Annotated in this window: 93 protein-coding genes and 2 pseudogenes (2 of these 95 only partly in view); 50 read left to right on the top strand and 45 right to left on the bottom strand. The window is 46.1% G+C overall.

Features of this window, described 5'->3' with window-relative positions:
* From MUK70_RS01840 to MUK70_RS01800, 9 genes are all read right to left on the bottom strand, one after another.
* Positions 1-2223: the 5' portion of a SusC/RagA family TonB-linked outer membrane protein gene (locus MUK70_RS01840; RefSeq protein ID WP_234655620.1), read on the bottom strand. 768 nt of this gene lie to the left of the window's left edge; 2223 of the gene's 2991 nt are visible here — the first part of the coding sequence; it begins with the start codon at positions 2221-2223; the stop codon falls past the left edge of the window.
* Positions 2224-2343: 120 nt separating this feature from the next.
* Positions 2344-3585 carry a galactonate dehydratase gene (gene dgoD, locus MUK70_RS01835; protein WP_234655621.1) on the bottom strand — a complete coding sequence of 414 codons (1242 nt, stop codon included), beginning with the start codon at positions 3583-3585 and terminating at the stop codon, positions 2344-2346.
* 69 nt (positions 3586-3654) lie between these two features.
* The gene (locus MUK70_RS01830; protein WP_234655622.1) at positions 3655-4896 is read right to left on the bottom strand and encodes an enolase C-terminal domain-like protein; all 1242 of its coding nucleotides are present in this window, start codon (positions 4894-4896) and stop codon (positions 3655-3657) included.
* A gap of 326 nt (positions 4897-5222) precedes the next feature.
* Positions 5223-6260: a LacI family DNA-binding transcriptional regulator gene (locus MUK70_RS01825; protein WP_234601979.1), complete on the bottom strand. Its 1038-nt coding sequence runs from the start codon at positions 6258-6260 to the stop codon at positions 5223-5225.
* A 135-nt stretch (positions 6261-6395) separates the two neighbouring features.
* The gene (locus MUK70_RS01820; protein WP_234601978.1) at positions 6396-7751 is read right to left on the bottom strand and encodes an enolase C-terminal domain-like protein; all 1356 of its coding nucleotides are present in this window, start codon (positions 7749-7751) and stop codon (positions 6396-6398) included.
* A gap of 63 nt (positions 7752-7814) precedes the next feature.
* A complete protein-coding gene (locus MUK70_RS01815; RefSeq protein ID WP_234655623.1) occupies positions 7815-9356 on the bottom strand; it encodes a SusD/RagB family nutrient-binding outer membrane lipoprotein in 1542 nt (513 codons plus the stop codon).
* A gap of 32 nt (positions 9357-9388) precedes the next feature.
* A complete protein-coding gene (locus MUK70_RS01810; RefSeq protein ID WP_234655624.1) occupies positions 9389-12520 on the bottom strand; it encodes a SusC/RagA family TonB-linked outer membrane protein in 3132 nt (1043 codons plus the stop codon).
* A 469-nt stretch (positions 12521-12989) separates the two neighbouring features.
* The gene (locus MUK70_RS01805) at positions 12990-15314 is read right to left on the bottom strand and encodes a mechanosensitive ion channel family protein (protein WP_234655625.1); all 2325 of its coding nucleotides are present in this window, start codon (positions 15312-15314) and stop codon (positions 12990-12992) included.
* Between the two features lie 124 nt (positions 15315-15438).
* The gene (locus tag MUK70_RS01800) at positions 15439-15684 is read right to left on the bottom strand and encodes a hypothetical protein (protein ID WP_234655626.1); all 246 of its coding nucleotides are present in this window, start codon (positions 15682-15684) and stop codon (positions 15439-15441) included.
* A gap of 206 nt (positions 15685-15890) precedes the next feature.
* On the opposite strand from MUK70_RS01800, the gene MUK70_RS01795 reads away from it, so the two are divergent.
* Complete coding sequence (locus tag MUK70_RS01795; protein WP_234655627.1) at positions 15891-16628, top strand: DNA-formamidopyrimidine glycosylase family protein; 738 nt, start codon at positions 15891-15893, stop codon at positions 16626-16628.
* Between the two features lie 91 nt (positions 16629-16719).
* Here the strand turns inward: MUK70_RS01795 and MUK70_RS01790 are convergent, their stop codons facing one another.
* From MUK70_RS01790 to MUK70_RS01765, 6 genes are all read right to left on the bottom strand, one after another.
* A complete protein-coding gene (locus MUK70_RS01790; protein ID WP_234655628.1) occupies positions 16720-18054 on the bottom strand; it encodes a WG repeat-containing protein in 1335 nt (444 codons plus the stop codon).
* Positions 18055-18153: 99 nt separating this feature from the next.
* Positions 18154-18750, bottom strand: a complete 597-nt coding sequence (locus tag MUK70_RS01785) for a 2'-5' RNA ligase family protein (RefSeq protein ID WP_234655629.1) — start codon at positions 18748-18750, stop codon at positions 18154-18156.
* 30 nt (positions 18751-18780) lie between these two features.
* Positions 18781-19395 carry a 2'-5' RNA ligase family protein gene (locus tag MUK70_RS01780; protein WP_234655630.1) on the bottom strand — a complete coding sequence of 205 codons (615 nt, stop codon included), beginning with the start codon at positions 19393-19395 and terminating at the stop codon, positions 18781-18783.
* Positions 19396-19398: 3 nt separating this feature from the next.
* The gene (locus tag MUK70_RS01775; protein ID WP_234655631.1) at positions 19399-20067 is read right to left on the bottom strand and encodes a hypothetical protein; all 669 of its coding nucleotides are present in this window, start codon (positions 20065-20067) and stop codon (positions 19399-19401) included.
* Positions 20068-20191: 124 nt separating this feature from the next.
* Positions 20192-20662 carry a DUF6644 family protein gene (locus MUK70_RS01770; RefSeq protein WP_234601955.1) on the bottom strand — a complete coding sequence of 157 codons (471 nt, stop codon included), beginning with the start codon at positions 20660-20662 and terminating at the stop codon, positions 20192-20194.
* Between the two features lie 2 nt (positions 20663-20664).
* Positions 20665-21018, bottom strand: coding sequence for a DUF6152 family protein (locus MUK70_RS01765; RefSeq protein WP_234601953.1), 354 nt, complete (start codon positions 21016-21018; stop codon positions 20665-20667).
* Positions 21019-21102: 84 nt separating this feature from the next.
* Between MUK70_RS01765 and MUK70_RS01760 the strand changes: the two genes are divergently transcribed.
* Positions 21103-21576, top strand: a complete 474-nt coding sequence (locus tag MUK70_RS01760) for a hypothetical protein (protein WP_234655632.1) — start codon at positions 21103-21105, stop codon at positions 21574-21576.
* A 179-nt stretch (positions 21577-21755) separates the two neighbouring features.
* On the opposite strand, the pseudogene purL reads toward MUK70_RS01760, so the two are convergent.
* The 3 genes and pseudogenes from purL to MUK70_RS01745 form a co-directional block, all read right to left on the bottom strand.
* Positions 21756-25415: pseudogene (gene purL, locus MUK70_RS01755) on the bottom strand (phosphoribosylformylglycinamidine synthase).
* Positions 25416-25772: 357 nt separating this feature from the next.
* Entirely contained in the window at positions 25773-25988 is a 216-nt protein-coding gene (locus MUK70_RS01750) for a DUF2281 domain-containing protein (protein WP_234655634.1), read from the bottom strand.
* A gap of 61 nt (positions 25989-26049) precedes the next feature.
* A complete protein-coding gene (locus MUK70_RS01745) occupies positions 26050-26877 on the bottom strand; it encodes an SGNH/GDSL hydrolase family protein (RefSeq protein ID WP_234655635.1) in 828 nt (275 codons plus the stop codon).
* Positions 26878-26991: 114 nt separating this feature from the next.
* Between MUK70_RS01745 and MUK70_RS01740 the strand changes: the two genes are divergently transcribed.
* Both MUK70_RS01740 and MUK70_RS01735 read left to right on the top strand, forming a co-directional pair.
* Positions 26992-27546 (top strand): DUF4468 domain-containing protein, encoded by a 555-nt coding sequence (locus MUK70_RS01740; RefSeq protein ID WP_234655636.1) that lies wholly within the window; start codon positions 26992-26994, stop codon positions 27544-27546.
* A 193-nt stretch (positions 27547-27739) separates the two neighbouring features.
* Positions 27740-28987: an SGNH/GDSL hydrolase family protein gene (locus MUK70_RS01735; RefSeq protein WP_234655637.1), complete on the top strand. Its 1248-nt coding sequence runs from the start codon at positions 27740-27742 to the stop codon at positions 28985-28987.
* A gap of 59 nt (positions 28988-29046) precedes the next feature.
* Here the strand turns inward: MUK70_RS01735 and MUK70_RS01730 are convergent, their stop codons facing one another.
* Entirely contained in the window at positions 29047-29625 is a 579-nt protein-coding gene (locus MUK70_RS01730) for a hypothetical protein (protein ID WP_234655638.1), read from the bottom strand.
* 253 nt (positions 29626-29878) lie between these two features.
* Between MUK70_RS01730 and MUK70_RS01725 the strand changes: the two genes are divergently transcribed.
* A complete protein-coding gene (locus MUK70_RS01725) occupies positions 29879-30103 on the top strand; it encodes a hypothetical protein (protein WP_234601935.1) in 225 nt (74 codons plus the stop codon).
* Between the two features lie 63 nt (positions 30104-30166).
* Here the strand turns inward: MUK70_RS01725 and MUK70_RS01720 are convergent, their stop codons facing one another.
* Positions 30167-30931 carry a methyltransferase domain-containing protein gene (locus MUK70_RS01720; protein WP_234655639.1) on the bottom strand — a complete coding sequence of 255 codons (765 nt, stop codon included), beginning with the start codon at positions 30929-30931 and terminating at the stop codon, positions 30167-30169.
* A 211-nt stretch (positions 30932-31142) separates the two neighbouring features.
* Complete coding sequence (locus MUK70_RS01715) at positions 31143-31541, bottom strand: GNAT family N-acetyltransferase (RefSeq protein ID WP_234655640.1); 399 nt, start codon at positions 31539-31541, stop codon at positions 31143-31145.
* A 102-nt stretch (positions 31542-31643) separates the two neighbouring features.
* Here MUK70_RS01715 and MUK70_RS01710 point away from each other — a divergent pair, with 102 nt between their 5' ends.
* The 7 genes from MUK70_RS01710 to MUK70_RS01680 all read left to right on the top strand — a co-directional run bounded on the left by MUK70_RS01710 (position 31644) and on the right by MUK70_RS01680 (position 41630).
* A complete protein-coding gene (locus MUK70_RS01710; RefSeq protein ID WP_234655641.1) occupies positions 31644-33164 on the top strand; it encodes an ArnT family glycosyltransferase in 1521 nt (506 codons plus the stop codon).
* Between the two features lie 62 nt (positions 33165-33226).
* The gene (locus MUK70_RS01705) at positions 33227-33826 is read left to right on the top strand and encodes a TetR/AcrR family transcriptional regulator (protein WP_244784639.1); all 600 of its coding nucleotides are present in this window, start codon (positions 33227-33229) and stop codon (positions 33824-33826) included.
* Positions 33827-33919: 93 nt separating this feature from the next.
* Entirely contained in the window at positions 33920-35098 is a 1179-nt protein-coding gene (locus MUK70_RS01700; protein ID WP_234655642.1) for an efflux RND transporter periplasmic adaptor subunit, read from the top strand.
* Positions 35099-35230: 132 nt separating this feature from the next.
* A complete protein-coding gene (locus MUK70_RS01695) occupies positions 35231-38389 on the top strand; it encodes an efflux RND transporter permease subunit (protein ID WP_234601924.1) in 3159 nt (1052 codons plus the stop codon).
* Between the two features lie 50 nt (positions 38390-38439).
* Complete coding sequence (locus MUK70_RS01690; RefSeq protein ID WP_234655643.1) at positions 38440-39861, top strand: efflux transporter outer membrane subunit; 1422 nt, start codon at positions 38440-38442, stop codon at positions 39859-39861.
* A gap of 252 nt (positions 39862-40113) precedes the next feature.
* Positions 40114-40614, top strand: coding sequence for a DinB family protein (locus tag MUK70_RS01685; protein ID WP_234655644.1), 501 nt, complete (start codon positions 40114-40116; stop codon positions 40612-40614).
* A gap of 110 nt (positions 40615-40724) precedes the next feature.
* Positions 40725-41630 (top strand): NAD(P)/FAD-dependent oxidoreductase, encoded by a 906-nt coding sequence (locus MUK70_RS01680; protein ID WP_234655645.1) that lies wholly within the window; start codon positions 40725-40727, stop codon positions 41628-41630.
* A 26-nt stretch (positions 41631-41656) separates the two neighbouring features.
* On the opposite strand, the gene MUK70_RS31030 is transcribed toward MUK70_RS01680, so the two are convergent.
* A complete protein-coding gene (locus MUK70_RS31030; protein WP_255716639.1) occupies positions 41657-41770 on the bottom strand; it encodes a DUF3823 domain-containing protein in 114 nt (37 codons plus the stop codon).
* A 541-nt stretch (positions 41771-42311) separates the two neighbouring features.
* Here MUK70_RS31030 and MUK70_RS01670 point away from each other — a divergent pair.
* The 5 genes from MUK70_RS01670 to MUK70_RS01650 all read left to right on the top strand — a co-directional run bounded on the left by MUK70_RS01670 (position 42312) and on the right by MUK70_RS01650 (position 48368).
* Entirely contained in the window at positions 42312-42872 is a 561-nt protein-coding gene (locus tag MUK70_RS01670) for a helix-turn-helix domain-containing protein (RefSeq protein ID WP_234655646.1), read from the top strand.
* A gap of 97 nt (positions 42873-42969) precedes the next feature.
* Positions 42970-44205 (top strand): ice-binding family protein, encoded by a 1236-nt coding sequence (locus tag MUK70_RS01665; RefSeq protein ID WP_234655647.1) that lies wholly within the window; start codon positions 42970-42972, stop codon positions 44203-44205.
* 172 nt (positions 44206-44377) lie between these two features.
* Complete coding sequence (locus MUK70_RS01660) at positions 44378-45679, top strand: nucleoside hydrolase-like domain-containing protein (RefSeq protein WP_234655648.1); 1302 nt, start codon at positions 44378-44380, stop codon at positions 45677-45679.
* Positions 45680-45790: 111 nt separating this feature from the next.
* On the top strand, positions 45791-47386 hold the full coding sequence (locus MUK70_RS01655; RefSeq protein WP_234655649.1) for a MutS-related protein: 1596 nt from the start codon (positions 45791-45793) through the stop codon (positions 47384-47386).
* 79 nt (positions 47387-47465) lie between these two features.
* Positions 47466-48368, top strand: coding sequence for a DUF808 domain-containing protein (locus tag MUK70_RS01650; RefSeq protein ID WP_244784637.1), 903 nt, complete (start codon positions 47466-47468; stop codon positions 48366-48368).
* On the opposite strand, the gene MUK70_RS01645 is transcribed toward MUK70_RS01650, so the two are convergent.
* Positions 48360-48905 carry an alpha/beta hydrolase gene (locus MUK70_RS01645; protein ID WP_234655651.1) on the bottom strand — a complete coding sequence of 182 codons (546 nt, stop codon included), beginning with the start codon at positions 48903-48905 and terminating at the stop codon, positions 48360-48362. The two genes, MUK70_RS01650 and MUK70_RS01645, sit on opposite strands and share 9 nt — an antisense overlap.
* 174 nt (positions 48906-49079) lie before the next feature.
* On the opposite strand from MUK70_RS01645, the gene MUK70_RS01640 reads away from it, so the two are divergent.
* Together MUK70_RS01640 and MUK70_RS01635 are read left to right on the top strand one after the other, a co-directional pair.
* Positions 49080-49502, top strand: a complete 423-nt coding sequence (locus MUK70_RS01640) for a secondary thiamine-phosphate synthase enzyme YjbQ (RefSeq protein ID WP_244784635.1) — start codon at positions 49080-49082, stop codon at positions 49500-49502.
* Between the two features lie 113 nt (positions 49503-49615).
* Complete coding sequence (locus tag MUK70_RS01635; RefSeq protein ID WP_234655653.1) at positions 49616-49963, top strand: virulence RhuM family protein; 348 nt, start codon at positions 49616-49618, stop codon at positions 49961-49963.
* Between the two features lie 366 nt (positions 49964-50329).
* Here MUK70_RS01635 and MUK70_RS01630 read toward each other — a convergent pair whose 3' ends face one another.
* From MUK70_RS01630 to MUK70_RS01605, 6 genes are read right to left on the bottom strand one after another with little or no spacing between them, the layout of a single operon-like run.
* Positions 50330-51073 (bottom strand): amidohydrolase family protein, encoded by a 744-nt coding sequence (locus tag MUK70_RS01630; protein ID WP_234655654.1) that lies wholly within the window; start codon positions 51071-51073, stop codon positions 50330-50332.
* A gap of 5 nt (positions 51074-51078) precedes the next feature.
* Positions 51079-52014, bottom strand: coding sequence for a hypothetical protein (locus MUK70_RS01625; RefSeq protein WP_234655655.1), 936 nt, complete (start codon positions 52012-52014; stop codon positions 51079-51081).
* A gap of 33 nt (positions 52015-52047) precedes the next feature.
* Positions 52048-52554, bottom strand: coding sequence for a hypothetical protein (locus tag MUK70_RS01620; RefSeq protein WP_234655656.1), 507 nt, complete (start codon positions 52552-52554; stop codon positions 52048-52050).
* Between the two features lie 52 nt (positions 52555-52606).
* Entirely contained in the window at positions 52607-55267 is a 2661-nt protein-coding gene (locus MUK70_RS01615) for a hypothetical protein (protein WP_234655657.1), read from the bottom strand.
* Complete coding sequence (locus MUK70_RS01610) at positions 55236-56558, bottom strand: hypothetical protein (RefSeq protein ID WP_234655658.1); 1323 nt, start codon at positions 56556-56558, stop codon at positions 55236-55238. Before MUK70_RS01610 ends, MUK70_RS01615 begins: the two co-directional genes overlap by 32 nt.
* Before the next feature lie 11 nt (positions 56559-56569).
* Positions 56570-57280 (bottom strand): hypothetical protein, encoded by a 711-nt coding sequence (locus tag MUK70_RS01605; protein ID WP_234655659.1) that lies wholly within the window; start codon positions 57278-57280, stop codon positions 56570-56572.
* Positions 57281-57603: 323 nt separating this feature from the next.
* Here MUK70_RS01605 and MUK70_RS01600 point away from each other — a divergent pair, with 323 nt between their 5' ends.
* Positions 57604-58896, top strand: a complete 1293-nt coding sequence (locus tag MUK70_RS01600) for a sigma 54-interacting transcriptional regulator (RefSeq protein ID WP_234655660.1) — start codon at positions 57604-57606, stop codon at positions 58894-58896.
* 502 nt (positions 58897-59398) lie between these two features.
* On the opposite strand, the gene MUK70_RS01595 is transcribed toward MUK70_RS01600, so the two are convergent.
* A complete protein-coding gene (locus tag MUK70_RS01595; RefSeq protein ID WP_234655661.1) occupies positions 59399-59563 on the bottom strand; it encodes a hypothetical protein in 165 nt (54 codons plus the stop codon).
* An 807-nt stretch (positions 59564-60370) separates the two neighbouring features.
* On the opposite strand from MUK70_RS01595, the gene MUK70_RS01590 reads away from it, so the two are divergent.
* From MUK70_RS01590 to MUK70_RS01580, 3 genes are all read left to right on the top strand, one after another.
* Positions 60371-63106, top strand: coding sequence for an NACHT domain-containing protein (locus MUK70_RS01590; RefSeq protein WP_234655662.1), 2736 nt, complete (start codon positions 60371-60373; stop codon positions 63104-63106).
* 80 nt (positions 63107-63186) lie between these two features.
* Complete coding sequence (locus MUK70_RS01585) at positions 63187-64506, top strand: serine hydrolase domain-containing protein (RefSeq protein ID WP_234655663.1); 1320 nt, start codon at positions 63187-63189, stop codon at positions 64504-64506.
* 57 nt (positions 64507-64563) lie between these two features.
* Positions 64564-64863, top strand: a complete 300-nt coding sequence (locus MUK70_RS01580; RefSeq protein ID WP_234655664.1) for a hypothetical protein — start codon at positions 64564-64566, stop codon at positions 64861-64863.
* A 268-nt stretch (positions 64864-65131) separates the two neighbouring features.
* Here the strand turns inward: MUK70_RS01580 and MUK70_RS01575 are convergent, their stop codons facing one another.
* Both MUK70_RS01575 and MUK70_RS01570 read right to left on the bottom strand, forming a co-directional pair.
* A complete protein-coding gene (locus MUK70_RS01575) occupies positions 65132-65869 on the bottom strand; it encodes an SDR family oxidoreductase (RefSeq protein WP_234655665.1) in 738 nt (245 codons plus the stop codon).
* A gap of 76 nt (positions 65870-65945) precedes the next feature.
* On the bottom strand, positions 65946-66518 hold the full coding sequence (locus MUK70_RS01570) for a Crp/Fnr family transcriptional regulator (RefSeq protein ID WP_234655666.1): 573 nt from the start codon (positions 66516-66518) through the stop codon (positions 65946-65948).
* 1323 nt (positions 66519-67841) lie between these two features.
* Between MUK70_RS01570 and MUK70_RS01565 the strand changes: the two genes are divergently transcribed.
* The 3 genes and pseudogenes from MUK70_RS01565 (at position 67842) to MUK70_RS01555 (ending at position 68851) form a co-directional block, all read left to right on the top strand.
* A complete protein-coding gene (locus tag MUK70_RS01565; protein WP_234655667.1) occupies positions 67842-68261 on the top strand; it encodes a BLUF domain-containing protein in 420 nt (139 codons plus the stop codon).
* 62 nt (positions 68262-68323) lie between these two features.
* Positions 68324-68487, top strand: a pseudogene (locus tag MUK70_RS01560) (TIGR00271 membrane domain-containing protein); the annotation flags it as partial.
* A gap of 61 nt (positions 68488-68548) precedes the next feature.
* Positions 68549-68851, top strand: a complete 303-nt coding sequence (locus tag MUK70_RS01555) for a transposase (RefSeq protein ID WP_234655668.1) — start codon at positions 68549-68551, stop codon at positions 68849-68851.
* A gap of 481 nt (positions 68852-69332) precedes the next feature.
* On the opposite strand, the gene MUK70_RS01550 is transcribed toward MUK70_RS01555, so the two are convergent.
* From MUK70_RS01550 to mnmE, 8 genes are all read right to left on the bottom strand, one after another.
* Positions 69333-69920, bottom strand: coding sequence for a hypothetical protein (locus MUK70_RS01550; protein ID WP_234655669.1), 588 nt, complete (start codon positions 69918-69920; stop codon positions 69333-69335).
* 45 nt (positions 69921-69965) lie between these two features.
* Positions 69966-71081 (bottom strand): hypothetical protein, encoded by a 1116-nt coding sequence (locus tag MUK70_RS01545; RefSeq protein WP_234655670.1) that lies wholly within the window; start codon positions 71079-71081, stop codon positions 69966-69968.
* Between the two features lie 52 nt (positions 71082-71133).
* Complete coding sequence (locus MUK70_RS01540) at positions 71134-71802, bottom strand: hypothetical protein (RefSeq protein ID WP_244784633.1); 669 nt, start codon at positions 71800-71802, stop codon at positions 71134-71136.
* The gene (locus MUK70_RS01535; RefSeq protein WP_244784631.1) at positions 71768-72172 is read right to left on the bottom strand and encodes a hypothetical protein; all 405 of its coding nucleotides are present in this window, start codon (positions 72170-72172) and stop codon (positions 71768-71770) included. Before MUK70_RS01535 ends, MUK70_RS01540 begins: the two co-directional genes overlap by 35 nt.
* A gap of 205 nt (positions 72173-72377) precedes the next feature.
* Complete coding sequence (locus tag MUK70_RS01530) at positions 72378-72905, bottom strand: hypothetical protein (RefSeq protein WP_234655672.1); 528 nt, start codon at positions 72903-72905, stop codon at positions 72378-72380.
* A gap of 121 nt (positions 72906-73026) precedes the next feature.
* Positions 73027-73446: a hypothetical protein gene (locus MUK70_RS01525; RefSeq protein ID WP_234655673.1), complete on the bottom strand. Its 420-nt coding sequence runs from the start codon at positions 73444-73446 to the stop codon at positions 73027-73029.
* 1372 nt (positions 73447-74818) lie between these two features.
* Positions 74819-75301 (bottom strand): site-specific integrase, encoded by a 483-nt coding sequence (locus MUK70_RS01520; RefSeq protein ID WP_234655674.1) that lies wholly within the window; start codon positions 75299-75301, stop codon positions 74819-74821.
* Positions 75302-75456: 155 nt separating this feature from the next.
* Positions 75457-76824: a tRNA uridine-5-carboxymethylaminomethyl(34) synthesis GTPase MnmE gene (mnmE, locus tag MUK70_RS01515; RefSeq protein WP_234655675.1), complete on the bottom strand. Its 1368-nt coding sequence runs from the start codon at positions 76822-76824 to the stop codon at positions 75457-75459.
* 168 nt (positions 76825-76992) lie between these two features.
* On the opposite strand from mnmE, the gene MUK70_RS01510 reads away from it, so the two are divergent.
* The 5 genes from MUK70_RS01510 to bshB1 all read left to right on the top strand — a co-directional run bounded on the left by MUK70_RS01510 (position 76993) and on the right by bshB1 (position 82445).
* Positions 76993-77574 (top strand): 7-carboxy-7-deazaguanine synthase QueE, encoded by a 582-nt coding sequence (locus MUK70_RS01510; protein ID WP_234655676.1) that lies wholly within the window; start codon positions 76993-76995, stop codon positions 77572-77574.
* Positions 77529-79472, top strand: coding sequence for an OmpA family protein (locus tag MUK70_RS01505; protein WP_234655677.1), 1944 nt, complete (start codon positions 77529-77531; stop codon positions 79470-79472). The genes MUK70_RS01510 and MUK70_RS01505 overlap by 46 nt, the downstream gene beginning before the upstream one ends.
* Positions 79473-79587: 115 nt before the next feature.
* A complete protein-coding gene (trxB, locus tag MUK70_RS01500; RefSeq protein WP_234601864.1) occupies positions 79588-80547 on the top strand; it encodes a thioredoxin-disulfide reductase in 960 nt (319 codons plus the stop codon).
* Positions 80548-80633: 86 nt separating this feature from the next.
* Positions 80634-81707: a M23 family metallopeptidase gene (locus MUK70_RS01495; RefSeq protein ID WP_234655678.1), complete on the top strand. Its 1074-nt coding sequence runs from the start codon at positions 80634-80636 to the stop codon at positions 81705-81707.
* Between the two features lie 12 nt (positions 81708-81719).
* Complete coding sequence (bshB1, locus tag MUK70_RS01490) at positions 81720-82445, top strand: bacillithiol biosynthesis deacetylase BshB1 (protein WP_234655679.1); 726 nt, start codon at positions 81720-81722, stop codon at positions 82443-82445.
* A 9-nt stretch (positions 82446-82454) separates the two neighbouring features.
* Here bshB1 and MUK70_RS01485 read toward each other — a convergent pair whose 3' ends face one another.
* Positions 82455-84224, bottom strand: coding sequence for an ATP-binding protein (locus tag MUK70_RS01485; RefSeq protein ID WP_234655680.1), 1770 nt, complete (start codon positions 84222-84224; stop codon positions 82455-82457).
* 205 nt (positions 84225-84429) lie between these two features.
* Here MUK70_RS01485 and msrB point away from each other — a divergent pair, with 205 nt between their 5' ends.
* The 7 genes from msrB (at position 84430) to MUK70_RS01450 (ending at position 91229) form a co-directional block, all read left to right on the top strand.
* Positions 84430-84996 carry a peptide-methionine (R)-S-oxide reductase MsrB gene (gene msrB / locus MUK70_RS01480; protein WP_234601839.1) on the top strand — a complete coding sequence of 189 codons (567 nt, stop codon included), beginning with the start codon at positions 84430-84432 and terminating at the stop codon, positions 84994-84996.
* Positions 84997-85229: 233 nt separating this feature from the next.
* Positions 85230-85406, top strand: a complete 177-nt coding sequence (locus MUK70_RS01475; protein ID WP_244784629.1) for a hypothetical protein — start codon at positions 85230-85232, stop codon at positions 85404-85406.
* Between the two features lie 52 nt (positions 85407-85458).
* Positions 85459-85800: a hypothetical protein gene (locus MUK70_RS01470; protein ID WP_244784627.1), complete on the top strand. Its 342-nt coding sequence runs from the start codon at positions 85459-85461 to the stop codon at positions 85798-85800.
* Entirely contained in the window at positions 85766-86425 is a 660-nt protein-coding gene (locus MUK70_RS01465; RefSeq protein WP_244784625.1) for a DUF4856 domain-containing protein, read from the top strand. Before MUK70_RS01470 ends, MUK70_RS01465 begins: the two co-directional genes overlap by 35 nt.
* 82 nt (positions 86426-86507) lie before the next feature.
* Complete coding sequence (locus tag MUK70_RS01460) at positions 86508-87638, top strand: imelysin family protein (RefSeq protein ID WP_234655682.1); 1131 nt, start codon at positions 86508-86510, stop codon at positions 87636-87638.
* Between the two features lie 11 nt (positions 87639-87649).
* Entirely contained in the window at positions 87650-88999 is a 1350-nt protein-coding gene (locus tag MUK70_RS01455) for an HTTM domain-containing protein (RefSeq protein ID WP_234655683.1), read from the top strand.
* A complete protein-coding gene (locus MUK70_RS01450; RefSeq protein WP_234655684.1) occupies positions 88977-91229 on the top strand; it encodes a TonB-dependent receptor family protein in 2253 nt (750 codons plus the stop codon). Before MUK70_RS01455 ends, MUK70_RS01450 begins: the two co-directional genes overlap by 23 nt.
* Here the strand turns inward: MUK70_RS01450 and MUK70_RS01445 are convergent.
* From MUK70_RS01445 to MUK70_RS01435, 3 genes are read right to left on the bottom strand one after another with little or no spacing between them, the layout of a single operon-like run.
* Complete coding sequence (locus MUK70_RS01445; protein ID WP_234655685.1) at positions 91226-91921, bottom strand: hypothetical protein; 696 nt, start codon at positions 91919-91921, stop codon at positions 91226-91228. The genes MUK70_RS01450 and MUK70_RS01445 overlap by 4 nt on opposite strands.
* The gene (locus MUK70_RS01440) at positions 91918-92685 is read right to left on the bottom strand and encodes an LVIVD repeat-containing protein (RefSeq protein ID WP_234655686.1); all 768 of its coding nucleotides are present in this window, start codon (positions 92683-92685) and stop codon (positions 91918-91920) included. Before MUK70_RS01440 ends, MUK70_RS01445 begins: the two co-directional genes overlap by 4 nt.
* Before the next feature lie 49 nt (positions 92686-92734).
* Entirely contained in the window at positions 92735-93271 is a 537-nt protein-coding gene (locus tag MUK70_RS01435; RefSeq protein ID WP_234655687.1) for an LVIVD repeat-containing protein, read from the bottom strand.
* 176 nt (positions 93272-93447) lie between these two features.
* Here MUK70_RS01435 and MUK70_RS01430 point away from each other — a divergent pair, with 176 nt between their 5' ends.
* The 12 genes from MUK70_RS01430 (at position 93448) to MUK70_RS01375 (ending at position 115070) form a co-directional block, all read left to right on the top strand.
* A complete protein-coding gene (locus MUK70_RS01430) occupies positions 93448-94830 on the top strand; it encodes an AraC family transcriptional regulator (RefSeq protein WP_234655688.1) in 1383 nt (460 codons plus the stop codon).
* A 257-nt stretch (positions 94831-95087) separates the two neighbouring features.
* Positions 95088-96062 carry a c-type cytochrome gene (locus MUK70_RS01425; RefSeq protein ID WP_234655689.1) on the top strand — a complete coding sequence of 325 codons (975 nt, stop codon included), beginning with the start codon at positions 95088-95090 and terminating at the stop codon, positions 96060-96062.
* A gap of 401 nt (positions 96063-96463) precedes the next feature.
* Positions 96464-99268, top strand: a complete 2805-nt coding sequence (locus MUK70_RS01420) for a T9SS type A sorting domain-containing protein (protein WP_234655690.1) — start codon at positions 96464-96466, stop codon at positions 99266-99268.
* A 104-nt stretch (positions 99269-99372) separates the two neighbouring features.
* A complete protein-coding gene (locus tag MUK70_RS01415) occupies positions 99373-100665 on the top strand; it encodes a hypothetical protein (RefSeq protein ID WP_234655691.1) in 1293 nt (430 codons plus the stop codon).
* A 221-nt stretch (positions 100666-100886) separates the two neighbouring features.
* On the top strand, positions 100887-101471 hold the full coding sequence (locus tag MUK70_RS01410; protein ID WP_234655692.1) for an RNA polymerase sigma factor: 585 nt from the start codon (positions 100887-100889) through the stop codon (positions 101469-101471).
* A 156-nt stretch (positions 101472-101627) separates the two neighbouring features.
* Positions 101628-102674, top strand: a complete 1047-nt coding sequence (locus MUK70_RS01405; protein WP_234655693.1) for a FecR family protein — start codon at positions 101628-101630, stop codon at positions 102672-102674.
* A 227-nt stretch (positions 102675-102901) separates the two neighbouring features.
* Complete coding sequence (locus MUK70_RS01400; RefSeq protein WP_234655694.1) at positions 102902-106285, top strand: TonB-dependent receptor; 3384 nt, start codon at positions 102902-102904, stop codon at positions 106283-106285.
* A gap of 35 nt (positions 106286-106320) precedes the next feature.
* The gene (locus MUK70_RS01395) at positions 106321-107892 is read left to right on the top strand and encodes a RagB/SusD family nutrient uptake outer membrane protein (RefSeq protein ID WP_234655695.1); all 1572 of its coding nucleotides are present in this window, start codon (positions 106321-106323) and stop codon (positions 107890-107892) included.
* Between the two features lie 39 nt (positions 107893-107931).
* Positions 107932-110691, top strand: coding sequence for a DUF1553 domain-containing protein (locus MUK70_RS01390; RefSeq protein ID WP_234655696.1), 2760 nt, complete (start codon positions 107932-107934; stop codon positions 110689-110691).
* Positions 110692-111158: 467 nt separating this feature from the next.
* Positions 111159-112634: a DUF1501 domain-containing protein gene (locus tag MUK70_RS01385; protein WP_234655697.1), complete on the top strand. Its 1476-nt coding sequence runs from the start codon at positions 111159-111161 to the stop codon at positions 112632-112634.
* A gap of 17 nt (positions 112635-112651) precedes the next feature.
* Positions 112652-114145, top strand: a complete 1494-nt coding sequence (locus MUK70_RS01380) for a c-type cytochrome domain-containing protein (RefSeq protein ID WP_234655698.1) — start codon at positions 112652-112654, stop codon at positions 114143-114145.
* A gap of 1 nt (position 114146) precedes the next feature.
* On the top strand, positions 114147-115070 hold the full coding sequence (locus MUK70_RS01375; RefSeq protein ID WP_234655699.1) for a sugar phosphate isomerase/epimerase family protein: 924 nt from the start codon (positions 114147-114149) through the stop codon (positions 115068-115070).
* 18 nt (positions 115071-115088) lie between these two features.
* Here MUK70_RS01375 and MUK70_RS01370 read toward each other — a convergent pair whose 3' ends face one another.
* Positions 115089-115343, bottom strand: partial view of a hypothetical protein gene (locus MUK70_RS01370; RefSeq protein ID WP_234655700.1) — the 3' end only. The gene runs 297 nt beyond the window's last position; 255 of the gene's 552 nt are visible here — the last part of the coding sequence; its start codon lies beyond the right edge, outside the window; the stop codon is at positions 115089-115091.

Below are 115343 nucleotides of genomic sequence, written 5' to 3'. Positions count from 1 at the left end.
TAGTGTTGAGAAATTCAGATTAGTTTCCCAGGCAAATTTGCCGCTTTCGATGGGCGTTCCGCCTATGGCAAATTCAAAGCCTTTGTTTTCGATTTCACCTACGTTTCTAACCTGTGTTCCGCCACCTGCGTAGTTGGGTAGCGCCACATTCAGCAGCAGATCGGTTGTGTTTTTATGGAAATAGTCTGCCTCCACATGCAGGCGGCCATTCAGGAATTCCATTTCAATGCCGACATCCGTTTGCTTGGTTGTTTCCCATTTCAAATTCTTATTTCCCTGATTTCCCTGGATCACACCTGCCGTAATTGCCGTATTGTTAAAAGCCATTTGCGTGGTGTTATAAGGCGATAATGTTGCATACGGATTGATTGCCTGGCTGCCCGTCATCCCCCAGCTTGCACGCAATTTCAGGTTACTGAACACATTCATGTTTTTGATAAACTCCTCCTCAGAAAGCCTCCAACCAAGTGCTACGGAAGGGAAAACACTGTTGCGGTTATCCTTGCTGAACTTAGAAGAACCATCTCTTCTGATGGCTGCTGTTACCAGATATTTGTCCCTGAAAGCATAGTTCACACGTCCCAAAAATGACAGCAACGTCCATTTCGAATAACCCGAAACGACTGTCGCCGCTGAGTTTCCGCCAATGTTGTCATAACCAAGCTGCGGGAAACGCAAGCCTGTGGCGGTTGCCTGGAAATTCCTGTCTGTGAATTGCTGTGTTTCCAAAACGGCCACTGCATTGATGGAATGGTTACCAATGGTCGTGTTGTAATTCAGCGCATTGGTGTTTTGCAGCGTTACCTGTTCAGAAGAATAGCGCGATGCGCTCGGGTTGTTGTTAGACAGCCTTTTGCCCGTAAAATTCTTGTTCTGCGCATTCAAATAATTGATCGCATATTGCAAATCCAGGCTTAGTCCTTTGATCGGCAACTGCCAGTTCAAGCCGCCGATTGCATTAATATTCATGCGGTCAATGTCATTGGATTTGTCATATAACTGATCCAGCGGGCTCCGCGAAACAGAGCCGATTGGATCAGCAAACGTGGGCTGACCGTCTTCGCCGTAAGCAGGCGTTGTAGGGGCCCATTGCAACGCTTCTATCAATGCGCCGCCGCCATCTGTGTTATGGTTCATGGATTTTGCGCCCGACAGATTCAGTCGCATGGAAAGCTTTTTGTTGATCTGAGTATTCAAATTCGTCCGTAAAACGTAACGTTTGAAACCGCTGTTTTCGACGATCCCGCTTTGCTTTACATAGTTTCCTGAGACTAAAAACGACGTCTTATCATTTCCGCCAGAAACGGTGATTTGCTGCTGGGTCCCGCTGCCTTTTCTGTAAACCAGATCCTGCCAGTCCGTGCCGCCATTTTGTTTAAAGTTCGCTATCTGCGCTTCGGTAAAAGGCGTGTTCGAACCCGTTGCGATAGCTCTTGAATTGACGATTTCGGCAAATTCACCGGCCGGCAGAATGTCAAATGTCTTAATCACATTTGATACGCTTCCCTGTCCTTCGTAATTTACTTTAAGCCCTTTCGCGCCTTTTTTGGTGGTGATAATGACAACCCCGTTCGCACCCCGGCTACCATAAATCGAAGTCGAGGCGGCATCTTTCAAAATTTGAAGTGACTCAATATCAGCAGGGTTAAGCAAATTATAATTCGCCCCCACAAAACCATCGATTACATATAAAGGATCATTGTTTCCCAAAACAGAATTAGCCCCCCGCACGCGCACGCGAGCATCGCCACCCGGCGCACCATTGGACTGCGTCACCTGCACACCCGCGGCACGGCCCTGCAGAACCTGGTCGAGGCGCGTGATGGGTTGCTGTGAAAATTCCCTTGTAGAAACCACGGACAAGGCACCGGTAACATCCGTTTTCTTTTGCGTTCCATAGCCCACCACAACAAGCTCGCCCAAACTGGTGGATTCCTGGATCAACTTCAAATCAATCGATGTACGATTGTTAATAGCGACCGTCTGGCTTTGATAGCCAATGAAAGAGAAAACCAGACTTCCGTTTCCGGGCGCATTAATCGCAAAATTTCCGTCTGCATCCGTGACGGTTCCCGTTGTGCTTCCGCTTAACAAAATGCTTACACCGGGCAGGGCAACATTATCCTGATCGGTCACTTTACCTGTCAATCTGCTGCTCTGGGCAAAGACGTAGCTTTGGCTCAGAATGAGATGTAACAAAACCAAACTTACAAGTTTTTTCATAGTTTAAGGCAAATAGATGTTTATAGATAAGATTTGAATAATGCAATTTTTAATGAGTGAATGATTGAATGATTGAATGAGGGGAATCGTCGGGTTGTTGGTGCGGTGGAGATTGGGTTTTTACCAGTCTACTACGGAGCCGTCTAGTGCGTTGTAGGTTTCGGGGTTTTTCCAGTCGTGGCCGATTTTGTCTTTGAGCTGGTCTTCGTCGAGTTCTATTCCCAGGCCGGGGCCTGTGGGAACCATTACGGTGCCGTCTTTTTGCAGTTTAAATGGGTTTTTCAAATATCCTTCTCCCAATGTTACCTGCTCCTGAACCAAGAAGTTGGGGACGCTGGCTGCGAGCTGTAAACCGGTTGCCAGCGAGATCGGACCCATGGGATTGTGCGGGGCGATGGGCACGTAATAAGCTTCGGCCATTCCGGCGATAATGCGGCCTTCCGTAATGCCGCCTGCATGGCAAAGATCGGGCTGGACAATGCTGGCTGCGCCTTTTTCAAGGATTTCGCGAAAGCCCCACTTGGTAAAAATGCGCTCACCGGTCGCAATCGGCAAATGCGTTCCGCGGGCAATGTCAACCATTGTGTCCACATTTTGCGCCTGGCAAGGTTCTTCGATAAACATAGGCTGATATTGTTCCAATTCTCTAATCAAAACCTTAGAAGTCTGCTGCGAAATGGCGCCGTGGAAGTCAATGGCAATGTCCATTTCTGGTCCGCCCGCTTCCCTCAGAGATGCAAAATTGTCGGCTGCGAATTTGATAAATGCCGGGTTTTCAACAATGTTGGCCGGGTTTTTCTTGGCGACGCCTGTTTTGATTACGGTAAAGCCTTCTGCCTTGCGCTTCTTCATGTCTTCGGCATTGGCTGCGCGGCCGTACACACGCACACGGTCACGCGTTTGCCCACCAAAAAGCTCGTAAATCGGCACATTCAAAAGCTTGCCCTTAATGTCCCACAATGCCTGGTCTATCCCGCTCAGAGCGCTTGTCAGAATTGGTCCGCCGCGGTAAAATGCATGGCGGTAAATGGCCTGCCAATGGTGCACAACCTGCCTTGGATCTTTGCCAATCAAATAAGGCTCCACTTCTTGAATGGCCGTTTTGATGGTCAGCGCGCGGCCTTCCAGAAGCGGCTCGCCGAGGCCGGTCACGCCTGCATCGGTGTGGATTTTCAGGAAGATCCAGCGTGGTTTCACCAGGAACGTTTCCAGCTTGGTAATCTTCACGCTGCCATATTCTCGGAACGGCGCGGGCGTGGAGGCGTAAGAGGTTTTAGGCAAAAGCATGGTTCCCATCGCAGCCACACCCAATACGGACTGGATGGCTTCCCGGCGGGACATTCCTTTTTTTGTTGCGTTCATTTGCGTTATGCGTTTAGGTGGTTTAGACTTTCCAAGTCTTGAAGACTTGGAAAGTCTGCGGATATCAAATTACCAGTTATGAATCGAGCCGTCCGGCGCTTTCAGGATCGGATGCGGGAATTTGGTTTTCTCTTTCACCTCCATGACGAATGTGGCTTTTTTCGGGTCAAACTTTACACCCAAGCCAGGACTATCATTGAGATACAACTTGCCATTTTTGAAATTGATAAAATCCTCATTGAAATAAGGCGGACGCTCCGGTTCCCCGCCGCCGAGCTCCATCATGGCCCGCATCGGACTGCTTGAACCCAGCACATGGACAAGCGTTGCCGTGGAAAGCGGCCCGGTAAAATGCGGGATCATGCCTACATAATGCGTCTCACACATAGACGCGATTTTCTTGAATTCTCCAATGCCACCCGTGTTGGGAAGCGTAAAACGAGTGTAATCGATCAGCCTGTTTTCGATCAGCTCATTGGTATCCCAGCGATCTCCGAACTGCTCCCCAACGGCAATAGGGACTTTGGTCATGGACCTTACATTTTTGTAAACGCCCGGATTTTCCGAGCGGACAATGTCCTCGATAAAGTAAGGTTCGAGGTCTTCCAATGCGGTGCAGATCTTCAAGCCGTCGGTCAGATCGAAGCGCGTGTGCAGGTCAATGGCCCATTTGCCGCCGCCGCCCACGGCAGTGTCTATTCTTTTACAGAAGTCGATGGTCTTTTTAACATTATCATAAAAATCAAAAGGCTGGTCACCATTGCCTCCCGTCGGGCCGATGCGGTAGGACCTTAGTCCGGCTGCTATGCAATCCTGGGCTCTTTCTTCCTCGGTTTTGCCTGTGGAAGCACGAAAACCGGTTGCATAACATTCAATGTAATCACGGGTTGCGCCGCCTAGGAGCTCGTAAACGGGCACATTCAGTGCTTTGCCTTTGATGTCCCAAAGCGCCATTTCCAAAGCGCCTAATGCGTGCAGCTTCTCGCGACCTGGGGGATAGAACATGCCTCGATACACATTCTGCCAAATGTGCTCAATGCGGAACGGATCTTCACCGATCATCATTTGCGCACATTGCTCAATCATATCTTTTGAGCCGCCTTCGCCAATGCCAATAATGCCGCCATCGGTTTCAATTTCCACGATGCCACGGGCTTGGTTGAAGAGCGGCTTGTTATAGCCAGGTGCTGCGTAGTAGCGGATTTTGGTAATCTTCATTTTTGACGCGGCCTCGGCTTTCATTGCCGGCAAGCCCGTCATAACGGCTGCCGAGCCAAGCGCTGCTGATTTTAGGAATGTTCTTCTATGCATATCGAAATTGGGTTCAGGTTAATTTAAAACGGTTATTAACAGGTTGCCCCGCTGGGGCTGGGTTTTATTGCCATTCTTTTTGCTAGAAACAGGTTGCCCCGCTGGGGCTGGATTTAATTACCATTCATCTTGCTAGAAATAGGTTGCCCCGCTGGGGCACCATTCGCGCGATACGTTTTTGCAAAAACGCCGCCCCGGAGGGGCATCCCGTTTCTAGCAAAAGATAATCGTTGTGTTAGCCGGAGGCGTCTCCTAACCTGCATGACATCGTTCTATGCATTTTGCAACCGTCTGTTCATTAATCGATTAAGCATTTATTAAAAAAATTATTCGGTTAGCCAGGCGGATTTTGCCATAGAGGAATCCCTGGCGATCAGCTTGGCTTCCATCAGGATCTGCTTCATTCCTTCGTCTGGGTTTTTGAGTTTTTTCAAGAGATATTCGACGGATGTTTTGCCCAATAGTTCCAATGGCTGACGCAAGTAAGTGATAGGGCAATAGTAAAGATCAAAAACCTCTGCCTGACCAAAACTGACAATCGCAAGATCCGAAGGCACTTTCAGCCGCAACTCATTGATGTATTTCAACCCATTGATAGCCAGACCGTAAGTCGCGAAAATCAATGCCTCCACTTTGTGATCTGACGCCAGGATTTCGTCGATGGCGATCTTTACATCACGTTCTATGGTTTCAAACATCACCTCTTTCAGCCAGTTGCTGTCAAACTCAATGTTGTTATCGCTCAGCGCGTGTTTGTATCCCCTGATTCTTTCTACCATGTGATACATCTCTGATTTGTAAGCGATTAGCCCTATTCGTTCATAACCTGATTGGATCAGATGAATTCCCGCGTCATAGGACGCTTTGTAATTGTTGGTTGCAACGAAATCCGTTTGAATGTCCGGGAAATGCCTGTCCAGCAGCACGAAAGGCAGATTTCTTTCTTTCAAATATTGAATCTGGTTCTCTGAGCCTTCGCAGGAAACGATGATGAATCCGTCCACTTGCCTGTTGATAAGCACATTGAGCAAATCCCAGGACTTGTCGGCATTTTCATCACAGCTTCCAATAATCACCGTGTAACCGTTTCGCTTGGCTTCATCCTCTACAACCCGGGCAATGTTGGCAAAGAACGGGTTTGAAATGTCTGCTATAATTAGCCCGATTGTGTGGGTTTTGCCACTTCTGAGGCTTTTGGCAAGGTGATTGGGCTGGTAATTGAGCTCTTTGGCGATTTCTCTCACCTTCTTGGCGATCACCTCCCCCACCCTGGTTTCCTTTTCCTTCCCGTTGAGGACATAGGAGACCAGTGCGGTTGATACGCCAGCTTTTTGGGCTATGTCTTTGAGAGATGTTTTTTTCATCTTTTTCTTTTGCCCCGGGCTTAAGCCCGGGGCAATTGATTGATTGATTTGTGATAATGAATTAATATTATTCTGTAAATAGAATTTCATCCTTTTAATTGCCCTGGGCTAAGCCCAGGGCAATGTTGTTGAATTTTAGGGGCGAATTAATGTGCCATCGAACTTTCTTACTTGCCAGTTGGATTTTGTTGTGATTGGGTATTTCGCGGCAGCTTTTTCGTCGATATCGACGCCGATGCCGGGCACTTCATTTACAGACATGTAACCGTTTTTCATCGTAGGGCAGCCGGAGAAAACTTCTTGTGTTTTTTCATTGAAACTTACGGCTTCCTGGATTCCGAAATTCCACACTGCCAGGTCAATGTGCGCGTGGGCGGAGTGGCCTACGGGTGAGACGTCACCCGGTCCGTGCCAGGCCGTTTTAATGTTAAACCACTCTCCTAACCGGGCCACTTTCATGGCTGGCGTAACCCCGCCGATCTGCGAAACGTGGATGCGGATGAAGTCGAACCATTGATTAACCATCGGTTCTACAAATTCATTGACATTGTTGAAAAGCTCGCCCATGGCAATCGGGACCGTCGTGTTTTCACGCAAAATCTTAAACCACTTCTGGTTTTCGGGAGAAAATGGATCTTCGATAAAGAACGGATTAAACTCTTCCAGTTTCTTGATCATGTTGATCGCATTCATGGGCTGTACGCGCTCGTGAATGTCGTGCAGCAGTTCAATTTCTTCTCCGCAGCTTTTTCTAACTGCTTCAAAAAGTTTAGGAATAGCCTTCAAATAGCTGTTTTCATTCATAAAACTGTCAGTAGGACCGCCGAAGTTTTCCTTTTTGAAATCCGGCTGTTCGGCTGTGCTGCCTACTGCCCCATAACCGCCCTGCTGGATGCGAATGTACTTGAAACCGCGCTCCTGAATGCTTTTTACGCTTTCGACGGTTGCCTCGGGCGTGTTGCCATTGGCATGGGTGTAACAAGGAACAGCAAACCTCACTTTTCCGCCCAGCAGCTGATAAAGCGGCATGCCCGCACGTTTTCCTTTGATATCCCAAAGCGCCTGATCCAGACCGCTTAATGCATTGTTGAGCACCGGGCCATTCCGCCAATATGAACTCACATAGGCCCCATGCCACATATCTTCAATCTGGTCCACATCTTTCCCGACGCAGAATTCATTCAGATAAGTGTTGATCGCGACCAGCACGACGGCGGCACGCTGCGTGAAAGTGGCACAGCCCAGGCCATATAATCCAGGCTCGGAAGTCTCTACTTTTACCACAATCAGGTTGGAGCCTTGCGGCGCTGTGGCGATGGCCCGGACGCTTTTGATGGTGACCGGTTTCATGGCCTTGGCATAATGCGGCGTCTCCTTTTCTTCCCGTGCTTTCGCACTGGCAGTTCCGCCGAATAGGCCTAATATTCCTGCTGACCCGGTCAGGCCCAATGCTTTCATCGTTTCGCGACGATTCATATTACTATGATCCATATGTTTTGGGATAAATGAAAAAGTTAAAGGTTTAGGCATTAAAAGTTTCTGTGCTACAAGGTTTTACTTCTTATCCCACCAAACGCGTGTGTTCAGGTCATTGGGCCCCTGCCGGGCATTGGCATCGTTCACATTTTGCAGGTTTACAATGATTTCGCTGTCGGGATATGGCATGCGTCTGATGAAGTCTTCTTTGATCTCCGCGCCCGGATAGGGGTTCTTCTTCAATGTGGGAAAACCGCTTCTTCTGAAATTGGCAAAGAGCTCGTTTCCGTCCAGGAATGAGGCGACCCAATACTGGGTGTTGATCTGCTCTAATGCTTTGGAAGCATCCAGCCGATGCGTTTTGAGATAAGCCTGAATGGCATCTTCCTTAATGGCTGCGCTTGGATCATAAAGTCCCATTTGTTCTAAATGTGCCCTCACACCATTGGCAAAATAAGTCGGTGCAGTGCCGCTTACCCAGCCGCGAACGGCTGCTTCGGCTAGCAAAAGCTGATTTTGTGCATAAGTAATGTGAAATTCCGGCGCATCCAGTTTGAGGACTGTTCCCAGATTCACCTGTGAGAAATCCCACAGGCTTGCCACACCATTTTGTGTCAAAACCGTGTTGATGGTCACGTCATTGTAACCCATCGGCATGCCTATCTGCACTTTCGGGTCCGACGATGCGCGGGCTGCAACCTGCTCGGGCCCGCCTTTCGCGCCTACGTAACGGACGGCCATGACAGCCAGTCGCGGGTCATTGTTTTCTTTGAGATAATTGACAAAAGGCGCGGCAAGATAAAAGTTTGTTTTTTCCCTTGCGGCCAGGTGATTGGCAATATAATTATTGTAAATGGCCGTGTGCCGAATGGTGGAATTATCAGCATTGCTCTCAAACAATCCGCCAGCAACGGCCTTGGTAACATACGTTTTGGCCGTAGTCTGATCCACTTTTGTCAGGCGCATGGCGGCGCGCAGCATTAGCGAATAGCCCAGCTTTTTCCATTTGGCAACATTTCCTCCATACAAAATATCGGTTGTTACGGCCGGCTGGACGATGTCCAGAGCGCCTGATGCTTCGTCCAATTCCTTTAAAATATCCTTATAAATGGCTTCCTGCGGATCGTATTTTGGCCTGATCACCTCACTAATGTAACCCTGCCCTGCCTCGAAATACGGAATGTCTCCATAGGTGTCTGTCAGGATCATGAATGCGTAGGCTTTCCAGATGCGGGCGGCGTGATAAATATTTGCCTGAGCGGGGTCGTCCTTGGTCTGATCGGTCACTGCAACGACTTGCTTGATCACATTCCGGTAAAAATTCACCCAAACGAGCGGCGTGTTGGCATTATTATACTGGTTGTAGTTTCCACCCGAAAGCGAGCTTCCATAGGGCGTAATGATCTGTTGCACAATGCCAAAATTGTAAGTCAGCATGCCCAGTGTCGAGACGCCGTCGAGATAAGTGGTGCTGATAATGGCTTTGTTCAAAATCAGCGATGGCGCCAGCGAAGTCGGGTCAACTTTGTTGGTATTGATCTCGTCAAAACCTTGGTCGCAGCCTGTTATCACGCCGAGCGATAACAAGGTTGCCAGTATGTATTTTGAGATATTTTTCATTTCAATGCTGTTTAAAAGTTGGATAACCGCGCTTAGAATTTCACATTCAGGTTAAAACCGATGCTTCTTGTAGGCGGCAGGCCCGGCCAGAAATCCAGTCCGGTTGCATTATCCGAGGAGTTCAGCACTTCTTCGGGATCCATATTTTCCGTCCATTTCTTGATGATCAGCACATTGTTGGCTACAGCGCTTAACCGCAGGCCTTTGACAAAGAAATTTTCGGGTAGCAGCTTTCCAAGATCATAGCTGAGCGTGATCTGGCGCAGTTTCCAGAAACCAGCGTTGTTTACAAAATCTTCATTGACACCCAGTGGGTTAACCGATTCGTAAAATGGCTGAACGGCCGCCTTTGTCTGATTAACCTCGCCATCCGGATTCACACCATTGCCGATCACAAATCCTTCCGCACGACCGGGAAGCGTCCTTTTGGACAATCCATGGCGCAGATAATTAATGTTCCGGCCGGCGATCATCTTATGTCCCAGCTTGAAATCAATCAGCGTCGAGAGCATTATCCCTTTGTATGTGAATGTGTTGGTGATCCCGCCGAAATACTTGGGAAGCGCATTGCCAACATTGCGCAAAGTGTTATTGCGGATGGGCATGCCGCTGTTTTTATCAAAAACCTGCCTGCCCTGCGCGTCACGCTGATACATAAATGTGTAAAGCTGGCCCAGCGGCTTTCCAACCACCATGTTCAATGTCCGGCCGCCTCCGCCGCCCACCGTGATAACCGTATCTTTCTCGGCCAGCCCCAGTTTCAGCACTTTGGAAGTGTTATAGGAAACATTGAAACTCACATCCCATTGAAAGTCATTCGTGCGCACCGGCGATCCCGTCAGCAGCAACTCGATTCCTTTATTCATACTCCGGCCGACATTGATCAGCTGGGCGGTGTAAGAAGATGCATCCGATATTTGCGCGGCAAGAATCTGATCGTCAGTCGTTTTGTGATAATATGTAAAATCAAATCCGATCAGATTGTTGAAAAGCTTCATTTCCAGGCCAGCTTCCGCTTCCTTAATGCGCAGCGGCCGCAGGTTTTTGTTAGGAACCGTCAAGGCATTTATGCCGCCCACAGGCACGAGCTGGCCGGAGGGATTGGGGAAAGAATTGTTGTCGACCTGATAATAAAGCGCATTCGAATAGGGGTTCACATTGTCCGATCCAACCTGCGCATAAGCGGCCCTCAACTTGCCAAAAGTAATCCAGGGAGGCAGGTTGGCAAACGCCTGCGAAAAGATAAAACTTCCTGTTACAGAAGGATAGAGAATGCTTCGGTTCTGTGGCGCCAATGTTGAAAACCAGTCGTTTCGGGCGGTAACGTTCAGGTATAAAAACTCTTTATAAGAAATTGTCGCTGCTCCGTATAAGGAATTGATTTTCTTTTCAGACAACGCATAAAGCGGGTTTTTGACGCGCCCGTTCATCACAGTGTAAAGCCCCGGCTGAATGAAATCCTGGACCGTGACGCTGTTGTAGTCCATGCGTGCATAACGCTGGTTACCCCCTAATGTCACATCAAGACCGATGTCGCCGAAATTGTGGTTTCCGCCCAGAATGAAGTCAAAATTCCGCTCCGTATTGCGGCGGATATCCTGTGTAAACTGGCCGTTTACATAACCCACAGGCGCTTTTGCGATGGGTGCGTAGCCGTTTGGAATGTTGTACTCCTGGTTGCGGACGTAAAAGTCCTGCGCAATGCGGCCTTGCAGATAAAGCCAGGGCGTAAACTGATATTTCAGGGCAATGTTCCCAAAAATCCTATCGCGGGAAATGGTTTCAAAGTGCTTGCTCATGGAATAATAAGGGTTATTCCGCACCAGGAAGCGTGAAAATACAAACTCATCGCCATTGGACTTCGTTTGGTTTTGTTCGAGTGCTTCCAACGGCATTGAATTGGCCAGGGTCATGATCACCGTGGAGACTGCAAAGTCCTGAGTGTCAAGCTGCGGCGGGTTCGTGTTCTTCTCTTTGGAATAATTAATATTGCCAAAGGCTGTGAGTTTCTTTGAAATGTTCTGCGTGAATCCCAGGTTGACAATCTTCTTGTTGAATTTGTTATTCTGCATTATGCCCCGATTATCCGCATTGGCCAGCGACAAACTAAAACCGCCATTGGGGCCATTGTTGGAGACGGTCACAGTGTTGGTCATGTTTGTTCCGGTGCGGTAAAATTTCTTAATGCGGTCAAAAACAGGCTCATAGGGCCAGGTTTCGTTATCAAAAAGCACTTGCGTCATACCCGGTTCGAACTTCTCTCCGAAGCTCCAAACACCGGAAGTCGGATCGGCGGAAGTAGGTCGTTTACCGCCCTCGCCCTGCCCGTATTCGTATTGAAAATCAGTGAAATCCAGGGGTTGATCCGTAGTGAAATTCATGTTGTATTCCAGTCCGATCCCTTTTCCAGTGCTCCGGTTTTTGGTCGTGATCATGACCACCCCATCCTTGGCTCGCGAGCCGTATAAAGCAGCGGCTGTGGCTCCTTTCAGCACGGTCATGGATTCAATGTCGTCGGGATTAATGCTTGAAAGCCCGTCGCCGCCGTCGGAAGCATTCATGGATCTCGGCCCGAAATCGCCGCCGCCTGCATAATTGGAATTGTCAATAGGAACGCCGTTTACAACGATTAAGGGGCTGTTTTGACCATTAAACGAAGATTGTCCGCGGATTCGGATCTTTGCCGTTCCGCCCGGGCCGGTGGATAAAGACGAAATGTTCACACCAGCCATTTTCCCCTGCAGCGAGCTGACCACATTAGGAGTTCGATTGGTTGAAATCTGATCTGCATTCACCGTCGCCGTGGCATAACCCAGCGTTTTGGCCTCCCTTTTGATGCCGAGCGCCGTTACCACAACTTCATTTAAATTCTTGGATTCCAATGCCAGCTGCACATCAATCACAGACCGCGAATCGACTTTTACCGTTTGCCCCACATAGCCGATATAAGAGAAAACAAGGCTCGAATTGGCCGACGCTTCTATGGTAAATTTCCCATCCGAAGTTGTCACGGTTCCCTGCTGCGTGCCGCTTATGAGCACATTCACACCGGGGAGCGGCTCATTTTCCTGGCCTGTTACGATTCCGGTAATACTGCTGTTTTGAGCCCATGCTGCGATGCAAAGCAATGTAAACAGCCATGTCATTGTAAAAATTCTTCTCATCTCCGCATTATTAAATGTGAATAATAAATGGATGAAACAGACTAACTATATACTATATACGCACAGCGATATTCCCTCATCTGACCGAGGATTTCAGCCAAATGGGCATTGTACAAGATAAAAATGGGCAGCATATCCGCTTTACAGTGTTTTCGCACTGTTTAATCGATTAAGCAAAGGATTACAATTGATTGCTTTGAGCTGAATGGTTAATAATAAACAACTAACGCTTTTGCAGGATTGAATTTGGTATAATCTGAAAATAGAAACGCACGGACGCTATAACAATACAAGGTCTCTACCGATATTTTTATAATAATTCTTGCATTAAGATTATAATGTGCTTCCAAATGTAAGTTTAATCGTTTAAACAAAAAACTTTTCGACACAAAATTTTTATATATTTTACCTAAATAGGCCTATTATGCGGCGTAATGGCGCTTAACAGGTCTGCAAATCTGGTTTTGTGCTATATTATTTTGATTTCACTGGCCCTGAAACGGATCACGACCTGTTCCAGAACATAGCTTCTGAATGTTGTTTCAGAATAAACGCTGGTAAGCCAGACCATGACTTTAAGCTCAATGCTATCGCCCGAAACTGCGCTGAGCAAAACCTGGCGCGGCGCTTTTTTCACAACACCCTCTGCTTTGTCGACGATCTCGTTGATTATTTTTTTAACCTGCTCCAAGTCAGCCTCTGGGCTTATTTTAAATGTCACCTCACTTTTCAAACGGGCATTATTCGTTGTATAATTGACCAGCCTGCCTGAAAGCAAATCTCCATTGGGAATAATCACCTTTGAACCTTGCGGCGTCAGCATTCGGCTGGAACGAATGCCGATGTCGAGTACTTTCCCCTTTTTATCGGCCAGCTCGATATAGTCACCGATCGTAAATGGTTTTTCAAATATCAAAATGATCCCTGAAACGAAATTGTTGACAATGTTCTGCATTCCAAGTCCGATCCCTACGCCGAGCGCACCAAGCAAAACAGTGATCTTAGTGAGCGGAACGCCGGAAGCTGTGATGGCAAACAGAAAGCCTACCACTATGATCACCAGCCTGATCAATGCCAGCTTTGATCCCTTATGCACTGTTTCGGTCGTAAAATTCACATCTGGCCCGGAGAAAAGCAGGCCAATGTGCTTTTGTAAATTATTGGCCAACCAGATGATCACAGAGAAAAACAGCACATTGGCTAACGTAAATGTGATTGAGCCGAATGTGCGTGGCTTTTCCAGGATTTGTAGTAAGAATCCGAAGATCGGATCGACAATATTCAGGTTGATACAAAACATAAGCACCCATAGAAGCACTGATACAAAGGATATTAACTGCCTGAACGTTGCACGGCTTTTCTCAATATTGATGCGGGAAAATAACCGTTTCGAAGCGACACTTACCTTCGTATGCAGCTCTAACGCTTCTAAAACCACATGCACGAAAATGCCCAGGCTCAAAACCTGGATCAGTCCGCTGATGGCGGTCACACTGAAAGATTTCGCCAGTGAAATCCGCCCCAGTGCATTCAGGATGATTGCCAGAATGTTGAGAATGATGTAGATGATCAGTACGGGCTTAATGAACTTTTCTTCCATCCTGACCTCTCGCAACTTCCGGAAAAACCATACGCCGAATGCAATAGAGCCTGCATTGAGCGCCATAAGTGCGAAACGGGAAACGAAGGATTCGGTTACTAAAATGTTGCTGATGATGGTAAGCACATACAGCACCAGCACAGAAAACCACCAAAGGAGTTGCTTTCCCGGCAACCTCTTCATGAAAAAAACCGTCATCGTGATCAGAAGCAGAAACTGATTAAGCTCGATATAAATCGATGGTGATCTGGGTTCGAATAATGGCGTAATGTTGAAAAGGAATATAAAAGCGGCTAGTATGGGCCTTGGATTAATGTATTTGAAATCCAGCACTCCAATTTCTTTGCTGACCGCAACTGCGGAAGCCAGCCGGAAATTGACGAATATCCAGACAAAAAATCCCGCAGAAACCAGTAAAAGCAACACACGGTTATCCCAGGTCGACTGAAAAAAGTAACGTAGAATTTTGTTTTGTCCGGTGTAAGAGACTTTTATAATATCATTCAGGCTGGATTTATTGCTGCCCTTTGATGCCTTCCAGATGTAGCTGGATTCCTTACCCAGTAAGTTTCGGCCCGACTCCTTTATGTAGTCATTGATGGTCGTTTGCAGGTCAGTAGCACGGAAATAAACCTCTGACACCGCTGCCAGCAAATTGCTGACCGTATCCAGGTTTGAGGTCGTGGCTTTCCCCGCAAGTTGTAATTTCTGTTTTAAATCTGCAATCTGGCCCGAGTAGAGTTGTTTTTGTGACGAATCGCCGGCTTCAACGGCCAGCAGCGAGTCGCGGCTAAATTCAATGACCTGTTCGGAAAGGAATTGAAGCTCAGAATTGTGTTTGCTGAGCGTTTTGCGCCATTGCCCGGTCTGTTGCTGCACATCGGTCAGTATTAGCCTGTAATTTTGTAAATCCTTATTTCCGGGAATGGCATTTTCAACGCTTACTGCATTCTGGATCTGGTCAACATTATGCTTTATGCCAGCCAGCTCCTCTCCGATCACTTCGGTATCGTAACCCCTTTTGTTGACTGCATTGATCTGCGTGATCACCGCCTGGGCCTTCTCGATCCGGAATAATAATGTGTCGGGAATGACAATTGTGCGCGCGGGATTTTTCGTGGTGTCCTGGGCCGCAATTTGCAGCGAAATCAGGATTGTGATCAGGAGTATTGAAAAAAATTTGGTGTTGGTCATATGGTTTCTAGCGGTCCACGAACTTTAAAATCCCTGTTTAAAGACTAAAAATCGTACCAGCCTGCTGCCAATTTGCCTGACAGTTGCCATATACGCAATGCAAACCAGCCTTCTAAAATGACAATTAATCCTTGTCCACCAAAACAATATTGCTGGGCCGATCCGGGTTATCGGCACCATTGCCAGACGTTTGCAGCTTCAACATTTTGCCCGTCTCTTCGGCTTCTTCCAACAGCTCAAAAACCTTTCGCTCGCCAACCATCAACAGGGCCTGGAAAAGCACGCCTGCATACTTACTCTCTTCACTTTCCGGCCCTTTTGCTTTGGCCAGGTCATTGTAATGCCCAAAAAGATCTTTCCCTTTTCCCATAGTGCCGATTGTTTTTGGTTAAAAAGTGAATGGGACGCCCGACTTACTCAAAGTGATGCCCGTTCATTCCGTTCCCACATAATCTCTGACGTCCTGTTCCGAAAGCTCGGCAATCGTTCAACAAGTATGCCTGCAAGACGGAAAATACTGGCATCATTGTTTAATATTTCATCCAAAACAAGCTTATTCATAATCGTTACTATGCCATGCCCGAGGGACCGTCTATTGTTATTTTAAGGGAATTGATCGAGGAACTAAGCCTTGAAAATGCTGTGATCAGATTAGTGGAGGGCAATTCAAAGATAGACAAGGACCGATTGACGGATCAGAAGGTTATTGCTTTCAGATCGTGGGGAAAACACTTCCTTGTGTGTTTCGAAGATTTTACCCTGCGTATCCACTTTATGCTTTTTGGCTCCTACCTGATCAATGAGCGAAAAAAAACGCCACCACGGCTGACACTGGTTTTTGATGATGCGGAACTGAACTTTTACGCCTGCTCCGCCGCCATCCTTGACCAGCCCGCCGACGAAATTTACGATTGGAGCGGTGATATTATGTCCGAATCGTGGAGTTCGACAAAAGCGATCAAAAAACTGAAACTCGTTCCCAAAATGCTGGCATGTGACGCCTTACTGGACCAAAATATTTTTGCGGGAAGCGGAAACATCATCAAAAACGAGGTGCTTTTCCGCATTATGGTTCACCCGCTCAGCCTGATCGGCGCGCTGCCGGAAGCAAAACTGAAAGAATTGGTTAGGGAAACCCGGAATTACAGCTTTGACTTTTTAAACTGGAAAAAAGAATTTACCCTGAAAAAACACTGGCTGGCTCACACGAAAAAAATGTGTCCACGCTGCCTGATTCCATTTCATAAGGAATATTTAGGTAAAACAAAAAGAAGAAGCTACTTCTGCGAAAATTGCCAGAAGCAATATGATTAGTGTGGCCAGGCGGTAATGCAGATCATTGGAAGATGGGAGCTAGCATGGAACTGCGCATGCATAATGCGGATAACCAGCAGGACGGATTGGTTTACTTCTTCCGCCGCGCCCTATTAAGCTGCATACGCTTGTAAATAAGGTTATTAGCATAAATAAATAACGCCAGCCCTATCAGGATTAAAACTGCGTTCAACTTATAGGAAAAACCGATGAACCTTTCTGCGCCATTTTTTGAGAGTTCAAATCTGAGCCATATACGCTCTGCAATGGTTGTCTCCTTGTCGAAAGGGAGCGCTTCGTCGTAAATAGGCTCGATAATGTAGCGGTTGTTGATATCGATATAGCCGTATTTATCATCAATGCGGACCATGGATATGCCGCGGTTGTAGTAGGAAGCGAAGTCATATTGGAGTGGCGTGCGGATTTTGCCTTTTTTGTCTATATGGCCGAATTTCCCATTTATTGCGACTGCCGACCGGTCTTCGTTCGTAAAGCCGGTTGCCTCATCATACAGGAAAGCAATGCGGGTTTTCCCGGTTTTGTCAATGCATCCCCATTTGTTGTTTTTCTTTACCCAAAATAGTCCAGACGTTGGTTTACGTGTGTCCGTATATAAAAAATCGGTGATAAGCTCGCCGGTAAAGACATTGATATACCCAAACTTGTCCCCGTACTTAACCCGCTCCATGCCCTGGCCCGAAAACTTGTATTCGGGATCGATGTCATCCAGCGAAACAGGCACGCGCAGGATCATGTTGTTGTCTATAATCCCATATTTGCCTTCATACAAAAAGTGATAAATGTACTTAGAGCTCTTCACCTCTTTTTCAATGAATGGACTAAAATTCCAGTTCAGGATAAAATAGTTACGGCCTTTCCACCAGAGAATGTCCTCTCTGGTGTCATAATTGCAGATCATGTCCACCTTTGCGGCAGAGATCAGGAAGTCTTTTTTGAAATACTGAATGGGAACTTTGTAAATTTCTTTTCCCGTGGAATCAATGTACGAAAGCCCGAACTGCTTTCCTGAGCGATAAATCACCCAGGTCTTCCCCTCATAAAACTTGTCGGTAGAAACGTAAATCGGCGGGATCACCACCTCGCCTCGCCGGTTGATGAATCCGTGGCGGCCCTGCTTTTTCTCATCCAGCTCCATGGGCACAAATTCGGCTAAATCTCCCGAAAAATCACCTATGTCGCGGTAAGCAGGCGTGAGCTTTTTCCCGTTGCCGTCAACCAAAAAGGTCTCATAGGCGCGGCAGGGAATGGTTATTTTTTTGACGACATACACCCCTTTGTAATCCTTAAAAACATTGTATTCCGAAAGCCACGGCTTCCCCGGAACAGAAACCGGTTGGCAAAACGCATTTTGAAAACTTGTCAGAATCCAAATAAAGACAATCCAGCTAACAGCCTTTTGAAACATCCCAGCAAAAGAATTTATCCAACATCCATTACATCAACAGCGACCAATATACCCATTATGCACATTGATTGGATAGGAAACAGTGTTTTTATCTTTAAATTAAGGTTGAAACAAATCCAGCTGAGCGAGCGGCCCGGCGGTTCCCAGCAACGGAAGCACGTCCACAACATCATACTGTCGGCGTTTTTCATTGAACTTCCGGATCGCAAATGCATCGCATGTAAAACTCGCTTCATATGTGCTCAGCGTGGAATATGCCAGCGCAATCCATTCTCGCGTAAGCCTGCGACCGATTGACATATGCGGGTTTTTGGACTCATCCGCCCACTTTTTAATGTATTGTTTTTTGAGTTTCTTATCAAATGCCTTTATCACAGCCTCACTACGGCGCCGGATCTCGGCCGACGAGTCGATTGTTGGTTTGATGTAAAATGCAGAATAATCAGCCCTATCAAAATCGTCAAATCCGGAAAAGCTGATTTCAAAAGGTGTTAATTCAAAAACGATCCGACGATATTCGGCCAGAATGTATGGAAAGTCATTTTCATCTGCCTCGAATCCATCCAAAGAAATGTGCGCCTCCGCATTGGCGCTGCCGTAACTTTTGCCAATGGCGGCCCGCAATTGCTGTTTCATCCCGGCCACTTCGAGAGATATTGGCGCGCCGGGCATGATGGCTAAGGAATATTGCTCCACGTATTTGTTATTAGTCGTTAGGATCGGTTGTTAAAAAAGCCGCATTTGCTGGCCTACCATATATTCATTTCCCAACAATGGTATGGTGTCGATAATTTCGTATTGCCCTTTTCCAGGATTGAATTTTCGAATAACAAATGAATTGCATGTAAAGTGCTCATTGAAATCTTCCGTAAACAAGGAATAGGAAAGACTTATTTCTTCAAAGATAAGGTCTCGGCCTATGGTCATGTGTGGTTGGACCCGGCCTTTTATGTCCCAACGGTCTGTGAATCTTTGTTTTATAAACTTATGGAAATTTAAACCTATGGTTTGGCAGCATGCAACGATTTCATCTTTTGAAGAATCATCCGGTTTGACAAAGAATGTGCATGGATGGCTTTTAGAGAAATCGCCGAAACCGGAGAACCCTATTTCCAGAGGTGCAATTCCTGCAAGCACTCTCTTGAATTCGTCCAGGATGACAGGATAATCATCTTCATAGGCAACAAACAGGATCAATGTCACATGCGCAAGCGAATTCACACTGCCATAATTTCGCCCAAGATGCTTTTCCAATCGCTTTTTGAGCTCTGTGACCAGCCCGATAATGCGATCGTCGGGACTTATTGCAAGTGTGTAGACAGATAATGTTTTACTTTTCATCCATTAATAAACCACGTCATAGAACTGCTGCCTGCTGTTGCCCGAAACCAGTCTGGTAATCCAGGCCGCTCTGAGCGTTATACCATAGGTTATCTTTCCGATCTTCGCGTCGTTTTCTTCAAATATAATCCGGATGCGCTCGGGAACACCGGCTGACTGCGCTTCACCCGCCGTTTCGAAAAGTGGCAGCATTGTATTATCCAGATATCCTTTTTCAGGCTTCCAACCGTTTTCAGACATCTCCGAGACGATTCCCACCATAGAAGAGGTGGAAGTTATAAATACGGTTTGCGCTGCATCATCCCAGACCCAGGTTCCATCCGTTGTTAAGCCCATACCGGTCTCACTCAGCGATTTAGCACCATAAGGAATCTTTCCAAAAGGGCCCGTGCTGATAATCTCGTCAAGCCTGGTAACATTGTTCGCGTAACTTTCAAATCGGAAACCAACATTCGGGGTTACGTTGATGCGGGTTTCTACTGTGATCAGTTTGGAAGTCTCAGCCAGGTTTTCAACCGTCTTAACCCCTTGTCTTTCAATCGAAATCTCCTCAAAACGCCAATTTCTACCCGAAGCCAGCAATGCGGCTAAGACCTTTTCTTTGTTAACCTTCGCTTTTACAACCTCAGCTGGCTTGTCATCGCAGGAAAGGAGCAATAAGAAAACCATCATCCCGGAACATTGTAGAAGCAATTTAATGGTCATGACGTTTTATATGTAAACTAATTTTACACACTAAATATCGGCAAGAATATGCTTGCAACCAACGCCGGACGAAAATTGGTTTAAATTTTGATCAATAAGCTAGCAAACGACCGCATGCAATGACGGCGATCCAGACAACAATTGAAACGCAGCCACTGATTCTGGCCTGAAACGGGAGGTCACCATCGGGGTTTAAGTTTGATGTAAAAATAAACCGGTGAAAAACGAACACATTGATGGCTGCAACGCCTATCAAGCTCATTTTCGTCCAAAAAGTGGGATCGACGCCCAGCGCATTGGCATTGGTTATAAAAAGGAGCGCACCAGAAGGAATAATCAGGAGCAGCGACCTTCTTGACCACGGCAGCAAATGTGCTGCCAGACTTGCAAAAGGGATGTTTTTAGAGAAACCCAGTAACCTGAGATCAAACATAAATGCGGGGCCAACCAGCATGACTATACCCAGAATATGGACAATTTCCAGCGCCGGGTATAGCCACAACGATTGACGAATTTCTACCGCCCACGCGGTTTTTTCGAGCCAGTCGAGCAATTCAAGCACTATTAGCGGAGTTCGAACTTTTTGCCATCCACAAAGATTCTTTCGGCGCGCATTTCGCCTTTCTCGGTCTTATGTGGATAAGCGACCAATCTTACTTCGGTGCCTTTTTTGATCATATCACCTGTAAGGCCGCGATCGGTCATGCGGCTGGTGGGTGCCAGGAAAACCGTGTACATTTCCTTATTGTATTTCACTTTTGCCAGCACATGCGGATTCTCATAGATAGATTCTTCAATCTTTGTTGTGAAATCCTGCGGCTTGGTCTGATCGTAATCCGCCCAGCCGTGATGCATCATTGTGAAAGATGCGCACAGCAATACTGCCAATGCCAGATAGATGTTTTTAGTCTGCTTCATAAAATGTTGCATTTAGTGTATTTAAAGTTAAAGAAATTATCCATTAACTTGAAAGCAAAATCCACCTCAATGCTAAAATCTACAATGAGATCAAAAATCTACGCCTTTGCAGTGATGACAGTTATTGCCGCATGCACCGGCAATAAGAACGATAACGCTGAAACGTCCACTTCGCCATCCATCATCGGAACATGGGCGCTCTCGTCCAGCAAAGTAATAACCAAAAGCGACACACTTGTTACCTTCCCGGTGAAAGATCAGGAAATGATCAAGATGTTTACCGCGTCGCATTTTACATTCATGAAACACGATATCAACCAGGGAAAAGGTGACTCGGCAGTTTTCGACGCAGGTGGCGGCACTTACACATTAGAAGGCGAGGACTATTCGGAACATCTTCAATATTGCAACTACCGGGATTGGGAAAACCGCGATTTCCATTTCAAACTGCTGCTTAAAGGCGACACACTCATTCAGAGTGGCGTGGAGAAGATCGATAGCCTGGGCATTGATCAGCAGATTTTGGAAGTGTATGTGAGGAAGGGCGGGCAGAAATAGGTCAGTTAAAGGTTCACACTGTTTCGCCATTAATTTCACAAGGCCGAAGACAAATGCTGATTCCCCGACAACAAAAAAGGCCAGGATAAATCCTGGCCCTAAAATATTAACCGTGCCTGACTGGACTGACATACGGAAAAAAGAATGCTCTCAGGCGAAATCCATATCCCAACGCAGGATTACAAACGCTCAATCCACTCCCTCGCATTCACAAATGCTTCTAGCCACGGACTCACCTCATCTTTTCTGCCTTCCGGATAATTAGCCCAATGCCATTGAAAGAGGGATCTTTCTATGTGCGGCATCATAACAAGGTGACGACCGGTTTCATCGCAGAGCATGGCTGTGTTGAATGCAGAGCCGTTCGGACTGGCTGGATAGGTTTGGTAGGCGTATTTGGCCACAATATTGTATTGATCTTCGGAATAAGGGAAATCAAAACGGCCTTCTCCGTGCGACACCCATACGCCCAGTGTGCTGCCCGCCAATGTGGAAAGCATTACAGATTTATTTGGTTGAATAGTTAGCGAGGTGAAAATACTTTCATGCTTGCCGCTTGCGTTGTGAAGCATTTTTGGCTTTTGCTCGTGGTTTTCGTTGATCAGCCCAAGCTCGATAAACAGCTGGCAACCGTTGCAAACGCCAACAGACAATGTATCCTCACGCTTGAAGAAATTTTCCAGTGCGATTTTAGCCTTTTCATTGTAAAGGAAAGCGCCTGCCCAACCCTTCGCTGAACCCAGGACGTCGGAGTTGGAAAACCCTCCTACTGCGCCGATGAACTGAATGTCTTCCAATGTCTCGCGACCGGAAATAAGGTCCGTCATGTGAACGTCTTTCACATCAAAACCAGCCAGATACATCGCATTAGCCAATTCTCTTTCCGAATTACTGCCTTTCTCGCGGAGCACTGCGGCCTTTGGTCTTGGCTTGGATTCACTGATTACCGGCTTTCTGCCATCGAATTGCGCAGGGAATTTGTAACGGAGCAAATGATTTTTATAGTGGTCAAAACGCTCTTGGGCAAGCTCTGGTTTCGTTTGCTTTTTATCCAGTAAAAAGGAAGTTTTAAACCAGACATCACGCAGTGTTTCAATATCAAAATCCCATTTACCGGTTGCATCCTTTACCGTCAGCGTGGAAGCCATATTAACGGCTCCCAGCTTATGAAAATGAACACCCCATGCTTGTAGCGACGCCTCTACCGAATCGTCCGCCTGGAAAACGATGCCTATGTTTTCAGCAAAAAGCTTCTGGATAATATCCTCTTCACCCAGTGATGAAAGATCAACAGAAGCGCCCAGGTCGCGGTCTGCAAAGCACATCTCAAGCAGTGTCGTGATCAGTCCGCCGCTGCCGATGTCGTGACCCGCCTGTATTTTTCCGGTTTTGATTAATTCCTGAATGGCGTTGAATGCTGTTTTGAACTTATCAGCATCCTGAATATCAGGAGTTTGGTTGCCAATTTTGTTTAATATCTGAGCAAATGAAGAGCCGCCCAGCTTATAGGTGTCCCCTGAAAGATTGATATAATAAATTGAACCGCCCGTTTTCTTCAAAACCGGTTCTATAACGGCGGTAATGTCGTCACAATGTCCGGCCGCGGAGATGATTACCGTTCCCGGCGCGATTACTTCGTCGTTTTTGTATTTCTGCTTCATCGAAAGCGAATCTTTGCCCGTTGGAATGTTGATTCCCAGACTGATCGCAAATTCCGAGCAGGCCTTTACAGCTTTGTATAAACGCGCATCTTCACCTTCATTTTTACAAGCCCACATCCAGTTCGCAGAAAGCGAAACACTGGTCAGGCCATCTTTTAGTGGAGCCCAAACAATGTTGGAGAGCGCCTCTGCAATGGCATTCCGGCTACCGGCAGCCGGGTCGATCAAAGCCGAAAGCGGCGCGTGGCCTATTGAAGTAGCGATGCCGTCTTTGCCCTGAAAATCAAGCGCCATTACGCCAACATTGTTCAGTGGCAATTGCAATGGGCCGGCGCATTGCTGTTTAGCCACATGTCCGCCAACACAACGATCTACTTTATTCGTCAGCCAATCCTTACTTGCAACCGCTTCCAGTTGCAGCATTTGCTCCAAATATTCATGAAGCTTGCCGACCTCATAAGTGACAGGTTCGTAATTTCTTTGTATGGTTTTGTCGGCCATCACGGTTTTGGGCGAACTGCCAAACATATCATCCATTTCCAGGTCCATCGGCTTGGCGCCGGTTGTCTCTGATACAAATGTAAAACGATGCGATCCCGTCACCTCGCCCACCTGATACAGCGGTGCACGCTCGCGGTCGGCGATCTTTTTGAGTGTTTCAAGATTTTCTTTGCTGATCACCAGCCCCATTCGCTCCTGAGACTCGTTACCAATGATTTCTTTGGCAGAAAGTGTTGGATCGCCAACAGGCAGCTTATCCAGGTTGATATTTCCACCCGTCTCTTCAACAAGCTCAGAGAGGCAGTTTAAATGTCCGCCCGCGCCATGGTCGTGGATTGACACAATTGTATTGTTACCGCTTTCCACCATACCGCGCACTGCGTTCGCCACTCGCTTTTGCATTTCCGGGTTGGAACGCTGGATCGCATTCAACTCAATTCCGGAACCGAATGCGCCGGTGTCCGCAGAAGAAACTGCCGCGCCGCCCATTCCGATCCGGTAATTTTCGCCACCCATCACCACAATCTGGTCGCCGATTTCGGGTTTGGATTTTTTTGCCTGGTCCGCGATGCCGTAACCTATGCCTCCGGCTTGCATAATCACTTTATCATAGCCCAATTTCCTGCCTAGTTCCTCATGCTCAAATGTCAGAACCGAGCCGGTAATCAATGGTTGGCCAAATTTATTCCCGAAATCAGTGGCGCCATTAGATGCCTTGATCAGGATATCCATTGGTGTCTGATAAAGCCATTTTCTTTCTTCAACACCTTTTTCCCAGGGACGATTTTCCTCCAAACGGGAAAGTGCCGTCATGTAAACAGCCGTTCCTGCCAGCGGCAACGAGCCTTGTCCGCCTGCAAGCCTGTCGCGGATTTCACCGCCAGAACCCGTTGCAGCGCCGTTAAACGGCTCCACGGTTGTGGGAAAGTTATGGGTTTCTGCTTTTAATGAAAGAACAGATTGAAAGTCTTTAATCTCATAGTATTCAGGGACATCCGGTCTTTTTGGCGCAAATTGTTGTACAACCGGTCCTTTGACAAAAGCGACATTATCCTTATAGGCAGAGACGATCGAATTCGGATTCGTTCAGACGTTTTGCGGATCAGCTTGAACAATGAAACCGGCTGCTCTTCGCCGTCGATAACAAATGTGCCGTTGAAAAATCTTGTGGCGGCAATGTTCGGAGTTTACTTGTGAAAAGCCAAAAACCTCTGAATCCGTTAACTTACGGTTTAGTTTTTCTGCCAGCTTATTTAAGTAGTCAACCTCCTCATCGCTCAGCGAAAGGCCTTCCTGCTTGTTATATGCTGCAATGTCAGCAACTTCCAGAATAGATTCCGGCTGAATGCTGATTGTGTAAATTTCCTGATTGAGCTCACCGTATTTCTGGGAAAGCATGGGGTCAAAATCCTTGAAATCCTCCCCTACTTTCCTGAACTCTTCAATACGGATAATGCCTTGAACGTCCATATTTTGGGTTATCTCAACGGCATTGGTGCTCCATGGCGTGATCATAGCCGCCCGGGGCCCAACAAAAAACTCCGTGATGACGGTTTCATCCCGGAGTTCCGCGCCGCCAAAAAGCCAGCTCAATTTGGAAGTATCTGATTCTGTTAGCGTTCGTTCTATCTGGACCGCAAAAACAGTGTTCTGTTCGTCTGCAAAAAAGTAGATCATGGTATCGAATTATGGCGCAAAGGTAAGTTAATTTTTACCCAATGCCCATTTGAAGAATAAAAAATGTGGTATGTAAGGGTAACAGCTGGAACTAGCTGGCTTGTTCCGCGAAATGGCAATATTTCGTCCTTACCAAAGAATTTCCACCAGATCTCGATAACGCTTGAAATGCTGGTCTGCACTTATAATGGCCGCTTTTCTGAAATCGCGGTTGATATGATCAGGCGATCAAAAGGATCGCGGTGTTCCACATGCATGGAAAGATTCTGGTATGCTAAAAGATGATTGTCGCGAATAGGAAGAATGTCGATTCCTGCACTTCTTATGCAGGGCGTGTGTATCCAATAAAACCTTCATTTACATATAGTCTTTTAAATCGTCCAGGGGTTCGTCAAAGTCCGGACTAAGTGTGATGCTTCCATTTGAAATACCAAAGGGGCGTTTTGCATTTATTTCTGCTGGTATCTCGATTTCTTCGAATATGACCACGACTTTTGTTTTGTTCTCCACTTTCGGTTTATGATCAAGGATTACCTGTCCGTTTTCATAAGTGCCTTCTATTACAGTAAGCATAATTTTGAGTGTTTTCTTGACTCAAATATATCCAATAATCCATAATTTTCTTCTCCCTGCATCAACGCAACCTCTTCCACTTTTTCTCGATCATCTCAGCAATGATTGCGTAGCCTTTGTCGGATGGGTGGAGGCCGTCGTAGGTCATACTGATGGCTTCCGGGGGATAGGGATATTCGTCTTTTTCAGGGTCGAAGGGAATGGTTGTGTAGTCGGGATACGTGTAGTTTTTATAATGACCGTTCGCAGGGTCTCTTAGCTTTTTGAAATTGACCATGCTTTCAACCGTCATACCACTTTCGTGAAAAAGGTCCACAACCGGGATTTTTTCAAGCTTGCCGATTTCTACGACTGCGTTGGCAAATGCTTCGAGGTTTTTTCCGTTTTTGGGCTTATAGGACCCATATGCATTATTTTTTTGATTGTTGATATAAACAAAATCACCTCGCTGCATGGGCGTTATAAGAATGATTTCTGCCTTTTTGTTCAGCTGTTTTAACTTCTCGGTAATGACCCTGTATGCGCCATAGACGGTCCTGGCTCCCGTGTTTCCCTCATAATCCGCAATGGATCCCAGCTCTTTGCCCTGCCACCAGTCATTAGTCCCCAAAAAAACAGTGTAAACATCCGCTTTCTGCAATTCAAGAGTTTCAATTTTGTCGGCAATGTTGATGGAAGTCCAGCCATTATAACCCTTATTAATGTATTCCACACGCGGATATTTTTCAGAAATCAATGTCAAATATCCCTTTGTAACGCGGTTTGCCGTTTCATCTTTGTGATCGTTGAGATAAGTGATAGAATCGCCGATAGCCACCCACGTAATCCTGCGCGGCGCGGAAGCGAGGCAGGTCAGAAATAAGATCATAAACAGCAAATACTTCTTCATATGGGATCAGGATAAGTTACAGGCCGAAGATATTAATTCCGACCGAACTGCCCGCCGGTCATGCTGCCAAAACTTTTGTTATTACCTTTATCATTCCAAACATCCACAATGATCTTGAAACATTTAATCCTAATCCTGTTCCTTTTCGTCTGCCAAAAAGGCTATTCACAAACGGGCTTGCTTCCGCTGGACGCTGAGAACAACGTTTTTTATTCCGATTCGGGCAAGCCTAACAAGTCTAAATCAGAGATTTTCAAACAAGCTCAAAACTGGATAAGCAAAACTTTTGGCAATTATGAAAACGCCGTCACATTTGAAGATCCGCAGCTCGGCAAACTGATCCTGACAAGTTACGCGCCAGTATCTGGCATTGCCTACGAATATGTGCGTTTCGACCTGACCATTGAATGCAAAGAAGAGCAATATAATGTCCGGATTGATAAGTTGGATGGCATTTCAACAACCCATAGCCCGAGCCGACTAGGCGCAAAGGACAATAATGCCATTATGGAAAAGGAAGTGGCCGTTAAAACGGAGCAAAGCAAGAAAAAACGCGCAGAAGCGGAAGCAGCGCTAAGAAATACGAAAGCCGACATAGAAAGCATCAATAATGCGATGTATAAATTAATGTCGGACCTGAAACTTTCCCTGACCCAACCTGCGGAATAACTGATCTGAAAACTGCAATATGAATGTGCATCTGTACCGGATGTTCATTCATATCAACCATTTACAGGCTCAAATCAGCCGACAAATAAAATTATTCAGATAAATAATAAAATTTTACAAAGATTTTTTTCCCTGTTTTCATTTTTGGTCTGAGGTTAACTGTTAAATTGGCGATTAAACCAGTCCGTTTACAATGTCAAAATCTCAAATCCGGCTGGTCATTTCGATGGCCGGTATGTTTCTTCTCTCCATAACTGTTTACAAATGGAAAGCTTTTACACACTTTGGTTGGACAGTTATCCTATTTAAAATATTTGTAGCGCTTTCCTTTTTAATGATTTTCTATGGAATAGGCAGGCTTCTCAGACTTCCTATTGCTGCTTGTCTGGCCATTCCCTTATTACTGGAAATAGGCTCCTGGCGTTACATCAGGCATGTAATCGGTGTGAATCAATCTGCGGACAAGCAGAACATTGGCGTACTGGACCAATGGGTCAATTACCGCGACGTAATCCAGTTCAACAGGCAATTCAGCAGTTATTCGCCAGATTTAGGTTACACATTGCGACCGGGAAGCGAGGGTTATCATCAGGATTTGGAATACAAAAATAAATTCAGCGTCAACAAATCCGGCCTCCGCGACAACAACCAGGCTTTGGTTGACCCGAAAATCATTTTTCTGGGTGACTCTTTCACAATGGGCTGGGGCATTGACCAAGACAAAACATTTGCACATTTAACCGGACAGATGAATGCCGCGAAATCCTTAAATGCCGGCGTTTCATCATACGGCACGTTTCGTGAAATGCTTATGCTTTCAAAGTTGCAACGCGATTCCTGCAAAGTTCTGGTGATACAATATTGCGACAATGATCTGGAAGAAAACACGGCCAGAAACGCCCCTGGAAGTTCACAAGAGCCATTAACGCTTGAAAAATTTCAAGATGTTGGCATTTTTAACCGCTTAAACGAAGGCTATTTTCCGATGCGTTTCACGTATTTTTTTGTGAGGGAAAAAGATCTTTTCAAACGGATCTTCACAAGTCCGGGGCAGGTTTGGCAGGATTCCGAAATGGCATTCACTTCCTGGATATCCGGCCAGCCGATGCCCGGCGTTAAACCTTTGGCCATCAAATCAGAGGCCATGGTCGCTGAACATACAAATCAGTTTTTTAAGATCCTGACGAAAATACGGGCCATTTACGGCGGTCAAATCATCGTGTTGCACCTGGATGGCCGTTATACCAAACCCGAACTGATCAACGGTTTTGAGGCTGCCGGAAAAAAACGCCAGGATTCCAATCTGCACTTTCTTCGCGCCTGCGACGTGCTTACTGCCCAGGATTACTATCCCGTGGACGGCCACCTCAATGAAGCGGGACATTATAAAATTGCTGACGAACTAACAAGGATAATTCGGGAAAAAGCGCTTTTAAAATAATGCATTATCCGCAACCCCTCTAAGTTAAAAGGTTTAACCGTTACAATCCGTGAAGGTTACTACGCAGTTTTCGCAGGCAGTTTGTTGATCAACCACAACAGGCACATTGCATTAAAAACCAGCGTTAACGGGATGACCGACAAATTCTTAAGGAAAAGAATGATCGTCCATTCGGGAGCATTGGAATGAAGGATGCCGCGCTCCCGCAGGCTGATGTACATACATGTTTCGTAAGCAACATGATCTATAAAAAGGTTGATCAGAAACGACATAATCAGAAATGCGCCCAAGTTCCAAAGCATTTTTTTCCAATGTAGTTTGAATTTTGTCAAAGCCTGCCGCCGTTTCTGACTGCTGTCTTTCTTCATAGAAAAAACCGCCGCGGTCCTTTTGAACCCTGAACGAACATTTGTTAACCCTAAGGCAAACAGAAATATCAGAATCCTAGCCGACTGAATGGCAACTTCAAGCGCAAGATCCACCGCGAAGGGAATATCACCAAATGCGCTCAGCTGAGCAGACCGGCCTAATCCTGCAATCAGGCCCAGGGAGAGGATCACCAGAAAATGTTTTTTCAAAAAGCGCAAAGAATGCTGCGTCCAATCCAGCGTTGTGCTCAGATCTGTCATGTTCTTCATGGCTGCTAATGTTTAAATTTTAAGAAAAAGATCCGTATTTATCACCACAAATTCAACAGCTTAGCCTCCAATTTCTTTTTGTTTTAAGAATAAAAATGCTTTCAGGTGCAACGGTTGATGCGCGTTTTACATCCTTGTTTCAAATCCCAGCCGTAAAAAGCATTATTACTCAATGGACTTCGAGAGAGAAATTACTTTGAAAACCGGGAGGTGCGTCAAAGTCTTTGCCAACGCCGTGCAAAACCATTCGCGAATGGCTTTTGAACTTATCGTCCTCGTGAAAGACCCGGGTGAAAACACCTTCTATCCACCCATAGGGCCTAATCATTCCAAATATTGGCAGTTAAAAAGATTAAATGAGCAGCTGGCCGGCATTTTGCAGCTCCGGCATAGTGGCATATCGGACCGTGACTTGAAACATATACTCGCAGATGTGGAGGAAATGGTGGCAGCCATTGAAACAAGCGCTTCTGCTTAAAGCAACGTATTAAGCATTCCTTGTTTTAGCCAGCAATAGCAGATTTAAATTTGGGAAATTACCTCAGAAAATAGCCGACATAATAATCCTTTTGAATGGGTAAAAAGCAGGCGACCCGGGAAATTTAGTTTTCAGTTTTGACTTGAATTCCTGAATAAATCGCTGCTGCATTTCGCCTTCCAACTTTTCTACATAGGGCAGCAATGCAGTGCCCGAAGTCCAGTCAAAAACAGCGTCGGCATCTTGCAGCACCAGGGGATATATTTTTTCAAAAACGGTAATTTCACTTCCTCCGTATTCGAAAAGGATCCGTGCATAATCTTCAATATCCAAAACAGGAGATAACCGCCGAAAGCCGAATAATTCTTTCTGAAATGGTTGTTCTTCTGACAGCTGCAGAAGCATCTGATTGGTCACATTATGGTGCTGAGCAGGCATTTGAACCACAAGTTGACCGCCCGGGTTGATATTGGCAATGATTTTAGGAAAAAGTGTTTCATGATTTTCAACCCATTGAACGGCAGCATTCGAAAACACAACATCCCACTTTGCCGACATGTCAATCCCTGTTTCAATGGATTTTTGTTCAAAGGTAACCTGCTCATTAGCAAACGCTTTGGCATCGTTAAGCATTTCCGCTGACGCATCAATTCCTAAAACCCTTGACCCGGAAAGCAGATCGGCCAGCTTTCTGGTCAGCTCCCCCGTGCCGCAGCCCAGATCGATCACATCCAGATTAGGACGAACTTTGATCAAAGCCAGAAGATCCAGAAATGGAGCGAACCGCTCTGTTTTAAATTGATTATAGGTCTCCGGGTTCCAAGCCATTTGGTTTTTGTTTGCTGTTATTCAATAATGCACAAAATATAGTTTTCAATCCATAACGATGGTAAAAAGGTGAATAAGACCAGTCCGGAAGTTCTCCAATGCTAAGCCACAAGCCGATTTACCGTTCTATCCGACGCAAGTAAGCACCATTTTTTGGGCCGAATAAACAATTTATTCGGCCCAAACTGCTTTTTATTGAGCCAGAACCCGGCTACTTTGTCCTTAAAATAGTGAAGCCGCGATCCTCTTTTGTGAAGCCGATTTTAGGATAATATTGCATGGCTGTCGGCACAGAGAGCAGCAGAATTGTAGTCTGCTCACCAACCTGTTCTTTGGTTATGTCGATCAGCCTTTTACCAATGCCCAGCTTTTGATAATCTGCATGAATGGCCAGGTCGGCCAGGTAACAACTCCAAGCCCAGTCGGTGATGGAGCGTGAAACGCCTACCAGTTTTTCGCCTTCCCATGCGGAAACAATCAGATTGGAATTCTGATAAATCGTGCCAATGCGTTCCGGATCGTGCGTGGGCCTGGGCAATTTGGCGCTATCGTACAATTCGATCACCTGTTCGGGCGACGGCACGAGGTCGGTTTTGTAAGTTATTTCCATTTTTCAGCTGATTATAAAAAAATTGAGTTGCAGATAGAAAGCGAATCGCCAACTTAGATACATTGAAACGAAAATAAAAGAAATCGCCCTTAACCACACAAAATGCCAAAGAAAACGCTGATCCTCTGCCTCTTCATTCTCATCAAATTCACCCTGCATTATGTGATCATTGCCCCGGAATACGATCTGCACCGGGACGAATATTTGCATCTGGATCAGGGAAAACACTTGGCCTGGGGATATTTATCCGTGCCACCATTCACTTCCTGGGTTTCCTACATTATTTCATTGCTGGGCAATGCTGAATTTTGGGTTAAATTCTTTCCCGCCCTTTTTGGCGCATTCACATTGGTTGTGGTATGGCGAGCCATTGAGACGCTCGGCGGCGGTCTATTTGCGTTGGTATTAGGCGCAACGGCGATCACATTTTCCGTGCTTTTACGGATTAATATGCTTTATCAGCCCAATTCGGCCGACATCCTGGGCTGGACGCTGCTCTATTTTACGATCCTGTTATGGCTCAAAACAGAACAAAACAAGTGGCTATACATGGCCGCTGTGGTGTTCGGATTCAGTTTTTTAAATAAATACAACATTCTGTTTCTCGTGGCAGGCCTAGTTCCGGCACTTTTGGTTACAAAAAATTATAAAATATTCAAAAACAGCGCACTATACATGGCAGTATTTGTCGCATTCCTGATCATTTTCCCAAACCTGATTTGGCAGTATCAAAATAATTTCCCTGTGGTCCATCACATGAAACTCCTCGCGGAATCGCAGCTGGTGAATGTGAACAGGCTTGATTTTCTCAAAGAACAAATCCTGTATTTTCTCAGCTCGATCTTCGTACTGATTGCCGCTTTTATCTCCTTTTTTGCCTATCCTGGTTTCCGGAAATATCAGGTTTTCTTCTGGTCGCTGGTCTTTACGCTGAGCCTTTTCACCTATCTGAGGGCTAAGGGTTACTACGCCATTGGCCTCTATCCTATCTTTATCGCGTTCGGGGCGGTTTATTTGGAATATGTTTTTCAAAAAAGATTGACATGGCTTCGTCCGGTTTCGCTTCTGGTCGTCCTTGCCTTGTTTATCCCCATATTCAGGGTTGCATTTCCAATCAGGAGTCCGTCCGAGATCGCAAAAAATGCCAAGCCTTACCAAAAGCTCGGATTGCTGCGCTGGGAGGATGGAAAAGATCACGAACTGCCGCAGGATTTCGCAGATATGCTTGGCTGGAAGGAGCTTGCACAAAAAGTAGACGCTGAATATGCGAAAATCGACGACAAAAAACACACTGTGGTGCTATGCGACAATTACGGACAGGCAGGCGCAATCAATTATTATTCCAGGTATAAAGATTTACAGGCAGTTACCATGAATGCGGACTACATTAACTGGGTGCCGCTGGACGAAGAAATCAAACATTTGATCCTCATTCAAAACGCAGATGACGACGATCCGGAGCGAAACAAAGAAAAGCCCCTTTTCCGGACCATCCACCGTACTGGAAGAATTGAAAACCCTTACGCACGTGAGCACGGGGCGAGTATTTATGTGCTCCTTCATGCAAAAGTTTCCATCAATGCGATACTGAAAAGCGATATCGAAGCAAACAGATGGGATTAAGTCTTGACAAAATCAAAAAACGCTACTACCTTTGCTAACACCGTTAGCTATTTTTTATCAAAATGGGCATCCTCGAAAGAAGAATAAGGCAAAAAGAAAACATGCGGACCAACATTTTGTCCGTGGCCTTGCAGCTGGTGAAGGACGAAGGCTGGCAATCGTTGTCTATCCGCAAGATCGCCGATGCCATCGAGTATAGCGTTCCGGTAATTTATGATCACTTCGAAAATAAAGAAGCCATCCTGTTTGAACTTTCTATGGATGGTTTTCGGTTGCTGGAAAGAACGCTCGAGAAGAACAAAAAGAAATATCCGGATCCCCAGCAACAGCTAAGAGCGCACGCTGAGGCCTATTGGAACTTCGCATTTAAGAATCCCGAGTATTACCAACTGATGTACGGACTGGGTATGCCCTGCTCCGGGGCCGGAAAAATCAAGCCGGAATTCAATGTTTTCCGAGATTATATTGGACAAGCCATTGAAAAAATTGTAAAAGAAAAAAAATCGACCGACGATGAAACCTGCTTTAAAATTTATGCGTTCTGGTCGGTACTACATGGTCTGATCTCGATTGTGATGATGCGCTGCTCCGATATCGACGACTCTACAATGAACAAAAAAGTAATGGATGACACCGTGGAAGCATTCATAAAAAATTTATAATTTTTTTGAAAATAAGCTAACACCGTTAGTAATAATAACCACACTATCTCTTAAAAAAGTCTATTTCCACCACAAAAAACAACCTTCACAGCCATGACAAGGAATCAATTAACCAAAACGAGAAAGCTTGTCCCATTTCTGCTACTAGCTTCATTATCAGGCGCACTTTACAGCTGCGGGTCCACCACAGCCAACGCGCCGGCCGAAATGCCTGCCCAATCATTGCCCGTTCTTACCGTAAGCGACCATCAGGTTACCGCGCATAGGGAATTCACAGCATCCATAGAAGGGAGCCGCGATATCGAGATCCGCCCGCAAGTGGATGGCTATCTGGATAAAATTTCGGTTGACGAAGGTGCATACGTAAGAAAGGGTCAAGTGCTGTTCCACATCGATGCCCGGCCTTATACCGAGCAGCTGAACACGGCCAATGCAAGCCTGCAATCGGCCAAAGCAGCATTGGAAAGCGCGTCCATCAATGTGGATAAGCTTGCGCCGCTCGTTGCGAACAATGTGATCTCAGACGTTCAGCTAAAATCGGCAAAAGCCGCCTATGAAGCTGCAAAAGGCAATGTTGCGCAAGCACAGGCTGCTGTGGATGCCGCTAAAATCAATATTGGATACACTTCCATTAAAGCGCCCGCCGACGGCTATATCGGCACGATTCCATTCAAAACGGGAAGCCTGGTTGGAAAAGGGACAATGGAAGCCCTTACTGTGCTATCCGAAACCAAGGACATTCACGTGTACTTTTCTATGAGCGAGCTGGATTTCCTGGAATTCAAAAATCAGTTCCCCGGCAATACTGTGGAGCAGAAAATCAAGCAAATTCCACCTGTTGAGCTGCTTTTGGCCGATAACAGCATTTATCCGCAGAAGGGAAAAGTGGAAGTTGTAGAAGGCCAGTTTGACAAAACTATGGGCGCGATAAACTTCCGGGCTACATTTCCTAACATGAACGGATTGCTGCGTTCAGGTAACACCGGTAAGGTAAGAATTCCGAGAGAACTGACCAAATCTGTTCTGATCCCGCAGGAAGCCACATTCGAGCTGCAAGATAAAGTGTTTGTTTACACCGTTCTGGACAGCAACAAAGTGGAAGGCCGCCCTGTAACCATCTCCGACCGCAGTGGACGTTATTACCTGATTTCCAATGGCTTAAAACCCGGAGAAAAGATCGTATACAACGGCTTGGACAGGCTTAGGGATGGAATGGCCATCGCTCCGCAAAAAATGTCAATGGACAGCCTGCTGCTTGCCAATCCCATTTAAGCAGATATAATAAAAAGTGGTCCCACCCGGCGAATAGCGCCATAGCATTGCAAAATGCTATGGAGTGCTATCGTGTGCAAAACAAATTCACTCAACATCTACTCTGACACTCCGGAGTAAAACAGCATCTTTATGTTTCAGAAATTTATAGAAAGGCCAGTTCTTTCGACGGTTATCTCCATCCTTATACTATTACTGGGAGGTATCGCGCTGACGACATTGCCCATTACCAAATTCCCCGACATTGCCCCGCCGACCGTACAAGTTACGGCGGTATACCCGGGAGCAAACGCAGAAGTGGTTGCCCGCGCGGTGGCCACGCCCATCGAAGAAGCCGTGAATGGTGTTGAAAACATGACCTATATGACATCGTCGTCCAATAATGATGGTACGATGGCACTGAACGTGTATTTCAAACAAGGCACAGACCCCGACATTGCGGCTGTTAACGTGCAGAACCGCGTATCCAAAGCGGTAAGCCAGATTCCCCAGGAAGTGGTTCAGGCCGGGATCTCGACGCAGAAACAGCAGAACAGTATCATCATGTTCGTGGCTTTGTCGAGCGAGGACAGCACATATGATGAGACGTTTTTATTGAATTACATCAAGATCAACCTGGTGCCGCAACTCCAACGTATACCCGGCGTCGGACAAGCCCAGCCTTTCGGAACGAGGGATTATTCGATGCGCATCTGGCTGAAACCCGACCGCCTTGCGGCTTATAAATTGTCCCCCCAGGAAGTGACCAGCGCTATCCGTGAACAGAGTCTGGAGGCAGCTCCGGGACGTTTGGGAGAGAGCAGTAAGGAAGTCTTCGAATACGTTTTAAAGTACAAAGGAAAGCTTACGCAGAATACTGAATATGAGAACATTATCATCAAAGCAAACAGTGACGGTTCGGTCATCAGACTGAAAGATCTGGCGCGTGTTGAATTTGGTTCTTACACCTATTCATCCAATGGTAAACTGAACGGCAACGCATCTTCGGGTGTAGCCGTTTTTCAGACAGCCGGAACGAATGCGAACGAGATCCTGATCCAGGCCGAAGCATTGCTTGCGGATTTCGAAAAAACGCTTCCTAAGGGCATGAAAACGACCATTATGTATAATTCCAAAGACTTTTTGGATGAGTCCATCGGCCAGGTCCGCACGACATTGATCGAAGCGTTTATACTGGTTTTCATTGTCGTATTTATATTCCTTCAGGATTTCCGCTCAACATTGATCCCTGCCATTGCCGTGCCTGTGGCCATTGTTGGAACGTTTTTCTTCATGCAGCTTTTCGGTTTCACGATCAACTTCCTTACGCTGTTTGCATTGGTGCTTGCCATTGGGATTGTGGTCGATGATGCCATTGTCGTCGTCGAGGCCGTCCATTCCAAGATGGAGCTCACGCATCTGCCTGCGCAAGCTGCTACCAAAGAATCCATGAATGAGATCTCCGGCGCGATCATTTCGATTACGCTTGTCATGGCGGCGGTTTTCGTTCCTGTCGGTTTTATGCAGGGCCCGGCCGGGGTCTTTTACCGGCAGTTTGCCTTTACGCTGGCCATAGCGATCCTGATATCAGCACTGAATGCCTTGACGCTGAGTCCTGCGCTATGCGCATTGTTTTTGAAAAATCCTCATGCAGACCAGTCGCCCGATGGCCATCTGGTGCGGAAAGGCTTCTCAGCGAGATTTTTCTCTGCATTCAATACGGGTTTTCAGACGATGACAAACAAGTATATCAACAGCCTGCGGTTTCTGGTGAAACGCAAATGGATCACCATTGTCGGCTTGCTGGTTATCACAGGTGCAACGCTTTGGCTTACACAAAAAACACCGACAGGCTTTATCCCCACGGAAGATCAGGGCTTTCTGCTTTATGCGCTTAACACGCCTCCGGGAAGCTCGCTGGACCGTACACAACGGGCAATGGCCCAGGTGGATAGCATTGTAAAAGGCTCACCCATTTCGGATCAGCGCTACATTGTGGAAGGGATGAACATCATTTCCAATTCCAATGCTTCACCTTATGGCGTCGGTTTTATCCGTATGAAACCGCAGGCTGAACGGGGCGAAGTGCAGAATTTTGATCAGATCGTGGCCATGATGTCGCAAAAAGTACGCGCCGTCAATGATGCGAATGCATTTTTCTTCACATTCCCTACTGTGGATGGTTTTGGTAATGTCAGTGGTTTTGAATTTATGCTGCAAGATCGCGGCAATGGTTCGCTGGAAAAGCTGAGTGCGACTACCAACCAGTTTTTGGCAGCCTTGATGAAGAAAAAAGAAATTGCTTACGCCTTCACAACTTTTGCAACGGCGAATCCCCAGTATATGCTGGAAATTGATAATGCCAAAGCCAAGCAATTGAATGTGCCCGTAAATGAGCTTTTGCAAACGCTGCAAATTTATTATGGCAGCAGCTTCGTCTCGGATTTCAACCGTTTTGGTAAATATTACCGTGTTATGGCGCAAGCCGATGCTTCTTACCGGACCAACCCTTCGTCTTTGAACAATATCCATGTCAAAAATACGGAAGGAGAAATGGTGCCGGCAAATCAGCTGGTAACACTGAAACGCGTTTTCGGACCTGAAACGGTGACCCGCAATAACCTGTACAATGCAGTGGCGATCAACGGAACGCCGAAACCGGGTTACAGCACGGGAGATGCCATTCGCGCTGTGAGAGAGACAGCTGCGGAAGTTTTGCCCAACAACTACCGTACAGAATGGACGGGAATGACAAGAGAGGAAATCAATGCGGGTTCGCAGATCCTTTTGATCTTTGTCCTAAGCCTTGTCTTCGTTTATTTCTTGCTGGCGGCCCAGTACGAAAGTTACATCCTGCCTTTTGCCGTGATCTTTACCATTCCGCTGGGTGTTTTCGGGGTGATGCTGTTTATCAATTTATCCGGCATTGAAAACAACATTTACGTGCAGGTTGGACTGATCATGCTTATCGGTCTGCTGGCCAAAAACGCCATTCTGATCATTGAATATGCCGTGCAACGTCGCAAGGCGGGCATGAGCATCATTGAATCGGCTATGGAAGCTTCGCGGCTGCGGTTAAGGCCCATTTTAATGACATCCTTTGCATTTATCGTCGGTTTGATCCCTTTGATGAGGGCAACAGGCGGATCGGCTTTAGGTAACCGGTCTATCGGAACAGGCGCGGTGGGCGGTATGTTAACGGGTGTGATCTTCGGGATTTTCGTGATCCCGGTGCTGTATGTCATCTTCCAATATTTACAGGAAAAAGTAGTCGGTAAGCCCAAAGAGCTGCGTGAAGGTTTGGAACATTAACCTACCCTTTGAAATACAAAAACCGACGATCCTAATAAAGAACCACAATTATGAAACTGAAATTTAGTCAAATATATATCCCGCTTTTCATGCTGCTGACGGTGCTGGTCGCTTCCTGCAAAGTGAGCAAAGATTATCAGCGACCGGAGCTTGCGTTGCCGACGCAATATCGCAACGTGACCTTCGCGGATACGGCAACAATTGCTGACGTGGAATGGAGAAAGTTCTTTCCGGACACAACGCTGCAAAGGCTGATCGAGCGTGGACTTGCCTATAATTATGATCTGCAGCTGGCTTTGAAACGCATCGACATTGCCGACCAGCGCGTGAAGCAAGCGAAGTTTTTGCAAATTCCTGCATTGGATTTGCAGATAACGGGCACATACAATCGCCCTTCCAGCAACAGTTTAAACGGGATCAGTGCAAGCAATTTTTTGAAATCGAAACACATTGAAAACTATCTCGTCGCAGTGAACCTGAGCTGGGAAGCAGATATCTGGGGTAAGATCCGCAGGCAGCAGCAGGCTACGCTGGGCCAATATTTGCAGACTTACGAAGCAACCAAAGCGGTTCAGACCAAACTTGTGGCTGACATTGCCAAAGGTTTTTTCAATCTGTTAATGCTTGACAAGCAACTAGCCATTGCGAAAAGTAACCTGGAACTCAGCGAAAATACTTTGAAACTGACGCGTCTTTTGAAAGATGCGGGCGAAGTTACATCGCTCTCTATCCAGCAGTCCGAAGCACAGCGCGAATCGATTGCATTGCTTCTTCCACAGCTCGAACAGGACATTGCCATACAGGAAAATGCTTTGCAAACCCTGACCGGACAAATGCCCGACAGCATTGCGCGGAAAGTCCAACTGTCTGATTTTAATGCCAATGACAGTCTGGCAACAGGCGTCCCCGCAGCCGTGGTAAGCCGCCGTCCCGATGTGCGCGCAGCAGAAATGTCTGTCCTGGTTGCCAATGCGCAATTGGGTGTAGCGCAGGCCAATATGTACCCATCGCTGATCATTACTGCGGGTGGCGGGCTCGAATCATTCAAATCCAGTAACTGGTTCAACATTCCGGGATCTCTGTTCGGGCTTGCAGCGGGAACGATTGCACGCCCCATCATTGCCAGAAGACAGTTAAAAACAGATTTGGAAGTTGCCAAAATTCAGCGTGAACAGTCGGTCATCGAGTTTCGGCAGTCGGTGCTGAATGCGGTTGAGGAAGTTTCCAATTCTTTGATCCAAACCCAGAAATTGAGAGAGCAGGAAGCAATTGCCAACAACCAGGTGACCATTTTACAGCAAGCCATTACCAACGCGCAGCTACTCTACAAAAGCGATATGGCCAACTATCTGGAAGTGATTACCGCTCAGGGAAACGCATTGCAAGCCGAGTTGAACCTGGCATTTATTCGCAGCCAGTCGCTTATTGCCCGCGTTGATCTTTACCGCAGCCTCGGCGGAGGTTGGAAATAATTGTTAGGCATGTGAGCATTTATTAGCCATGATTGAATAGTGCAACAGGCCGGGCGCCGGGAACCTTCGATGGTTCCCGGCTTTTTGCCGTCATGTGTTCAAAAGCGATTATTTGTCACAAATCCCCCCTTTAATTGTCACCGTATCGCCTGCATTAGTGCATTTAGTCTTATTAAATTTGTAGCGTCGAATGCTCACTTCATCAACATGGCAACCGTGTTACTGCTCGTTGCCTCAAAAATAATTATCAAAATGGAACAGATCGTTTTAGTAGAAATGGTGCTTGGTGCCTGGAATAAATATATTGAACAGCTGGATGATTTTTTCGATAATCTGCCTGACGATGACTTTGATCTTGAAGTGTATCCGGGCAAAAACCGTGTGCGTTATATTATCGGGCACCTCACAGCCGTAAACGATGGAATCCTCTCATTGCTGGGCGCCGGTGAACCACTTTACCCCGAGCTGATTGATGAGTTTCTTATCAAAAGTTACAGAGCCGGCAGCTCCGGGCACAGCATCAATGATCTCAGGATATATTGGAGGAACGTTAACCGCACATTGACAACCTATTTTTCCACCATGCCGCTCTCAGAATGGTTTAAAAAAAACGCCGGGATATCGGAAGGAGATTTTTTGCGGGAGCCACGCTGCAATAAACTGAACATTGTCCTGACCAAAACACATCACCTGGTTTATCACCTGGGCCAGCTCACTTTATTAAACAGTAAAATAAGAAATATGGCAAGCTGAAATCAAAACTTGCAACAATGTTGCAAATAAGAAAAGTAATGCTAACTTTGTGCATCACCGCACCGTTGACTTAAACGACTGCGGAGCCAACCTTTATAGCATTAAGCATCATGAAAAATACTGATTTCGAAGTCATCATCATTGGCGGCAGTTATGCCGGGCTGTCTGCCGCAATGAGCCTGGGCAGGTCATTAAGGAAGACATTGGTGATTGACAGCGGCAAGCCCTGCAACGCTCAAACGCCACATTCACATAATTTCCTGACGCAAGACGGACAAACGCCAAAACAGATAGCGCTTACTGGTAAAGAACAGGTTTTGAAATACCCTACCGTTCAATTTTATGATGGATTGGCTACTGCTGGCCGGAAAAACGATGCAGGTTTTGAAATATCGACGACAGCCGGCGACACATTCACTGCAACGAAACTGATTTTTGCCACCGGGGTCAAAGATCAAATGCCGGAGATAAAAGGTTATGCTGAATGTTGGGGGATTTCGGTGATACATTGCCCCTATTGCCACGGTTACGAAGTGAAACATGAAAAAACCGGCATTTTTGGGAATGGGGATACGGGTTTTGAGTATGCCAGAATGATCTCGAACTGGACAAAGGATCTGACCATCTTTACAAACGGCCCTTCGACATTCACCCCTGAGCAAACTGAGAAACTTTCTGCTCATCATATTCGCATTGTCGAAAAACCAGTCGCTGCGCTGATTCATGAAGATGGAAAAGTCGAAAAACTTGTTTTTGAGGACCATTCTGACGAACCGATCACAGCGATCTATTCACGTCCCGCATTCACCCAACATTCCGAAATTCCTGAACAATTGGGCTGCGCACTGACCGAAACCGGGCTTTTAAAACTTGAAATGTATCAGCAAACCAGCGTTGCGGGCGTGTATGCAGCCGGAGATAATTCCCATATGGCCCGCTCGGTCGCACTGGCAGTTTCAGCTGGCTCCATGGCCGGCGCTCTGATCAACAGGGAGTTGATTGAAGAGGCTTTTTAAGCCTGTCAGCCTAGTGACTTCCTACTTCAAATCACCTTCTGAGGCGCGCCAAAAAGCATCTCACCAACGCCTGAGGTCTTCACTCCTACTCTCACGTACACATAATCCCGGCCCGCAAGCGCAGTTGGAAGGCTTGGCAAAGCTTCACATTTACAGGATCGGGATGCTCAATCGGACAAGGGTGCCGTGTAGTTTAACCCTGAGCATTCCTCGAAAGCTCATCAATAATGCCAATCAATTACAAAAAGCATGGCATTATTGATGAGTCCAATTCGGCTCATTTACTCCTCATTAATGAAAGCCGTAAGCAAGTAAATTAACAGAAAACAGTCACGCGATTTTCTCGCAAGTTGACATCTGGAACTTCGGCTTCCCACCCAATGCATTTTTTCGGAACAACAGGAAGTGATGATCGTCTTCCTAATAAAAGCGGCGTCCAATAAAGGCTAAAAAGCAATTTTTCAGCCAAATACGGCCGTTTTCATAAGCCTGCCGATATCGGTATGATATGGAAAACCCCCATTATTTAGTTGGTCAAAAGATGAATATACGTAGAAATATTTTTACAAATATTTGTAGATTTATAATATGATTTTTCTTTTTATCACTAATTTCCCTGACCAAGAAGCCTTAATAAGGCTCTTTATTAGTAAAACCTTTCACATTTCGACACCTGGATGGATGAAACTCTACATTAAATATATGGTCAGTTTGAGATGCAAAATGCTGGTGGCCGAAGAACTGCAAAAGCTGGATATTTCCTTCACCGAGCTCGATCTGGGCACGGTGAACATTACCGGCGACATTCTTCCTGCCAAGCTTGCGATACTGAAATCGAACCTGCTAAAATCTGGCCTGGAACTGATGGATGACCGAAAAAGCATTTTGACCGAAAAAATTAAAAATCTCATCATCGAGATGGTTCATTATTCAGACGAATTTCCGCGGGTGAACCATTCCGAATACATCAGCAATCGACTTGGCTATGATTACACTTATCTCGCCAACATATTCTCAGAGGTGAAAGGCATCACTATTCAGCAATTTATCATCATTCACAGAATAGAGAGAGTGAAAGAATTGATCTTGTACGATGAGCTGAACCTGACAGAGATTTCGCAAAAGCTCCATTACAGCAGTGTAGCCTATTTATCGAATCAGTTCAAACATATAACCGGGCTTTCTCCATCCTTCTACAAGCAGTTAAATGGAAAGAGAAAAGACAACCTAGAAAACGTGTGAATCTTACAACTAATTCGATTCAACGTGTAACACAACCTGACTAGGCCCGGGTCATATTTGTAACGTGAAAATTTCTTCACAGTTATACATACGACATATGAAAACATCTTTCTTCAACATTCTAGCGGTTACTTCCTTAACGATTTTTGCTGTTAATTTTAGTTCGGCTCAAATAGTCCCGAATTTGGGCGTTGCCGACCGTTTTGCGCTTTATACTTCTGCCGGAGAGTTTGCCAACACCGGAACTACAACAGTAATCGGTGATATCGGCGCGGGAGTGGGTGTCCAAACGGGCGATCCGGTAACTGTTACCGGTCAGACTCACTTTGCCGACGCAACGGCGGTTGCTGCAGTCGCAGATGTTGCTGCTGCCTACGCCCTACTTGCAAGCGAGACGACCAATCCGTGTACATTTTCTCTGAGCTCGACCATCACTGGTGGGACCGTACTTGCACCGGGCGTACATTGCAGCACGACTGCAACTTCTATGACAGGGTCTCTGACTCTGAATGGCGATGCGGACGATATTTTTATCATTAAAATCAATGGGGCATTTTCTGTTGACGGCACTTCGAATATTCTATTGACAGGAGGAGCTTTGGCAAAAAATGTGTACTGGCAAGTTGGCGGCGCACTAAATTTGGCGGCAGACGTAAATTTTATCGGCACTGCTATCAATAACGGCGCGATATCGCTTGCTTCGGGCGCTACACTTTCGGGCAGGGCTTTGTCTGTTGCCGGAAAAATTTCCCTTAATAACAACACTGTATCAAACGCAGAGGTCTCACTGCCAGTAACCCTGGTAAGTTTTGAAGTTAAAAAGGGTGAGAATGCCTCGGCAGCGCTCAATTGGGCTACGACTTCGGAAACCAACAGTGACCGTTTTGAAATCCAGCGCAGCCAGAATGGAAAGACCTGGATTAAAATTGCGAATGTGCTCTCTGGAGGCGAAAGCAAGCTGCTTCTTTCCTATTCCTTTGTAGATCCGACTCCTTATCCAGGCAACAATTTGTATCGCTTGAAAATGATTGACAAAGATGGAACCTTCGCGTTTAGCCGTATCAGAAGCATTAATTTACAATCCGATAACAGAACGGCGCTTTATCCCAACCCAGTCGTTGACCGCTTAACGGTCCTGACCAGCGACCTGGATAAGATTGAGCGTGTACAATTCATGAATGTGGCAGGCAAATTAATGCTGGATCAAAAACGGTCAAATTCTTCAAATGTGATTTCAGAATTCAATATCAATTCCTTCCCTGCCGGACTGTATATTGTCAAGGTGACTTTTGCCGACGGGTCAGTAAATGGTTCTAAAATAGTGAAAAAATAAGTCGTTATCACACCTCTTTAGATAGATGTAGGCAGCTATATGCACACTAATTTATTAAACAAAGGCCATCATTTAATTACTATTTTTTTCGATTACTTTCTTTTATCTTTGCTAATGATCAATAAAAGCAAAAGCTAATCCGCTGAATAAAAAGCGGGCTGGATAATTAAATATGGTCATTCCGATTTTAATGGAGGGTAAGTCGAAATATTTAAGCAGCCTGCTTGTCATTATTTTACTGGCTGCTAGTTCTCTGGCGGTACACGCGCAGGAGAAACCGCGCATTTTCGTCAGCACCGATATCGGCGGCACTGATCCTGACGATTTCCAGTCCATGATTCATCTGCTGATGTATGCCGATCGATTTAAAATTGAAGGATTGGTTTCTACATCATTTCAAACTGGCCGCAAGCAAAATATCCTGGACATGATTGATCTCTATGAGAAAGATCTTCCTAAACTCAAAAAACACAGCAAAGGCTTTCCCGACCCGGCCTCTCTGCGAAACATTTGCAAACAAGGGGCCATTGCGTGGGCACCATACAAAGGGTTCCGTAAGTCAACCGAGGGCTCCGAATGGCTCATTTCCTGCGCCAAAAAATCCGTTACCCAGCCACTCTGGGTGTTGGTTTGGGGTGGCATCGAGGATGTTGCGCAGGCTTTGCATGACGCCCCCGAGATCAAGAAAAACATCCGCGTTTACTGGGTTGGGGGACCTAATAAAAAGTGGGGCGTGAATGCCTACGATTACATTGCCGAAAACCACCCGGACTTGTGGATGATCGAATGCAATGCCTCTTACCGCGGCTGGTTTATGGAATCAGAATCGCCCAAGGACATCACTGCCGAGGCTTACTATCCCAATTATATCAAAGGACGAGGCGAAATGGGAAAGGACTTTATCCATTATTATAAGGGGCACATTAAAATGGGCGATACACCTTCGCTTGCGTACCTCATGCACGGTGATCCGGAAGATCCCCAGGGCCAAAGCTGGGGCGGCTCTTTCACTCCCATTACAAGAAGTTCAAAAACCATCTTTAACCGAAACAGCACCGTTGCCGACACCGTTGCGACCTACGGCGTCATTGAATGGCGATTCAACGGTCCAAAGATTAACGTCCCTTCTGACTCAACCGTTTTCACACTAAGCATAGGCGGTCAGCATTGGCCGGGTTATTACATTAGCGAAGGAACCTACGCCGTCCGCTACTCCCCCAAGCAAATCGAAGTCGGCGAATACGTGACAATAAGCTCCATTACAGAGCTCAACGGTCAGAAAGGAACGTACGTCAGCAAAGCGCCCTGGCCCGGAAAACCAGAGCCCAACGACTTTAAACTGGAACAACACTGGTATGGTGACAAGCCCGATCAAGAGCTGTTCCTCGGCCAGCAACAAGGCGCAAAAACGGTTTCCAAGCACCGGAAAGCATTTTTAATGGACTGGGCGAAGCGTTGGGAGTGGTTGGAATGAGGCACCGCTCATAATACTTTCGGGCGACTTAATTTCTAAAATCATAAATTGACCCCGGGTTATGCTGACTGGATTTCCCAGTCGTTCTCCCGCTTAATTTATCGTAAAGAAATGCCTTCGAAAACTCCGCCTCTGCCTGAAAATCCGCAACCTATCAAAACCGGCTTTTTCAATTTTGCTCAGATCGAGAAATATTTTCTGAATGAAAAACCAGAAGGTGCTTTTCAGGTGATTTCTGACAGGACTTTTCAGGATCTGGATCTTGAAGATGTTTTCAAGTTTATTGACCGGTCGGTTTCCCGCATCGGCCAGCAATATTTATATTACTTCATGCGCACCATTCCGCAGGGTGATTCCCGCAAGCAGCGACTAGAAAGCATTATTGGCATTTTTCAAAAAGACCCCGATCTGAAAACAGCATTGGCAGCCGAAATTTCGAAACTTAGCAAAACGGATGCTTACTACATCACTTCCCTCTTTCATGGAAAATACACCGAAAGGCCAAGCTGGTATTGGCTTATTAAAACGCTTTCTGCCGTCAGCGTGCTGGCGGTGTTTTCAGCGTTCTTTTTTCCCAAAATAATTATTTTCCTGATTGTTTTGCTGCCTGTAAACCTGGGCATTCATTATTGGAACAAAAACAATCTGTATCAATACGGAAGCTCCATTCCGCAGCTCCTGATCTTGATCCAAGCTGCGCAGCGCATATTGAAAAATAAAGAGTTCGCAGATCAGGACATTGCGCTCCGGGCCCGTGTTAATGAGCTGGATCAATTGGGTTTACCGATGTCTATTTTCAAGATTGAGGCAAGATTACAGGGTGAAATTGGCCAGTTTGTCGACTATGTTTTTGAATTGTTCAAGGCAATGTTCCTGATAGAGCCCGTTTTGCTTTTCACAATACTAAAAATACTCGACTCTAAAAGGCAGCACATCAAGCATATCTTCCAATTTGTTGCGGAAACTGATATAGCCCTTTCTATACTATCGCTTAGAGAAAGTGCTCCCTATTTTTGCCGGCCAACGATAAGTACGCAGAAAAAACACCTACGCATTCAAGAAGTTTTCCATCCGCTGATATTCAATGGCGTAGCCAATGACATTTCCCTTCATGAGAAATCAGCGCTGTTAACAGGCTCGAATATGTCAGGCAAGACGACTTTCATTCGTGCTGTGGGCATTAATGCAATACTGGGACAGACAATCAATACTTGTTTTGCAAAGGAATTCATTATGTCGCCCACAAAAATCCATTCGTCCATCCGGATTTCTGATGATCTGCTTGGGGATAAAAGCTATTACTTCGAAGAGGTCCTTACATTAAAAAATATGCTCGAAGAAAGCAGATCCGGCTACGCCAATCTGTTTTTACTTGATGAATTGTTTAAAGGCACAAATTCTGTCGAACGAATCGCAATCGGCAAATCCGTGCTCAGTTACCTGGCCAGGGCTGATAACCTAGCCCTGGCCTCCACGCACGACAGGGAGCTTTCCGACTATTTAACAGATACGTTTGACCTTTATCATTTTACAGAAATTATTGACGGAGAAGACGTTATGTTTGACTACAAGCTCAAACCGGGAACATTGCGTACGACCAATGCGATCAGAATTTTAGAGTTGAATGATTACCCCATAGAGATCATAACGGAGGCGGTTAAATTAGTTGATGGCATGAAGAGCCACGGACAGGCAAGGTCGGCATGATTTTATAGTTAACTTTACGCATTCGTATCATTGGAATACGGTCAGCAAAGCAACTTTATAGGGAATTCTCATAATATATATGGCGTCGGGATTTTTTGCAATTTTAGATGATATAGCCTTTTTAATGGATGATGTTGCTTTGGCAACAAAAGTAGCAACCAAAAAAACCGCAGGTATCCTGGGTGATGACCTGGCGGTAAATGCTGAAAAAGCGACCGGCTTTTTGTCTGAAAGGGAGTTGCCCGTTTTATGGGCCATTACGAAGGGCTCACTGGTTAATAAGCTTATTATTGTTCCCATTGCATTGCTGCTCAGTGTATTTTTGCCTGCTGCTATCAAATACATCCTGCTTCTGGGAGGACTTTACCTGGCCTACGAAGGGGTGGAAAAGATCATCGAATATTTCTTCCACCATCCTAAAAAGGAACACACCGTCATAAAGGAAACGCCACAGGGAAGTGCCGAAGTCAATTTAGAAAACGAAAAAGATAAAATTAAATCCGCTGTAACTACTGATTTCATTTTATCGATCGAGATTGTGATCATCGCCCTGGGAAGTGCAGCCGAACAAAGCATTACCATACAAATCGTGACCGTCTCTGCGGTTGCACTGCTTGCAACAGTCGGCGTCTACGGCATTGTAGCACTCATTGTAAGGTCGGATGATGCGGGTTACAAATTGATCAAAAAATCCGGCGATAAAGGCATTCTTTCAAAACTCGGGCATATGCTTGTAAAGGCCCTGCCGGTGATGATCAAGGTTCTGGGTGCCGTTGGCACCGTAGCGCTGCTTTTGGTTTCAGGCGGAATTTTTGTCCATAACATTGAATACTTCCACCATCTTTTCCCAGCGCTCCCTGCCACAATCAAGGAACTCGGATTCGGTCTGGTTATGGGACTGATTGTGTTTTTATTAACCACAGGTTTTAAGAAGATATTTTTTAAAAATAAGCAAACAAGCGGGCCACAAACCTCACATTGATTTAATGTCTTCCGCAACGATGGCAACATTATTATCAAATTGATGCCCGCCTTGCGCGATTTCACGGAAGGTAGCCCAAGGGAGATGATGCTTATAATGAGCCATTTGAGTGAAAGGAACTTCCTCATCATCAAGACAATGATAAAAGAACAAGGGAGTTCTCCTATCCATTTTTCCGGCGAAACCTGGCTTTAATTTGAACGCTTTGACCCAATCTTCATCTCCTTGCCAGAATGGAGTAGCCAAAAGAAAAATGCCTCCGATATTTTTGGCAATCTCAGCCTCGGACAAGCATGCCAGCAACATGGAAGCACCAAGCGAATGGGCAACCAAAATGACACCATCCTCACTTACAGCAATTTCGTGGGCGATCTGCTTGCGCCTACCCAGGCCCGGCGTTCCATCGTTAGGCAAAAACGGGTAATGAACCGAGTAACCGGGCCCCAGTTCCTTCCGCAGTGAAACCGCCAGTTTTTCATCGGCCTGAAAATCTTCCGGCGATCCGCCACCATGAATGAATGTGATTTGCTTTTGCATATCTATTCTGTTTTATGAGAAATTAGACAATTGAACAACTGTTCCAAAATTAGTCGTTTTCAATGCTGTTGGAGGCGTGCAATCTGGCCATTTTCAGGGGGGTGCCATGACAATGATCGGGTGAAATGCCGCAGGTCTGTAATGAAATCCAATGCAGATTAATACTTTTATCGTATGAAAATATTTCAGCAAAGTTTGACATTTCGTGAGAAGCGGCGAGGGTTTCATCTGATCACGGGCGACATCCTTCAAGCAATGCCCCAAATTTCAGAAATCAGCATAGGCATGTGCCAGGTTTTCATTCAGCACACGTCGGCCTCGCTCACCATCAACGAAAACGCAGACCCCACCGTGCGGAAGGACTTCGAAATGTATTTTAACAAAACCATCAAGGAAAACGACCCGGGTTACGAACACGATTACGAAGGCTCCGATGACATGCCTGCCCATTTAAAAGCCTCCTTACTCGGCAGTTCCGTAATGATCCCCATCCGAAATGGGCGATTGGCGCTGGGGACTTGGCAGGGCATTTATCTTTGCGAGCATAGGGACCGCGGCGGAGCGCGGGGCGTTGTGGTGACGGTTTGGGGTGAGTGAGGAGCCTTTTGTCTATATATTGGTAGCTTTTAATAATTGCCATCTACCGTTGATTAAATCCTGCACTTTTCGTTCATCAGCTTTTTCTAAATTTAGAATAAACAAATCGACGAATGGATAACCAGATAGAAATTTATGTAAGCGCTGACGGTCACAGTCAAATCGAAGTAGCACTCAGAGAGGAAAGTATCTGGTTAAATCAAAAGCAGATTTCAGCACTGTTTGGTACGGAAATTCCGGCAGTTAATAAGCGTATTCGAAACATTCTGAATGATGGAGAGCTGGAAAGGAAATCAACTGTTTCCAAAATGGAAACAGTTCAACAGGAAGGAAAACGTCAGGTAGTCAGGCAACTGGATGTGTTCAACCTGGATATGATTTTATCTGTGGGCTATAACCAACGTGTGCAAATCTTAAAGGACGGAATTCGAATTTTAACTTTTGCACTGCAATGGTGCTAGAAGCAGGGAGTACATTTTATTTAAAGTATTGGGATCGTGGGTTCGGATCCCAGCGGCTCTCCTCGGCGACATCAATCATAGTCTTTTTACCTCCACAAGACTTCCCGATATAAACACTTACTCGCATCTTTTCTGGTAACAGACCTCCAAATACAACATCTGGTTTTTTGCATCAAATTTACGCTTAAAATGCTTTTGCTGAAACTCAGGGGTTGTTTTTTGTCATCGGCTCGGTCACCACTATCAGCATTTCCGGAAGGTGCTCTACCAGGTCGCGTGTTGTTTCACCCCCATGCAATAGGACATTTCTCGCTGCAACCGCTCGGTATCGTAAAGTTGCTTCTTCCCATTTGCATAATTCGTTATTTATTTACGGACGGGTTCTAACGTGAGCAATTTCAAAATATTACCCCCAAGCACCATTGCCCGCTCCCTGAGAGGTAGTTTCAATGCATCGATCTTGGCCAGTTCAACAGCCGGGTGAAGCCAGGGGCCATCGGTTCCAAAAAGGATCTTTGCCGCTCCTACCCGCTTGTAGGCCGTTTCCAATACGTCAAACCTGCGGACTCCCGAGGTGTCAGTGTACACGTTGGCGTGGCGTGCCAGCACATCAATAAATGCAATTTGTGCTCGCCAGTCATCGGCAAAGCTGCTTAGGTGGGGAATAATGAAATTGACATCGGGATATTCCGCGGCGATAAGTTCGACGGTAGAAACTTCGCCAGTTGGGTCGTATAATACAGGAATGCGATATTGCCTGGCTGCTTCGCAAATCTCCCGTGAAATGCGTGCATCGTGACGATGCACTTTCAGGCCTTTGAAACCATATTGCTCCACGGCAGTTTTTACCATCGCGCCGATCTTGCCTTTGTCACGCTCGGCATGCAAGAATGCAAAACCAAAAAAACGGTCGGGATACCGATTGGTAATGTTCGCCACCAAGGCATTGGCCCGGGCATAGTCGGTGTGGAATGCAGGAAAAATGACGGTTTTTCGGATCCCGGCCTCTTGTGACCATTGTATGAATTTTTTCAGGGGTGCACGGGTGTCCCAGGGGCCTGTGAAACCGTCCCCTTCACCTGCGTGGCAGTGGCAGTCGATGATCAGCATGGTCATTAAAGGTTGATCAGTTCTAGTTCCAATTCTCTCGGCAGGTTGAATGCCGCCTTGAATGCACCTATCTGGCGTATGACGCCAATTTGCTTGTTACGGCTCAAGCCTGGCGTGGGTAAGAAATTTACATCGCTGACACTGTTGAAGTAAGTCGGATCGAGCTTTAAAGGGCCACTTCGCCATTGACCCAGTTTGTCTAGTACAGCCTCTATTTTCTTCCGGGTGGGCTCGGACCCGGCAGCCCGGTCAATGGCGGCTCCGATAAGCACATGCGTAAATGCATCCAGCGGAATGCTGAGCCGGTTGAGCTGTTCCAGGGTGTAGTCGGGAAACAGATCGGCGTATTTAAAGGGTATCCAGTGATGTACCTCCACACCGATGGGCTGATAGCGTTCGGGCAGCATAAAATGGCCTTTCCGCGCGACGTTGCGAGCCAGACCTTTAATGTAATTGAGTTTCTTGGGGCTTTTAAAGTCACTGGTGATCTTTGCCCAGTTATGCATTTTCACTCCCTCGTAGGTCTCCGTCTCGAGCGTTTCCAGCAGCACTTCCGAGAGAATGGACTCAGCTCCCGCGCGCTCACTGACTTTCTCGAACATGGCATGAAGTTCGCCCGATAGCAGGGCCACTTCGTATTCCAGTTCCTGCCCGCCGGCCGCTGGTGGCTTTGGTGGGTTTGCGGATGAGATTTTGTCTTTGCGGTCTCGGTCCTGAGCCCGTTGGTGGTCGGCATATGCCTTTTGCTCAATCGGCGGCTTTGCCGGATTTTCGGTGCCGCCCTGTGCCGGAGAAACCAGCCTGCCGACTATCTGCGCCACGGCCATGAGCTGTTGCGCCTTGGATTTGTTCCTACGCCATAGCGCTTTCAGGCGCTCGGTGAACGAGTTAAACTCCATTTCCAGCTCGGCCTGTTCCCACTCATTGGTGATCTCGTACATGTTTCCGATGGTTTTAAATCAATGGTTTGTATACTAGCGCCACCGGTTCACCCGCGGGGTATAGCGCCGGTCACGAAAAAAAGCGAAGCGCCGCTTCGGAGCGGGTTTTACCCATTTCACCTGTACCTGGGAACCCGTAGGAAGTACCTTACCCAGGGACGCTTTCAGATGGTGGAGACATTTAGTACATGGCTGGTCCTGGATCAGCATCCTGACCTGCCTGATTCCCCTGCCGAATGAAGGGTCACGTTGTTTTTGGTCATATAGCCAGCGGACCGCATCGGATTCAGGGTGGCTGCCCTCATGGCCGGCGACTGGGCCCTGTTGCCAGGTCAGCAAGTCGATCTGGTCTTGGTGCGGAGCAAAAGGATCCTCGCGGCTGAAAACCAGCCGAAGCACCGCGTACGAAGGCGGATTGTCACCTTGCGTATCGTACGGATTGAAACTGTAGCCATGATCGATCAGGTCAAATAAATCGTCCCAGTCCTCAGTGGGTTCCGGATCGCCGATTAACGGCTCATCATCGTGGAAGTATTGCATGATAGCAGAGCATTAGGGCCTGTACGCGGCGCGCACAGGCCCGGATGGATAGTTACGACTGTGGTTGCGGTTTGCCTACCAGCCTGCTGTTGCGTAGCGGACCACGCTGCTCACCCTGCAACCGGCGCTGAATGAGCGTGGACGGCTGCATAAAGCTCGATTCGGTCAGTTGGGCGTCAGCCGATAGGTCGGCCCCGGTAACCGTGCGGTAGGAATGGAGGTAGCGCTGGATTTCATTTCGGAACGAGCTGGCCCAGCTTCCTGCTACCGCCGACCCTTCTTCATTGGACCAGTCGTGGGCACGGATCGTCAGCAGCAATACCTCTCCGAATTGGGCCAGATCGTAATAATTGGTAATGCTGGTACTGCCCCAGTTCTGGATTTGCCGCATCCTGTCAACACGGTCCATCCAGGGCTCCCTGAAGGGAACCATCACCCGTCCGCCCAAGAACTCCCGCATTTCGGGCCGGGCTAACAGATATTGCTGGATCAGCATTTCCTGCCGGGCAGTCCAGGTGAGGTTTCCGTAAGCATTGTGGTTACCTTCTGCCAGGAGCAAATGCACTTCGCGCAAATTGTTGAGCACTGAAAACGGGTCTGCCACACGTGTAGTGTCATCGGATTCCTTGAAAAAGATCGACGCGCTATGAAGCAGGTTATGGAATGCTTCGATGAATTTGGAGCGGCTGTCGACAGACTTGAATACGGGTACGGCCCGTCCTTCAAGCTGCAATCCATAGGTATGGTCGTACTCATAAGCGCGGCGCTTGATGGTCAGCGTGTGCTGCTCATCCTGAATGTACCCCCAAAACAGGTTGGCTAGCGGGCGCAAGGGATCAATGTCCATTTGCGCAAGCGGATCGGCACCCTGGTTGATGGTTATATTCTGGAAGCGCAAACTGATGGCATTCATCGTTTGCACCATCATACCTTGCTCAGTCCAGTAGCTCCAGATCAGCTCGATAGCCGGCAAGTGATCGATTCCGAAGAAATTATGCCGCGGATCGACCATATCAGGGTTGTTTTTAAAAAGGCTTGTTCTCCATTCACCCAGTTGTGCCAGAATATTCTGGATGTAGGGTGTAAACGTCCGGTCTTCTTCTGGCGGATCGTAGCTGTTGATATAGAAGTCCAATCCCTCATTAACGGTCTTGCCACTGGTGAATGTGTTGTTCGTTGCCCACAGATAGGCCTGGGTAGCCGATTTCAGCAGCCGGTAAGCCTGGATATTTGTGAAGGGCAACGGATGAAGAGTTTGGCGTCTGCCCAGAACGCCGCTATTAAAAAACTGTTGCTGACTCGAACTTTGGTTGACCGGTATACCATTGGCAATATTACCACTGCCCAGGATCTGATTCATTAGATTATTGTACCTGGCAAAATCGGGTACGCGGTTTCTGATGGCACGCCAGAGCAGGTGTGTACGATGCTCCGTATCATCGCTGATGTTCCGCTGGGTTTGTACTTTTAAAACACCATTGCCAAGGATGTCGGATAGGTTGGAAAGGCCTTTAGTCAGCATTCTTTCACCATGCGGCGCGGCGACATCGTTTACGAAAAGCTCGGTAGTGCTAAAATATCGGGGTACCAGTTCTTTATTCACTAGCTCATTAATGCCCAATATTACTTTCAGGTTGTTTATTCCTCTGTATCCCTCAAAAAACGGTTTTTTGAATTTTACCACGTATCCGCCGAGGCTCTGACGATCGCTTTTATCGATAAGCCTGTGTTTGTTCGAGGTCGACAATTCGATCACATCCCACATATCCGTCTCGTACATGGCCTCTGTGGCATTAGGGTTGGCCACTTCGATCTTCGTACAGATCGTGATTTTGATAAACGGTTTGTACTTACGGAGTTGTTCAATATCGGTGATTGGTACATGGTTTTCTTCTGCTCTTAGAATCGCTAGTGCGTCCACTTCCGAATCGCTTAAATCCAGAAAAGGCTCGCAAGGTGACAGGCTCAGCAACGTTAACCTGCGTTCTTCCTCCGGCTCGCAAATGGACCTTCCTCCCTTGGTTTCCTCGCAAAGCCATTCTTTGAACTTCTTGTATTCCTCATGCTGCGTCGGATACTCGGTTTCGGTCATTTTTGGAGGCGGGGTAATCTTAGAACCAGTCGCCTCGGGTGATATTGTGTCAATAATCTTATGCAGTTCGTCGGCGACCTTTTTCGGTATGCTGGAAAGGTCTAGATTCATCCGTTGTTGTAAGCTAGCCATCTCAACCTGCTGCTCTGCAAAACTATCTTGCTTTGCTGTGATCTTGTTGAGCGTTCCGCCGGTTTGCGCAATGAAAGCCTTCGTCTCTTTGGTCTGTTGTTTGTATAGGCTTATTTGCTCTTCGGTCCAGAAATTTTGGTCTAAATAATCCGGTTGGGCATTTTCGGAAGTTCTGACCGGATCGTCGGTTGATTCTGTCGCTACGTCTGATATTTCTTTGCTCTCGGCTGCCATTTCCGGACCTTCCTTCTTCAGACTAAGATTTTGCGGGGAGGTCAATGTCCCATCCCCATCAATCGCAGCTGCACGAACATCGGCATCCTGCGTGATGATTGTCTGTTCGGCAGGTGGTGTTACTGTCGGCCCGCTTGTCGTCGTCGCAGCGGCGGCATCTGTTGGCGCAGGCGTAGGGTTGCTATCTGCTTGCGTTCCGGAAGGTTGTGCTGGCGTGCCAGGTCTAACCGGCCTTTTTGCTTGTTTCTTTGCCATTATTAAAATGATTTAAAATGATACCTTTTTGATTTGATCCCCGACTTTCGGCACGGCTCATCGCCCAGTGGTTCAGAAAACGGGACAGCAGATTGCCCTCGCGGGTAGCAGTAATTCTTCCATCGGCCCGTGCTTGTCCAATGATCGCAAACACCAGCGAAGGCGGCACTTTTATGGCCGTTTCCGGCCTATTCATCAGTTGGCTATACAACTCACGCAATCGCTCTGGCTGTCTCGCCTCCGAGGGGAACAGACTTCCTAATGTGAAGTTCTGCAAAGCATTGGAACGGTGCCCAATCAAAAGTTCTGCAAATGCAGGCATGACTGCTTCCAGTTGTGCGATAATGCTTCGCTTTTCCTCATCCAGTCTGGATATCGGGTAAATGTGCTGCCAAAGCTGTTCGAACTTCTGCCATTGCCGGTCAGGGAACAATAATGCGCCTATGGCCAGACTGAGTTTCACACGAATCCACGGAAAGGGGTGCGGATCGTCCAGCTTGACCCGGAACATAAAGTACTCCGGTAGGCTCACTACACCCATCAAGCCTTGCGTAGCCGTGATACCCAGGTGTCCCAGAGCCCAAAAATCTGCTACGATTTCTGATATCCACCTTTCATAAAGCGTCCATGCGAGCTTTTCGGGTTGAGGGGCCAACCCAATTCTTTTTTTTAACGTTTCCCGCAAGCTTTCCACCAGGCTGAGTAATGCAGCACCCTGGTGGCCCACCTCGTGGATCAGTGAAGAAGCAATACCGCTACCCACCATACGTTCCCGCGGGACCTGGATAATGGCCACTGGATTGAGGTCGCCCCCCGGTAGTCTGGTCCGTGCCCGTCTGATCGCGGCACCGTGCCCCCTTTCAAGAAAACACATCATTGGCGTAGTTTGGTACAAACCCTTTTGCGGCAGTAGTGCATCCGAAGCAATCACGTCGAGACCTGCAATCCATACACCCGTTTGATGCTCGGTTCGCTGTGTGATGACATCTGCAAAAATATCCTGCTGGTCGAGGATGTTGTTGAAACGAAGTTTCAGTATCGCATATGAAGCCTGTGCCTCGGAAGCGCTGGCAAAGCCATCTATTCCCTGGGTTTTAAGCTTTTCAAGAAAAGAACTTACTTTCGCCCGAAGTTCTTTTTTTGTGTTGATCAGGTGGTCGGTCACTGCGCGTAGCGCTTCATCGGAAGGACTGGCAGCTGCAACCATGGGTGTGCTCAATGAGAAGGGTTGTAACTGTCCTAACCTGGAGAGCATCGATGTGGCTTCGTTTTGCAGATAATTGCGGACCATTTCGGGGTGGTTTAGATGCCGTAGATGATCACACTGTTACCCCGTCGCACCCAACGCCCGCTACGGCCACCGCCCCCCTGAACACCCTGTGAATACCCGGAGCTGAGAATGCCTGGGGCATGACGGCGTGCAGCCTCTGTGATACCAGTGCGCGCGGCAATCATAGGCTGGCGCATTTGCTGAGGTGAGCGCGACGTGCGGCGTGCAGCGTCCGAAGCGAATCGCACATAAGCGCGAGCTACTTCAAACTCCCGGTCCTCGGCGCTCAGGCCTTCCAGTTCCAGCCCAAATGCCTTGCCGGCCATTCCGGCAAGCTTACCGCCGACGGCACCTCCAACGCCCGGAACGATCAGGTTGCCCAGGGCGGCGCCGGCAATCGGCAATGCTTTTTTTGCAACGCTTTTTAGCATCCCTCCAAGGGCCTTACCGGCTGAGGACCTAGCAAAGTTCTTCACTCCTCCTGCGACCTTTTTAAACAACCCACCCAGGAATTGCTCCAGCTCGGCTTCATTGGTCACCGAGAGCAACTCGGTAGCCATTTCCATTTCCATGGTCTCGTTCATTTCGCCGGAGTACTCGTTTTCGAATTCAAAGGTCTCATTGCCGAATTCGAACGTCTCGTTGCCGAACTCAAATTCATTGCCGAATTCGAATGTCTCATTGCCAAACTCGTTGCCAATTCCGAAGCTTGTTTCACCTACGGTACGATCAATGTTGTGCATGGTAATAAATGTTTAAGATGAGCATGATTGATTTGTATTTACATAGGCCAAACCTGTACCAAAGTTCTAAAAAGCCCTTTCAGGCCACTTTTTGGAGCCTATGCGAATTCTTTTTCGCAGGATTTTAGATTGAACAGGAAATTTACTTCGGCCGGGCGAACCGTGCCTTTTACCGTTGAATAAAAGGAAGTTAGCGCGCGTAGCGACCACTGGTATTTTCGATATATTCGTTCCCCCTCAACGATTCCGACAAGATTATGGAGTACTGCGCTTTATGGTGTAAGGACTTAACACGACGGTCACCGCACAGGAGAGAAGCCTTCATGAACTCATTTTCATCCAGCAGGTTGCGGATCAATCGCGACCACGCCGGATGCTCGCTCTGCATAGTACTAGTGGATAATGCCGACCAGCTAGAAGAGGCCAAAGGTATAGTACATGCGTGGTCTGCAGGCCAACAGAAAAGCATCGTTGTTATTTTTGATACTTGCTTGTGTAAAGCTGCATTGGTTTGGGAATTGCTCTTCCAGGGCGCTTCTTATGTATATGATTTTGAGAATACTCCCTTTCTGAACAAAGTAATCGAAGAGCAGATTGGCCGCTGGCAGACGGTAGAGAGTTTGTTACAAACATCCTTTGTGAGAGAGAACCTCCTGGGTGAATCGCAAGCCTGGAAAAGTACGATCCGGGAAATGATCGAGGTGGCTGCATTCTCGCAGTCATCAGTGCTCATTATTGGAGAGAGCGGTACTGGTAAAGAAATGCTCTCCAAGCTTGTGCACCACTTTGATACACGCAAAAACAAGGGCGAACTGGTGTTACTGGACTGTTCCGCCATTGCACCGGAGCTTTCCGGCAGCGAGTTCTTCGGGCATGAAAAGGGTGCATTCACGGGCGCCCATAATGTACGCGAAGGCGCATTCAGCTTGGCCGACCAAGGTACCCTTTTCCTGGATGAAATTGGAGAATTACCTGCGAGGCTGCAATCAGAGCTGCTTCGGGTGATTCAGGAAGGAATGTACAAACCAGTGGGGGGGAATTACTGGAAAAAGACGAATTTTAGACTGGTTGGTGCTACCAACCGTACGCTGCATGAAGAAGTATCGGCGGGCCATTTCAGGCTTGATCTTTTCTATCGCTTATCGACCTGGGTTTGCAAAGTGCCATGTCTGGCTGAACGACAAGAAGATATTCCGTTGCTCGTCGAGCGATTTTTACATAGGTTTTTCGGGCGTGCCGACATTCCCAGGATCGACGAGTCGGTCATGGAGTACCTCATCGACCGCCAGTATCGTGGTAACGTACGTGAACTACAACAGGTAGTGCAGCGCATCGCAAACCGCCATGTAGGAAGTGGGCCCATTACATTAAGTGATATTCCGTCCTTAGACCGTCCTGAATGCAGGCAGTCCCAAGCCAATTATTCAACCTACAGTGGCTATGAGAGAGCAATACAAAACATTCTCGACCAAGGTTGCAACCTGGACGATATCAAAAAGCTGACCTCGCAGATTGCCATTGACCTGGCTATTAAAAGTGAGAACGGTAGTATCAATAAGGCAGCTGAGCGCTTGGGCATTACCACCAGGGCCATTCAGTATAACAAACAAAAGTAACAGTCCGGCGCCTGGACACCGTTTGGATTAGGATTAGCGGGGAATGCAATTTTGTTCAAGTAGGCGGTGAACATTTCTGAAACTACATCGGTCGGCTAATATACTTCTTTGCTGTGATCGAGGCAGAAATCCTTACAGGCAAGATAAGCTGTTTTTTAGCGCCTATAAATGGGTAGGGTCGGATCCACAGTATTCTCCCGGTTAAGATGGCGAAGTTCGATGTTATTTTCTTGAATTGCATATCGTGCAATAAAGTTATCCGTTCCGACTTGAAGATGTAAATCCGGCCAGGTGCCTGATCTGTTTAATAATTGGCCTGAGTGCTCCGTCTATGGCCATATACACTGTACCGGGATTATTTTGCTGGTCCATTTTCCATTTTGGCGTTAACTGTGCCAGCTCCTCGGATTGATAGTGTCCCGCGTGCTTTTCCAGCAGGATTTTGGCGCTCTGAGCAATGCTCTCTGTCTTTCCAGGACGCTAGTTTTACTGGTCGAGCAATCTAGTATCTGATCCACGTAGCTATGCAGCTGCTGCACCCACCTGCAAATATCAGGAAGCGTTTCTTTGGTGCTGCGGATCTCAAATTCTCAAATACCGACAGGGCGATCAGGTTTGCCAAAAGCCTTACACTTTGGCTGCTTTGCTGCCACTGCTGTCTTTGCATTTGATGGTCTTTGTTTTAAGTACTGCAAGCGACAAAATCCCGCTGAAATGCTCTATTGTCTGGATCATTTAGGCTGGCAGTGCTTGCTTCTGCGGTCTTTTGATGGGCATGTCCAGGGCCAGCGTCAAAAAAACTGACTGCCGGAAAGCATTCTTTTTAGTGACCTGCCTGATCCTTGCTTTTTCTTCCTAGGTCATTCAAACTGAAAAGTGGTCCCTTCTGACAACCCTTCCTTCTTTGGGCGGTCTGCCTTCCGATTTATTTTCCATGATGTCTTTCTGATTAAGCTCTGAGAGGACAGGCAAATAGCAGAGGTCCAGAGCTTTTCTCATGGGCAGCCCGCAAGGGAGTCGCTTTTATGAGACCTTTGCGACCACCATACCGCTCACAAATGACGTACCGCTGGAGACAAATTCGGGATATAGCCGATAAGAATTTCCTACAAGCAAATCCCGATTATCAATTAGTAAAATGTTCTATCCGGTCTTCAACTGGAAAGGAGAGCTACCTCGTTGATGTCTGTGTTGAACGGTCGAGATCAACAAAGAGCGAAGTTTATCTTTCTCAGAAAAGGCACCTAGGTAGGTGTGCACGCTTTTAAACTCACTACCTATTGCTTAATATCAGCTTTATACTCGCGCCTGACGTTTTTCATTCTTGCTTTTAGTTGTTATATTCAGCAACAACTTTCTAATCGGGCCTCAGTTGCAGGGAGAAGGACTCACAATTCCTCAACAGCACCAGCCCTACAGTTGGCCCCGAGTACTCAATTATCTGATTTTTCGAGCTTTTATCTAGTTTAAGTCAATGAAAGGTTTCAAAAGATGGCTATTAGCGCCTGCACTAGGGGTAGGGTATAAAGTACTTGAATGGGCACTGACAGAGGATGACCCTATTGAAAAGTATCTGGGAATAACAGCATTCTTAGCTCTTGTATCCTTTGTTATACAATATTATAAGGAGAAACAATCTGGGGAAAGCTTGTCAAAATACGCTCGGCGAAAATTGTTCTCTCTGACGGTTGAACTGACGATAGAACAAACACTTGCTAAGAGAATACAGGTAGCATGGATTGAGCAATATCTAAGCTCGGTTAGAATCGGCGTTAGTAAGAAATTCAACGTTACATCCACTTTTTACGAATCCGACGATAATTTTAATAATGATTTGTCAAAAGAAAATTTGAAAACACTATCCGGCACTTTTTTCGATGATTATTCATCAGTGACGAAAAGGATATTTGGATTAAAACCTAAACTTATCATAACTGGTGACCGAGGTAGTGGAAAAACTGTAATGATGATGAATATTGTCGAAGCATACGCCACTCAGGCACTAAGTAAAGGTGCTCAAAGAAATAATATTCCAGTGGTGCTAAACATGTCTACTATCCCATCAAATAGTGAATCTTGGGAAGCACTTTTCCGGAGAAATAAAATGTCTTATAAAAATGAACCACAATTCATGTTTGAAGCATGGATTGTAGATCAAATAAAAATCAATTACAAAATTGACTGTCAGGATGCTCTTTTGCTAGCGAATGGCAATAAGCTTATATATTTTTTCGATGGTATCGATGATATAAACGACGAATTCGAAATCCAAAATGTTGACGATGGAAAAAACAGAGAAATACTGGCACTTCACATAAATGAAATAGTGTCTTTATTCAATTCATACGTTAAGTACGTAGAAGGATTGTTTAAAGAAATCGGTATGTCAGACTCTGCATTATCGTATGTACTTGCATGCAGGAGTGGTACATTAGATAGCGTTAGAATGCTAAACAGCATACACGAGTTGGTCATATTGGAACCATTATCTGAGGAAACTATCAAATTCGTTCTAAGTCGGCAACTTGAACTTGAATCAAATGACATAAATGACGAAGACTATTATCCAGACTCATTGTATAATTATATATTTGATCCTTCGAATATTATTCCTCTGAATAGAAAGAAGTTCGCGTTAGACATGGCAAAAAATCCTTATCTTCTGACAGTAATGAGGAAGTTTGTGAAAATGAGGAAAATAGGAGAACTAAAATTTTATAATCGATGGTTTTCTGACGAACTAAAATTCAAATTCAACCTTCTGGATGATTACGTAAATGAAAAGCTTGATAGCGAAGGCTATACTAATACTGAGTATAAATCGCAGTTTCCTGATAAAGAGAAAAACATCAGATGGCTAACCAATATGTCGCAATGGACAAATTCAAGCGAATTTATACTGGAAGACTTGCAACCATTCGAACATGTCGATATCCGGTATTCAAGATTTCCTTCGAAGAAGTTGTTAACCTACTGGACTCTGTACGTCTTGCCCGTGATACTTTTCATGTTGTTAATCATAGCAGTGCCGGTTGGTATTAGTATCTGTTACGAATGGAACTTTTATGGATCGGGCAATTCGTATGAAAAAATATTCAATAAAGATTTGTTCGATAAGGGTATATTCAATAAGGAAATCCTCAGTACTGAAATATTCAGTAAGTCTATATTTGAAGCTGATGTGTACCAGCCTGGTCTGAGCATGGGGATAAAGGCATTTTTATGGACAAGTTTTGTTCTGCTGTTAACTATACCTTTGGCGTTTATATATGGAAGCATGAGATTATCAGGATACTATTCTGAAAAGCAAAAGGCAGACCGAAAAATAGTTAAAATTTTAAAGAAACTTATTCCAGGGTTCGTAACAAAATCTGTAAGTAACGGCGGGTTTCGATTTGCGCTATTTTTGGCTTTTGCTCTGGCGGCTACCCGATTTGTATTAATAAAACATTCCTATGATAGCGAAACATTAAAGGTGTTTGAAACCAATGTGGCACTAACCAATTTTATAGCTACATTCATCGGTTGTGCAGTTCTCTTTATGTTATTTACGGCGTCAGGTCTCCTGTCGGAGGATTTATATGTTGTTAACAGATTTGATCATTATAAAATCGAAAAATCGAGGGCTATATATGCAATTGTCGGAGGTGTAGGCGTTACGGCAATTTTATTAATTCCAGTCTATTCTCAGCACTTTTTTGAAAATAGACTAGAAAGTGAAAATTTGGTGATAGGTAGATCTTTGGGATTTGGCGGAGTATTGACGATTTGCTTACCACTTTTGTTTTCGTTCAAGCCCGTGTCTGACAGGAAGATCAAAACAAAGCCTAACCATGGAATTCGTCAGCACTTAAAGAATTCATTGGTAAGCTTTTCAATTTTATCTGTAGCTGGAACTCTGATTATATACTATGCTTATGATGCGAATGTAGATCCGCCAAGTGGGATCGTCAATGCAATGTGTGGCGTTTCTTTTGGAGTGTTGTCTTTAATGTACGGATTTCTGAGCGTATTTAAGCACTATGCCACAAGACTGATATTGGCGCTTCCTTTTGGCGGAAGAAGCAAGTTTCCATTCCGGGCAACAAGTTTTTTGGAACACATGAGTCTCACAGGACTAGTGCGTATAGTCGGTGGCAGATATATGTTTGAGCATAGCTTGTTGGCGGAATATTTTTCAAATAAAGGTAATTCTGAGCAAGGTAAATGAAGTTATTATTTATGGACTGCGCACTAATCGTAGTCGTTTTGTTAATGTTTAGTCTGTGTGGTTGTGCTACTATACGAAGGTTGCTGATTTATAACACTCCATCTATTAAAGACCATAATAACTTTCCGAACATTTCAATTAAGGGTATGTGCAACTATTCGGTTAAATATGACTCCGGATTCACTTTGCCAAAACCTTCGGATTGGATTTTCACTAGAAAGCAAAACTTAACGATTGATAACCTTATCGATGAGACCAATTCAGCGTGTATCATAATTTACAAGGATGGAAAAATATTGTACGAAAGATACGGCACGGGTTACGATTCCACAGACCAATTAACGGTATTTTCGGCCTCCAAACCCATTCTTTCATTTCTGCTTCAGAAGGCGATTGAGGAGGGCTTCATCAAAGGCGAAGACCAGCACGTAAGTGATTTTCTTCCGTTTATGAGGAAAATTGGCGGCGAGGAACTCAAAATTGGTCATTTGCTGAATATGACATCGGGGCTGAATCATGACGAATACGGCAGGATTTTTCAAACTCTTATTACGTATTATCACACGGATCTTGACAAGGTCATCAGGAAGTCAAATTTTGAATATTTACCAGGCAAAGTGTTTGTTTACAAATCCATTGATTATCAGATTCTTGGGCGATGTCTCGAAATTGCCACTCATAAATCCATAGAAGTTTATTTGAAAGATAAGCTCTGGGGAGACATCGGTAAGTATGATTTAGTTTTGACTCGTGATTCCAAAAAAGGTAATGAGAGAATGTTTGGTGGAATCGCAATGGTTCCCATGGATTTTGTTGCTTTTGGTTCGATGTTTTTGAAGGATGGGCTATCTAAGTATTCGCTCGATGATGCCTACATTGATAGAATTCAAAAAAGGGTGGTAGACGCCCCGTGGTGGGGCTATAAAAATGGCTGGTGGAGAGATGCGTATAGTCTGACTAATGTTGAATTGGACAATGATTTCTTTGCATCTGGTTTTGGCGGCCAGTGTATGGTTGTAAATCCGAAGTTAAACACAATGGCTCTTAGGTTGGGAACCAATAAGGGGGGCGTTGTTTGGCACACATCGTTAAGTAAATTGATCTACTTAATTAATGATAAGGCTACAAGAGAAAGGAAATACATAACCGAAGGTATTTATACTGCCGCAAACAACAAGTCACGGGTATTCGACATCCGAAAAATAAAGGAGAATATGTGGCGATTGAGGGTTTATGAAAACGGCAGAAAAATCAGAGCGGTCAAACTCAATATTTACGATGATACGACAGTGTATAACTCAATGGAACTGGATAAAATTTATATAGGTAGTAATGAGAAGGTTTATTACGATAATGGCAAAACGATAATTGAGGAATTGGTGATTTTGGAACGAAATTAAGTGCGGGTTGTATAGTGAAAATTTGTAGCTTCATAATATTTCGTAATTCACGCGACTATGACAAATTTTAGGAGGCTAAGTGAACACCAAGATCAATTATACAACTTTATAGATAATCTCTTTTTGGGAGAATGGGATCCTATTGGCATAAATGATATGCCCGAAGCAAGGAATGAATATTCTCCCTATACCCTTCAAATATTTGGTCTCATTATACATGGTGCAAGCAATGACGATATTGTAGAAAAGTTGAGTAGAATTGAAGTAGACTGGATGGGATTGTCTAGTAATGCCGACAGAAATATGGAATTAGCCACAAAAATTCTTCTAGCTGGAATAGATCTTAAATCCAAGTAACACATACCAGCCCGGCCATTTTGTAGGTGGATTTGATTTATTTTATTCCTGAAAGGTGGCTACGAGCAGTTGCTTACTGCGAACTGGAAGGATGAAAACCGGAAGTGCCGAAAGCTTTAATTCTTAAAATAGGTTGCCTGCAGGGCAAGCTTAATTCGCCGACAACTCTGCTTCATTCACTTTAAATTTAACGACGCTTGCATTTGAAAAAGATCGGCATAAAAAGAGCTGTATAACGTTCCATACAGCTCTTTTCATTCAGATGGTTTTAAACCAATAGGCCCCCACCATCAATAACCAGATTTTGTCCGGTACCAAATTGTTGTTTCATCAGATACAGGTGTGCCTGGGCAATGTCGTTAGCTTCGCCGACACGTTTGACAAGGTAGCTCTCACCCATCGAGTTGTAAAGCCCTTCCCGGTCCTGCTCGCTCATGGCACCCCAAAGGTTCGTCTTTACTACGCCAGGTACCACGCTGTTAACTCGTACAGGCGCCAGTTCCACGGCCATCGCTCTAACAAAGCCTTCAACAGCCCCGCAGATGCTGCTGGCAACGCTCCAGCCCTTTCCCGGACGGGCGTTTGCAGTTCCGCTGGTAAGTGTAATCGAACCCCCTGCGTTAATGAGCTGAGCACCATATTTAACCGCAGCAAAAGCGCTCCAAAAACGTAGGATGAAAAACCGCTGCGCATCGGCCAGCTCTGTTCCATCAATGGTGTTTAAAGTCAGGTTTTCGCCTGCCGTATACACTAGATGGTCAAAACGGCCGATGGCTTGGAACGCGTTTTTAATATTTTCTTCCTGGCGAAGATCTGCGGCGTGCCCTTGCGCGGTCGCGGGCAGTGTTTGCAAGGCCTGCTCAATCCGCTGCGGAGTGCCTGATACAATGATCACTTCGGCACCTTCAGCTGCTGCAGCCTGTGCTGTGGCCATTCCGATACCAGAACTTCCACCTAAGATAACTACCCGCTTTCCTGCTAATAAACTGTTTATTTGATTTTCCATATGTTAAATTTAACCAGCTGCAAAATTCAGAATTTGCAAACAGGCTACACTTCACATATGTTAAAAAGCAACATCGTTAAGAAATTTGCTTACGCAACCGGCTCAGGGACTGTGGTGCAATTCCCAGGTAGGATGCGACATCCTGCATTTTGACGCGTAAGGCGATGTCCGGCTGCCTTTCAATAAACAACAGGTAACGGCTAAGTGCATCTCTGTTCAGGTAGGCATTACGCAAGTTTACCTTCTCCAGAAGCTGCCGCTGGAAGATGTCATCAAGCAAAGATTTAAATTCAGGAAACTGCTGGTAGACCTTCTGTAGTGCCAGAAAATTAACAGTGAGTACTTCGGCTTCACACGCGGCCTGAATGCGGTCATCAGTCACTTTCTGATTGAGAAAACTATCCAGGATGGTACAAAAATGATTTTCCTGAAGAAAAAAATGGATGGCATCCTTACCCTGATCGTCAGAGGATACAAATTTCAGGACCCCTTTGGTAATGAAATACAGTTGATGACACACGGTCCCGCCGGTGAACAGACAGGCATCTTCCTTTACTTTTAAAGGATGGAACGCAGCAGATATCAACTCCTTCTGAACTGAGGAGAGCGATCTGATTCTCTGAAGATAACAGATAAGCGAATTTTCCACTTTACAAATTTATTTATCATCAGTGTATTTCACACTAATGCCGTCCAAATACTCATAGAAATTGTTAATTGGTTGTATCTGAAAATATTTATTTTCAGAATGATGCCTTGAGAGCCAAGTTAATATTCGGGATTTTAATCACTTCCAAAAACATCGGGTTTCGAGAATGCTACAAGTAAAATTGTTATTAGAGTGAGATGCTCTCCGTTAGTTTTAAGGCACAACCTAAAAACATCTTGAAAATGCAAAGGCTAATCTTCAAAGTTCCCGCAAGGACAAGCTGGCTTATGCACTAAATCGTATCTTTCTCTCGATTATGTTATTTGTCGGTTGTAAGCGGAAACGGTCAATACTTCCATACTATGTGCCGAGTCGAAGTTGGCAAAAAATTACAAAAAAACGCTTCAAATGGGGTAAATCTTCTATGTGTTTCATCTCCTACATAGACAATCTGATTGGACGTAGTGAAACGCCGATAATGGTCTTCCAACCAGCTGTAAACTTCATTGAACTGGAAGCTGCAAGCATCTGATTTACAACCTCTAGGCAACGCTTTTCAAGTAATTTTTGTTAATAAATAAACTACTTACAAATACTAAGTTCTTCTTAACTAAACACTGTCACAACTGCTATGGGTCACTTTACAATTGAAATGTCTGCAAACGATAATGGAATTACCAAGTTTAAATCATTTTGTTTCTATACCAACTGCCAGGTATTTGAAGATGATTTTGTAAAAGATTTTAAATTATTCAACCCAACTTTTACCGAAGTTCGCGTCATATCTTATCTGGAAACCACCCCGCCAATTGCCGCCTAAATTTAGCAATCAGCTTGTCACTATGTGCTGGTAGTTTGTGCACAAATCCATTGGCCAAACAGAGTTATTCAGACCTTAGGTCGTAATATTTCTAACAATTGCTCCTTAGATTAGTGATAATAGCTAGTACTTACCAGTAATTCAATAACTGGCCATAGACAAAACATGCATGACTTGACGAATAATGGCCACTACTTACACATTCTCTGAGGCTACCGGCATGACAGAAAACGTTGATCAGACTGTATGTACTCTTAAGAAATTGAAGTTTGAAATAAACTAATAACCTAAGTCTTCTAAAGTCTTTGCCGCCTACATGTGCTTCGTATATTCATATTTTACACTCTGTTGTCCAAAATTGCAATCATTATCTCAATTAACTCCGTCACCAGCATGTATGCTGATTCAGCAAATGCCTTGATCCCCGGAAACCCGTATAGCCATTCAGTCGATACAATATGACTATTCCAAGAAGACAATAAGTAATATACGTAACCAAAGATATGATACACTCAATTGTTTATTTAAGCACATATAAAATCCTGTCAAATGAGGAAGAACTCAAAAAAATCATTGAAGAAAGTCGGAAAAATAATGCTTCATCGAATATTACCGGCGCTTTGCTTTACTGCAACGGGAGTATTATTCAGGTCTTAGAGGGAGAAAAGGAGGTGGTGAGTTCATTATTTGAAAAGATAAGGCGTGATCAGCGGCACACCCAGATCATTCCACTTTTTCAAGGGTCTGTTCAAAACAGATTATTTGAAAAATGGGCGATGGGTTACAGCACACTCAACACACGCAATATGCAGGAGCTAAGAGAACAATTTTTATTTATTGATAATCCTGATATTCCCGTCGCCAGTGACAATAGGATTCTCTCACTTTTGCATACCTTTTTTAAGAATAACCATCGAAACTAACAGGGAAACCCCGCTGGACTCTTGACGTCTGCTACCTACTTTTCCATTCCATTTACCAGGTGCACTCTGAACTGCTGGCCAGGACGAGCCCAACATTTATGATGTGATCATCGCTTTGATGGGAGGACTTGCTGGTATTTTTGCAATTTCCAGTAAAAACAAGGGTCATGTAATTCCGGGTGTTGCCATAGCAACAGCGCTGATGCCCCCGCTTTGTACAGCTGGTGTAAGCTTCCTTAAAAACAGAATGGTGATGAATTAGATAAATTTTCTAATTTTAATCTGCTATGAAACGAAATACATTCACCGTGCGGCGTCCGCAGAAACTCAGATCGTCAAAATCCTCAAAGACTTGGATTCTGGCAAAAGACGTCGCCCGCGAAAATGGCGTTTCCAAGGCTACATTGTACAATTGGCGCAAGAAATATAGCGGTATAGGTGCTTCGAAACTTTCTGACTTGAAGGCGCTCAAGGAGGAGAACCGCCGTCTGAATCGGATCGCGGAAGCGACACATGTATGCGGAATTAGCACTTTATCACAGACTGCAAAACAGATCATCGAAAAAAAGCGATCCACCGCGCGGCTTTAAGGCCTGCTCAGAAGCGGCTAATTGCTTCCAATATTTCTCAGGAAGCTGGATTTAGCATTGAGCGGGCATGTAGAGTTTTGCAGTTGAGCACGGGTGTTTATTATCACAAAACGGTCTAGGATGATATGCCAGTTATAGACATGTTTAATGAGCTGGCAGAAGAACATCCGAAGGCAGCGGCCGACCGCCCGAGGTTTCCATTGGCATGACGGCAATTCGCGGAATAGAGGCCTGCCATGGAATCGCAAACTAGTGCTTCGAATCTATCGAAGTATGGATCTAAAATTAAGGCGTAAGCGGAAAAGGCGCATTCTCTAACGACCAAAGCAGCGATTAATCGAGGCTAAAACGTTGAATGAAACCTGGAGCGGACGCCGCGCGGTATGGATTTTGACGATGATGCTCTTAGTTCTGGCAGACGTGTGCCAACATTAATTATCATGGATGATGCTAGCAGAGAAGCGCTTGCAGCGCATGCGGACTACTCTATCTGTGCTGGAAAAGTCATACAAGTTTTGCAGCAATTAGAATGCGAACGAGAGGTAGCCACTAGAGTTGTCATGGGATCTTTTCGACAATAAGACACGGCACGGTTTTCTTTTCTCCGAGCCTTATTAGGACCTCTTTCATTTGCGCGGTAAGTTGCAACATATTCCCACTTCTGTTTTATCGGAAGCATGCTGCCCAAGTCTACAATAGCATATATAGGCGTATTGTTGGTAGGGCTCACCCTGTATTTTAGAAAGGGATAATAACCAAAGACGCCAATGGTATATATAAAATTAGTCGGATACAAAATTGTATCCACCCTTGTATAATACTTCGTAAACTTATATACAATTTCTTTCGGTGGCGTACTTACAATATCGTCGTTATAATAAATTCCACCCCGTCCGACGGTCAATACGGTATCTTGCCTGATCGGTCCAGTGCTGTCTTGTTTGACTTGCTCAACATTATCCAATCCTATGTTCTTATTCTTGCAGGACACATTTAGTAAAATAGCAAAAGTAAAATAGCAAATCAAGCTGATGGCACGATAGACTGTCCTGAGTTGATTATTATCCATATGGAAGCGTATTGAGGGTGTTCCTGATTAATCTTGATGAAATAGTTATGGGTTTTTTACAAATATTGAACTTGCTGATGCGCCTTTACTGCCGCTCGTCAATTTGACCGGTACACCATTTTTCCAATACAAGGCAAATCTTAAGGGACTCTCAAAACCTTCACCTGCCACATACACGTCATTGTTAAACACAAAAATGCTGGAAGCGCTGACGCCCATGGGTAGGATCTGGGGCATCCCGTTTTTCCAAAGTACTGCAGCGCTAGTGTTATCGCTATACAATACATTACCAACACAGTACACATCGCTGCCGGAAACGGCTATATCCTTTACGACTGAACCGTATTCTGAGCCGTCGGTAAGAAAGGTGCCGACCCCATTTTTCCAGTATCTGGCCCTTGCATAGAAGTTGACATTTTCACTGCCAGCCACGAATACATCCTTACCTGAGACAGCAATTGAAGATGCGTGGGAAGTCCTTCCAGGATCGCCCAGATTTACAACTGCCCCATTTTTCCAATAGACTGCGACGTCATTTTCTCTGGTAAGTGAGCCCGCTATGTATACATCATTTCCAGCGACAAAAATTCCTCTCGCTTCAGAAGGTCTCTGGTCTGCTTCATCCAGTCGAACCGCTACACCGTTTTTCCAATAAGTCGCTTCAATGTTTTTCATGCTATTGCGTCCGCTGCCAGCTATATATACATTTCTATCTGACACTACAATATCCACTAATTCCTTTGCTGATATTGAGCTTTCCACATTGGCCACAATTCCATTTTTCCAATATTGCCCAACAATTGTAGCATATAAGTCATTCCTTAAAGATGCCTGACCTACCACGTATAAATCTTTGCCTACTCCAAAAATCGCCCTAGCGTGTGGAAAGGAATTAGGAGTGCTTAGGTCTATTATCTCTCCATTTTTCCAATATTGCGCATACGGCAGACCAGTGTTCAAGATACTCACATATACATCTGGTGAAATGGGCTCTACTTTGGGCCTTTGCTTCTTTTTACATGCGAAGCAACCCAGGAAAATAACAAAAAGGACAAACGGAAATGCTTTTTTCACAAAAGGAATGAGATTTACAATATTAATAGGTACCCAAAGTACGCGCATGCACAGCATTAGCAATATCAACACTGCAATTGCTTTCAAGCGACTTTAGAAATGATCGTTGCGGACAAAATAGGATTTTTAAATAAGGGGTTCAGTTACAATTTTCGTAATTGTATTTTGTGATTTCGGTTGACATATTAAGGTCTGATCCTTTTACTATTGTGGATGTAGCTGGTAAGCCGTTAGCATGATACGTCCAAACATTTGACTCAACCGAACGGCCGAAATATGTATGATTGGTTGTAGTTTCTACCCAATTATTTGTGTTGTCAGAAGCATTAAATATTTTGATCGGCTCCGGGATGCCTTTATAATGACTGGGAATCATAGTGTCTGGGTTGGGATGTTCATCAAAATTGGTTTCTATCGAGTAAAGAAGCTTATGTTTATCATGATAAGCTTCTTGAAAAATTTGATTTCCCCTTTGGTCGTACTTGTAAATCCATTCGGCACCGTCATATGCATATGTATAACTGATCATTCTTCCCCGGTCATCAAATTGGTTTTTAGTTTTGCCATCCGCAGAGACATAGGACTTACGAACCCCATTCTCAAAACTTACCACAGACCCACCGTATGTTCCGTCGTATGTTGCGGTTTGTATATTGTTTTTTGAATCATATTTATAAACTACTGTTGTAGTTTCAGGAAAGGTAGCTGCCGGCAGGTTATCACCTTGAACAACCATATTGCTCACGAATTTAGACGATTGCGCACGACCATGATCATAGATAAAGCTTGTAACGCTGGTTGTTTCCACTTTTTCCCTTTTTGTATCGAAGGTTAGCAACATTAAATTCGTAAGTTGAATAACCTTGGTGCAATTTCACATCATGGCGCTTCAACTCTGTCAAAAAACCTTCTGCATTATATATGAATTCGTAAGTGTCTTCTTGTGTGATATAGGCAAAAATACCTGTTGAATTCTTTCTGGATTCGGTTTGCGACACTGTTACAAGCGCCAACCGCCCTTGGTCATCCTGCTTAAAATTCGATTCGTATGTTTGAACTGTTGTTTCTTCAATCGTTTTCATTTCATAATCAGAGGACTTGCCTGTAAATCGGCATTTTTCAATGGGTTTAATATCTTCTTTTTTTTTATTACAAGAAATAGATAATGCCAGGAACACAAGAAAGGTAAATGTTGAACGATAGATGCGCATTATTACTTTGTTAGAAATTAGAGTTATCACCAAATGTATCAAAGTTACTCGGATACACTTACTTTCGATAAAATCAAAAAAAGCCCTCCGTCCATTGAAGGGTATCTTACACAAGGCAGCTAAATATTATGATTCAAAAATATTCTTGGGACCAACCTTAATATATTAAATATCAATTAATTCGTTCCAACCAGATCAAACGGTCAGTGAACAGATTTTTTGACGGATAGTTAGTACCAATCATTAAAGTTAGAGTAGTGTCCGCCAGACCACCTTTTACTGATAATATTGTTTCGATGGATTCTCCCGGTTGCCCTCCAAAATTGGTATATTGAGTCTCTTTATGATCAATGGCTCCTATGTCATTGACAGTAACACCCTTAAAATTCCAAGGTCCCCATGTTTGTGCTTGATCTACCAATTCTGTTGTGCCTTTGTATCGTTTGATGCTTTGTATGTAAGTCAGATCTACTGCGCTTTCTCCTGTGGCTGATTGTTTAATTTCCATTTGAATGAATATCACTGAAGTGCCGCCATAAACATCTTTGGATTCAGTTTTGGACTGATATATCCCTAACAGCTCTGATACATGCCTTGGCGGTATAGGTTCCTTTAAAGTGTGCTTGCAAGCAAAACAGACTAGCAAAGCATACAACAGTACAATAGGCGATTTCACTAGATTCAGAGAAATAGGTTTCATCAAGCTACTTTAATTTTGGTGTATTCTCGAATTCAGCAAAGAATGCAAGCATCTGATAAGATTGTAGTGAATGCCTTCGTTTCTGCGATCGCATTAAAGACCAAGTCACAGAAAGAAATTCTCAAAAAGTAAAATTGCGAATTTCACCGTATACAACTGAACCATCCGCTTTGATTGCATATGCACGGTAGTAAAAAAAGTAACGGCCAGCAAAAGCATTGCCAGTATACTTATACGTATTTGCTCCCAAAACCAGAGTCCCATCGAATTTAATCTTAGAGCCATGTTCAATTCTAGGCACATAGTCATTATCGTTTGAGGCGCGAAAAAAGGCTAAATACAATATCCCGTGTTCTGTTACAGGCGTGTCTCCTAATTTATCAGCCCGAACTTTAAAATTCCAACCGTCATTATATGCGACAGTTTCGGTTCCTATCTGCAGCAATTCTGGAATTACGTGATCCTGAAAGGAACAGCCTGAAAAAAATAAGCAAATGACCGAGAAAAGCATCCAAGAAGAAGATTGTAAACTGTTTTTCATCGTTTTTAAAAGTTACTTAAAGAAAAAAAATTAAAAAAATTGGTCATTATCGCATAAAGTGAAATCACTGATAGCGATGTCTTTTAAATAGTGAAACATAATAATTGTTAGAGCACTATTCGTAATAAGTGTCGACAGTCTCATCCCTGTGTCATTCAATTTCAGCAGCATACGGTTGCCTGTTTCGTCAAATGAAATCTAGACATATTTCAAACAATCTTGCGCTGAATATAAACTTATTATCTATTGGGCTTTTCTCAATTGAGCCCTTTATTAATATCAGTGATTCTTTGCTGATTCAAATAGAAGGTCTTGAATCCCTCAAGCGTATGGAGTTTCAATTAAAGTTGAAACAAAGACTGTTCTATGTGAGATTTCCGCTGCTTCACTTTGATAAAAAATAAGTATTGTGCCCTATAAACCGCAATTATGTGACTGGTTTCCAAGGATATAATGCACAAGTCAGTAATCTGCAACTCATACCTTTATGTAGTAAATTTTCACACCCAGCTACATCCCTGCTTGGTTTGCCCTGATTTTGACGTTCTCTTCCGCTGTCGATATTCGCAGTTTATTGTAATCATAAAATGGTCCAATCAGTATTATGGTGAGTTACTGGATACTTACAGGCACTTACAGTCATCATAAAATCGACTAATACATGGAGTGGAATATTGTTACCCAAGAAAAGAAAGCAAAATAGTAGGTATTAGACGGTGGCATTTCCTGACCCTGGCCTTCCAATACCGGGATTGCCCTTCTTCAATCTTATCTACGGGAATCGAAAAGACATCCAGAGACAGTGATTTATCTCCATCCCTGGATATCTTGCTAATAAACGACCTGATAGACTGGCGATGTAATTTTTATTTGAGAGAAAACTTCCAGCGAAACCATGCATATGAACACGAGTGCGTTCGCCAGCACAGATAGTAAAAGTCTATTCATTAGGTATTACTTTACTGACTGAACAAGGATTTATTACTGTGATGAATAGGAGAAATTGACAAGTGCCTTCTGTTCATTATAATGCAATGACCAGCGCTCGCGCTTATAATTATAGAGGTTAAATTCGTAAGATTTAAAGTCTTCAAATTCGCTCCGGAAACTATCGTCAAAATTTTGCTGGGCATCTATGTTAAAGCCAAAAAGATGCGACTGACCAGCAAAAAAGTCCCTGAAAACTTAATTTCGCTTGTTTTTAGGTTTGAGACCCAAAACTGTACATTAATGTTTTCCTTGCATTGTTTAATGCGGTTGAATTGAGGAACGAAAACCAGATCGCCATCGTCATCAAACAGCATCATCAGTGCAGTAAGTCCCAAGTAATCGATCCTTACCTCATGATTCTTTGACGCATCCGGAAGGATAGTTACCTCACAATATCTGTCCCCAACAAGAGCTGCAAAGTCGCAAATGTGTGCTGGAAGCAATGAAAACTAATGTGTTTATCAATTTCAGCGTCTTTCAGCCATTCCGGCAGGATGTAGTTGACCTGTGTATACTTCAGCCTTTTAAATACTCGACCTTCCCCTTTCTGACCCAACAAACCGAAAGCCTGATCCGAGATCGGCATGAATTCCGCCCGTCCTGTTTTATCGATCAAAAATTGGATATAGTAATTCCCCTTCTGCCCTCTGAGTTCTGACCAATCAAGCGTGCTGATATCTGAAAACCTTAACCCGGTTAGTACCGAGAATAATGACGCCCTTTTGATGACTTCCGAACGGCAAGCAGTATCTACAAGCTTCTGCACCTCGTCCTCAAACAGAAACTCCCGATGGCCCCACGAACTTGTGATCTGTTCCACCGTATAGCAATTTGCCTTGGTCAGCGGCTCCTCCTCAAGTTTCACTTTTTCGACAGGCTTCACTCTCAGTTCAGGAAGCTCGAACAGCCGCTGCAATTCTGTCCGGAGAATCCTGGTCTTACGAACACCCAGTGAAAATTCAGATCAAATATCTAATTTTCAGGCGTTTGTATATTGTTACTTACTAGCATTCTATGTACTTACTTTCCGATACAAAACTTCGAAAAAATATTATCCAACAAATCATCCGTAACAATCGTCCCCGTAATCTCGCCCAGATGAAACAAAGACAACCGAATATCCTGTGCCAAAAAATCACCCGTAACCCCAGTCTCCAAACCATTCAAAACATCACTCAAAGCATCATGCGTTTTCACCAAATGCTCATAATGTCTTAAATTCGTAACAACCGTATCGCTAGCCGATTGCCCGTAAACCATTGAAACCAGTTTATTAGTTAGCTGAGATAATCCTGTTTGGGACTTTGCGGAAATGGCAATAACATCATCTTGCAATGCATCGAGATTTTCAGTCGCTATTTCCCCAATATCAATCTTATTCAACACATACAAAATCTGCTTCCCAGCCGGAAGCAATGAGGCCAGCTGCTGATTCTCCTGCAATGTCTCCAAACTATCAAACAGAAAAATTACAATGTCAGCCTTCTCCATCGCATTCTTGGATCTTTCAATGCCGATAGACTCAACGAGATCCGTCGTTTCTCGAATCCCTGCGGTGTCGATAAACCTGAATTTCAAACCTTCTAAAACAATCGTATCTTCAATCACATCACGGGTCGTTCCGGCAATGCTGGTAACTATCGCTTTTTCTTCATTCAATAATGCATTCAGCAATGTGGATTTACCAACGTTAGGCGAGCCTATGATGGCCACGGGAACGCCCTCTTTTAATGCGTTGCCGAAATCGAAGGATTCGATTAATGGGGCGATCGTGTTTAGTAATGCTTCGATTAGTCGGCGCAAATCGTCGCGTTGGGCGAATTCTACGTCTTCTTCGCCGAAATCGAGTTCAAGTTCTATTAATGATGCGAAATGGATAAGTTCGGTGCGTAAGGATGCCAGCTTTTTGGAAAAGCCACCTCTCAGCTGGTTCAATGCTGTTTTGTGACTGGCTTGGGAGTCTGCTGCGATGAGGTCGGCTACGGCTTCGGCTTGTACCAGGTCAAATTGGCCGTTCAGAAATGCGCGTTGGGTGAATTCTCCTGGCTTGGCGATTCTGGCTCCTTTTGAAATGAGGAGCTTTGAAATCTGCCTGATAATGTAATCAGAGCCGTGACAGGAAATTTCTATGGAATCTTCTTTTGTGAAAGATCTGGGTGTTTTGAAAACGGTTACGAGGACTTCGTCGATGATTTCGCCATTGTGCTGGATCGTCCCGAAATGTACGGTGTGACTCTCGGCTTCTTCCAGGTTTTTTCCTTTAAAAATGGATTTTACCATGGAAATGGACCCAAGTCCGGATACGCGGATTATGGCGATAGCGCCTACACCTGAGGGAGTTGCGAGCGCACAAATAACTTCTTGCTGATGGATTGGCATTGCATTCATAGTGCAAATATGCGACTAATTGATCTGGTTTGATAGACTATTAGCACTTTGAATTTCGTACCTTTGGGCATTTTTCGACCAGATTGGTTGTTACATTTTTTTGAACATCTCCCTTTTTGAATTGTGCTGACTGAAACATTGCCTATCGTTACTCACCAGCTTCCGGTCATGGAAGCCTTCTACACCTTGCAGGGAGAAGGCCAGCATAGCGGGCGCGCTGCTTATTTCATCCGTCTCGGCGGCTGTGAAGTGGGTTGTCACTGGTGCGACGTGAAAGAATCGTGGAATGCGGATCTGCATCCGAAACATAACATTAATAACATTGTAGACGGGGCATTGAAATATCCCGGCCGCCTTGCGGTGATCACGGGCGGCGAGCCGTTAATGTATAATCTGGACGAACTGACGGGCCAGCTGCAAGATGCAGGCTTTAAAACCAACATTGAAACTTCCGGCGTATATCCTTTTACAGGACATTGGGATTGGGTGTGCTTTTCTCCCAAAAAATTTAAAACGCCGCATCCGGACATTTATCAAAACGCCAACGAGCTCAAAGCGATCATTTACAACAAGAGCGATTTTGAATTCGCCGAATCACATGCCGCCCTTGTTTCTGATGAATGTACGCTGCTATTACAACCCGAATGGAGTAAGCATGAGGTGATGCTGCCTTTGATAATTGACTATATCAAAGACAATCCCAAATGGAAAATGTCGTTACAAACCCACAAGTATATGAACATTCCGTAATGCACCGCGCCTCTATATTTTTGCTTTTTTCCTGTCTGTTTATTTCAAATTTCACGCACGCACAGGATGCAACATTGTCCCGAAAAGCCCGTGAAACTTATGAAAAAGCGCAGGAAGCCTGGCAGGCACGGAAGCTGCCCGACGCCATTGCGCTCTTCGAGAAAGTCCTTGAACAGGAGCCTAACAGTTACGATACAAATCTAAGGCTTGCGCAGATCTATGAGCTGCAACGCAACGCTGATCTCACCAAAAAATATTACGCAAAAGCCATTCAGCTAAGGCCATCGGTGCCTCAGACTGCTTCTGCACTGCAATGGATGGGTCGCTATCATTTTGAGGCACAGCGCTATGATTCGGCGCAGGTTTATTTTGAAAGGACTTTATCGTTGGTCCCCGTGAAATCGAGCCTTGCGCGGCTGGCGGAGAAATCCATTGCTTCGTCAAAATTTGCCCGGGAAGCGGTTAAAAACCCTTTGAGCATTCAAAAAAGATCACTGGGAGACACCATTAACTTTCTGAACACGCAGTATTTTCCCGTAATGACGGCGGATAATGAGACATTGATCTTCACCGGATTAACAGAAAACAGAGACGAAAATATATACACAACCCACCGCATAAACGGAAAGTGGGACGTTCCGGAAGAAATCTCTGCATCCATTAATACCACCAATAATGAAGGCACATGCAGTGTCTCCGCGGATGGCCGGACATTGGTGTTCACTGCCTGCAACCGGCCCGACGGTTATGGAAGCTGTGATCTTTATATCTCGCGAAAAGAAGGCAAAGATTGGAGCGCACCGCTGAACCTGGGCTCGGAAATCAATACGCGTGACTGGGAGTCGCAGCCGTCGTTATCGGCGGATGGTCACCTGCTTTACTTTGCTTCCGACCGCAGAGGCGGGCAGGGCAAGCGGGATATTTGGGTTTCAAAGCTCGACGAGAAAGGAAAATGGGCGCCGCCAAAAAACCTGGGGTCGCACATTAACACCGCAGACGAAGAAAATGCGCCGTTTATTCACGCCAACGGAAGAACGCTTTTTTATGCTTCAAACGGTTTTCCGGGCATGGGTGGCTTTGACATTTTCATTTCGCAGCGTACAGATACGGTCTGGTCACAATCCAAAAACATCGGCTATCCGATCAACACCATTGCTGATCAGGTTGGATTGTTTATCGCCTCGGACGGGCAGAAAGCTTACTATACAGATGACGGCTCGGAAGGAAAAGGCCGCTCGCTGCTTTATACATTCAATTTGCCACAGCAGGTCAAGGATATGATCGTGCCTACACGCTATGCGAAGGGAAAAGTTTTTGATAAAAAAACAAACACGCCCCTGGCCTCTTCTATCGACCTTTTTGACCTGAAAACACAGCAAAAAGTCGGTGAATATTCATCTGACGGCAAAACGGGCTCTTTTTTGGCAGTGCTGAACAGCGGCGGTGAATATGCATTTTATGTTTCCAAAACAGGTTATCTTTTCAAAAGCCTGTCATTCACCGTGAATGATTCCACTTCTTTTGTGGATCTGGACATTCCTTTGGAAGCTATCGAAAAAGACCGGGCAGAAGTGCTGAATAATATATTTTTCAAAACAGGTGAATTTGGTCTGGATGAAAAGTCGAAAGTGGAGCTTGGGAAAATGGTTGATTTTTTAAACAAAAACAAAACCGTTAAAATTGAAATCTCCGGCCATACCGATGATGTAGGTTCCGACACCGAAAATATGGAATTATCAAGGCGGAGAGCAGAGTCTGTACAGCAATATTTACAGCAGTCGGGCATTGTTGCCGACAGGATCACATTCAAAGGTTATGGCGAGACACAGCCGGTTGCCCCAAATGACTCTCAGCAAAACCGACAGAAGAACCGCAGAATCGAGTGGCGGATCCTCTAATTCAATTTGCATAAAGAATCGAAATTTTGCACTTTTGTCGATCTCCCAATGTTGTAATAGACGAGTACAACTTAGTTCGTAAACATTCGTCATTAACATTTAGTATTAACATAACATGACATCCGAGAAAGTCTCTTGCTTAATTATTGGCTCCGGTCCTGCCGGATATACAGCCGCTATATATGCTTCCAGGGCAGGATTAAATCCTGTACTTTACCAAGGCGCGCAACCTGGCGGCCAGCTAACCATTACTACGGAAGTCGATAACTATCCTGGTTATCCGGATGGCATTACCGGCCCCGAAATGATGATGAATTTCGAGAAACAAGCCAAACGCTTTGGCTCTGATATCCGTTACGGCCTGGCCACGGCCGTTGACTTTACAACGCATCCGTTGAAAGTTACCATTGACAATAAACATGAGATCGAGGCAGATTCAGTGATCGTTTCGACCGGTGCTTCTGCTAAATGGCTCGGCCTTCCTGATGAAGAGCGTTTGAATGGCCGCGGCGTTTCTGCTTGCGCCGTTTGTGATGGTTTCTTTTTCCGCGGACAAGACGTTGTTGTTGTCGGTGCTGGTGATACAGCTGCCGAAGAAGCAAGTTATCTTGCTAAATTGGCGCGTAAAGTGTATTTATTGGTTCGTCGTGATGAAATGCGTGCTTCGAAAATCATGCAGAAACGCGTGGAAATGTTGCCTAACATTGAAATTCTTTGGAATACTGAAACGGTAAAGCTGAATGGGGAAGACGGGCTTGAATCTGTTTTGGTAAAAAATAATAAAACCGGCGAGGAGCAACTTTTGGAAGCAACTGGGTTCTTTGTAGCAATTGGTCACAAACCAAATACGGATATTTTCAAAGGATACCTGAATATGGACGAAACCGGTTACATCCAAACTATAAAAGGAAGCGCTTGCACTAACATTAAAGGTGTATTTGCATGTGGTGATGCACAGGATAATGTTTACAGACAAGCCATTACCGCTGCGGGAACTGGCTGTATGGCCGCATTGGACGCTGAGCGTTTTCTAATGGAACTTGAAGTAGAGAACATTATCGAAGAAACAGCTTAAATCATTTGCCGAACCCCTAATTTGACTCAGGCTACGCTGAAAATGTTCATTGAACAGTGTAGTCTGATCTGATTTTTTTTATACCTATGAAAGTAAAGCTTATTGTAAGTTTGCTAATGATCGTGTGTTTGATCTCCTGGAACACGCAAGCACAAGAGCGAGGAAAATTCAAAAGAAATCCGAAAATCAATCAGTCCGGAAACAACGCTAACGAAGGACCTACAAGAGTAAGCACGCCGCAGCCCGAAGACGAATATCAAGTCGAAACATCCAATCTCAGATTCCAAAGCCAGTTTGAACCCGTAAAACCGCTCAACCCGGTTGTAAGCGAGGATACCACTACCATTGACGAAGGTGAAACCGAAGTTGTGGAAGTTGTTGATTCACTGCTGGTGGCCGACGAATGGGTAAAGTCAGCCGAATATTATGTGATATGGGATGCCAGGACTATTAATCCTTACGGACTGAGCCCGCTGGAATTTGATGAGCCGGTAGAGCTGACATTATATGATCCGGCTGTGAACCGAATGTGGGCTACGCCAATGACCGAGACCAAACCAACGTCTAATTTTGGTTACCGATGGGGAAGATGGCACAATGGAAGTGACCTGGACCTGGAAACCGGCGACACCGTCCGCTCGACCTATGACGGAATGGTCCGCATTGTGGCATTTGACGGCAGCGGATACGGCCGCTTCGTTGTTGTAAGACACTACAACGGGCTCGAAACATTGTATGGACATTTATCCAAACAACTCGTCGAATCCGGCCAGATTGTGAGAGCAGGCGAAGTGATAGGATTGGGCGGTAATACAGGCCGGAGCACAGGGTCGCATTTACATTACGAAAACCGCTACGAAGGAAATCCATTTGACCCGAGAAACATCTTCGACTGGGAAAACAAGGCCATCAAATCAGACCATTTTTTATTAACCAGCACCGTATGGAACCACTTACGCGGCAAATCCAATAAAAGTGAGTTTGAATCCGGGGACGCGCCTGTGGCCTATACACGCTCCATTTTGCATAAAGTACGCTCGGGCGAAACGCTTTCCTCCATCGCCGGAAGATATGGAGTGAGCATTTCATCCGTTGCAAGAAAAAACAGAATTTCTACCCGCTCGACATTAAGAATCGGGCAGAAACTTCGCATTAAATAACAACCGCCTCTTATGAAACTAGATATTCTCGCCATCACAGCCCACCCTGACGATGTAGAACTTTGCTGTGCCGGCACATTGCTGGCGCAAATTGCACTTGGCAAAAAGGTTGGCATTGTGGATTTGACCCGCGGCGAGCTCGGGACACGCGGCACGCCCGAAGGCAGGATCCAGGAAGCGAAAAATGCAGCTGCGATCATGAACATTTCAGTGCGGGATAATGTAGGACTAGCCGATGGCTTTTTTGCGAACAACGAATCGCATCAAAAAGCAATAATTCCGTATATCCGTAAATATCAGCCGGATATCGTCATAACCAACGCGGTTGGCGACAGGCATCCCGATCATGGCCGTGCCGGTCAGCTTGTTGCAGACAGCTGTTTTTATTCAGGCTTGCGCATGGTGAAGACATATGATGAGGAAGGCAATGAGCAGGAAGCCTGGCGCCCCAAACAGGTTTTTCACACCGTGCAGGACCGCTACATTACACCTGATTTTATTGTCGACATTACCGCTGTTCATGATAAAAAAATCGAAGCTATCCGCGCTTTTGAAAGTCAGTTCTTCGTGCCCTCCTATAATAGCGGCGAACCTCAGAGCTATATATCCTCTCCCGATTTCCTGGAATTTGTCATCGCACGTGCGCGTGAGATGGGCCATGCAATTGGAGTGACATTCGGAGAAGGGTTTACCACATCCCGGAAGTTGGGCGTGAAAGACTTGTCTGTTTTTATATAAATCACCGGGTTAACTGCTGATTTTGGCAATGTCAGCAAGCTTGGCGTACAGTATTTGAGGATGAAATGGTTTCGAAATCCAGTCGTCAAACAAGCTGAGCACGCCGCTGGATTCAAGTGACTCTTTACTGGTTGCAGTCAATGCAATGATATGGACGTTGGCTTTTTGATCGTCTTCAAAAGCCCTGATCTGTTGGCTTGCCTGAATTCCATCCATCACCGGCATATTAATATCCATCAAAACGACCTGATAGCGATTGGCCGCCATGGCCTCCACCGCCGCAAGTCCGTTATCAACAACGTCGAAGTTAACATGCCACTTTTGCAGAAAACTTTTAAGAATTATTGCGTTCATATTGTTGTCCTCGGCAACCAGCACATGGATATCGAGCGGCCCTGACTTACTTCCCAAAGCCGGCCGTTGAGCGGATACAGGCTTTTGACTTAGTGAATAGGATAAGTCAAAAAAGAATGAAGTGCCGACGCCCTCCTGGCTGGTAAAGTCGAGCTTTCCGCCATGCAGGTTCACAAGCCGCTGTGCGAGAGACAAACCCAGGCCAGTGCCATGATATTGTTTTTTCATTCCCGAATTGACGAGTTTGAACGGCTCAAATATGTAAGGGAATACTTCCGGAGGAATGCCGATTCCTGTATCGGAAAACCTAAAAAAGAGCTGCACATGATGCCCGGTAATTCGCTTCGCCGAAACCGTTACGACGACCGAACCTTGGTCTGTATACTTTATAGCGTTGCTGATCAGGTTCATCACAATCTGGCCCAGACGAACCGGGTCGCCCTGCACCCAAAATGTACTTAACTCCGGCGAAGCATGCAAGGTCAGCACCAAACCTTTATTGCTGGCGGCCGCCGCCAGGTTTTGACAAATGTCCGCGACAACGGTTGCGGGCTGAAAATCTACTTTATCGAGTTTGATCTGGTGATCCTCTATGTCATTCAAGTTGAGAATGTCATTGATAATCGAGCTGAGGATTTCAGCTGAGAACTTCACATTGTCCAGGTTCTTTGCCTGATCGCTTTTGGGGTTTTCAAAAGAAAGCAAATCCAGACCACCAATGATCGCATGCAAGGGTGTGCGGATCTCATGCGACATGGTTATCAGGAAGTTTGTTTTGTACTCAGCCAGATCCCGTGCCTGCGACGCAGCAATTTTCAATTCGCTCAGCAAGGTGGTCTCTTTCGCTTTGGCCAGTTCCGACTCTTTGAAAAAAAAGAAATGGATGTATATCAACATCAGATAGTTATAGAAAAGAGCAAAAGCAAGCGCATATGTATCAACAGCATAGGCCTGAATTTTTATTTCAACGTTAAAATACTGGTTTAGGAAAACCACCGACCCAACCAGGAAAACACTGAGCAGCGAATAAAAAATGCCCCATCGAGGGCCAAGTATATAAAAGCCTGAACTGAGAATAACAAAAATGAACTGGAAGGTCACCAGGTAATGTCCCTGCTGATATAACACGGCCGTTGACAGGACGATCAGACAAAGGCAAATCAAGGAATAATGCCCTACTTTCTTAAAAAACACACCCCGCCGAAGCATTTCATATCCTATCCCGGCGAGAGCGGTGAAAAACAGGACCCTCCAAAGCAAAAAGTTTTTATGCTGGACAAGATGCAGTACTGCCAACGACACGCCCATAAAACAATAGGCAAGTAAAAGAAAGCGAAGGGTTTGTTTTCTGATGTAACTAATGGCATGGGTATCTTGCCAAAAAGCCGGATACTTGACTTTTAAAGTCCTTAAAATTTCCTGCATAACAACGTTGAGCTGACTTGTAACTGCCAATATTAAACTTAATACATGAATATTTACCGAAGTTGGCCTATTTAATGGTTCACTCGTCTTGAACGGTTTTAAAGGGGTTGAATCTCTTTTTGTGTGATATTGTTAGTAAAGTGCTGTGCATTCAACTATTGACACCGGCATATCGTATATAAGAAAACATCAAAACTATAACAGCATGAAAAAGTCCATCGCGCTCTTACTATCAGGCGTGTTCGCGTTAATGCTGCAAAGCTGCTACGGCCAATCCTCGCCGGCGCAGAAAGAGCAGAAAAAAAGCCCGGCCTATTCAAAAACAGATTCAGGCGCGGCCAATAGAAGCAATGAAGAATGGAAAAAAGTCCTTTCCCCGGAAGTTTATGAAGTGGCACGACTGAAAGGCACCGAGCGTCCTTTCACCAGCGAATATGAGCATTCGAAAGAAATTGGAACATTCTATTGTGCTGTTTGCGGCAATGCACTGTTCAAAAGCAATGCTAAATATGAAAGCGGCTGCGGCTGGCCGAGCTTTTTTGAGCCGATCAGCAAAAGCTCAATTTTGGAAGCAGCCGACAACACCCACGGCATGCGCAGAACCGAAGTAATGTGCGGTAAATGCAAATCACATTTAGGCCACGTTTTTGAAGATGGCCCACCTCCTACCGGCCTGCGTTACTGCATCAACGGCGTTGTGCTCGATTTTGAAAAAGCAAAGACGGCAGAGAAAAAGTTTGATAGCAAAAAGAAAGCGGAGAGCGGCAGCTAAGTCGTCGTAGGCTTCTGACATTAAATTGGATTAAGACACTTTCCGATGATTTCAGGTTTAATAAACTTGAAATCATCGGAAAGTGTCTTTTTATATTTTACCGCAACGTTGAACCTACAAATCATCTGCAACAATTTGTTCCAATTCTAAATAATGCATATGTTTGCCCCCGCTTAGTTTTAGTCTAAATAAGCAACCTCTCACATTTCCTGACAAAACAAGATTTGCAACAAATGCTTACACATTTCAAACTGCGCAATCTACTATTCGCATCTATGCTAATTGCGGGCATGTCCGCCTGCTCCGAAGATGATGAATCCGTAGTAACCCCTCCCACCACCGAGCTTCGCACGAAGATCGATTATGCAAAAGTAACTCCTACTACGCCCTACAAAAAGCCTGTTTGTTGATGCAAAAGGCGATACAACGGTCGATTTGACAACTGGTAATGCGCGTTATAAAATGTTTCAGGCGCTTAACTATTATATGGGTTCATCCGTTCGCGATACCGCGCAGGTGAGCGCTGCAACGATGGCAAACATGTATACCAATACAGGCAGCCCGTTCAAGGACATTTCTACCTCCACAATCAACATTAAAGGCGCTGACCTGAACGGATCGGGCGTTCAGTTGAAAGATGTAACTGCTTCGTCAAAAACGACCGCTGAAAAAGAAGCTGCCCAGGCATATCTGGCCACCAGCTTTGCTTCCCTGGAAACTGCCAGCAAATCGGTAAAAGCAGGCTGCTGCCAAAGGTGCTGCGGGCAAATTGGGAACTTATCTGGTCGACGCAAAAGGAATTGAGCATGCACAGATCATTCAAAAAGGCCTTATTGGTGCATTGCAGCTGGATTATATTGGCAATGTGTTGCTGGACAAAGGACTGGAAGCTGACAATTCGGCTTTGGTTTCAGGCAAAAAATATACTGCACTCGAGCACAACTGGGACGAAGCTTACGGCATGCTAACATTAAACCCGGTTTATCTGGCGGGTGCGACTGATGCAACAAGAACTTCAAACGAAACTTTCATCGGATCATATATCTGGGAATACAACAAAGCCAGCTACGCAAAGATCCATCCCGCATTTGTAAAAGGACGTGCTGCAATTGTAAACAACGATAAAGCTGAGGCAAAAACACAGGCCACATTTATCAGGACCGAAATGGAGAAAGCGATCGCTTCTGCTGCATTGGGTTATCTTGGAAAATGGAAAAGCGGAACAACTGACGCTGCACGCGCACATGCAATCGGCGAAGGTCTTGGGTTCATTTACTCTTTGCGTTATTGCAAGATCAATGGAGCCGACGCGGCATTTTCAGATGCAATCCTACTGGGCTTGATGGGCTCACCAAACGGATTCTGGGACCTGACTAACGACAAGATCAATGCAGCTTCGGACGCAATAACAGCGAAGTTTAAGTTATAATACACAGGATTATTCCTGACCCTTCGGTGGATTGGCGGTAAAACCGCCAATCCACCATTTATTGTTTAAAAACTGACCACTAATGAAAATGAAGAATTATCTGGCGATCCTGCTGACCTTTTTTTTCCTGGGCTGTTCGGACTCAAAAGAAAAGCCCGAGCCGACGCCAGTTGACGAAGGAAAAGACCGGGCCGCCATGCTAACGCATTTGGCCGACAACATTATTATCCCATCCTACGATTCTTTTCAGGGCAAGTTTGATGTGATGGTGACCAAATCCAACGCATTCGCCGCCAAACCCGACGCCACCACGCTTACCGAATTCCGCACGGCCTGGGTGGACGCTTACACCGAATGGCAGAAGGTCGAGTTGTTTGATTTTGGTCCGGGTGAAAAACACACAATCCGCAATTTTTTCAATATTTATCCAGCCAGCGAGCAAGGCATTGCGGCCAACATTGCCGATCCGAATGCGAGCCTGGAAACCCCGGACTCGTATCCAAAACAAGGATTTCCTGCCCTGGATTACCTGATCAACGGCATAGGTGCAACCGACGCGGCCATTATTGCCCAATACACAACAGCCCCTAATGCAGCCGCCAAATTGGCTTACATCAACCGCGTTACAGACCGCATGGACAGCATTCTGGACAAAGTAACCGGTGAATGGAAGGGCGCGTATAAGGAAACATTTGTTACCAAAACCGGCCTGGACATCGGCTCTTCAACCTCCCTTTTAGTGAATGGATATGTGCTTCATTACGAGCGTTATATTCGTTCGGGAAAATTCGGAATTCCCTCGGGCGCCATGCTCAATGGCGTGCCCGCTCCTGAAAAAGTAGAAGCTTTTTACAAAAAAGACATTTCGCTGGTCCTCGCTAAAACCGCCCACCAGGCTTACATTGATTTCTTCAACGGAAAAAATGCCAGGTCAGAAGCAACCGGTCCATCGCTGAAAACATATCTGGACGCATTAGGCGCCAAAGACAGCAGCACCGGCAAATCGCTTACCGAGCTGCTCAACGCCCAATTTGAAGCAAGCAAAACCAAGCTTAATGCGCTGAAACCGAATTTGTCTGAAGAGGTGAAAACCAATAATCAGGTTATGAAAGACACATACAATGAAATGCAAAAGGCTGTCAGGATGCTGAAAGTGGACATGACCTCAGCCATGAGCATAACCATCACCTACACGGATAACGACGGCGACTAAACGCACAAGCCATGCAGGCTTATTTTAACAAATATGCTCCGGCCGCAACGCTGGCTCTTTTCCGGGTTATTTTCGGCATGATGCTCTTTTTGAGCATTTGCCGTTTTTGGGCAAAAGGCTGGATCAGCGACCTTTACATTCTGCCCAAATTCCATTTTACATTTTACGGCTTTGAATTTATCAGGCCTTTGGGAGAATGGACTTATGTGCTGTTTGCGATTTGTGCAGTGGCCGCATGCTTGGTCGCACTCGGAATTTTTTATAGGTTTGCCGCTATAATGCTCTTTCTATCATTTACTTATATAGAACTGATCGATAAAAGCACTTACCTGAACCACTATTATTTTGTTAGTATGGTGAGCTTTATGCTCATCTTTTTGCCAGCCCATGCATCATTTTCGGTAGACGCTTATCGGAACAAACGCTTACTGGCCGACCAGGTCCCGAGCTGGTGTATCGACAGCATTCGCTTGCTGGTTTGCATCATTTATTTCTACGCCGGTCTGGCAAAGTTGAACAGCGACTGGCTTTTGCACGCTTTGCCGTTGAAAATCTGGCTACCCGCAAAAAACGATCTTCCCTTGATCGGGAGCCTATTCAACTACAAATGGACGCCTTACTTTTTCAGCTGGGCTGGCTGTTTGTATGATCTGAGCATCGGATTTTTACTTTGGAACAAAAAAACCCGCCCATATGCCTTCGTTTCGGTGATCATTTTTCACGTGCTTACCGCAGTTCTTTTCCCCATCGGCATGTTCCCTTATATTATGATCGCTACTGCGCTCGTATTTTTCCCTGGTGAATTTCACCAGAAGGTAATCGACATGATCTGTTTTGCTTTAAATTTGCCAATTCAATTTATCAGACCAAAGCGATCTTACATTGTTTCCAGCATTAGCAAACCATTCCTACTGGCGGTCTTCGCGCTTTTTTTTATATTCCAAATCGCATTTCCTTTCCGCTATCTGCTGTATTCCGACGAGCTTTTCTGGACCGAGGAAGGTTACCGGTTTTCATGGCGGGTTATGCTGATGGAAAAAGCGGGCTATACACAGTTCACGGTCATGGACGCGTCGGGCAAGAAACAAATTGTCAATAACAACGATTTCCTGACACGCTTGCAGGAAAAAATGATGTCTACCCAGCCCGATATGATCCTGCAATATGCGCACATGCTCCGCGACCACTATGCCGCGGCGGGTTTTGATTCGCCTCAGGTTTACGTAGATTCCTACGTTGCGCTCAATGGCAGAATGGGCAGACCCATGATCGATCCGGCCATAGATTTGGCCAAACAAACAGATTCCTTCCAACACAAATCCTGGATTATTCCTTTCAATGATGAAATTAAGGGGCTTTGACATTCTCTTTTTCCTGCTGGCCCTATCCAGTGTCGCTTATGCGCAATCGCGCACTCCCGAAAAAGCTTCTCCAAAACCCGACAGCGTCGAAGCTGCCGGAAGCATTTCCAAAGACAGGGATTTGAAAGAATTGACGGTCACGGAAAAAGCAACTGATTTTGGTTTTTCAAGGCTTCGTGGCGTTGAAAATATGGGGATTTATGAAGGCAAAAAATCCGAAGTCATCACGCCCGACCAGCTTGTGGCCAACCTTTCTACCAATAATGCACGTCAGGTTTATTCAAGGGTTGCCGGTCTTAACATTTGGGAAAATGACGGAAGCGGTTTACAGCTAAGCATCGGCGGCCGCGGACTGGACCCCAACCGGACTTCCAATTTCAATGTCCGCCAGAATGGCCACGACATCAGTGCCGATGCTTTGGGTTACCCTGAAAGTTATTACACTCCTCCTATCGAGGCCGTCGGACGCATTCAGATCGTGCGCGGCGCAGCTTCGCTGCAATATGGAACGCAGTTTGGCGGGCTGATCAATTTTGTGATGAGAAAGCCTGTTGAAAACAAAAAACTGGAAATCACCGCCCGCCAGAGCATTGGCTCATTCGGGTTTTATAATGCATTCACCAGCGCAAGCGGAACGGTGGGAAAATTGAGCTATTACACTTTTTTCCAATATAAAAAGGCCGACGGCTGGCGCGCAAACTCACATCTGGAAAGTAAAACGGCTTACGCGGACGTTGACTACAAAATTTCGGATCAAACAAGTATCGGGATCGACATTACCCACATGGATTATCTTTCCAAGCAGCCCGGCGGGCTTTCCGATGCGATGTTTGCGCAGGATCCCAGGCAGACAAACCGGGAAAGAAACTGGTTTCAGGTGGGCTGGAATATGCTTGCCCTGCATTTTGACCAGAAAATAAATGCAACCAGCGACTTCAATTTACGCGTTTTCGGACTGGCCGCGCACCGTTATTCGCTTGGTTTCCGGCCCAACCGCGTGGCAACTATTGATGACAACAGCGAACGCGATCTGATCAAGGGTGATTTCACCAACTGGGGAGCCGAAGCGCGCTATCTGAAAAGATATGCGCTTGCCAAAAAACTATCTGTGCTGCTCGTTGGCAGTCGTTATTACCACGGCTACAACCATAGCCTGCAAGGCGTGGGAAGCAATGGCAAAGACGCCGACTTTAATTTCGTAGAGCCGGAACGCTTCATCACATATGATTACCGCTTCCCAAACCGCAATGTCTCGTTTTTTGCCGAAAACATTTTTTACCTCACAGACCGCCTTTCGGTGACACCGGGCGTCAGGTTTGAATACATTAAAACCACTGCGGACGGTTTTTACGGCAGCATTTCACGCGACCTGGCAGGGAACATTATCAACATTACGCGTACAGACGAGTACCGCAAAAACGGCCGTCAGTTTATTCTGGCTGGGGTTGGCGTAAGCTTTAAGCCACATTCCAACGTTGAAATGTACGGTAACATCTCGCAGAATTACCGCTCCATCACATTCAGCGACATGCGCATTGCCAATCCTTCTTCGGTGATTGATCCTAACCTTAAAGATGAGAAAGGTTACAGCATTGATTTGGGCGTCAGAAGCCATCAAACGGCGTTTTTCAATTATGACATCAGCCTTTTTTACCTGAATTATAATAACCGTATTGGCGAAGTGCAGTTCTATGATGAAAGCAACCGCGTTTTGCGGTTAAGGAGCAATGTAGGTCAAGCTGTTATTACGGGCGTGGAATCTTACGCCGAAGCCGATTTTTTCAAGCTCGCAAGTCCCGAAGCAAAGGATTGGAGCACTGTTCTTTTTGGAAACATTGCATTAATTAAATCAGAGTATAGAAAAAGTGAAATTCCTGGTGTTCAGGGCAATGAAGTTGAATTTGTGCCAAAGGTAAATTTGAAAACGGGTTTAAGAGTCGGTTATAAAAAGCTGAAAGGCTCGTTCCAGCTCACCCATTTGACCGATCAATTCTCAGAAGCAACCAATGCCATCGACGGCGGTGTTTCCTCGGTTGTCGGACTTATTCCTGCGTACAAGATTATGGACCTGAGCTTTTCCTACGAGTGGAAGCGCCTGAAAGCCGAAGCCAGCATCAACAATATGGCCAACCAAATGTACTTCACCCGCCGCGCCACCGGCTACCCTGGCCCAGGCATTTTACCGTCGGACGGCAGAGGATTTTACCTGACTTTACAGGTAAAAATCTAGTCCTCAAACTTCCCCAGTATAATCCCAAAATGAACCCCCATGGCCAGGCTCGGAATGAATTCATTGGTGCCGGGCGTATCATATTCGAACCAGCGGTCGGTTCTGGGGATTCTTGTGTTGGCGGGAAGATCCGAGATAGAGCGGACGCGGATGTTTCGGAAACCCACGCCGGCAAAAAGATCCATCGCGATACGGCTGCTGAAATAAAACTGCATGCCCGCTTTGGCATGGCCGGCATGCACCATCCGTCTGGTTTTGACCAGTTTATTTTCAAAATAATTGCAATCGCCCCAAGGCTGCTCGCATTCCATTCCAACCCACTTATTGTCGCTGTAAATGACCTTTTTCAATAATAGTTCACCGGCAACGTAGGGCTTCATACGTCTTCTGGTTAAATAATAATAGCGTAGCTGCGTCCTGCTTTTAAAAGTTTCCTTGTTGGGACGGTCATCTCCCGGTTCGTACCACATGTTCATTCCAGTAGGGCCGTAACCCAGATCTTGCTGCAATGACAAACCACTCTTGCCCAACGGGACTTCAACGCCGAACTGCACCGAATTGTCAAAATCAACCAGTGCCAGCGGCGAAAACTTTATAATCACATGCTTTTGGGCTGATTCGGCATCAATCTGTCCGAAACACGCAAAACCCTGCATGCAGCAACCAGCAAGAATAGCTAATATCATTCTCATAAAACCGGAATCTTACTCAAAAATTCAACATTGTCCGCATCGTCATACTTGTATTGGAACAGACCTTTCTCTCCCGTTATAATCAAGTGTTTGTCCCTGACAATGACATCATAGGCCGGTAATTCCTCGAATGTATGTTTGAATAAAGGCGCTGCCGGATTGGTTATATCCAGCACCGTAAAGCCCTTGGTTCCTTCACACACAAATAGCTTATTGCCTGAAACGCCCAGTCCGTAAGGCGAGGTCATAGGCTGCGAATGTACCATTACAGGTTGTGCAGGATTGCTGACATCGACCACGTCCAGTGAGCTTAATGTGTTGCCGGGCCGACAGGTGACGCCATTCCGTAACGTCACATATGCGTATTTGCCTTGAACCACCACCGGATCACACGACTGGACATGCTGATATTTGGTCAATAGCTTCGGATCCCTTGGCGTAGAATTATCATAAATGTACATGCCGTCCATCGCTCCTACGTAGAGGTTATCCCGGTAAGGAAAAATCGTCTCTATCCCCACGCCCATGTCCTTTTTGACTGTTTTTACCGGACTGGCGCCCTGGCTGATGTCGTACACTTCCAGCGATTCCTTTGAGACAATGTACAAGGTGTTCCCGGTTACCGCAAACCGCGCCATGGAGCCTCCGGCACCGGTTTGCGGGTTTAGTGCGGAGTCGGTCCTGTCACCATCACAGCCGCTCAATATCAGGAGCAATCCCAGAATAGCCAGCCCTAAAAAAATAAATGGCGCAAATCTTTTCATATTTAAAACCAGTTTTCGCTTGTCAGTTAAAATGCGTGTTTCAATGCTGCTACCGCATGCAGTTAGGTTTTTGGGACATCGGCACTTTTTCCCAGCCTGTTACAATGCCCTTTTTGCTTTCCACGCATTCAAAATAGACTCCGTCGAATGGCGGATAATTATTGACGGGAATAGCATTCGGCACTGTTTTGGTCAGCTTGGGCACTTTGGGATTGCTGATGTCAAAAACGACCAGATTGGTCAAGTTATCAGCATATAAAAATGTACCTTTCGCTGCCATATCATAATTTCCGGTAATAGAAATGAAGGAAATATTTTGCGGTTTTTTCGGATCGGAATTGTCAACGATGTGAATGCCCTTACCCGATTCATTAATAAAAAGATAAGGTTCGAGCACGTATATCTTGCCCGGCTTGGACAACGGCTGCGCCCCGATAACCTCTATTTTGGCCATCTCTTCTGCCGTTTTATAAATAGGCGTGTAGCCTGTGCCGTCGAACGGGATCCGCTCATAAAAATCGTCGCCATCCGTGACGCAGGATGAGACAATGGCCAGAAGAAAAAATAGTAGAAAGCGATTTTTCATAGCGCAGCAGTTAGATTTGCCATTTTTCCTTTAGACACCATGTTGCATAACATGGTTGCACTATATTTGGCAAAACCTTTTAATAAAAAAACTTAATTATTAAGTGGCGATATTACGCCGTCGGCAGGCGCTGCCGCGCAGCAAGTAAAAACATATGCATACCAACTTCTTGAGTCATGAAGCCATCGATTGCCGCTTTGCCCTTTGTTAACCTGAGTAGCGATCCCGAAGAGGAATATTTTAGTGACGGGGTCACAGAAGAAATCATCAATGTATTGAGCCGCGTTTCGGGTTTGCAAGTAGCCGGGCGGACTTCATCTTTCACTTTTAAGGGGAGAACGCAGGATCTGAAATGGATCGGTGAACAACTGAACGTCCAACATATATTGCAGGGAAGTATCAGGAATTCAGGCGACAGACTGCTTGTTGATGTGCAGCTTATCCGTGCAAATGATAGCAGTGTCGTTTGGTCCGAACATTATGACCGGGAACTGGATGACATTTTCGATATTCAGGACGAAATTGCACTGGCCATTTTAAGCGCCATCCAGGTGCAGCTTCTTGGTGAAGAACCAGTTGCTGCTTTTAAACGATATACCAACAACAAGGAAGCCTACCAGCTGTATTTACGAGGGCGTTTTTATCATAACAAATTCGCCGGACCGGATTCCTATCATAAAGCGATCGGTTACTTCGAATCTGCCATTGCCCTCGACCCTACTTACGCAATTGCATACGCAGGCATCGCTTCATGTTACCTGAATATGTGGTTTTACAGGCACCTTCCAGCCGCGAAAGCATTGCCGCTTATGAAGCAGGCCACTGGTCAGGCGCTTGCGCTGGATAGCGGCATTGCCGAAAGTTATCTGGCCTTAGCACGCATGCAAATGTTGAACGAATGGGATTTTGCAAGTGCTGCTGCGTCCTTCCGCAAAGCACTGGAATTGAACTGGAACGCAGCCGATCTGATCGGGCAATATGCGCTTTACCTGGCACTGAGCAGTAAATACGCGGAAGCAGAAGAGCAGACTGCCATGGCGTTATCGCTGGAACCTTTCTCGCTGATCAATAATTTCTACGCCGCATACGTATACTGGATTGCGGGAAATTTTGAAAAAGCCGTCCGGCAGGGACAAAAACTGGTAGCGCTGGAGCCTTCTTTCTGGGGTGGTCACCTGATCATTGGCCTCAACCTTATCACGCTAAAAAGTTTTCCGGAAGCTCAGGAAGCTTTGGAAAACGCGTTGGAAATAAACTATAATGGCATTACCCTGAGCGCTTGCGGCGTATTATTCGGGCTCTCCCAGGAAACGGAAAGTGCGCGTGATATCCTGACCCAAATGGCTTCGCTCAGCAAAACCCAGGTAGTAGCCAATTATGATATGGGCATTGTTCACGCCTCGCTCGGTGATGTGGATGAGGCGCTGAACTATTTTCAGGCTGCTATTGACCAGCACGAACCACCTATGCTTTTCTTCAAATTCATCGTGCGCGACTGGCTAACGGAAACTGGTCAGGATGTACATTACAGGTCGCTTATTGAGCAAATTATTAGATAGCGCTTTTTCCAAAATCACCTTAGGAGCTCTGCCTATCGTAAAAAGTCTTTTTTAGGGGATTCCAAAAAAAAGCCAAGCCGTTACAATCTAAAAAATGTGCATTCTATTGATTTGTTAAATGGACGGCTGTTACGGTATTTATCATTTTACCGCTTAATAAGTTCCACCCAAAATAGCTCACACTGAAAGACTTAGCTTATGGTAAAGTGAGGGGTTTTTCTATTTTTACAATTTAGAAAAACCCCTCACCTTACGTTATGAAAAAGCTCTTCAAAATCATTGGGATCGTCCTCCTTCTCTGCGTTGTCCTGGCCGTTGCAGCCGGTTTTTATGTGAAAATGGCCCTGCCAAATGTCGGTGATGCGCCCAAACTTACCGTCGAAAGAACGCCTGCCAGGATCGAACGCGGCAGATACCTGGCCAATCATGTCAATGTCTGCATGGATTGTCACAGCACCCGTGACTGGAGCCTGTTTGCAGGTCCGGTCGTAGCTGGTGATATGGGAAGTGGCGGCGAGATTTTCAACCAGGAAATGGGCTTCCCGGGTAAATTTATTTCGAGAAACATTACGCCCTATGGCATTGGAAGCTGGTCGGATGGCGAACTTTTCCGCGCGATCACAACAGGAGTAAAGAAAAATGGAAATGCAATATTTCCGGTTATGCCTTACCATGCGTATGGCAAAATGGATCAGGAAGACATTTACAGCATTATCGCCTACGTCCGGACGCTCAAACCAGTAAAAAAAGATGTTCCGGCCTCTGAGGCTGATTTCCCAGTTTCTATTTTGCTCAATACAATGCCATCAAAGGCAACATTGGGCAAAAGGCCTTCGGAAGACGATGTTGTGGCGACGGGAAAATACCTGGTAAACGCCGCTGGCTGCGTAGAATGCCATAGTAAAAGAGAAAAAGGGGATATGGTGCCGGGCAGTGAGTTTGGAGGCGGACAGGAATTCAAACTTCCTTCGGGAACAATTACCTCCAAAAACATCAGTCCCGACATTCAAACCGGGATCGGTTCATGGCGCGAGGAAGCTTTTGTTAAACGCTTCAAGATTTACAGGGATTCCAATTACATAGCGCATAAAGTTGGGCCGAAAGATATGAATACGGTCATGCCCTGGTCGATGTATTCCGGGATGCGAGAAAACGACCTGAAAGCCATTTACGCCTACCTGCGAACGCTCGAACCGAAAAGCAATGTAGTTCCCAAGTTCATTCCAAACTAAGCTGCTCCTTTGCCGGCTTCCACAAGACGGGCGTCAAACAACGATGCCTATTTCATTAATCAAACCGTTATTGTAACCGTTAAATAAATTCGATATACTTATTTAAAGATAAAATTGACGTCTTCCGATGTACTGGTTTTTGGTCGTAAAAGTATTACTATAATTGGCTGTTTATACTCAACGTTAAGAAAAATGGGCTGATCTTTCGGGATCGCCCATTTTTGCGTTTTGATACCTCGAACAAATTCTAAGCAAGCATAGCCCGGCCCCAAAAACTGCGTCAAAAATAAACGACTTCATTTTTCAGAAAAAAATTTAAATTAATTCTTTATTAATTCATAGTTAAGCAAAAATTATAGGTGCAACGCGAGATTTGAGTTTTCACCAAATCCATGCGTACTATGAAAAAAAGTTATTTACTACTGCTATTTTTAATCCTGGGTTTTCCGGGGTATGCCCAAGTGATTCCCGTTGATGATTGTGAGTCGCTTACGGGCTGGGGCGCCGGCAGCAATGCGCTTAGTCTGGACAACGACGCTCCCGTACAAGGCGGCTTCTCGATCAAATCCGAGGGCGGTAATACAGAGCGTTTCAGGAAAAATTTCGCCGCTCCATTGAACACCGGGATTTCGGCCGGCGAGCTCAACATTGCCTATCTGCAATTTTCCCTCTTTGTTTCCGACATTACCAGATTCAGTGCTTCGGACGGACAGTTTGAAATAACTAGTTCGGGCAATCCCGACACCGATGAGTTCAGCTGGGGAACAGGAAGCGTTAATCTGAGGAATGGGTGGAACAACGTCGTGCTGCGGCTGAGTGCGGCAGGCAAGTCGGGCAATCCCGATCTGGCAGCGATCAATTTTTTCAGATATTATAAACCCATTAATGCCGGAGAATCGGTTACCATCAAGATCGACAATATCCGTTTTACCAAGGGTTATGAAGGCAGCGAACTGATCGGCGCAAAGATCTTCAATAAGGCAGATCAAACGGCAGGTTGGTCAGGAACCCAGAATGTTGCTGTTGACAATGCTAATAAAATCCTGGGCGCCGGATCGATAACAAGGACGGGTTCAGGGGCTAATTGGTTCACTTTGAATACAACGCCATTTAACACGGCTGTCAGCGAAGCCTCAGGCATGGCCAAATTCTGGCTTTATGTTTCCGATGCAGGCCTTTTCAATGGCGCAGGTAACATTGTTTTCTCCTCCTCAGGGCAAGCTGGCAACGATGCATTCCACTGGAACATCGCTGCGCAAAAGATTCAGAATGGCTGGAACCATGTCATTTTGCATTTGTCGGATGCTACTAAGATCGGAAATCCAAATCTTGGCGCCATCAATTTCTTCCACGTCAGCCAGCCTTTGAACGGCAGCATTAGCGCCAAGATTGACGAAATCGAGTTTTATGAACCCGCACCGGCAACCACTGCCAACCCCGCAAATAATACGCTGAACGGCAAAGTAATGTTTGGGTACCAGGGATGGTTTGGGCTGCCCTCCGACGGCTCGCCTACGCACAACTGGTGGCTGCACTGGTTTGGCGGAGCACCGGAACACGCTACTTCTACTGTGGACATGTGGCCCTACATGGGCAATTATCCGCAAAGCGAACTGGTGGCCACCAATATGACATATGCCAATGGCTCTCCCGCTAAACTGTTCTCAAGTTACAGTTATAACACTGTTGATGAGCATTTCAAATGGATGCAGCAGCACGAGATCGATGGCGTGTTCCAACAGCGCTTCCTGGATTATTTTCGTACGACGGACACACGCGTCCACAGGCATTTCGACAAAGTGCTTGAAAATGTGCAAACGGCCAGCAACAAATACGGACGCGTATACGCGATCATGTATGATCTTTCCGGGGCCGACGCCACTTCCACCGAGCAGGTGATCGCCGACTGGAAACGGCTGGTAGATGAAATGGGTGTCACCTCTGAAAGCAACTATCTGTGGCACAAAGGCAAACCGCTCGTTGCATTGTGGGGCTTAGGGCTTGCTTCCAGTCCGGAAGCGACGGCTGCACGTTCGGAAAAACTCGTCAGATGGTTTAAAGAAGGTGATCCGGCCGATCCGACAGATAACCCAAAATACCGCGCCAGCATTATGGGAGGCCTCAATAACAACTGGCGCGACCACTCAGCGGCGTGGCTTGCGGTGTATGATCTGCTGGATGTCGTAAGTCCCTGGTCGGTAGGGCGATACAACAATGAAAGTGGTGCGAGCGCTTTCGCAATCAACACCATACGCCCCGACATGGCTTATCTGGCCCCTAAAAGCATTGATTATATGCCGGTAATCTTTCCAGGCTTTTCATGGTTCAACCTGCAAACTTACCGCAACAACCCCTCTGCTGCCATCAAGAACTCAATCCCCCGCAATGGCGGCAGTTTTCTGTGGCAACAATCGCAGAATGTAATAAATGAGGGCGCCAATATGGTTTACCTGGCTATGTTTGATGAAGTGGACGAAGCCACCTCCTTCTTTAAAATGGAAAAATTTGCTGCCCATACGCCTAAGGGCGGCAACACCTGGTTCCTCTCGCTGGATGCCGACGGCTACGATCTCACGCCCGACTGGTATATGGCGCTGGGCGGGTACACCAAAAAAGTGCTGGCCGGAAAAGCCACCAACAGCTTGTCCGTGCCACTTTATCCCAACCCGCTGACCACCGACCCAGGTAGCCAGCTGCCGGTAACGCTGATTACTTTGACTGCGCAAGCGGAAGGAAAAGTTACCCACTTGAAATGGCAGACTTCGCAGGAATCCAACAGCTCGCATTTTGTAGTACAAAGAAGTTCGGACGCGAAGAATTTCACGGAAACGGGCCGCGTAAATGCACAAGGCAATGTTGTAAAAAACACCGATTACCAGTTTGAAGACGCTGATTTACCGGCTGGCCGTCACTATTACCGGCTGAAAATGACAGACCGCGACGGCACATATGCATTCAGCAGCATTGTAACGGCGGAAATAAAAAGCGAAGGTCAGATCAGTATTTACCCTAACCCAACTTCTGCCTTTATTCGCGTTAACTCGGAAAGCAAAATCCAGCAACTTGATATTATCAATGCATCCGGGAGGAAAATCCGGACATATAATCCCGGCACGCTCACTTACGAACTGGACATCAGCACCTGGACACCCGGGGTTTATGTGATTCGGGTTAATGGTGTTGATAAAAAAATAGTCAAACATTAACACCATGCACCAGTCAATAACATGTTCGAAATATAAGCCGCCTTAGGCTTATATTCGTGAAAATGCCTTTGACGGAACTGCCGTCGGGTTGAACAGCAATACATATGAATCGTTGGTTCAAGTGGTTATTCAATGCAGAATCGCCGGCCGCTGCACGGGCAAAATCGGAGGGGAATGTGCGCATAGCGGACGATAAGGTCATTTACTCGCCGCGGGAAGGTTTTCGCGAAACGGTTATCGATTTGAGCAAGCTCCAATATGTATATCTGTATATGACCGAAAGTTGTCAGAATTTGGTTCTCAATGATTACCATCAACATTTCATCCCGTGTTCGGTCAACGGATTTGCAAATTTCTTCCAGCATTTGGCACGTCGGCTTTCGCTGGATGAAAAGGTCTTTTATGAAAATCTAAATAAGAACAAACCTCAAAAAACCGAACTCTGGCGGGGTGACAATTCCAATAATGGCAGAATTTCAGAGCAGTTTGAGCCAACTGATTTAAGAAAAGCATTGGCCAGGGGATTTTGTATTCATTCGCAGCCTGAACAGCAAATAAGCTGGGATATGACCTCGGAAGCATTGGCCGGTTCCGCTTTTGTATACCAACAAAAAAACGAGTACGAACTGACCGAACTCTGTTTTCGTCACCCGGTTCAGCTGGGCAATTTGATATTGGACGATTGGCGTTACTATTTACCGATTCATCTTCGCCTTGATGTTCCTCTGGACAGCTTTTACACCAATCTGCACATGGACGGGAATGGTGATCAAAATTATTTTTTAGCTAAAAAAGCGCTCGTTGCAGTCTTGGGTGAAACCAATGAAGGATACGAAAGAAATGACCAGAATGCATGCTACTGGCACTTTGAGGGCTTAAAATTCTCACTGATCTACTGGTACGACAGCCAGCACGGTTATGAATCGGGCTACGCTTATCTGGCCGTTCAAAATGAGCGTGCGTATCCCGATTACCTGATAGATTCCGAATACGAGCAAAACGGCACAATAAGCAAATTAATGCTTTTGGACAAATCATTTACCATTGGTTCCGACTTTCGCAGATCGCGTTACTTCCTAAAAACACCCCAACTAGCGGCCAGCATGCTTTCTCCTGAGAAGCAATTTTTGATCTGGATGGATGAGGCCAACGGTAAAGTCGGATTTGCAAACAAGGATCACGCAATGATTTTTCCGCTGGCAGTTGTGACCCAATTTCAACTCGAAAATGTGTATCCGGGCCGTAGCGGCGGCGGAACATATTTTTCCGCTATTCTCCAAGATAATGATCGGCAAAGCATCTTGATCGGGGATTGTAATGCCCTTGATCCATTCCTGAACAGCATTTCGGAACTCGTTCAGCTGCCCATCATTGAACTTCCTCCTTCCGAGGCTTAGTGAAACAATAAAATCCCGGACCTGGAAAATACTGGTCAGCCCGCTTTTTCAGTTCTGGGAAGAACAGATATAACGTATGTACAAAAGCGTTCAAATCCGCGGCTTGGTTTTGTATATCTATACATTCAAATAAGAATATTGTCAAATAAAAATATTCAAATAATTATTATAAATTTGCCTTCATCCCTTTGATCTTTTTTTGTTAAAACAACTGGGTCGGCATGACTGACAATCCTGAAAATGAACATCTTATAACAGCATTACAGCAAGGCAGTGAAGAAGCCTTTACTGTAATTTACCAGCGTTACTGGTATAAAATGTTCCTTGTGGCTTATCGCAAGCTTCAAGATAAAGAAGCCGCCGAAGAGATCATCCAGGACATTTTCCTAAGGCTTTGGAAAGAGCGGATCACTTTGAAAATCAACAATCTGGACCATTATCTTTTTGCCGCTGTGCGCTACGAAGTCATCAGCCACATTCGCAACAATATTACCAAGGGGGACTATTTGGGAAACGCGGGCGATTTTGATTCGTTGAGTGAATGCAACACAGAAAACCAGATCGCCCTGAAAGAACTACTTTCTCAGATTGAGGAAGGTTTGCACGTCCTGCCCGAAAAATCTGGTGAGATATTCAGGCTTTACAAGCTTGAACATTGGCCTATCAACCGCATTGCCAAGCATTTTGACTTGTCGGAAAAGGCCGTCGAGTATCACCTTACCAAAGCCACCAAGTCTGTCCGCAACCATCTTAAACAGGCGCTTTACACATTACTTGTTGCCGTTACCGCTTTTCTCTCCCAGTAAAACTAGCCACTCACGCTTCAACTTTGGATTTGTATTTTTAAAACAATTTCAATCCGATTTGGCTACATATATATAATCTTTCAAATAAGTTTTAAACTTATTTAGGGACGCGTGCCTTTTTCCCGGCTTATAGTCAAAGATAACAACCGCTTGTCGATGAATATAAAGGAAATTCAGGCTTTGCTGCTCAAATATCAGAACGGACAATGTTCGGAAGAGGAGGTTGCCAAGATTCATTATTGGTACGAAAATCTCCATGAAGATTCCACGTCCGGCCTTTCAGGTGCGGAACGCGAAAATATGGAAAGTCGCATCCTGGACCATTTAATGGCCGAAATCCGAGAAGACAAATTGCAGGAAACCAAACCGGTCCGCAGCCTGTGGCAGCGAGCAGCGCCTTATCTGTCAGCAGCAGCGGTTATCATTGCGATCTGCGGCTATGTTTTTTTTGGTAAAACAGCGTTAAATCCGGTTGCTAAAAGCGAGCAGATCCTGGTGCAAGCTCCTGCTGACCAACTTTTTACACAACAGAACCATTCCAGCATTACCCGCAAGATCATGCTGGAAGACGGCAGCGCTGTAACATTAACTCCGGGCAGCAAGATCATTTACCCGAAAAAATTCCCGAAAGATAAACGCGAAGTCCAACTGATGGGAGATGCCTTTTTTGAGATTACCAAAAATCCGGATAAGCCATTCTTTGTTTACAGCGGAAAGCTGGTTACCAGGGTGTTAGGAACAAGTTTCAGGATCAAAACAAACTCAGAAGGCCAGGCGCTGGAAGTGGAAGTGGTTACTGGAAAGGTTTCGGTATTTGAAAATGACGATTCGTTTGCAGAAAAATCACCCGATCATCAATCCAATGGCGTCGTGCTCACACCCAATCAGCGCGTCACCTATTTCCCTGAAAGCAGACATCTGATGACCGGATTGGTCGTAGCGCCGGTAAAAGCCAGCATCAATGCCGACGAATCCAGGCTGGTTTTCAATAACATCGTAATGGGCAGCATCGTGGAAGCGCTTCACAAAACTTACGGCATTGAAATCGTTTTTGCCAATGACCGCCTGGCTGAATGCACATTCACCGGAGACATTACCGACCTGCCGCTTTATGAAAAACTAGATCTGGTCTGCGGCTCGATCGGCGCTGATTATGAGATCAAAGGAACGCGCATACTTATCAACGGCCGCGGCTGTGAATGACCTTTAACTCCCTTATTCTTAACCTAAATCCCTTAAATATGCTGACAAAAAAGCTGAGTAAATAAAAACCGGCAGTGCTAGAACACCGCCGGCATTGATTAGGCCTGCATGTAAAATCCTTGGACAGAAAGAGCATGTGGCCAACGTCCTGTTTTTCTCAAAATAGAACCAACAAAATTATGCAAAGAAACCTACAATTAAAATGGTGTGCATCACTGTGCATTCTCATGAAACTAACACTCGCTCAATTCCTTTTCGCCGTTGCCTTCACCAGTCTCACCTATGCGACAACTGAAAGCCGCGCGCAGGAGATAATGGACAGACAAGTCACGATCCACTCGCAGGATGCAGCATTGAAAGATGTACTGCGCGATCTGGAAGAGCAGGCCCAGGTAAAATTCGCTTACAGCCAGAAAGCCATTCGAGCGGACCGGACGGTCAACATTCACATTGTTAATCAAAAGCTGGCGACAGCATTAACGACGCTTTTTGAGCCACTGCACATTGCTTACCAGCTGACTTCCGGAAGAATATTACTGACCTCGCCAACCAACAATGTGCCCGCACCCACCCAGCAGGAGCAAACGCAGGAAGCGGCCATGCCCGCAGCCGAGCTCATCAAAGGAAAAGTGACAGACGAAACCAATGCAGGATTGCCCGGCGTAAGCGTGGTTTTGAAAGGCACGCAAAAAGGAACGACCACCAATAAGGATGGCGATTTTGAGATTGAAATTCCTGAAAGAGCAGGCGCTGTGCTGGTTTTTAGTTTTGTGGGCTATAAAGCGCAGGAACTGGCCGTAGATAACCGAAATTCAATGGCTGTGGTGATGGAGCCGGAAAACAAATCGCTGGAAGAAATCGTGGTGATTGGTTATGGTGCTGTCAAAAAAAGTGACCTGACAGGCTCGGTGTCCAGCATTAAAAGCGAGGCGATCCGCGAAATGCCCGTAACATCTGTGGATCAGGCGATCCAGTCGCGGGCGCCGGGTGTGCAGGTAACGCAGACTTCGGGAGCACCGGGAGGCGGAATTTCCATCCGCGTGCGTGGCGCAAACTCGATCAACAGCGGCAGCGAGCCACTGTATGTGATCGACGGATTTCCGATGTATCCCGATAACAACGCATTGGGAACGACAGGAAACCGCCAGCCGACCAACGCCATGGCCACCATTAACCCCAACGAAATTGAATCCATTGAAATATTAAAAGATGCTTCTGCGACTTCCATTTACGGTTCCCGAGGCGCCAATGGGGTTATATTAATCACCACCAAACGCGGTAAGGAAGGACAAAGCAGCGTGGATTATGACGGCTCCTATTCGTTTCAAAGCATAGCCAATGAAGTGAACGTGCTCAATGGAAGCGATTATGCGCGTTACATCAATTTATTGGAAAAAAGCCAGGGCGGAAACCCGCGCTATTCGGACCAGCAAATCAGCCAGATCGGTGCAGGCACCGACTGGTGGGATGTGATTTCGCGCACCGGCGCATTGTCCAATCACCAGCTTTCATTTACCGGTGGCACCAAGGGAATGCGTTACGCGTTCGTTGGTAATTATCTGGACAACAACGGGATCATAAAAAATACAGATTTCAACAGATATGGTTTCCGCATGAATTTAGACAATGACTTTTTGAAAGGAAAGGCAACATTAAGCAACAGCTGGTCATTCAACCGCTCGGGCAGCAGCAATGTCCCCACGGACCGCGGAGGCCCGGGTGGGATCGTGATTTCTGCGCTTGGACTGGATCCTACCGTGGGTGTTTATGATGCAAATGGCGGCTATCAGTATGCCAGCTACGACCAGCGCTTCCTGACCAATCCGCTCGCAGAAGCCATGGAAGGATATGACCGCGACTGGACCAACAGGCTTTTTGGGACAACAGCATTAACCTTCAATATTATCGAAGGGCTCAAATTCCGTACAAGCATTGGCGTGGATCTGGTGAATGCGCGTCGCACGACTTTCTATAATAACTTCACATATCTCGGCCGCCAGAATGACCGCGAGTTACAAAAGGCCAACCGAAACAGCAATAACCTGCTGAATGAGAATATTTTAAGTTATAACAAAGAAATCGCCACAGGACAATTCCTGGATGTAACATTAGGCTACACCTATCAGAAAGAGCTCAATTATTTTGAATCCAATGCAACACGCGGTCTTCCGTCCGACGACATTGAAGCCGTTAATATGCAAAATGGCAGTCGCCCGCTGGTTCCTAATTCGGGCCGTGTTGAGTGGGAACTGCTCTCCTATCTGGGCCGCGTGAATTACAATTTCAAAGACCGTTACCTGCTCACATTCACATTGCGCCGCGACGGTTCTTCCAAATTCGGGCCGAATAACAAATGGGCAACATTCCCTTCTGCTGCAATCGGCTGGCGTATTGTCAATGAAGGCTTTTTCAAAAATTCAGGACTTGCCACCGTGTTTGACGATTTCAAGCTGCGCGCCAGTTATGGACTTACAGGAAATTCGCAAATCCCGGTTTACCGCTCCGTGGCTGGTCTGGTTCCCTATAACTACGTTTTCGGCGCTACGCCGGCGCTCGTTTCGGGTTACGGGCCCAACAGGATCTCCAACAATGATCTTAAATGGGAAAGCACTTCCATGCTCAATGTCGGCCTGGACTTTGCCTTGCTATCCAACCGCCTGACTTTGACGGTGGACGCATTTGAAAACAAAACCACTGACCTGTTGCTCGACGTTTCCATTCCGCAAAGCACCGGTTTCAGCACCATTATGCTCAATTCCGGCTCGCTGAGCAACAAAGGGCTCGAATTTGCTGCCAGTTATAAGTTAATGAGCTCAAAGTCATTTACCTGGGATGTGAGCGGGAATGTATCTGTTCTTAGGAATAAGATCGTGGATCTGGGAAAAAGCACACCGTTCTTTGCCAACACGACAAGCAGTCACCTGGGCGTACTGGGAAGCTGGGTAGAGGCCGGTAATCCCATCGGCGTATGGCGCGGATACAATTATGTAGGATTATTCCAAAGCGAAGAGGAAGGCAAAACTTTCTCAGCCAAAGCAGGTTACCCCAAATACGAGGACGTAAATGGCGACGGGAAATACACAACCGATGATTTCAAAATCATTGGCGATCCAAACCCGAAACTTACCTGGGGTGCCAACACAACTGTGAAATTCAAAGGAATCGACCTTTCAGTATTTTTCCGAGGCGTGCATGGCAACAAAGTCCGTAACCTGCAACAGTCCGAAATGGGTGACGGCGTGCAGAAGATCAACCAGATCGGAAACATCCTGACTGATTCCTGGACACCCGAAAACACCGATGCGCCACGACCCGTTATCGACGGCCGCCGCGACTTTATCTCTTTCAGAAGATCATCTTTCTTCATTCAGGACGGATCATTTGTGCGGCTGCAAAACCTGTCACTGGGTTATACGGTGCCTGTCAGCAACAAGATTATCCGGCATGCCAGGGTTTATGTGAGTGGCCAAAATTTGCTATTGTTCACCAAATACAAAGGATTTGATCCCGAGGTAAACAACCAGGGACAGAATAACCTCAACAGAGGTGACGATTACGATGCTTATCCGCGTGCACGCCAGTACACAGTCGGCATTAACCTGGGAATCTGACAATCATTTCACTTGTAACATTGATATTGATCAAAATGAAAAATATACAACTACAACCTGTAAGACTGATCGCGTTGGTCATGCTGATGCTTTCCGGCGTCGGCTGCTCGGATCTGAAAGAAAAACCTGATTTTATCAACCCGGAAACGTTCTATAAATCGGCAAACGAACTAAAACTGGGCGTTAATGCGGTCTATGATGATCTCAATTCCGGCGGTTTCGGTTTTTTCTACGACCGTTATGTGTTTGAATGTCTGATCGGTGGATACCAGGTGGGCTGGGAAAAAGGCCCGCTGCAGTTCAACCTGGGCAATGTAAACCCTGCCGATGAATACATAGAAGCTTACTGGGGCATTTGCTACCGCTCCATCAACCGCGCGAACGCCATTATCGAAACCGCCGAAGCCATGAAAGACCCCAACAATCAGGCGCTGATCGACCGTTTGAAAGGTGAAACATTGTTTTTGAGAGCATTTTACTACTACGGCCTGCTCAGCTATTTTGACGATGCCCCGCTCTCTGTGAAATCAACCCAGAACATTACCGAGCTCCCTACCAACAGCGGCGGTAACCGGGCCATTATTGACCAGATTTATGCCGACTCCAAAGCCGCAGCCGAACTGCTTCCAGCCAGTTATACCGGCGCCGACCTGGGCCGCGCGACCAAATGGGCGGCCAAATCTGTTTTGATGAAAGCACAGTTATGGGATGAAAAATGGGTCGATGCCAAAGCTACCGCAGAAGACATCATCAATAACAGCGGCCTTACATTATATGCTGATTTTGCATTCAATTTCGATCTTGCCCACGAAAACCAGGGTGAGCGTATTTTTGAAGCGCAGGTTTCAGCCACGGCCAGCCCTAATGAATACAGCCAGCATTCGGCGCATTTTAATCCGGAGGATTTTCCGAGCGAGCTCGGCGGTTCGGGATGGAGCTGGATCAGCACGACCCAGGAATTTCGCTCAGCATATGATCCGAAAGACAAGCGAATCGCAGGCACATTCATTGAAAGTTATCCGACCGGACGTTTTGGAAAAATCGACGGGTCCTACCCGATTGTAACATGGAGCCCGAAAGCGGACTACAACCTCTCGCGTTTTGGCGGCGTGGTAAAGTCAGATGCCAATCCCAAAGATCCCACGCAAATGATCTTTGGCAAAGCATGGTCCAACAAGATCGCCGAGCTCGACAGACGCAACTCCGCCACCGAGAAAAATACAATCTACATTCGTCTCTCAGACATTCTGCTGGGCCATTCCGAAGCTTGCAATGAAAGCGGACAAGGCAACGCATTGACCTCAATCAATAAGGTAAGGGAGCGCGCCGGACTGCCAGCATTAAAGGGATTGAATCAGGCAGCATTGCGTGATGCCATCATTCGGGAACGCATGCAGGAATTTGTATTTGAGCAAGTTATGTATCCCGAACTACGCAGAAAGAGTAAATTCGGCGGTCCGATTGATTATCTTGGTAAAGAAATAAAACATTTTGCTCAAAAATACAATGTCGACCGTGTGGCAAAGGCGAGAGACTACGTTCTACCACTCCCAGTGAAGGAACTGCTGGGTAACCCGAATGTGAAGCAGAATGCGACCTGGCAATAGGTCAAAATCGTGTGAAATTTTTAACAAAAAGATTGAAGGATGCTGAGTAACAAGATATTTATTGGCGCGGGGGTGCTCATCATTGCCGTTTCTTCCTTTTTCTGGCTTTCGGGCTCGTTAGGCTCTTCCCCGGTGGATTACAACACCGAGGTGAAGCCTATCCTCAATAAAAATTGCATGGGCTGTCACGGAGGCGTAAAAAAAGCGGGCGACGTGAGCTTCCTGTTTGAGCACGAAATGCTGGAACCAGGCAAATCGGGCAAGATACCGGTGGTGCGCGGCGATGCGGATGCCAGCGAAATGATCCGCCGCATATTAAGCGATGATCCCGACGAAAAAATGCCCAAAAACGGCACGCCTTTGAAGGAAGAGGAAATTGATATTTTGAAAAAATGGATCAACCAGGGCGCAAAATGGGAAACTCATTGGTCTTATAAAAAAATCGAAAAACCCGACGTGCCTTCGCTGGACGGTTTCAGTAACCTGTTTGGATTGTTTGAAAACGCCGACAAAAAGTGGGCAACCAACGAAATTGACCATTTTATTCTGGATAAATTAAAGGATAAGGGGCTGAATGTTTCTGCCGAAGCGGACCGCGCAACATTGATCCGCCGCGTAAGCCTGGACTTAACAGGGCTTCCGCCGACCGAGCAGCAGGTCGCTGATTTCATCAATGATAAATCTGAAAATGCTTACGAAAAAGTAGTCGACCGGCTGCTGAAATCGCCGGGATATGGCGAGCGTTGGACGTCCATGTGGATGGATCTGGCGCGTTATGCGGATACGAAGGGCTACGAGAGCGACGGCGGCAGGACCATGTGGCGTTACCGGGATTATGTAGTCAAATCCTTTAATCAGGACAAACCATTTGACCAGTTCACGATAGAGCAGCTGGCAGGCGATTTGTTACAAAAAGACAAAGACGGCTTCCCCTTGGAAGAAAACATGATCGCCACCGGCTATCACCGCAACACGATGACCAACAACGAAGGCGGCACGGACGATGAAGAATTCCGCACCGCCGCACAGATCGACCGTGTGAACACGACCTGGGAGGTTTGGCAGGGAACCACATTCGCTTGCATCCAATGCCACAGCCATCCATATGACCCCATTCCGCACGAGGATTATTACAAATACATGGCATTTTTCAACAACACCCGTGATGAAGATGTGTGGGACGAATGGCCTAAGATGCGGTTTTACAAGGGTGAAGATTCAGCGCGTGTAGAGCGTGTGAAGAGCTGGATCAGGCAAAATGAGCCCGAGCAGTTGCCACAGGTAACCCAGTTTATGAAGGTGATGGAGCCCAAGATCAATGCACACAATTTTATCAAAGGCGACCAGTCAACTGTGCTGTTGATCTCGTATTATGGTGTTAAAAACAATGGGAATGCAAGGATCGCTGGGGTTGATCTTTCCGATGCCGATAATGTGGTCATGAACGTTTCCACCAAAGCGAAGAACGCCATGCTTTCCTTGCATCTGGACAAGCTGGACGGGCCGGTCATTTCGCAGATTAATATGCCTGCCAGAGATTCGGTCGTCATTGCGCCGCTGACAAAAACGCCTGGCAAGCATGACATTTTCCTGTCCTTAAAAAGCCATGAAAATCCAGAAGAATGGGTACGCATCACCTGGATGTCGTTCCAGAAAGCATTACCGGGGTCTGACAAACCCGAATACAAGAATATAGTGACCGACTATGCAACCGTGCTGACGCGCCAGACGGAAAGTATGCCCGTAATCTGGGAGGGAAAAGGTGATTTTGCCCGAAAAACCAACGTTTTCGTACGAGGGAACTGGATGGTAAAAGGCGCAGAAGTAAAACCGGACGTGCCCAAACTCCTTGCCCCCCTGCCTAAGGACGCGCCCAGGGACCGCGTTGGCCTGGCTAAATGGATCGTCAGCCGCGATAATGCGCTAACGTCCCGCGTGATCGTAAACCGGTTCTGGGAGCAATTGTTTGGTAAGGGAATCGTGGAAACAGTGGAAGATTTCGGTTCACAGGGCGCCGAGCCCACGCATCCGGAGCTGCTCGACTGGCTGGCGGTCAAGTTTATGGAGGAAGATAAATGGAGCATTAAAAAGATGTTGAAAACAATAGTGATGTCATCCACTTACCGGCAGAGCTCGAAAACGGATGAAAACAAGCTTGAAAAAGATCCGTATAACATCTGGATCTCACGGGGCCCCCGCGTAAGGCTCAGCGCTGAACAGGTTCGCGACCAGGCGCTTGCATGCAGCGGTTTGATCTCCGACAAAATGTATGGCCCGGGCGTGATGCCACCCCAGCCCGATAAGATCTGGCAATCCCCTTACAGTGGTGAAAAGTGGGTTTTGAGCGAGGGTGAGGATCGTTACCGGCGAGGTGTTTATACCTATTGGAAGCGCACGGCACCCTATCCTTCCATGGTTACATTCGACGCGCCAAGCCGGGAATTTTGCCAATCGAGGCGCATTTTGACTAATACACCATTGCAGGCATTGGTTACGTTAAATGATCCGGTTTACCTGGAAGCCGCAGAAAAACTGGCAACCAGAATGCAGCAGCGTGGAAAAACGCCTGAGCAGCAATTGAAAGAAGGCTACCGTATGCTCACTTTCCAAAGCATTGAACAAAAAAACCTGAATGTGCTGGTCAAAGTCTACAAGCAGGCACTGGACGCCTACAAGAAAAAACCAGTAGAAGCAGACAGCATCCTGGCCTATGGAAAAGAGCGCACAGCCGAACTGGCAGCACTCACCATCTCAGCCAATGTCATGCTAAACCTGGATAATGTCATCACAAAAGAATAAATTTTCTCTTATCCCGGGGTTGAAACCCGGGGCAAGGGAGGCTTGGAGCCTTTGGCTGTTTTGGTGGGAATTGAGCGCATTGGCGCGGAGAAGATAGCAGGGAGCAAGAGCCAAGTCAGGAGCGTAAGGTATTTTTACCCCAGGATTTATCCCGGGGATCGGTAAAAACCAAGCGCAAACCCGCGTCAAAGACAGCAAACAGCAAAGCCCTATCAGCGGCCCAAAATACTTTACCCCGGGATTTATCCCGGGGATCGGCAAAAACCAAGCGCAAACGCGCGTCAAAGACAGCAAGCAGCAAAGACCCCATCAGCGGCCCAAAATACTTTACCCCGGGATTTATCCCGGGGATCGGCAAAAACCAAGCGCAAACGCGCGTTAAGGACAGCAAACAGCAAAGCCCCATCAGCGGCCCAAAATATTTTTCCCCCGGGATTTATCCCGGGGATTATCAAAAGATCAAAAAAATGGAAAACCTAAGAAAAGAACTCCAACATACAGCATTGCTTCACCAGACCCGGAGGCACTTTTTACAGTCGGTCGGATTCGGTCTGGGCGCATTGGGATTGGGGACGATGTTGGATTCCTGCGGCCCTTCGACGGCTGCCGGTAATGTGGGCGGTGAGGTTGCCAAATCACGCATCCCGCAGTTTGCGCCCAAAGCCAAGCGGGTCATTTACATTCATATGGCGGGAGCGCCTTCTCAACTCGAGCTGTTTGATTATAAGCCAGAATTGGTTAAATACCATGGCCGCGACTGTCCGGCAGAGTTTTTGGAAGGGAAAAAGTTCGCATTTATCCAGGGTGTCCCTAAAATGTTGGGCCCGCAAGGACATTTTGCGCAATATGGTCAGTCGGGCGCCTGGATGTCTGACTATGTGCCTTACCTGCAAACCGTGGCCGACGAGATCACATTTTTGAAAGCCATGCATACGGATCAGTTCAACCACGCACCAGCGCAGTTGCTGATGCATACGGGTAGTCCGCGGCTGGGGCGGCCAAGTCTTGGCGCCTGGTCTGTTTACGGCCTGGGATCTGAAAATCAAAATCTGCCGGGCTTTATCGTGCTCGCTTCGGGTGGACAGCAGCCCGATGCAGGCAAAAGTGTTTTCGGCAGCGGGTTCCTCCCCTCAGTTTACCAGGGCGTGCAATGCCGCACTGGCGGTGATCCGGTTCTGTATGTGAGCGACCCCAATGGCATGAACCGTGATATGCGCAAGCAGACCATTGAAGCCATTAACGAAATTAACAAACAGACTTACGAGGATGTAAAGGACCCCGAAATATTGACGCGGATCAGTCAGTATGAAATGGCATTTCGCATGCAAATGTCCGTGCCCGAGGTCATGGATGTCTCTAAGGAACCGCAATTTATTCTCGATATGTATGGCGTAAAGCCCGGAGAGGGCACGTTTGCCATGAACTGCTTACTGGCGCGAAAACTGGTTGAAAACGACGTGCGTTTTGTGCAGCTCTTTGACTGGGGCTGGGACGGCCACGGAACTTCCAAAGACCATAATGTGGAAGGTGGCCTGCGCCAGAAGTGCCGCGAGTCCGATCAACCGGTCGCAGCATTGATTAAGGATTTGAAAATGCGTGGACTACTGGAAGAAACACTTGTGATCTGGGGCGCAGAATTTGGCAGGACACCAATGCAGGAAAATAGGAACGGACTGGTCATGCCATTTATGGGCCGGGATCACCATTTGGATGCATTCACCATGTGGATGGCAGGAGGCGGCGTCAAACAGGGTTTTTCCCATGGAGAAACCGACGAGCTGGGTTATTATGGCACAAAAGGCAGAACCCATGTCCATGACTTACAAGCAACAATCCTACATTTAATGGGCTTTGACCATGAAAAATTCACCTATCCTTTTCAGGGAAGAAACTTCCGGCTTACCGACACCGAAGGAAAGGTTGTAAAAGAAGTAATTGCCTAAGTGCTAAACCCTTGATCATGCATTACATTTTACTCCAGGATTCGTCCTGGGCAACATTCATTGGCAGGTTTCACCCTGCCATCGTGCACTTCCCTATTGGCTTTCTGTTAATCGGAGCCTTGCTCGAACTGGGCAGACGGCGTGGAAAACTCACTGTCAGCGAGAGCGTTATTGTTTTTATCTTGCTGTTATCTGCCATTAGCGCAACATTGGCCTGCATTGCAGGCTACCTGCTGTCGTTGGGTGGCGGCTATCATGCGGATCTACTTAGTAACCACATGTGGAAAGGGATCGGCGTGGCCGTTTTCGCCTGGATTGCCTGGCTAATCAAGTCCGATGCGCTGCAACGCATAATGCCAGCTGGAAAGGTGATTTATCTTCCTGCGATTTTGGTTGCAACAGCGCTTACATTAAGCGCCGGTCACGACGGCGGCTCACTCACGCACGGGGAAGGATATCTGACCCAATACACGCCCGAGCCATTCCGCGGCCTCGCAGGATTGCCTCCCATGCAGCAGAAACCAACCCAAATAAAACCCATCGCAGACGTGCAGCAAGCCAGCGTCTACACCGACATTGTGCAGCCGATCCTGGAAGCCAAATGCACGCAATGCCACAGCGCGAGCAAAAGCAAAGGCGATTTGCGGATGGATCAGCTTGCATTGCTGGTCAAAGGAGGAAAAAACGGCCCTGCCTTCGTTGTCGGAAAAGGAGCAGAAAGCGATATGATTAAAAGATGTCTTCTTCCTGAAAATGAAGACCAGCACATGCCGCCAAAAGGCAAACTGCAGCTGACTGCCGATCAGATCGCGCTGCTTTCCTGGTGGATAGACCAAGGCGCTCCGGCGGATAAAAAGGTTGCACAGCTCACCGTTTCGGAGGCGGTTAAGCCTGCACTCGCGTCGCTTGGTAAGGAGGCTCCGGCAAACGATGGCAAGGCGGAGCAACCGGGCGTGCTGAGTCTGAAAGTGCCCCAAGCCAATGAAAAGGATATTGAAAATTTGAGAAAAGCAGGACTGATGGTCAATACACTATCCCAGGACCAAAACCTGCTTGAAATCAGTGCAGTGAACTCGCCCGGATTCAGCGACAAGCAAATGAAGCTTTTACAACCCGTTGCCCGGCAAATTACCTGGCTCAAACTAGGCGGCACTGCCATTACCGATGCTGCATTGCAGCAAATCGCTAAGTTTCCCAATCTGAGCAAATTGCATTTAGAACATACTGTTACAACCGATCACGGCATTGTTTCCCTGAAACCCCTCGCCCATTTAAGCTATATCAACATTGTCGGCACCAAAGTTGGTGACAAAGGCCTGAAAGCCATTGCAGAAATGAAGGCGCTGCGCTCAATATATGTTTGGCAATCAGCCGTTACCGACAGCGCAGTAAGCCAGGTCGGACGACAAAAACCCAACCTGTTGGTGATGAATGGCCTCAATGAAGCTACGGTGGCGCAATTCGTGAAGGCAGGCGATGCAAATGATAAAAAAGAACTCAAAAACAAATAATATGGACCGTCGGAAATTTATGGGCAGCGCCATGGCAACAGCGGGCATGCTGACTGGCTTTGAAGCTGTTTCAGTTGCAGAAAAAGCGCCAGCTCAGTTTGCAAACAAGCTTTCTTTAAAAATCCTGGGAACCAACTGGGGCTTTACAGGCACGACGGACGCCTTTTGCGCAGAGGTAAAAAAAGAGGGCTACGACGGCATCGAAATGTGGTGGCCGGCAACAAAAGAAAAGCAGAAAGAGCTTTTTACGGCCCTAAAAAAGCACGGTCTGGATGTTGGTTTGCTGTGTGGCTCGGGAGAGAAGGATTACGCAGCGCATTTGGATGCCTTCAAAAAGCAGATCGATGCGGCAACCACGCAGTTTGAACAGAAACCCTTATATGTTAACTGCCACAGTGGAAAGGACTTTTTTACTTATGATCAAAACAAGGCATTCATAGATCATACAACCGCTGCAACCTTGAAAACTGGCATTCCCATTTATCATGAAACACACCGCGGCCGGATGCTTTTTGCAGCTCACATCGCGCGTAACTTTATAGAAAAGAACCCTGACCTGAGGCTCACGCTGGACATTTCACATTGGTGCAATGTGCACGAAAGCTTGCTGGCAGACCAGCAGGAAACCATTCAGCTTGCTCTTTCACGCGTAGGGCACATTCACTCACGCATTGGTCATGAGGAAGGTCCGCAGGTGAATGATCCACGCGCACCCGAATGGGAGGCGGCCGTAAAAGCGCACCTGGCCTGGTGGGATACGGTGGTGGAGCACAAGGTAAAAAGCGGCGAAACGCTGACGGTTTTAACAGAATTTGGTCCGCCCAATTACCTTCCTACTGTTCCCTTCACCCATCAGCCGCTGGCAGATCAGTGGGGAATCAATGTGCATATGATGCATTTGTTAAGGAAGCGATATTTGGCTTAGATCCGGCATTATGTAATACTAATCTAGCTCTGTATAACCGTCATCGCCTAGGATGTCATGCCCGTCGTTGTTGCGAAATTCGCGGACAATGGCGTCTCTTTCTGCACGGTTTTTGGGGTCGACACTAATGATGATCCCACCTTCCTTAATGCCTGTTTCATAAGTGTCGCAATGTTCTTCGGGGATCTGGGTCGCAATCACGTGGCTAATGGTCTTTGCCTCAGGCTTTTGCTCTACTTTTCCAATCAATCTCCTGGAAATGGAAATACCCAG

It is taken from the genome of Dyadobacter chenwenxiniae (genome assembly GCF_022869785.1).
GTDB lineage: Bacteria > Bacteroidota > Bacteroidia > Cytophagales > Spirosomataceae > Dyadobacter > Dyadobacter chenwenxiniae.
This window is presented reverse-complemented; position numbering and strand designations above follow the sequence as displayed.

What these genes read in the sequence shown, in the direction of transcription:
- MUK70_RS01390 (WP_234655696.1), top strand. Translation starts at nt 107,932, where the DNA reads ATGCTGAGTAACAAGATATTTATTGGCGCGGGGGTGCTCATCATTGCC.
- MUK70_RS01430 (WP_234655688.1), top strand. Translation starts at nt 93,448, where the DNA reads ATGAAGCCATCGATTGCCGCTTTGCCCTTTGTTAACCTGAGTAGCGAT.
- MUK70_RS01780 (WP_234655630.1), bottom strand. Translation starts at nt 19,395, where the DNA reads ATGAAAAGTAAAACATTATCTGTCTACACACTTGCAATAAGTCCCGAC.
- MUK70_RS01760 (WP_234655632.1), top strand. Translation starts at nt 21,103, where the DNA reads ATGAGATCAAAAATCTACGCCTTTGCAGTGATGACAGTTATTGCCGCA.
- MUK70_RS01440 (WP_234655686.1), bottom strand. Translation starts at nt 92,685, where the DNA reads ATGAAAAGATTTGCGCCATTTATTTTTTTAGGGCTGGCTATTCTGGGA.
- MUK70_RS01710 (WP_234655641.1), top strand. Translation starts at nt 31,644, where the DNA reads ATGCCAAAGAAAACGCTGATCCTCTGCCTCTTCATTCTCATCAAATTC.
- mnmE (WP_234655675.1), bottom strand. Translation starts at nt 76,824, where the DNA reads ATGAATGCAATGCCAATCCATCAGCAAGAAGTTATTTGTGCGCTCGCA.
- MUK70_RS01670 (WP_234655646.1), top strand. Translation starts at nt 42,312, where the DNA reads ATGAAACTCTACATTAAATATATGGTCAGTTTGAGATGCAAAATGCTG.
- MUK70_RS01695 (WP_234601924.1), top strand. Translation starts at nt 35,231, where the DNA reads ATGTTTCAGAAATTTATAGAAAGGCCAGTTCTTTCGACGGTTATCTCC.
- MUK70_RS01730 (WP_234655638.1), bottom strand. Translation starts at nt 29,625, where the DNA reads ATGAAGAACATGACAGATCTGAGCACAACGCTGGATTGGACGCAGCAT.
- MUK70_RS01650 (WP_244784637.1), top strand. Translation starts at nt 47,466, where the DNA reads ATGGCGTCGGGATTTTTTGCAATTTTAGATGATATAGCCTTTTTAATG.
- MUK70_RS01525 (WP_234655673.1), bottom strand. Translation starts at nt 73,446, where the DNA reads ATGAAAAACAGTTTACAATCTTCTTCTTGGATGCTTTTCTCGGTCATT.
- MUK70_RS01485 (WP_234655680.1), bottom strand. Translation starts at nt 84,224, where the DNA reads ATGCAGGAAATTTTAAGGACTTTAAAAGTCAAGTATCCGGCTTTTTGG.
- MUK70_RS01635 (WP_234655653.1), top strand. Translation starts at nt 49,616, where the DNA reads ATGGATAACCAGATAGAAATTTATGTAAGCGCTGACGGTCACAGTCAA.
- MUK70_RS01550 (WP_234655669.1), bottom strand. Translation starts at nt 69,920, where the DNA reads ATGGATAATAATCAACTCAGGACAGTCTATCGTGCCATCAGCTTGATT.
- MUK70_RS01495 (WP_234655678.1), top strand. Translation starts at nt 80,634, where the DNA reads ATGAAAGTAAAGCTTATTGTAAGTTTGCTAATGATCGTGTGTTTGATC.
- MUK70_RS01745 (WP_234655635.1), bottom strand. Translation starts at nt 26,877, where the DNA reads ATGAAGAAGTATTTGCTGTTTATGATCTTATTTCTGACCTGCCTCGCT.
- MUK70_RS01410 (WP_234655692.1), top strand. Translation starts at nt 100,887, where the DNA reads ATGACTGACAATCCTGAAAATGAACATCTTATAACAGCATTACAGCAA.
- dgoD (WP_234655621.1), bottom strand. Translation starts at nt 3,585, where the DNA reads ATGAACGCAACAAAAAAAGGAATGTCCCGCCGGGAAGCCATCCAGTCC.
- MUK70_RS01810 (WP_234655624.1), bottom strand. Translation starts at nt 12,520, where the DNA reads ATGAGAAGAATTTTTACAATGACATGGCTGTTTACATTGCTTTGCATC.
- MUK70_RS01800 (WP_234655626.1), bottom strand. Translation starts at nt 15,684, where the DNA reads ATGGGAAAAGGGAAAGATCTTTTTGGGCATTACAATGACCTGGCCAAA.
- MUK70_RS01605 (WP_234655659.1), bottom strand. Translation starts at nt 57,280, where the DNA reads ATGCACAACATTGATCGTACCGTAGGTGAAACAAGCTTCGGAATTGGC.
- msrB (WP_234601839.1), top strand. Translation starts at nt 84,430, where the DNA reads ATGAAAAAGTCCATCGCGCTCTTACTATCAGGCGTGTTCGCGTTAATG.
- MUK70_RS01610 (WP_234655658.1), bottom strand. Translation starts at nt 56,558, where the DNA reads ATGGTCCGCAATTATCTGCAAAACGAAGCCACATCGATGCTCTCCAGG.
- MUK70_RS01475 (WP_244784629.1), top strand. Translation starts at nt 85,230, where the DNA reads ATGCTTACACATTTCAAACTGCGCAATCTACTATTCGCATCTATGCTA.
- MUK70_RS01820 (WP_234601978.1), bottom strand. Translation starts at nt 7,751, where the DNA reads ATGGATCATAGTAATATGAATCGTCGCGAAACGATGAAAGCATTGGGC.
- MUK70_RS01830 (WP_234655622.1), bottom strand. Translation starts at nt 4,896, where the DNA reads ATGCATAGAAGAACATTCCTAAAATCAGCAGCGCTTGGCTCGGCAGCC.
- MUK70_RS01400 (WP_234655694.1), top strand. Translation starts at nt 102,902, where the DNA reads ATGAAACTAACACTCGCTCAATTCCTTTTCGCCGTTGCCTTCACCAGT.
- MUK70_RS01420 (WP_234655690.1), top strand. Translation starts at nt 96,464, where the DNA reads ATGAAAAAAAGTTATTTACTACTGCTATTTTTAATCCTGGGTTTTCCG.
- MUK70_RS01705 (WP_244784639.1), top strand. Translation starts at nt 33,227, where the DNA reads ATGGGCATCCTCGAAAGAAGAATAAGGCAAAAAGAAAACATGCGGACC.
- MUK70_RS01630 (WP_234655654.1), bottom strand. Translation starts at nt 51,073, where the DNA reads ATGCTGATCATCGACTGCCACTGCCACGCAGGTGAAGGGGACGGTTTC.
- MUK70_RS01510 (WP_234655676.1), top strand. Translation starts at nt 76,993, where the DNA reads ATGGAAGCCTTCTACACCTTGCAGGGAGAAGGCCAGCATAGCGGGCGC.
- MUK70_RS01405 (WP_234655693.1), top strand. Translation starts at nt 101,628, where the DNA reads ATGAATATAAAGGAAATTCAGGCTTTGCTGCTCAAATATCAGAACGGA.
- MUK70_RS01575 (WP_234655665.1), bottom strand. Translation starts at nt 65,869, where the DNA reads ATGGAAAATCAAATAAACAGTTTATTAGCAGGAAAGCGGGTAGTTATC.
- MUK70_RS01750 (WP_234655634.1), bottom strand. Translation starts at nt 25,988, where the DNA reads ATGCTTACTGTAATAGAAGGCACTTATGAAAACGGACAGGTAATCCTT.
- MUK70_RS01795 (WP_234655627.1), top strand. Translation starts at nt 15,891, where the DNA reads ATGCCCGAGGGACCGTCTATTGTTATTTTAAGGGAATTGATCGAGGAA.
- MUK70_RS01620 (WP_234655656.1), bottom strand. Translation starts at nt 52,554, where the DNA reads ATGCAATACTTCCACGATGATGAGCCGTTAATCGGCGATCCGGAACCC.
- MUK70_RS01700 (WP_234655642.1), top strand. Translation starts at nt 33,920, where the DNA reads ATGACAAGGAATCAATTAACCAAAACGAGAAAGCTTGTCCCATTTCTG.
- MUK70_RS01600 (WP_234655660.1), top strand. Translation starts at nt 57,604, where the DNA reads ATGAACTCATTTTCATCCAGCAGGTTGCGGATCAATCGCGACCACGCC.
- MUK70_RS01530 (WP_234655672.1), bottom strand. Translation starts at nt 72,905, where the DNA reads ATGAAACCTATTTCTCTGAATCTAGTGAAATCGCCTATTGTACTGTTG.
- MUK70_RS01380 (WP_234655698.1), top strand. Translation starts at nt 112,652, where the DNA reads ATGCATTACATTTTACTCCAGGATTCGTCCTGGGCAACATTCATTGGC.
- MUK70_RS01580 (WP_234655664.1), top strand. Translation starts at nt 64,564, where the DNA reads ATGACAAATTTTAGGAGGCTAAGTGAACACCAAGATCAATTATACAAC.
- MUK70_RS01385 (WP_234655697.1), top strand. Translation starts at nt 111,159, where the DNA reads ATGGAAAACCTAAGAAAAGAACTCCAACATACAGCATTGCTTCACCAG.
- MUK70_RS01375 (WP_234655699.1), top strand. Translation starts at nt 114,147, where the DNA reads ATGGACCGTCGGAAATTTATGGGCAGCGCCATGGCAACAGCGGGCATG.
- MUK70_RS01450 (WP_234655684.1), top strand. Translation starts at nt 88,977, where the DNA reads ATGATGAAATTAAGGGGCTTTGACATTCTCTTTTTCCTGCTGGCCCTA.
- MUK70_RS01505 (WP_234655677.1), top strand. Translation starts at nt 77,529, where the DNA reads ATGGAAAATGTCGTTACAAACCCACAAGTATATGAACATTCCGTAATG.
- MUK70_RS01445 (WP_234655685.1), bottom strand. Translation starts at nt 91,921, where the DNA reads ATGAGAATGATATTAGCTATTCTTGCTGGTTGCTGCATGCAGGGTTTT.
- MUK70_RS01665 (WP_234655647.1), top strand. Translation starts at nt 42,970, where the DNA reads ATGAAAACATCTTTCTTCAACATTCTAGCGGTTACTTCCTTAACGATT.
- MUK70_RS01395 (WP_234655695.1), top strand. Translation starts at nt 106,321, where the DNA reads ATGAAAAATATACAACTACAACCTGTAAGACTGATCGCGTTGGTCATG.
- MUK70_RS01425 (WP_234655689.1), top strand. Translation starts at nt 95,088, where the DNA reads ATGAAAAAGCTCTTCAAAATCATTGGGATCGTCCTCCTTCTCTGCGTT.
- MUK70_RS01690 (WP_234655643.1), top strand. Translation starts at nt 38,440, where the DNA reads ATGAAACTGAAATTTAGTCAAATATATATCCCGCTTTTCATGCTGCTG.
- MUK70_RS01765 (WP_234601953.1), bottom strand. Translation starts at nt 21,018, where the DNA reads ATGAAGCAGACTAAAAACATCTATCTGGCATTGGCAGTATTGCTGTGC.
- bshB1 (WP_234655679.1), top strand. Translation starts at nt 81,720, where the DNA reads ATGAAACTAGATATTCTCGCCATCACAGCCCACCCTGACGATGTAGAA.
- MUK70_RS01790 (WP_234655628.1), bottom strand. Translation starts at nt 18,054, where the DNA reads ATGTTTCAAAAGGCTGTTAGCTGGATTGTCTTTATTTGGATTCTGACA.
- MUK70_RS01680 (WP_234655645.1), top strand. Translation starts at nt 40,725, where the DNA reads ATGAAAAATACTGATTTCGAAGTCATCATCATTGGCGGCAGTTATGCC.
- MUK70_RS01645 (WP_234655651.1), bottom strand. Translation starts at nt 48,905, where the DNA reads ATGCAAAAGCAAATCACATTCATTCATGGTGGCGGATCGCCGGAAGAT.
- MUK70_RS01595 (WP_234655661.1), bottom strand. Translation starts at nt 59,563, where the DNA reads ATGCAAAGACAGCAGTGGCAGCAAAGCAGCCAAAGTGTAAGGCTTTTG.
- MUK70_RS01660 (WP_234655648.1), top strand. Translation starts at nt 44,378, where the DNA reads ATGGTCATTCCGATTTTAATGGAGGGTAAGTCGAAATATTTAAGCAGC.
- MUK70_RS01815 (WP_234655623.1), bottom strand. Translation starts at nt 9,356, where the DNA reads ATGAAAAATATCTCAAAATACATACTGGCAACCTTGTTATCGCTCGGC.
- MUK70_RS01720 (WP_234655639.1), bottom strand. Translation starts at nt 30,931, where the DNA reads ATGGCTTGGAACCCGGAGACCTATAATCAATTTAAAACAGAGCGGTTC.
- MUK70_RS01460 (WP_234655682.1), top strand. Translation starts at nt 86,508, where the DNA reads ATGAAAATGAAGAATTATCTGGCGATCCTGCTGACCTTTTTTTTCCTG.
- MUK70_RS01565 (WP_234655667.1), top strand. Translation starts at nt 67,842, where the DNA reads ATGATACACTCAATTGTTTATTTAAGCACATATAAAATCCTGTCAAAT.
- MUK70_RS01715 (WP_234655640.1), bottom strand. Translation starts at nt 31,541, where the DNA reads ATGGAAATAACTTACAAAACCGACCTCGTGCCGTCGCCCGAACAGGTG.
- MUK70_RS01555 (WP_234655668.1), top strand. Translation starts at nt 68,549, where the DNA reads ATGAAACGAAATACATTCACCGTGCGGCGTCCGCAGAAACTCAGATCG.
- trxB (WP_234601864.1), top strand. Translation starts at nt 79,588, where the DNA reads ATGACATCCGAGAAAGTCTCTTGCTTAATTATTGGCTCCGGTCCTGCC.
- MUK70_RS01470 (WP_244784627.1), top strand. Translation starts at nt 85,459, where the DNA reads ATGTTTCAGGCGCTTAACTATTATATGGGTTCATCCGTTCGCGATACC.
- MUK70_RS01455 (WP_234655683.1), top strand. Translation starts at nt 87,650, where the DNA reads ATGCAGGCTTATTTTAACAAATATGCTCCGGCCGCAACGCTGGCTCTT.
- MUK70_RS01725 (WP_234601935.1), top strand. Translation starts at nt 29,879, where the DNA reads ATGGCTTTTGAACTTATCGTCCTCGTGAAAGACCCGGGTGAAAACACC.
- MUK70_RS01435 (WP_234655687.1), bottom strand. Translation starts at nt 93,271, where the DNA reads ATGAAAAATCGCTTTCTACTATTTTTTCTTCTGGCCATTGTCTCATCC.
- MUK70_RS01615 (WP_234655657.1), bottom strand. Translation starts at nt 55,267, where the DNA reads ATGGCAAAGAAACAAGCAAAAAGGCCGGTTAGACCTGGCACGCCAGCA.
- MUK70_RS01735 (WP_234655637.1), top strand. Translation starts at nt 27,740, where the DNA reads ATGTCAAAATCTCAAATCCGGCTGGTCATTTCGATGGCCGGTATGTTT.
- MUK70_RS01655 (WP_234655649.1), top strand. Translation starts at nt 45,791, where the DNA reads ATGCCTTCGAAAACTCCGCCTCTGCCTGAAAATCCGCAACCTATCAAA.
- MUK70_RS01775 (WP_234655631.1), bottom strand. Translation starts at nt 20,067, where the DNA reads ATGATGGTTTTCTTATTGCTCCTTTCCTGCGATGACAAGCCAGCTGAG.
- MUK70_RS01590 (WP_234655662.1), top strand. Translation starts at nt 60,371, where the DNA reads ATGAAAGGTTTCAAAAGATGGCTATTAGCGCCTGCACTAGGGGTAGGG.
- MUK70_RS01625 (WP_234655655.1), bottom strand. Translation starts at nt 52,014, where the DNA reads ATGTACGAGATCACCAATGAGTGGGAACAGGCCGAGCTGGAAATGGAG.
- MUK70_RS01685 (WP_234655644.1), top strand. Translation starts at nt 40,114, where the DNA reads ATGGAACAGATCGTTTTAGTAGAAATGGTGCTTGGTGCCTGGAATAAA.
- MUK70_RS01825 (WP_234601979.1), bottom strand. Translation starts at nt 6,260, where the DNA reads ATGAAAAAAACATCTCTCAAAGACATAGCCCAAAAAGCTGGCGTATCA.
- MUK70_RS01415 (WP_234655691.1), top strand. Translation starts at nt 99,373, where the DNA reads ATGAATCGTTGGTTCAAGTGGTTATTCAATGCAGAATCGCCGGCCGCT.
- MUK70_RS01640 (WP_244784635.1), top strand. Translation starts at nt 49,080, where the DNA reads ATGAAAATATTTCAGCAAAGTTTGACATTTCGTGAGAAGCGGCGAGGG.
- MUK70_RS01805 (WP_234655625.1), bottom strand. Translation starts at nt 15,314, where the DNA reads ATGACCAACACCAAATTTTTTTCAATACTCCTGATCACAATCCTGATT.